The sequence below is a fragment of the Myxococcota bacterium genome (genome assembly GCA_040387835.1).
Classification (GTDB): Bacteria; Myxococcota; UBA727; order UBA727; family JABDBI01; genus JAZKCZ01.
In genome coordinates, this window is record JAZKCZ010000001.1 from 1 (window position 1) to 115,343 (window position 115,343).

The following is a 115,343-nucleotide window of genomic DNA, read 5'->3' on the forward strand; positions in this document are numbered from 1 at the left end:
CTTTGCCAGAAGGCTCAGAAATGGTGATGCCAGGTGATAACGTCACCATCGTTGTGGATTTGATTACCCCGATCGCGATGGACAAAGAACTACGCTTTGCTATCCGTGAAGGTGGTCATACAGTGGGCGCCGGTGTGGTGTCTGAAATCCTAGAATAGTTTCTTGGCTGTCATCCCGCACTTAATGCGGGATCCAGCCTCGTGCAAAACTGGATCCCGGGTCTACGCCCGGGATGACAGCGAGGTTTTAGGTCGCTAGCTCAATTGGTAGAGTATCGGTTTCCAAAACCGATGGTTAGGGGTTCAAGTCCCTTGCGGCCTGCCAAATATAGAAAGTCTTTTTTAAAGCCCTCTGAGGGCTTTTTTTATTTTGCTATCGAAGGACAGTGCCGGTATTGTGAGCCGCATGCCAGATTTTTCAGGTTTCTACGCCCTGCCTATTGCTGAGCGCCAAGCTCGCCTAGATGTCTCCTTTACCGGCGGGCTTGAGTTTGAAACCGCTGATCAGATGATCGAAAACGCCATTGGTACCTTTTCGCTTCCTCTAGGCATCGCTTGCCATTTTGTGATCGAGGGAGAGCCTCTCTGGATCCCGATGGCTATCGAGGAACCATCGGTGATTGCTGCCGCCAGTCGTATGGCCAAATTAGCCTCTTTTAGAGGCGGCTTTAAAATTGCTGTTGATGAACCCATCATGATGGGCCAAATTCAATTGCTGAACGCATCGGATTGGGACCATGTGGCCCAAGTTCTAATAGAACATCAAGAACGCTTAATCGAACTGGGAAATCAGCACTGCCCAGGTCTTAAGACCCGGGGCGGCGGTTGTCGCAAAATCGGCCTAAAAAATCTCAACTCCCGCATGGCCGTTGTCGAAATCTCCATCGACTGTCGTGATGCTATGGGCGCAAATTTGATCAACACAGTGCTTGAAGCCTTGGCTCCTGAAATAGAGCTGCTGACTGGCGCGCAAGTCGGATTTAAAATCCTGTCAAACCTATCTGACCAAAGATTAGCCAGAGCGTCTTGCGAAATTGGCTATCAAGCCCTCGCGGATGACAAAACCCACGACCAGGGTCGCAAAGTCGCTCAGCGCATGATTGATGGTTATGAATTTGCTAAACTCGATCCTTACCGTGCCTGTACCCACAACAAGGGCGTCATGAATGGCATCGGCGCCGTGGTGATAGCCACAGGTAATGATTGGCGTGCGGTGGAGGCTGGCGCTCACGCTTATGCCGGTACACGTCCGGGCGGCTACGGGCCGCTCACTCATTACGAAATGCGGGAAGACTATTTGTTTGCCAGCATTGAACTCCCCATGGCATTGGGCGTTGTCGGTGGCGTTACCAATGTCCATCCTACCGTAAAAAGTTGTTTACAGTTGTTGGGAAATTTCGGCAAAAGTGCTAAGGCCCTAGCAGGCGTCGTAGCTGCGGTGGGTTTAGCCCAAAACATGGCTGCTATGCGAGCCTTAGCAGCTGAAGGAATTCAAAAGGGCCATATGGCTCTGCATAATAGAAAGCAACTTTGATGGCAAATGCGTTCGGAAAAATCATCCTCGCTGGGGAGCATGCGGTCGTCTATGGTTATCCAGCCATTGCGCAGACGATCAATAAAGAAGTTTCCGTCAGAGCAAGCCAGAGCTTCGGCAAAAAAGCGACGTTCCATTTTTTACAACCCGCATTGAGCTCAGGTGGTGAAATTTTTGACCAAGTGCTGGCGCGTTTGACGGTTTTGTTGGGCGATCGGGTGCAAAAGCTGTCTTTCGATATTGAAAGCAATGTGCCAGGTGGCTGCGGCCTTGGCTCGTCGGCTGCTTTATCGGTTGCGTTGATACGGTCTGTTTTAGATTTTTACGAAGAAACGAGAACTTCGGGGGAAGTCGCTGCAATGGCGATGGACCTCGAAAAGATTTTTCACGGCAACCCCTCTGGCGTCGATCATACGACCATTGCCCATGAAGGCCTTATTTGGTTTCAAAAGGGCAAACTAGAGCCTGTGCTAAGTGCGAAGCCGTTGAAATTTGAAATCCTCATGGGCAGCCCACATCGAGGGACTTTGAAAGCGGTCCAATCCGTCCGAGATTTCTATGAAGCGGAACCAATGCGTGTTCGAAGCATTTTTGAAGAAATCGAAGCCCTTACCTACGCGATGCGCAAGGCAATCAAGATCGGCGATTTAAAGCAAGTTGGTTTGCTTATGAATCAAAACCACGCACTGCTTAAATCTTTAGGCGTTTCGACGCCCGAATTGGACGCACTTTGTGAGCAAGCACGCCAAAAGGGCGCCCTTGGCGCCAAACTTACCGGCGCTGGCGGCGGCGGCTGTGTGATTGCTTTAGTTTAACGAGCGAATTTGCTTAATACGTGGTTTTTAATTTCCTGAGGTAAGTCAATTTCCTGCAACATTGTCGTTAATAACCTTGTTGATACGATTTGCTGTCGCAGACGTTCGGGGTTTGTAGAGCCAACGGCAATCTGGATCTGATTGTTGGGGAAACGAGTTGCTCGAAACATAGAGATGGGGCCCTCTCCATCAAATTCGTACCAGGTCATATCTTGATCAACTTCTCTCAGCCTCCAACCGACTGGGGCGGAGGGGTCAATCACAGCCAATATGCTTTGTCCGAAAATTAGCAGAGCAATCAGACTTAAGAATTTCATTGTTTAATCTCCCAAACAACTTGTAACCTAGTTAGGCGGGTTATTATTCCGATATTAGGGAGATAGAATCTGTGTTTGCCACCTGGTGCCTTGACGTGTGTATTTGATGACGTCCGAGAGCTCATCGCTGCGATATCTATAAAAGACGCATTTTGAGGGTATGAATCTGAATCCAAGGTAGTGTTCGCTGTAAGGAACATCGCTTGTTTGAAATTTTGCTTCTAAAGCTGCGCGCGCTTTTTCGAGAGTTAGTTTTGTTTTTATTGGCTGACCTGAAGTCGGTGCGTAAGCGAGGAACCTCAACTGTGCCCACTTAGGATAGCTTTGCCAATAAGAGACATTTTCTTCCTGCGACAACGGTTGAATATGTCCGCTTAAAACAGCTTGGCGCATGCTTAACCCTAGCCAGAATGTCATAGAGGCCTGTGGATTGGATTTCATGTCTTGAACTTTCTGCGTACCGCTTTGCGTGAAAAATAATATGCCTTCGTCATCGGTGATGTTTCTGAGGGCCACTACACGACTATGCGGTTCATTTTCATAGGCAGTGGCTAAAACAGCATGCATCGGGTTTGGGGCACCCATATCTTTTTCTTGCTCTAACCATTGTTGTAACGTCTCGTACATTTCATACGTTATATGTCGCCCCTTCAGGGCTGGGAATGGAGGAGGGCGCGATGACCCAGGCACCTCTCATCGTCGTTGGCAGAATTAGCACCAGGATGACAACGTAAACGAATATGTTATATCATCGTCATGTTAAAATCTATTGCTTCAAATGTCCATAAAGGTAGTTTTCCGCACGTTGCTATTTTCGAAGGCAGTATTGAAAAGCGGGGCGCGTCTCGGATGGCGGCTTATGCTGCACTTAGAGCAGGGGCGGGGCTTGTGACGCTTCTGGTTGCGGATCCTTTACATAACGTGCCGGGTGATATGCCTGAGTTCATGAAACGGACGGCGTTTGACACGGATTTGACGGGATTTTCTATCGTGGTCATGGGTCCTGGGTTGGCGAGCCGGGACAAGATGGTTTTGGCTTCTACGATTTTCAAAGCAGCGCTTCACCAGAACGTGCCTATGATTTTGGATGCAGGTGCACTGGAGTTGCTATCCGAGCTGACGGCTGATGATAAAAGCGACTCTATTATTATTGCCACGCCGCATCCTGGCGAGGCGGGTAGGTTGCTGGGCGTTTCTGCAGAAGTGATTCAGCAGGACCGTGTGGGTGCACTGAATAGGCTTTTGGAAATATCGAATCGCTTACCAGTAAAAGTAATTTGGGTGTTAAAAGGGGCCAACACGATGGTCGCGGATGGTGACCGCAGACATATCTGTGAAGGCGATTGCCCTGCTCTAGCTGTCGGAGGCAGTGGCGATGTTCTGGGCGGCGCCATCGCGGGTCTGTGGGGTCGAGCCGATGACGCTTTTGACTGCGCGCGCATTGGGGTAGTAGCCCATTTTGCAGCAGGGCGCATGCTAAGCGCTAAAAGTCCGCGAGGACATTTTGCCAGCGAGATCGCTGATCAATTACCCGTCGCGCTCATGCAAGGCTAAAGTGCTTTCTTTTTTTCGTACATCCCGATGAGTTGAGCTTCTTCAAGAATATGACCTTTCATAGCCTTTTCGAGCGCCGCTTTGCCAGCAGTATCTTTTAAGTTAATCTTCTTATCCAGCGCATAGATCTTGAAAAAATAGCGATGTTTACCGCTGGGTGGGCATGGGCCGATGTAGCCTTTTTTGTCCCCGCTATTTCTGCCTTGACGGGCAGTAAATAATTCGGCTGAGGATTTTGAGCTGCTTTTAATGTTCCAAACTACCCAATGCGCAAAAGTACCGGAAGTTGCATCTGGATCGTCCATAATCAGTGCCAACGATTTGGCTTTTGCCGGCGCATTGTGCCACTCCAGCGCGGGCATCATATTGACACCGTCGCAGGTATATTCCTGTGGGATATCGCCACCATCTACAAAGACTGAGCTGGTGATTTTTAGCTTTTCTTTTGCGAAGAGCACCGATGACAAGCTGAGAAGAAGAATGATTTTCAACATGCTTGCAGGATAACATAAATTCGGCAAAAATCGCATCTCGCGGTTTTTATAGCTCGGGGCCTGAAGAATCCTTTATTGGCTCGCACAAAGTAAAGGTTAGTCCCACTTTTCTTGGCAATCTATAATCAAATAGCGGCTTAAATACCTCTACGACCGACCTATAATCTTTTTTGCAGCCATTTACGGACACATATGAATTGCGATTTTCCAGAACATATTTTTGTAGTTGGAGGAAAGTAAAGTCCCCAGTCGGATTGCTCGAATTTATTTCGGCATATTTACGGGCAGCACCGCATGTAGAAGCCCAAGCCAACCCCTTAATTTCATTTAATACACCAATAGCTGTCGCAGTTGCCACGGCCTCTAACTCACTCCACAGCCTGGTTAGTTGGCGCTTGAGCAACCAATCCAAAGCTATTTTAAGACAACTCCCACCCGCTGCCAAACATGCTGCTTGGTAATAGGTAGTGCAAAGCCAAGACGTGAGTCCCGGTTGCTCAAAGGTCGGCTCTTGATTGATCCCATCAGGTAAAGGTTGTTTACCGAGAACCGCAAAATCTGCCAGATTTTGACGCTCGTTTGTTCTTTGATCCAGCATGTGAGGGAACCTGTTATTGAGTTCTTTGAAACTGAATGCATTCGCAGTTAAGGCTGCAACGTGCAGAGGTGTATAGTTCCATTTTTCGGTGGAATTAAACCTAAAAAGCTTGAGCGCTTTTTGCACCGCTTCATCGTTGTCGTTTGAGATGGCATCGACGAGTATTTTAGCAAGACCGATCTGCTCTTGCCTAGGATAGTTTTCCTTTTGAAGCCAACGATCGAAAAATTCAATAAAGGTATGATTTACCTCAAAGTTTGGGATTTCAAGATCATTTGTACGCGGCACACTGGTGCTATCAGGGGAATTTTTCACCAAGGTGAGGTACCCCGAATTAAATAGTAAAGGCCATATGGCGTCAGGTTTATCCAATTGATCGTCTGCAGTTAACTCTTTATTAATCACTTTGGTAATCAATTTACCCGAGCGCAGCCTCTCCAGGTCCTCCTGTATTCGATCATCAATCATTAGGCGATCTACAAAAGATGTCTGGTCGGTGCTTGTGGCGACCCAATAGGGGTCGAGTTTTCGTGTGCTGACATACTTGATTACCGACCAAGGGTTATATATCGTTTCTCCTCCAATCAAATAACCGTTGTACCAAGATTTAACGTCCTGCAACTCTGTGTCAGAGACAAAAGGTTTTAATAAATCTGTTACTTCTGTTTCAGTAAAACCATAATATTTAGATAAAGTGCTTGTTAGAAGATTGTCCTCCTCAAAGTTATTGAGGCCAGAAAACATGTTGGATTTCGCTATTCGTAAAATACCAGTAACGACAGCTTTCTCTAGGTGCTCATTATCCTTCAGCGCTGGGCTCAGCATGCTGCGCATAAATGCTATGGCTTCCTTAAAGAGTTGGTCGCCTATGAGATCATTCAAAAGGGCGTCATATTCATCAATCAAAACGTAAACTTTTTTATCATGGTGTCTATGTAGGTACTCGATGAGCACTTGTAGAGAGGCGGACAGGTCAACGGCTTTGAGCCATTCTTGATCGATATCTGCTTGGGAAAATCGGAAATAGGAGTCCAATAGGCCTGAAAAAACTTTGCGGCTCTCTTCATCTAACCGTTGGCTTTCTTTTAGATAGGCGTGGTTTTTATAAAGATTATAAATCTCCCTACCTACTTTCATTTTCATTTCTGTCAGAGTTTTCCCTTTTCCGTCTTTGAACGACAGGTATACGATGGGATATTTTCCTTGAAAATGGTCCATGATGCTGACTTCATGATCCTTAACGCGTGTCGTCGCCTTGAAGATATTTAAATCTTTAAAGAGTTCTCGATTCAGATTTTCGTCTAAGCTGTTGCCTTTAGCATCTACAGTAACGCCAAAAAAATACCTCAACATGCTCAGATTTAATGTCTTTCCCCATCGCCTCGGCCGCGTGATTAAAATGGCTGTTGCTGGGTTTTCTATAATAGCTTTGATTAATAAAGTTTTGTCGACAAATTTTCGATCGCTATCCACGACACTTTTAAAGTCTGCTTGGCCGATCGGTAGCCGGGTAGAGCGCATCGATGTCTGAGCGTCGACGTTTGCTTGCGTGAATACCCAAATTAAAAGGGCTAGCCATGGCGTTCTAGTGGAAACTATCCTATTTATTAATATCATTAGCAACGAAACTATCCCGTTGACCATCTTTTGACAAGGCTACATTAAAATACGTTGCCAATGACAAAATAGAATCGAGGAGAGTATTGCTCAATAGGACTTGTGCCGACGTCAAATCTTAATACGACTGCTTTGTCCCACATGATGCGAAGGCCGCCGCCGAAACCAAGCGATGGCTCGAAGGGTTCTTGATCCAAGGTGCTCCTGTCCCATGCGACCAGACCTAAGTCTGCAAACGAAGCAGCGGCTAAGTCAAAGTCCCATTTCCAGAGCTTAAAGTTGACGAAGTTATAACGCAGCTCAAATTGCTTGTAAGCTTTCAGACGCCCTGGGAAGTATTGCTCTCTAAGGCCTCTGCCAACATCTTGGCCACCGAAAGTATTGTAGTATCGCGTGGTCCCGCCCACTCGAACAATTTCTTGCAAAGGCGCTTTGCCGGCCATCGCGTCGAAAATGATTTGGCTGGCGAGCACTAGACGCTTATTTGGAATTAACGGCACATAGCCTCGTAGACTTAAATTAACGCCTAAATAGCTCCAGCTGCTTCCCCAAAAAGGTGAGGCTTCTCGCATGGTGGCTTCCAACCAATAGCCAGAAGTGGGCGAAGGCTCAAAATCTCGGTTATCGATCAGGATTCCCGCTTCCAAAACACTGGCAAAGCCACTGCCGTCGTTTGAACCAAAATCTTTTTCGTATAGGCTGTCTGCATAGGCGCCTTTTTCACTGAAAGTGCCTTGTTGATAGAAACTGCCGCGCCAAGAAGCGATAATCTCGACCTTGTGAGGCATGGGCCGAAGGCGCCACCTGCCATCGATGGTGCCGAATGCTTCCCAGTACCGTGTGAGATAATAATTGGGATTGGCATTCAAAACAGCGCAATTGGCACGCATGCCTTGGCCGCAATAGTTTTCATTCGGCATCACTAAAAGGCCAGCCAGAGAACGAATTCGAAGCGGCATGTCCAAAACATCTAAATAGTCAAAGCGCAGGCGATGCGATTGCATACCGCTGGTCATGAAATAGATCTGTCCGTCGATTTCATATTTATAGGGACTAATATCGGCTTCTTTTCGATAAAAAGAACCTACCGCGCCAAAGCCTGTACCAAAGCCGGATGCGTAACCAACGACTGGAATGCCGACATAACCATAATCATTTTTTGGCTCGCCCGGTTCCGTCTTTGCTGCTCCTGGCATGGTGCCCTCATCTTGAGCGAAAAGAGAGGCGCATAAAAAGAGCAGTAGGACTATTTTTGTCATGGGTTAGCCTTGCAGAGCGAGGTTTACTTGGTCTTGAACAGTTTTCAAAAATGCATCAAGTTCTAAAGTCATGTCAGATAGCTCGCGCGGTGTTTTTGGATAGGCGATGACTTCGGCATAGAATTTGATTTTTGGCTCGGTTCCACTGGGTCTAACAATTAATCTCAGGTCATGATTCCCGCTATAAATGAGTAGGCCCGGATGAGCTGCCGTCTGCTTTTCGAACCCTTGGATGTTCTCTGAGCGAGCTAAGATGGTTTTAAGCTCACCCCTACACGACCAGGCAAGCGATCGATGAAGTCCGTAAGTTAGGGAGAGCCGGTCTAACTCATCGAAAACGGTTTTATTTTGCCAGGCTAATTCGGAAAATAGTTGAGCGAAAGCGACTGCCGCAGAGATGCCGTCTTTATCTCGCACATGATTGCCCACGCAGTAACCCAACGCTTCTTCATAGCCAAATAGAAACGCTTCGTTCAAGCTCGCTTCTCTCTCTAAAGCTTGATGCGCGATATTGGCAAAGCCTGTGATGGTCTCTGCGTAGCTAACGCCGTTTTTAGCTGCAATCTTCGACAGCATGCGGGACGACACCACCGTGCTCATAACCAAAGGCTGTTTATCTGAGGGCTGTCTATTTTCGATGAGATAGCTCCCAAGCAAGACCCCGATTTGGTTGCCGGTCAGAGCCGTTTGGCCAATGCATACGGCTAAGCGATCAGCGTCCGGGTCATTGGCTAAGATTAAATCCGCTTGCGTCGCGTTTAGCGCCGCTAAAGCCTCGTTTAAAGCGCCAGGTTCCTCAGGGTTTGGAAATTCAACGGTTGGAAAGTTGCCATCTGGCTTTGCCTGAGAAGCGACCATATGAACGTTGTGAAAACCCGCGCTTTCCAGCGCGCGCGTAGCGAAATCGCCGCCGACCCCATGCATGGGCGTGTAGACGATTTTAGCAGTGGTTGGAGCACTGCCTCGAGTGGGTAAGGACGCGAAATAAGCGTCAATGACTGATTCGGGCACAGCGCTCGGCGTTGCCTGGCTCAATGTAATTTGTCCGAAGTCTGGGGCGTTATCTAAGACAGCTTCGATGGCGTTCGTATGAGGCGCGATCAGTTGTGCACCATCTTCGCCGTAGATTTTGATGCCGTTATCTGCCGGAGGGTTGTGGCTGGCAGTTATCATAATGCCTGCGTTGGCTTTTAAGTAAGTGACCGCAAACGCACAAATAGGCGTAGGAACCATTTTCTGAAAAACCGACGCTTCATGACCAGCAGCGTTTAAAATTTGAGCGACCAGGATCGCGTAGTCATTGCTGTGGTGGCGTCCGTCAAAGCCAATTACCACTTTGCTGTTTGCAGACAGGTATTTTGCTACAGCGTAGGCGATTTTTGCGACAGAGACCCGATTTAGCCGCATTCTTCCAGAGCCCATCTTTGCCCTGAAGCCGGCTGTGCCAAATCGCCAGAGGCCTTCAAATCTTAAGCTGAGCTCATCGCTTGCATCCTGCTCTAGGAGCTGACGGATTTCGTCGGCATAGGCTAGCTCGGGTTCTTCTTGTAAGTACCGCTGAATGAGATTTTTCATTGCGGATGTGTTATGACAAGCCTTATGCTCAATGTCGACCATTTGATTGAACAAATTCAGAAGGTTCAGCCTTTTCGAATGCGGGGAAAAGTCTTAGAGTCAACAAGCTTGATCATTAAAGCTTCTGTCCCGAACTCTCGTGTCGGCGATTTGTGCTACGTGACCACTCAAAACGAAGAGGCGCCGCTTATCAAAACGGAAGTCGTCGGATTTCAAGAAGGCATTGTTTATCTGATGCCGCTTGGGGAACTCGAAGGCATCGGCCCCGATTCCGAAGTCATACCCACCGGAAAGCCTTTTTCAATTAAATGCGGCTACGGCCTGCTGGGCAGAGTATTAAACGGCGTTGGCGAGCCAATGGATGATGGCGAAAAGCTCAGCCAGGTGGATGGATTAATTGACTGGTCTGTCCATCGGGAAAGCCCAAACCCCTATACTCGGCAACCAATTGATCGCCACATTTCGATGGGCGTCAGAGCCATTGACGGTTTGCTAACCATTGGACGCGGACAGCGTATGGGTTTGTTCGCAGGCTCGGGTGTGGGTAAATCTACTTTAATGGGGCAGATCGCTCGTAATACCGAGGCCGAAATTGTAGTCGTTTGCTTGGTAGGTGAACGTGGCCGTGAAGTATTAGAATTTATTCATGACTCTTTAGGCACCGAAGGCCTAAAGCGCGCGGTGGTCATTGCCGCAACGTCGGATACGCCGCCGCTGGTTCGCCTTAAAAGTTGTTATGTCGCAACGGCGATTGCCGAATGGTTTAGAGACCAAGGCCGCGATGTATTGTTTATGATGGATAGTGCGACCCGATTTGCCAGAGCTCAAAGAGAAATCGGATTGGCTTTGGGCGAGCCGCCTGCACGGCAAGGTTTTCCACCAAGCGTGTTTGCGTTGATTCCCCGTATTATGGAGCGCACAGGTAATAACGAAAAGGGTTCGATTACAGCGCTTTATACGGTTTTAGTGCAAGCAGGCGATATGGAAGAGCCAATCGCCGATGAAGTACGTGGTATTTTGGACGGGCACATTGTGCTGAATCGTGCCTTGGGCGAAAGAAATCATTGGCCCGCGATTGACGTGTTGCCGTCTTTAAGCCGCGTGATGGTTGGCATTACGACGCCGGAGCATCAAAAAGCGGCCGGGCATTTGCGCGAAAGCATGGCTAATTACGAGAAAAATCGCGATTTGATTTTGCTGGGCGCCTACAGCTATGGCACCGATCCAAAGGTCGATTATGCCATCGATAAATACGAAGCGACTGAAAGCTTTTTGAGGCAAAAAGTTGATGAAAACACGCCTTTTGATAAGACCGTCCAGCAACTCGCGGATTTGTTTGCTGATGCTGAGGACCTCGGTTGATGTACCCCCTGCAAACTTTGTTTGAGATTCGCGAACGAGCGAAGAAGGCAAGCGAAGAGAGTTACTCTAAGGAAAAGCAGAAGCTGAACGAAGCTGAAAAAAAGCTGCATCAAATGGAAGACGAACTCAAAGCAATGAAGGCTGCAAGGGAGCAAAAACGTCAAGAGTACTTTGATAACCTCTCCAGCGGCAGTCTCAAAATCGACGCCATCAAAATGGGCCATCGACACCTAGAGATGCTCGAGCAAAAAGAAGAGCTGTTTAAATTGACCATTGAAGAACAAAAGCGTGTGGTTCAGGCCGCCCAGGCTCGTGTCAAAGAAGCTCTAGAAGCCATGACCAAAGCAACTGAGGATTACAAAGTGCTGGAAAAGCACAAAGAAAAGTGGGCGAAGGGACAGAAAAAAGAGCTGGAAAAAAAAGAGGAAGAAGAGGCCGACGACATCACTCAGTCTCGGTATACTCTGCATTTGAAGGAGCTTAAGGATGACCAACCGAATCGATAACCAGCAAATTGCCCGTCAACTACAAATTAGAGCCAGAGAGACGCAAAAAAAGCAATCTGTAGAGTTTCAGCAGACTTTAGAAACCAGCATTCAAGCGGGCGCTAAAGCTAAACAAACCAATCCTGGCGACATATTGAATCGCTACGCAGCAGCCGAAGAAGCAGAAAAACCCGCGACTACCGAAAGCAACGAATCTTCGGAGTTGGGCGCAACCCGTGCAGCTCAAACGAAAGAAGAAAAGCCCCAAAAATCACAGAAAAAGCAAGACACCCAAACGGCTCATGCAGATAGGCAAGCCGAAAAGAAAAATGACAAAGTTGCGCTCGATATTGCGGTACAGCGTAAGTCGCAGCAAGAGCAAGAAAATGGCGAGTCCGGTACTGGCGGGCAAGGTGATTTTTTTCAGCAGGCGATACAAATAGGCCTGAACGCTCAGTCCGTTGAGCAAGTCGCCGCCCCGCATAATGTTAGTTTGCCACCTGGGGCACTGAACGAAATTGTCGATAAAATCTATGTAGGTGTTGATCAAACGGGCGCCTCTCAATTTGTCATTGAACTTAAATCCGATGTTTTAAATGGCGGCCAGATTCAAGTAACCGCTCAGGGCAAGAATATTAAGCTTAAGCTAAGCGGTCTAAATTATGCCTCTAAGCAGACCGTTCGGGCAGCTGAAGGGGATTTGAAGCAGCGATTGCAGGGCAAGGGTCTGACGCTTTCAAGCTTAGAGCTTTGAGAGCAGTATTGATTGCGAACACCCGCTAAAGCTAGTAAACCCTAGGCACAAGTCATGGTTAAACCAAAACATACAGGTCGGTATATTGTTCTGACATGCTTAGCGATTTTGCTGGGTGGGATTTTGTATGTTGCTGGTAAGACCCCGGAAGTTATTCGGGTCGCTGTGGCCGAAGTGCGTAGCAACTTATGGCGCAATCACGGCATTAGACTGGAGCTAGGAAAAATTTCGATTCAGGGCTTTTTGACCGTTGGCGTCGATGGCTTTTTGCTTGAAAAAAAAGATATTAAGCTTTTTATCCAGGCTAAGTCTGTCAAAGCACGGCTTTCACCTTGGCAATATTTCAGCGAAGGAAATCCGGTTAGTCGCCTGGAAATTGATACTCCTGAAGTGATTGCGACAGTTGAATCAAATTCGTCTGAACAACCAGGGCTGAAGCTAAATTTTGCTTTGAGTGAGCTGGTTATCTTAAACGGCCGGGCTGAGATACATTGGAAAAATAAAGTCTTTTCCATTTTGGATCTGCAGACTCATGCGCGCATCCATCCTAAGCGAGTTGATATTTATCAACTGTCGGTGCAAACGCCTGAAGTTTCTCTTAAAACCGACGGTGTGATTCACCTGGAAGATCTTAAATTCGTTGGTCTTCGCACCGCTATGAAGTTTGAAATTTCGGGCGCGCTTCAGAAAATTCCCGAACTCAGAAATCTTAAAATTCCCTTGGAAGGGGACTTTAAGCTAGAAGGCCACATTCGGTATCCGTCTTGGGAAGGTGGCTGGGAAATGGAAGGCCAGACGCTTGTAAAGGATATACGCATTGATGATGTTCGAATCCACTCGTTGGCAGGGCCAGTCTATGTCAATCAGCATCAGCTAGAAGTTCGCAATCTCGAGGCATCCTTTGGCGGCGCAAAGCCTCGCGTTGGTGGTATTTTATACCTGGACAAGCAGCTGCGTTTTGTTGCTGAGTTAAATGGCGCCCAGGTTTCGCTCTATGAATTATTATCCGATTTAAACGTCAAAAAATCTTGGGTCGATCTTAACTTGGATGTGAATGCCAAAATAAAAGGGCAAATCCTACCTGAGTTTTCGCTGACGGGCCAAGCATCTGGCAAGGCTGATTCATTGGTTGTTCATGATAGAAAGCAGCTGTTATTAAAATCAGCCTATCCTATGCGGTTCGATATGGGGCTGTTTGTCGATAAGCACGCTTTCAAATTTAAAAATGCCTCGATTACCGATGGCAAAAGCAAGTTTGATATCAATTGCGACCTCTATTTAGACCATCGACACGGCATGTGGTTGGAGGGAGAAATCGATCGCATAGATTTTTCGACTTTAAAAAATCGCATTGCTGATGGGCAATATTTTGGAACCGGTGAAGGACGGATATCGATTGATGGTCCCTATGAGCACCTGGTCATCAGAGGGCCCGTTCATGTAAACGATTTTGGTTTCGATGATTTTAAATTCGGCGATATTCGTGGCCTGTTAGAATTTAGGGAAAATATCCTCAGTGTTAGATACATTCGGGCCAAGCAAAGGTCTTTGGAGTATGAGGGCAATTTATCCCTCGATTTTGACGCCAAACCCCTGCGCATTGGCATGAACGCAGAGCTAAAAAAGGGCCAGGCTGAAGATTTACGAAAATTTATTATCCCGCAGTTGGCATCTTTTGAATGGTTTGGTCCCTTGCAAGGAGAGGTCGAGCTTCGAGGGCCTTTGGCAGCTGGTCATTTCGATGGTTTGATGGGACGGGTGGCGCTGCAAATCGGTCCCGGCGGCCAGTTGTTCGGCAAACAGGTCAATTCGGGTACGATCATGCTGACCGCGGATGAGAATAAGGCCAATCTAATTGCGTTGGAGCTTAACTCGGAAGTCGGCAAAGCATTTGTTTCTGGCGAGTATGATAAAGCCTCTAGACAAGGCACAGGCCTGTTAAAGCTGGCCGAGACACCTGTTGGCCGCGTTAATGCCAGCTTGCTGATACAAAATAATCGTTTTTTGGCCGATGGTCTTATTGAAGATGCCAAGGCTGCGGTGCATTTCGGCCTCGATTTAGAAAAAACGTTGCCTTACGAAGCACAAATTTCGGTTCCATACGGCCCACTAAAAACATTGTTTCCAAAAATAGCCGAGCTGGAAGATTCGGGTGTTCAAGCCGGCATTCGGGCAGATGCTCGGGGCGAGCTTACATCGCTCGCCAGCTCCAAGGCATCGATTGAATTGTTCCCCGCAGTTTTCCAGCTTGGCACGCTACGCTTTGTGGCTTCACGTACGGTTAAAGTGGCATACGAGAACAAAGCCCTAACGATTACGCCGGAAATTTTTAAAAGTCTTCATGGAGACTGGATCGAAATTGGTGGCGTTGTAAACGCGCAGGAGATGGCCTTGGAGGTGAAAACCGAAGGCGACCTCTGGCTGCTGACGCATTTAGATGACCGAATCGAAGGCGCTTATGGCAACTTCGATGCGAAAATTAAAGTTCTTGGCCCGCTTAAAAACCCAGGTTATTTCGGCAAAGCGACTATTTCTCCAGGCTCTTATATATCTTTGCGGGATTACCCGCCGGGTCTTAAAGATCTTCAGGGCGTTATTAATTTTAACGGAACCAGTGCGACGGCAGATTTAAGGGGTAGCGCTGACCAGGGTTCATTTAAACTGCTTGGTCTTGCTAATTTTCACAATTCTTCGTTTGATAGTTTAAGAATTGATTTGCAAAAGATGCCTATTTATTATGGCAACTTTTTAAGCGGCACGGCCAATGGCTATTTGAAGTTGGAAGGCCCCTTTAAAGAACCGACTTTAGAGGGCGATATCAAACTGTCCGACGTGTTAATTACCAAAGAGCTCGACCCCACGGAGTTTAAAGGCCCCAGGTCAAGAGCTAGAAAGCAGGCTGTTAAGTTTGACTTGGCATTAAGCGCAGAAAACCCGGTTCGGATTGAAACCAAATCTTTGCATGGCGAATTAATCGGCAATGTGAAGCTGATTGGCACTTCCAATGCGCCTGGCCTATTGGGCGAGCTCACCATGACTTCAGGCGAAATTTATTTTCGAAACAACTATTACCAAATACTTAAAGCTCGGGCCAGTTTCGATAATCCATTTAGGATAATGCCCTACATCGATTTGGAGGCGAATACACAGATTTTGGATTACGACGTAACAGTAAGGGCACAGGGGCCTTTGAATAAGCCTAAGCTGTCGTATTCTTCCAGGCCAAGTTTGCCGCAAAGTGATTTGGTGAGCCTCATCACTTTTGGATTTACGAGCAGGGATAACAGAGACAATTTAGGCGTGGCAAGAACCGCAGGCCTTGAGGCGTTTTCTATGTATTCAGGTCTAGGCGATCAGGTGATTAAAGCGTTACCGGGAGGCGCCGTTGATGAACTTCGCCTGGGTACTTTGTACAACCAAAATGGTGGTGTTACCTCGTCTGTTGTTTTAGGCATGCAGGTGTTCAAAGGCATGCGTCTGCGCTTTCAAAGTGCGCTGGTGCAAAACTCTGAAGGTAATCGTGAAAAGCGCCTGGAGCTTGAGCGGTATATCAACCGGCGCTGGCGCTGGCGTTTGATATGGAATTCAGAAGGGATTACTAACTACGGTGATGCGGGTGCGGATTTGTGGGTTCGATGGGATTTTTAATTTTTTTCATACTATTCTCGCTTTCTGCTTGGAGCGCTGAGATTCAGGTCGTCGGCTCAAGGGTATTTCGTGCCGAGACAATCAGATCTTGGATGCAATCCAAAATAGGCGAGAAAGAAGTGGACGTTCGCCAACTGGATCAGTGGCGAGTTCGACTTCAAAGCCTCTACCGACAGGCAGGCTTTGTTTATGCTCAAGTCGATTTCGAAAAGCCGCGAAAGGACACGATTATTTGCCGCATCAAAGAAGGCGAACAAATACTTATTGGCAATATAACTGTTGTTGGTAGCAGTTATTTCTCAGACGAGCTCTTGCGTCGAAAAGTCATTGAATTTGCACGTGCCGAACCTATGGAGCCTGGTTGGATGGATTACGACCACCAAGAAATCAGTTCTATTTTAAATCCGCGCCGAAAGTTTCAATGCGACAAAATAATTCCTGTTGGAAACCAATCAACCATTGCCCCGCCGCCTGGGTGTAAAAATCAGCCCGATCCTGTGTTCTTCGAAGCGGGTGCGCTGCCTTATAATAAAAGTTTGTTTTTGAAAGCCAAAGATTTCTTAGAAGACTTCTATTTGGATAATGGCTTTTTAGATGTTCAAATTTTTGGGCCTAAAGAAAGCGAAATCATTGGTGGTCATTGGGTAAATCTTCAGTACCGCATTATCGAAGGGCCGCAGACCAGAATTAGCAAAATCGTTTTTGAGGGCATGGTTCCAAAGATTAAAAACCCGCCAATCCACGTTGGGGATCCGCTGAATCACGATAATGTGGAAGATTTCCGCGTCCAAATCGAAGAGTATTTCTGGAACCAAGGTTATCCCAATGCTGAAATCGTTACCAATATTAGAAACGACGAAATTTATTATCAAATTAACTTAGGCGAGCGCGTTAAGATCGAAAAAATCGATATTGTTGGTAACCAACTTACCAAAACACCGGTGATCAGACGTCGCTTAACGCTGAAGGCTGGCGACTGGTACTCTTTGGAAAAGATCACGGAGTCGCGCTCTAGAATCTTGCAAACAGATCTATTTTCCGATGTCAGCATTGATTTAAATGGCTCTACGTTGATTATTAGCGTGAAAGAAAGAGACCGCAATACTTTCGAGCTTGGGATGGGCGCATCACTTGTCGACGGCCCCAGACTGACAGGTATTTGGCAGCACCGTAATATCTTAGGCCTCGGCATTACTTTTCGAACTCGGGCGCAGGTTAACTATCCAGCTGTATTTTATGACCTGCCGGTTTTGTATTCGCCGCAGGTGAGCGCTGCACTGAAAAATCAGACGTCCAATTATATCGCCGGCCGGGTTTCTGCGGGGTTTTTGTATCTTAAGATGCTGAGCATTCCCTTTGATTTGGATTCATCGATTGATGTCAGTGCTGAGCGGGTGTTGCAGCAAGCTTATGTACTTAACAACGTATCATCGACTTTATCATTCTTTTCTCAGGTTTTGCCTAGGTTAAGACTAACGCCGCAGTTGGAACTTGAGTATGCGAACTTCGATTGTCCTACCTGTGGGCAAAGCAACCGCATGGCGAATGTCGCGACCCGGTTTGACCAAGGGATTGTCAGGCAAGGTACAGTTCGATTGCTTTCTTTATGGGACGGTAGAGATAACACTTTGCTTCCGAAAAAGGGTTTTACGGTGGAGCTTAATACTGACTTTGGTATCGGGGATGCCGAGTCTGCGAAAGTTACCTACGTGAAATTGGTGGGGGGTGTGACCACCTATGTTCCGTTGGTCAATCGCTTGAAGTGGGTTTTTAATGTCAGAGCTGGTGGGATTTGGAATGTTGGTGCTGGCGAGTATGTGCCATTGTTCAAACGCTTTTATTTAGGCGGCACCAACTCGGTTCGTGGCTTTCAAGATAATCAGATTTTCCCGGTGGATGATACGCAAACGAATTTAGTCAGTTTGGGCGGCAGCTACATGATCTACGCCCGTAACGAACTTCGCTTTCCCATTGTCGGTGATTTGGAAGGCGGCATCTTCATCGATACAGGCGAGCTCATGCTGCAGCTAAAAAGTTTTGATTTTCAAAAGCTGGCACTAGGAACTGGCATGGGCATTCGCTACAACACGCCGATCGGACCATTAATGCTCGATATCGGTATGCGCATCTTTGACGCGGGCCGCATTCCTAGAGACAGCTTTATCAGCCTATTTGGTCTGCACTTTTCAATCGGTAACGCCATATGAGAGTTGGGTATACGCTCGGCATGGGCATTGGGCCCGAGATATTTCCGCTGGCGCTGGAAAGGGCTCGCGTCCCAGCTGGTACGGAATTTATCCTATGCGGCAATCAGCATGATCCTCAGGGTGCGCTGTTGCACGCGATCGAGTTAGCCAAACTGGGCGAAATAGGCGCACTGGTGACCGGCCCCGTGCGCAAATCTATATTAGAAAATATTGATGGCCGATCCTACCCCGGGCAGACAGAACTTTTGCATGCGCATTTGGCCGCAGATGCATCGCCGCCTCTAATGTGCTTTGCCGGCGGGCCTTTCTTGTTAGGCTTGGCCACTGTGCACACACCCATTCGAGAAGTCTCGAGCTTGCTAACCGAAAAGTTGCTCAGTCAAAAACTACAAAGATTAATCGAAGGCGCAGCCAAAATGCTGAATAAGCCGGAAAAGCAGGTTCATGTCACCGTGTTGGGCCTAAACCCTCACGCAGGCGAGGGCGGGTTAATCGGCGATGAAGAACAGCTGGTGATTGAACCCGTTATCCAGCGCTTCCAAAAGGAAGGCTACCAAGTTGTCGGCCCAACACCTGCCGACGGATTTTTCGGTTACCGCATGCATCAATTCAAGACCGATGCAGTCTTGGCGATGATGCACGATCAAGGCCTAGGCCCTTACAAGCTTCATTGCAAAGGCAAGGTGGCCAATCTAACCTTCGGTCTGAAGATCTTACGAGCAAGCCCCGCGCATGGCACAGCGGAAGATTTGGTAGGCACCGGCCGGGCGAATCCCGATTCCTTAATCAAGGCGGTCGAAATTTTGACATCCATGCAAAGCGGTCTATAGTTTGCTTATGAATAAGCCAAAACTAACTTTCATCGTTATATGTTTATTTATTCTTCCGCTGCAATTTGCGAGGGCTGAATTTGAACTCGCGCCGAAGTACACCATCTTTTTTACTGAGCAGCAAGTATATCAAGGCGCTGGTCTTGAACTGCGTATCCCCAACGCAGATTTGTTTGATTTTGGTTTTTTTGTGCAGGGCCTAGGTGCTACCAAAGGTGTTAAAGGCTATCTGTTTGATATTGGACTGTTCCCTCGATTTAAATACGTTTATGATACGGTTGATTTGAAGTTTGAATTCTATTGCACCGTTCCATTGGGAGCGACCTATGGTAGCCACCAAAGCGTTGTTGCTAGCGGCATTACTTACCCTGGAGTAAATTACATCCCTAGCGCTGGTATGTTGATTGGTTTGTTGCCAGGCGTTAGTTTTGGCATTGGGCAGCATTGGAGCATATTTACGGAACTCGGTTTCAATTATCGCTACCTCGTGCCAAGTAGCATACGCTTTGATGCTGCCGGATCTAAGTCGATTAAGCCGGACAACATCCATATGCTGGGCGGCGTTTGGAACGTCGGTGTGGCTTTCCGCTTTTAATTTTATAGGCCGGTCATTTTGAAAGGGACGCTCCAGGTCCCTATTTTTATGCCTTCAGCATTAAATAGTGTCGCGGAAATATACATAACCGTATTGTTGGGAAAATCGCTTGCGGGCTTAATTTCGGTAATATAGCGGTTTTGTTTTTTTTGAATCTGTGCGGTGGATGGCAGGGGAAAACCGTCGGCATTCGTAAATTCAACCTGCAGCTTTTCATCTGGTTTGAGATCTTGCTCCCAGTGGAAGCTTAGCGGTCTGCCTGAAACCTGCCAGGGTGTCTTATCAGAGAGCTCGGCTTTCTTGGGAATTGGGCCACATAAGTCCATGACTTTGTTGAGGTGATAAGTGTCTGGGCCATGAAAGCCTTGTGCGTTGCTGCAGTGCTGAGGCTTTTCCCGCTTCACCACCGGTAGATTGTCATAACGCGCATATAAAATCGGAAAAGCCAGCGCCGAAATTTGCGACTTATGCGCGTTTGGAGACTTTTGGCAGGCGAGACTCATCAGCAATAGGCAAGACAAAGTGCCAATCAACCGGTACCTCACGAAATAGCCTCTCTCAGCGCAGCCTCAAGAGCCGCTTTGCCATCGGTTTTCGCGTCACGATATTTGACGATGACAGGGGTTGAAACACTTAAGCCATGCTCAATGGCGAAATCGCCTTTGGCTTTGCGAGCCCCGGGTACGAGCACGGCGTTTTCAGGAACTCTACCAGTCCAAATCTTTTGATTGATGAGGTCGTAAATTGGGGTGCTGGAGGTTAAGATGACGCCAGCAGCAATCACCGCACGTGAGCCTACTTGAATGCCTTCGTATAGCCCCGTGTTGCCGCCGATAAAGGCGTCGTCTTCCACAATGACAGGGCTTGCGCCAATCGGCTCTAAAACGCCGCCGATTTGTGCTGCAGCAGAAAGGTGCACACGCTTACCGATTTGAGCGCAGCTGCCTACAAGCGCATGTGAATCTATCAGCGTGTGCTCGTCTACATAAGCTCCTACGTTAATATATGCGGGCGGCATGATAACAACGCCCTTGGCTACGAAAGCGCCTCGCCGGATGGCGCTGCCACCGGGAACCAATCGAATTTGGTCGGCAGGACTTAAATGCCTGGTGGGAAACGCCTCTTTGTCGACAAACTGGCCCATTTGAACGATGGTGCTCTCTCTAAATGCCGTCAGAATCGCTTGTTTGACTTCAAGGTCTGCTTCCCAAATGCCGTGGCTGTTTTTAAAAGCCGCTCGGCGCTTGCCAGATTCCAGTTGGTCTAAGATTGTTTTCCAGTCAGTTGTCGACATAGCTTTTTATATGCTCCTACAGCCTCTGCTAACTCAGAGACCAAGATTTGCTCATTTGCAGTATGCGCATGCAAAATAGAACCAGGGCCTAACAAAATCGGCGTGCCAATTGATTTAAGGTGGGGAACATCCGATCCAAACCGAACCACGCAAGTCTCAAACCCTTCGATCTTTTCGAAGAGTATCGGCGAAGAAGCTGTTAAAATATTGAGCTCCGTGCTGTCATGGATGAGCGAGCGAATATCTTGCTGCAACTTTTCATGATCAATCGTGGTTCTCATCACACAAAGTGCGCTGGCATGGTCTGCAATAACATTCGCAGCGCGGCCGCCTTCGATGGTGCCGATGTTGAGCGTAGTTTGGCCAAAAGTTTCGTGATTCGGCCAAGCATGATGCAGCAAGCTGTGCATGTCGTGGATCAGTTGATGTATCGCTGAATGACCAGTCTCTGGATAGGCGCTGTGGCCTGTCTTGCCTTTGGTTGTTAAAGTAAAGGCCAACGCGCCTTTCATCGCCGAAGCAATTTTTAAATCGGTCGGCTCGCCATTGATAAAATACGAGACGTCCGGCGCAAAGCCCTGTGCAGCTGCTTTGGCACCTTGGCTGTTGGTTTCTTCGCCAACAAGAAATAACAGGCCTACCTCTTCAAAATCTCTGGCCGCGCAAATCATGGCCGCCATAATGCCCTTGGCGTCACAAACACCTCGACCAGTTAAAACGCCATTGTTTAACGCTGGGGGGATATGCGGTGGGACAGTGTCCAAGTGGGTTGTGAGTAAGATTTTCGGTGGGCGTTTGGTGGCGAGTAAATTAGCTCTGCCGTCAGGAGACAGGGTTTGAAAGGAAACTTCGTAACCTTCGTTGCCCAACAGGTCGGCCACAAAGTGAGTCAGTGCTTGCTCGCTTCCGGTCGTGGAAGGAATCTCGCACAGCGCTAATGTAAGTTCGGTGACGTTCATTTTAGGTGAGACGCGAATACATCGAATTGCTCTTGATGGAAAGAACCCCTGGCTTTGAGCACCAGCTTTTTATGAATTTGGCTTTCTAAGAATTCCAGATTGCCAGACTCATTGCTTCTCATGAAGTCGATGACTTCTGGGTGTGCTTGAACAACAACTTGCGTTTCGTTCGCGTTCCAAGGACGTTCTAGGAGCTCTCTAAAGACTTCGTAGGCGACACTTCGTTTGGATTTGATGGTACCTTTGCCATCGCAGTAAAAGCAGGATTCGCACAGCAAGTGCTCTAGGCTTTCCCGTTTACGCTGGCGGGTCATTTCCACTAAGCCGAGTTCGCTGATTTTAATCACGTTGCAGCGGGCTTTGTCTTTTTTTAAGCAGTCTTGAAGCAGAGCGATGACTTTTTCACGGTCATCTTCATGTTCCATATCGATGAAATCGATAATAATCATGCCGCCGACGTTTCTAAGCCTAAGCTGGAAAGCGACTTCTTTGACGGCTTCCAGATTGGTTTTTAAGATGGTTTCTTCTAAGTTTCTTCGGCCAACGAAGCGGCCGGTGTTGACGTCCACCACAGTGAGCGCTTCGGCTTGATCGATAACAATATAGCCGCCGGAGCGCAGCCATACTTTTCGATTCATGGCGCGGGTAATTTCAGTTTCGATCGAATGCGAAGCAAATAAGGGATCGGGACCCCGATGCATTTCAATGCGGTCGCACAGCTTCGGATCCATCAGCTCAACAAATTTGCGTACCCGCTCGAATGCCTCCTGGTTATCAATGATAATGCGCTCCAGATGGTCGTTGGTCATGTCCCTGGCGCATTTGAGCAGCAAATCAAGCTCGGGTTGGACCAAAGACGGCGCGGGAAGTTGCGTGCTTCGCTTCTGAATGTCTTGCCAAAGGGAAACCAAAAAAGCGCAGTCTTTGCTGAGTTTTTCTTCAGATACGCCTTGAGAAATCGTTCGGGCGATAAAGCCTGTGCCTGGGGGAGAATTTTTTTCTAAGATACGCCTTAAGCGCTCACGTTCAGTTTCATCAACAATTTTGCGGCTGATGCCGATATGAGGCGAAGTTGGTAGGAAAACAACATGATGCCCCGGAATCGAAGGATTGCAATTAACCCTCGGTCCTTTGGTACCGATGGCATCTTTCATCACCTGCACAAGCACGGTTTGGCCAGGTTTTAGCAGGTCCTGAATAGAAATCGCCGGTCTTTGAAAGCGCTCTTCGCTTTCCACAGGCTCATCGCTTTCATCGTAAGGCTCGTGCGGCAGGATATCGCCGACATAAAGAAAAGCCGATTTCTCAAGGCCAATGTTTAAAAACGCGGCTTGCATACCAGGCAATACGCGCTGCACTTTGGCCAAGTAAATATTACCCACCAAACCTTTATCGGCATTACGCTCCAGCATGAGCTCTATCAGCTGGCCATTTTCTAAAAGGGCCACTCTGGTCTCAAAAGCTGTGGTGTTAACTAGTAGCTGATGGCTCAACCAAGACCTCTGCCTCTTTTCGCCATGGAGGTACCAACGTATGTGTGTTTAATGCGACCCACGCTGTAAATGCGTCTTTCTGCCAGGGTTTTGGATGCATTCAAAGTGGTGATGTTTTCGGCTTTCGCGATATTCAGCACTTGCGTGACAATATCGAAAATGCCGCTGGCCTGTCGCATCGCTTGCTTGCGTTCATAACGAATAAGCTCGTTGGCCACATTGATTAAGCCACCAGCACTAATCACAAAGTCGGGGATATACAAAATGTTACGCTTTTCGAGCTCAACACTGTGTTTGTCTTCATCCGCCAACACGTTATTGGCGCTGCCCGCAATGATTTGGCAGTTAAGCCTGGAGATGGTTTGGTCATTGACCACCCCGCCAAGGGCGCAAGGGATAAAGATGGTGCAGGGTACGTCGTAAATTTTGTCAGGCGCTACGAATTCAATGCCCGCAAATTCTTGGTTAACGCGCTTAATATTGTCGGCATTGGTTTCGCTGGCTATCACTTTGGCACCTGCGGGTACCAAATGCTGCAGCAGGTGATATCCGACAGCGCCAACACCTTGCAAGGCAACGGTCATGCCTTCTAATGAATCTGAGCCTGTTTTAAATAAAAGCGCCGCTTTAATGCCTTGAAAGACACCATAGGCAGTAACGGTACTGGGATCGCCTGAGCCGCCAAAAGCGCGGTTGATACCGGTCACATAATCGGTTTCCATCCAAACCCAAGCCATGTCATTGACCGTTGTGCCGACGTCCTCGGCGGTAATGTAACGGCCGGCCAAACTTTGAACAAAGCGACCGAACACACGAAAAAGTTTCTCGTTTTTCATGGTCTTCGGATCGCCAATAATCACCGCTTTACCGCCACCTAAGTTAAGTCCAGCAGCTGCAGCCTTATAGGTCATGCCTCGCGCTAGACGCAGCGCGTCTTTGAGAGCATCTTCTTCGCTGGCATACGGCCACATCCGACAACCGCCTAGCGCTGGTCCTAACGTGGTGTTGTGAATCGCGATAATCGCTTTCAGACCGCTTTCTTTGTCGTTGCAGAAGAGTACTTGTTCGTGATCGCGTTCGGCCATTTCATCAAAAATTTTCATTTATGCTTTTACCTCGCCTTCAAAAACAAATCGGGCGGGCCCTTTCATCTGCACCCTAAGGCCCTCATCGGTGTGACGAGCGGTAATATAAAGGTTTCCGCCTTTTAAGTGAACCGTTATTTCTTGCGATTGGCCTAAAAGACCGTTTTGAATGAGAAAAGCCGCCGCCGCGCATGCCCCCGTACCGCAGGCTAAAGTTTCACCAACGCCTCTTTCGAAAACGACGACCTCAATTTCCCGGTCGTTCATAATTGTAACAAACTCGGTGTTAACCGAAGGATCGATAAGTTTGCTGTCCACCGGCCCTTGAATGACCAAATGAGGATTGCCCATCGAAACCCGGTTTCCTTCGATTTGCGCCACGCCCATATCAATGGCCCAGCCTTCTGCTTCACGGGTGCATCGCTTCAGGCCAGCATCGGTCATGATTTCTGAAACCAAATGGCCTTGATCAAATAACCACTGCGCGACACACCGAATGCCATTGCCGCACATCTGTGCCAGGCTTCCGTCTGCATTAAAAACCTTCATCCACCAATGCTGACTTTCTCGATAGACAAAAATGACCCCGTCAGCGCCCACGCCTGAATGCCGATGACATAGACCGCTAACTTGTAATGGGCTCAAGGAAGGCTTGCCAGAAACGAGAATAAAGTCATTCCCCAGGCCTTCGTATTTGAAAAAAAGCATGTTTGGCTTATAGAAGAAGGCATGTTGAATGGCAAATGGATGATAATTTTAGGGCTTTTAATACTAAATGGTTGCGCACCTCAGCTTGAGCAATTGCCAAAGGCACCCAAAGCGAAAGAAGAGACCTTCTGGCTAAAGAAAAGTCTCTACGGCGGTATTTTGTATGACGACTATCGTTACAGACTACTCAGCCCAAAGCCTTTCGATGAACTAAGACACCTGAAAACTTTGGGCGGCGATTGGATTCTACCCCCGCCTTCCGACGAAGTGGTGCCCTTTGGTACGCGCGTGAGCATTCAGAAAATTGAATGGCCGACTGGGGCGAATATCATTAAAAGGCCTATCTTAACGCCCCGCAATTTGCCTTGGATTTATTTAACCGTTGCTTTAGACCGAGGCTCTGTCACGCTCAACCGCGACAAAACTTATATCTTGCTAGTTCCCGAAGAGATTAAAACGGAAACAGCTTTAAGAGCATGGCTACAAACTTACTTATCCAAAGAAGATAATAATTTGTGGTTTTTGAAATTGAGCCCTGCGCAGAAAAAGAACATTTTGGACCCCTCGAAATAGGCCCGCTCCATAAACTGTTTCAAACTTCATGGTGGCGCATGAAGCACAGACGAATCAAACCCAGTTGATTGAGCAATACGGCTCATTTGTTCGCTCCATCGCCAGACAAGTCAAAAAGGCGGTATCGCCGCGCATAGAGCTGGATGATCTCATCGCCTATGGCATGACCGGTCTATTGGAAGCCGCCGAACGTTTTGATTCAAAGCAAGGCGCCAATTTCACCACTTTCAGCTATTACCGCGTCAAAGGCGCCATCTACGACGGCCTAAGAGGCATGGGCTGGATCGGCCGCAGCGAATATCAAAAAATCCGTTTTGGTGAGCAAGCCAATGCTTATTTAGAAAGTGCCGCTGGTACTAAGACCGAAGAGTTGGAAGACCTTGCTAATCAAGTGAACAGCTTGGTAACCATTTTTGTGACTTCTTTAGAGGGTCTGCAAAACCAAGATTTCGAAGACACCAAGCTCACGGGTCAGGAAGAACGCCTGCTAGATTTGGAGTTGCGTAACACGCTGAAAAAAGCGCTTTCCAGGTTGCCTAGAGCCGATTTAGAGTTGATTAAACTGTATTATTTCCAGAATCTTAGTTTGGAAGAAGTAGGTAAAAAGATAGGCCTTTCGAAGTCTTGGACATGTCGAAAACATGCACAAGTGATCGAGAGATTGCACGAATTAATGCGCAACTAGTTGCAGCTGAGCTCTGTTTTGGTATTATCAATGAATGTATCAAATTTCTATTTTAATGATTCTGTTTATGCTGAGCGGATGTGACTTTGATTCGGGATTGCAAACTGACTACTATGGACGTGCTTCTCAAAATCACACAGAACGCCGAGAAAGAGAATATGTTCATGACAGAAAACCCCACCCGAATACGGATATGGAAAGTTTAATTATTCAAGGAAACGTTTCGGCTGTTAAAAATTTGCTCGAGCGAGATCCCTCTTTAATTAACAAGCAGTTTGGATCTAAAGGTCATTCGATATTACAGCGTGCTGTGGAAAGTAGTAAAATTGGCGACTACGATCTGATAGATTATTTACTACTGCACCCTGATTTAAAGATTAACGCTAAGGATTACTATGATAGCACGGCCTTACATAGTGCAGCATCAAAGGGTGACCCGATCTTGGTAGAAAAATTAATAGCACGCGGCGCAGAATCTTCGAAAAATAAATATGGATACGGTCCCCTGGACGAAAGAGTGGAACGTTTGAAAAAAGGTGAAGATAAAAACATAGCTGTATATGATCGGGATCAAATTGTTTTGCAGCTTTGTAGAATCGGCGCTCTAACGCATAGAGATTCGGATCCTTATAAATGCAAGATGGTCAAAATATTCTCTCAAGCCGCTTTCGAGTCCGCCGTTCAAAAAAGAAATTGGGCTTATGTGAAGGATGATTTGGAGCGTGACCCGTCACTAATCAACCAAAAATTCGGTGGAGATCAGTCTACTTTGCTGCATAATGTAGTTAAGGAATGTGCTGCGTTCTCCTTAAACAAGGAAGCCCACTGGAGGTTTTTGCGGTATGTTTTAGATTCGCCTGGCCTAGACACTAATATTAAAGATAGGAACGGCTTGACCGCACTGGACAAGGCTATCTTGTTGACAGTCGCCTGCGAGAAACATGATATTTTTCAAGTTCTTTGTTCGTCCAAGGTAAAACCAACGGCTTCTAAGTATGCAGAACAATACAGTTGTGATGAAGGATGGAAATTGGAGAAATGCAAATCGATTTGGACCACACCTTCCTTGGAAGAAAACAACTGTATTGCTTTTCTAGAGTCTTTCCGCCCTATAGAATCTAAAAGAAAAGCGATCAAAAAAATTGAACTTAAATACCATCCGGATCGCTGTAAAGATGTTGACTGTGTACCGAAAAAAGAATTTGGTCGGCAATGTGTTGATAATTTTTGGGACTCACTTGAGAAGCATTTTGTGCCTGGCTTACCTATTTAAGAACTTTTAGTCGACCGAGCCCGATATCTTCATAAATGCGGTTTCCAAGCTGCTTCCTGTGAACGCTTTTGGGGTGTCTCGTTAATGACCGCGAACGCAACTTGTTTGAAGTTCAGCCGATAACAGTGTTAGAATCAAAAAGGAGGAGCTTCATGCCCATCACACCGGTCTCTGCAGGCGTTCAGCCATTAGGCCAATTAGCTAAAGCCGCTTTAAACAAGGTTAAGCCTACAGGTCCAGGATCGCATTCCTTTGGGCAAGTGCTCCAAAAAAGTAAAGAGCTTAACAGCGCTCAAAATGTGTCCAACCTGCAAAACATAGATCTGCAAAAGACACAAAAAGTTCCAACTGCGATTAAATCTCTTTTCAACAACTGGCAGAAAGACCAAAATTCCATGCAGAAAATCATGAACGTGGCGATGAGCGGACAGACTTTTACGCCTAGCCAGCTGATTGTGCTGCAACAGGCGACTTATAAAGTGACTTTTGAACTCGAAACCATGAGTAAACTGGTTGAGCAGGCGAGCTCTTCGATAAAAACCACCATGCAAACCCAGGTCTAGCGGGCATTGACTGCGCCTGTTAGAGAATAATTATGATTTTGACTTTCATCGCTTGTGTGGTGTTGATGGCTTTGGTGTCAGCAGCGGAAACGGCGCTTACATCCTTATCTGAAACCAAGACCAGACAGCTCATTGAGACCAAGCGCAAGCGGCTTCAGGTCTTGAAGCTTTGGCTTGAACACCCCAATCGCGTGCTTACCACCCTTCTGATTGCCAACAATGCGGCAGGGGCGTTAAGCGCTTCGCTTGCTACGGTAATTGTTGAGGAATTTTTCGGTAATTACGTGATTGGCATTGCGGCCGGTATCACCACTTTGGTGATGCTGATTTTTGGAGAAGTGACGCCTAAAACTTTTGCCCGGCACAATGCCGAGTTCTTGGCGCCTATTTTGTTGAATCTTTTAAGACCTTTATATTGGCTGTTTTATCCGCTGGTTTTTATTTTGAGCTGGATTGCGGCCATTGCTGTTCGCATTTTAGGCGGGAAGACGACTTCGGATGGGCCTCTGGCTACTGAAGAAGACATCGATTACATGATTCGCTTAGGAAACGAAGAAGGGGTGCTGGCCAGCGAAGAAGGAGCCATGCTGCAAAGCGTGATTGAGTTTAGAGATACACTGGTCAAGGGCGCCACAGTGCCTAGGACTCAGATTTGTAGTTTTGACACTTCGGAAAGCTTAGATGAAATTCGAAGACAGGTATTGGAGCACGGACATTCCCGGTATCCGGTTTATGAAGATAACATTGATAATATTATTGGTATTTTTCATTCTAAAGATTTGCTGACACCAGGGCTTAAGGACTGGAAAAAGATGATTAGACCGGCATTATTTGTGCCGGAGATGATGCGACTTTGGGAAGTCTTAAAAGAGTTTCGCAGGGGCAAGACGCATCTTGCCATTGTGGTGGATGAGTACGGCGGGACTGCTGGGATTATCTCCCTAGAAGATGTTTTAGAAGAAATCGTGGGTGAAATTCGCGATGAATATGATGATGAAGAAGAGCATTTGTTTACTCAGTTGCCCACCGGTGAGTTTGAAGCCAGCGGCTTAGCCAGCATTTATGAACTGGGAGAAGCTCTGAGACTGACTTTGGATGATGATGAAGACTACGAAACTTTGGCTGGCTTCTTGATCGCTATCTATGGGAAAATGCCCATGCCAGGGACCGAAATCGAGTTTCAAGAATGGCGGTTCATTGTTGAACAAACGGATGGCAAGAAGATCGAGCGTGTAAAAATATGCCCCATTTTGACCGAATCTTAGATCACGTTGAAAGTCCAAAATGGCGAAGAAGACTTTATAGCGTCAAAAGGGTGCTTCAAAGGCTGCGCCCCTTTGGGGGCATGTCTGAAGGCAATTATATTGAGGTATTTAAAGAACAGCATGTGATTTTAGCTCAGATGCTGTCTGCCATTGAACAGGCTCAAAAAAGAGTCTGGCTTGAAACTTATATTTATGAAGGCGATGCGGTCGGAACCAAAATAAGAGATGCGTTGATCGATGCTCGGACGCGTGGGTGTGAAGTTATTTTACTTTACGACCATTTTGGCTCGTCCAGATTACCCAGAGGCTTTATGACGCCTTTGTTAAAAGCTGGCGCTGAAGTGGTCAACTTTAACCCGATTTGGGCATGGCGACGAAAAGGGCCTTTGCTCTTTCGAAACCACCGGAAAGTATTAATCATTGATGAAGACTTAAGCTTCTGCGGCAGCATGAATATTTCCTTAAACCCGGGCATGTCTTTTAGAGACACGGTAATGAAAATCAAAGGTCCGGCCACCCAAGAGCTGGGTAGGTTGTTTTTGGAAGCATTGCAGGAAACAACGGGCGAAGAAAAAAGCGATTCGTACGTGCCTGCCCAATATCCGGGCGGGGTATTTGCCCAAGTATTGGCATCGAATCAACGGCGTAAGATTGTCTCCATCCAAAGATCTATGGAGCTCAGTTTAAACCGAGCTACGACGTATTGTTACTTCACCACGCCCTATTTTTTGCCGCATGCTGGGCTTCGTAAGGCAATGATTGAAGCTGCTGAACGCGGCGTTGATGTTCGCGTATTAACAGCTGGGTTGTCGGATGTTCCGCTCATGCGGCTGGCAGCGCAGTACGTCTATAGCTTGTTCTTGCGGGCCGGAATTCGAATTTACGAACTGGACGGGCAGACTTTGCATGCAAAGACGGCCGTTATCGACGGCATCTATGCCTGGGTCGGATCCTATAATTTAGACCATTGGTCAGCCAGACGTAATTTGGAAGTGAACGTTGGCGTGATTGACCCCTACTTAGCGGACGAATTAGAGGCTCATTTTGATGCAGATCTGGAGAGTTCCAGGGAGATTTCCTGGGCTGTTTGGCGTAAACGGTCTTGGTTTCGACGAATCGTTAATTTTATGGCTTACCAGGTCATGCGCCTTTAAGAGGGTACTTTTGCCGCGTTAATCTGAAATTTTAGTCGTTCAATTTCGCTAACACTCGGATGCGCAGCCTTTTCTAACTCAATTTTCAATACGTAAAAATTGTTAGCGGGATAGCGCAGCAGGTCGTTAATTATTTTAGGAAGTGAGCCGATCAAGTATTTGAGATTGCTGTGGCTCTGAATTGGGCCTGACAAATAGTCGTTAGTGGTTTCCACTTTGGTGACATAAATGTTGACGCTATTAAAGCGGTCATTATGCTCGAAAAGACCCAATTTTTGGAGATCTTCTCGAAAGTACATTCGGGCTGACTGCGTGTGAGTTCCGGTGCCCAAACGGTTTCGATTGGTTAACTCGTACGAGCCATAATGTTGCACCCAGTCATTGTCGGTGTAAAACTGAAATAGGTAGTTGACGTTATCGGTAATAAAATCCTTTCGAATCGGTGTTGCCAAGGTGACGATTAAGTACGGGGTTCGGTACTCTCTAATTGTTTTGGCAAAGTGCAATATGACATTACCGCCATGCGAATGGCCAATATAGCAGTCTGCGTACTCGTTCGGAGGGAAGTAAGTTCTGACGAGATTAGCCAGCTCTTCTCCTGCAACAATGCGAGCGGCGTTGTCATTTACCCCGCTCCAGCCGAAAGAGTACAGTTCGACTGGCGCGTTCTGATCGTTGGCCATTAATTGGGCCATGTATTTCGTTTGCCTAAAAAGTAGATTTTCATCGGATCTATATTCCTGTGAACCTGCTGCGTAGGTGCCGTGAATATTGAAGACAACCATTTTTTTGTTAACTGTTTGTGTCCAAGGCCATGTAAAGAGCGAAGCAGCGCCGGTAGGATAGAACTCTAAGGCTCTGTCTATTTTAGTATGGGTATTGCCAACTTCTTTAAGCTCCGCGTTTAGATCCTCGAGTCCTCGAACTGACATGCTGACATAGTGCATGCCCAGCACTCGGTCATTGTCTCTAATATCGGCCCCGGTATCACCAAACCACGGCATGGGTTTATACAGTGCTTTGACCGGGAGGCGATTTTCGATCTCCGTTAAAATGGTTTTAAATTTAGCCAGTACCATGCCAAACCTTTGGATAAATTCTTGCTGTTTCGCGGCATCTTTTAGTGGATCAATTTTATAATATGAATACAGGGACGATAAAGAAACATAGGCTCTTCTAATCAGGTGAAATAGTTGTGGATCTTTCGAAACCGACTCCCAGTAGCCTTGTTGAATAGACGCGGCCAAACTATCTAGTGGCTCAATCATGTCTAACCGGTTCTTGCCAAAAAAGAAGTTGGTTACTTTAGTGACCCAGCCACCATTAAATACGCTCCATGCGTTAGTCTGCGGATCAAAATCAAGTCGGTCTAAACCTTGCCTAGAAGCGATGGTCGTGAGCGCAGTTATGTCCTGCGCGCTTAAAGCTCGGGCGATATGCGCGCTGCTCCACAAACTTTTCCCTGCAGCGATCCAAATGCTGCCCGTGGTTTGATGAAAAAATAAGTCGCTTGTGTTTTGGATTTCGTTCTTGATCGTGATCCGGCTATCCATTAGCCCCATTTGAAGTAAAGCCTGGCTGGTGCCAACCCAAAGGTTATGCTCGTCCGCAACCAATGCAGTAATAGGTGCTTTCTGAGGCAAAGGCAAAAGAGCGCTCGGGATACGCGAAATGGTGTTGTAATAGGACAGGCCCGCATCAGAGCCAATCCATAAGCGGTTTAATCTGTCTAATACCAAAGCTTTCACCGCGCCAGTAACGTTCAAATGGCTAATCTGTCTGCCTTGACGCGTAAATTGATAGATCCCTTGGCTTTGAGTGCCAATAAAACAAATTTGGTCCGTACAAGCACAGCTGGTTGCTGCAATATTGGGCAGCCAATTGGCTGAACTTCTTTCATCAAAACTCAAATCAACCGCGCCACCGACACCTCCTCGGTCTGGCTGTATGGTGATGAGCATGCTGTCTTTATCAGGGCAAAGGTCCGAAATGTAATTGCCAGGCAATTTGGTGTTCGCGGTGGACAGCCTTTCTGTAAACCACTTATTGGAAGGGCTCAGTCGCTCGATGCCTTGCCCGTAATAGCCGGCTTTACCGATCCAGATCGTTCCATCGGCCGTTTGCGTCAGAGCTGTGATTTTATCCAGGGCCCTATCGCCTCCCGCTTTATGATAGACGGTCCAATGGGCGCCTTGCAGGTGATGTAAACCTTTTGTGGTCCCCACATAGAGTTCGTTATTTTGGCTTAGGAGGATTTTTGAAATACTGTTTGGGAATACGTATTGTTTTACAATTTCGTCCGCATGCAATAAGTTGCAAAGCAATAATGATAAAACAAACTTCATGCTATTAATATAGATTTTTAGGTGTGTTATAGTCAACTAATGGATAGCCTTAGAAGGTTCGTAGGTTTGGCTAAAGTGCCTGAGACCAGGGCCACTGAAACTTCTGGTCAAGCCCCAACGGTGGATGCTTTCGAGGCTCCTAAACTCACTTTAAAAGAAAATTTGCTGCTAGAGCACAGCAAATTAAAGGTTGCTTTTGACACTGAACATGGCCCTAAGTTGGCGGAATTCCACTCCCAACTAGCTCAGGCACAAGCGGATTTGGCTCGCTTTGATCAAGTTAAAAATATGGATCTAGATGAGTGGAGCAGCAATCTCGATTTCGTCAAAAGTAAGCTTGAACATCCTGAGTCGCTAATGCATGAAGATTTGCAAAAGTACCAAGGTTGGTTGAAGGCACTGGAAGCAAAACCCCTTGCTGGTACGCCAGAACAGCTCGTTCAGGTTATGCTCCTGCTGATGACTTTAGAGGCACTGGTGCACCCAGATGCTCCCGTTATGGAGCGCCCCTCTGTGCCTTCCGGCAATGAGCCCGATTACGAAACAGAGATTCGTACCCGGTTGGACGCTGCCCAACGCGGTTTAGATGCCAGCGGTAAAAATACTCAGGTCCAACTTTTACAAATACAGGAGATTAAAAAGCGTCTAAGTCTTATTCGGGCCGAGGAAGAGCACCGTGATATTGTGATTGATACAGCTCAAAGATCAAAAGCGACGTTTGGATTCCAAGAACGAAGCAGAAGACTGACCGAAACTATCACAGCGATGCGAGCAAATTCGGTTCCGCCATTAACGCCGGTTAACGAAAATAATAGAAAAGAGCTGGAGGTCCGATTTAGATTGCAGCTGCATGAGCTAGAGAAATGGGATCTGGATATGAAGATTGCTAGCCGGGGCGGGGACCCATATGAATCTAAAACTTCGCTACCAAATATACCGGAAATGGTTCGGCAATTCCAACTTGCTCGTCTTGGTGTCGCTAATATTAGCGATGCCTACAAAGCACTATTTAAAACGACAGCAGATATGAACTTGGCAGAGTTAGGGAAGTCTGTGTCTGTCGAAAGGCTAAAAGAACTATTGGCCAGCGCGAGAGACCTTGCGAGGGACTATCCCCTGGAAGCAGCCGATTTGGGGGCTAATTTGGCGCACGCTTACAGCATATTGAATTTGAATGGTAGCGTGACGGCTGAGTTGCAGGTGGTATTGCAGAGGCGCACAGCCGAAAATCAGGTTATAGACGCCGTTTTAGGTCAGCAGCAAGCGTTGTATAGCGCCGGCGAGCTGAAAAAAATGACACTTGAACAATTGGCGCTGATCGATTTTTGTAGTCGAGCACCGTATATCGCGGGTGTTTTAATGCAGGATCATATGACCGGCGCAAAAGCAGCGCAGGCAGCTGCTGCTTGGATCCCTGGACTCGGTGCTTGGACTCCGGTCAGGATGGCTGCGGGAGCAGCGGGTGCCATCGCGGAAGTGAAGGCTCAAAAAGAAGCGGCTCGGTTAATTTCACGGCGGTATGAAGTTACTGCGAATACTATTTTACGAGGCATACAAGGCTACCAAAATGGTGGGTATGCAGGCGCTCTGCGTGACGCTGCTTCCTATGCGACCACCAGGCAAATGTTGCAAACATCAGGCGAGATTTTTAGAACAGCGGTGGAGGGCAGAAGTATCGATACGCTGTTACAGGGGTGGCGCCAAGCGCCGGGGACTGAGGCCGCCAAGGCAACGGTTGCGTGGGGGGCTGGTCTCGCGGCTGGTGCTTCCGCGTTTGGTTCGGCGGTGGCTGCAGCAGGAGGTACGGTTTCTGTTGGAGCCATCTTGTGGCCTGCCGCTGTGGTAGCGGGTGTGGGCATTAGCGCTCGTTACGCGACCAGTGCGGTGCATGATCGTTTCAAATCAGCTGAAACTAAACTATCAGAGAAACAGCAACAGACTGCAGGCCGGCTTAAAAATGCGTATGCAAGATTAATGGCTGAAAGACCTCTTCTGCCTGCTTTAACAGATGCCGATTTTTCTCGGGCTTCGTTGGAGCTCAAGCCAGACGAATCAATTATCGCTCGTGCAACTCAAAAGCTCAATGAACAACAGACGGCGACCATAGCAGACGTTGATCCAAACGTTGCCTTAGCAGTGATTGACCGACTCGCTCTTGAGCCAACTTCGAGGTAAGCTATTTCATGCAAGTTTGGGCAATGATATTAGTTGGGGTCTTAGCTGGTGCAAGCGCCGGCGTTTTTGGGATTGGGGGCGGTGTGGTCATTGTCCCCATGTTGGTTTTTCTCTTCAAATACCCACAGAGTGTTGCCAATGGGACTTCTTTGGTCGCTTTGTTATTGCCTGTGGGCATTTTAGGCGTGCTCGAATATCACCGTGCTGGCAAGATTTCGATGACCAACATACGCTTTGGGCTGCTGATCGCCGTGGGCATGTTTGTCGGTGCTTATTTTGGCGCCAAGCTGGCGGTTCATTTACCAGATCGAATCTTATCCAAATGCTTTGCGGCATTTTTGTTTTTAGTTTCGGTGAAAATGTTTTTCTCTAAATGATTAGTCAAAATCGAGAGAAAAGCGCTTGCCTAGGCTAACCATGAAGCCGAAGTTAAAAGTGAAGTTATCGGCGGTTGCGAACAGAGCTTTGGGCGGGTTTGGGAAAGGCGAGGCTTGCTCGAACGCCATGACGGCACCTTGATCGAGATAAAACGCGGTGCTTTTAGTTTTGATGGAGGTGTTAACCACGTTGCCTTGGGCATCGATGGTGACTTCCAAAACGGTGAGTTGATCTCTGGTCATGAGGGCGCCCATGGGGTCATAGCGTTTGATTTGCGTGTCCAACAGCGGCCTCCACGTACGAGACACACTTTCTTTGATTCGATTGAAATAGGTGGCGTGTTTCCATTCGAAAGTGTTGAGCCTGGTCTCGGCGCTGGTTTCTATGTCTTTATTGAGATTGTCGTTGAAGGCTGTGGCCGCGCGTGGCTCGGCTGCTTGGAAGTCTTGCCATTTGGGCATTAGGTTAGGAACTGCGGGGCCTTTGCCTCGTTTAACTTGGGTTTGTTGACCCTGACTTTTGGCGCGAGCTTGCTTAGCGGCGCTTGCTTTTTTGGGCTCGGCGTCTTTGTTGGCCGCTTGAGTTTGTTTATCTGTCTGACTATTGAACTCGCTCATGTATTCAGCATGTCTAGGCTTACGATCTTCTTTAGGGGGTTCGATTTTGACGAGCTGGCGTTTGGGTGTTTCGGGTTCTTTGGATTTTAAGTGAACCTTAATGGGCTTAGATTGCGGAGGGGCTTCCGCCAGCATCTCAGCTTTGGGCAGAAAACGCAGACCAATTAATAACATCCCATGGAGCAACAGGGCAATAATTGCCGCTGTCACTAGCTGGGCTGTTTTGGTTCGCATGAATTACTATAGTATCATGCCGCTAATTTAGGACAACTCGAGCTTGTTCAAGTTTCTGAGCGCCTAACATTCCGCAAGCGGCATCAATGTCATCGCCTCTGGTGCCTCGAACGAATACGGCGAAATGTTTTTGTAGCAAGATGTTTTGGAAAGCTTTGGTTCGCTCAAGCGCTGGCTTTTGATAGGGCGCCAGCGGGTGCGGATTGAACGGGATCAAATTCACTTTACATTTGATGCCATAGAGCCAGTCGGCCAAGCGGTGCGCGTCTTCATCGGTGTCATTGATGTCTTTGAGCAACACGTATTCGAAGGTAATGCGGCGGCGAGTTTGTAAGGGGAACTCGCGGCATACTTCGACCAGTTCTTCTAGGTTCCATTTTTTATTCACCGGCATGATGTCATCGCGGACAGCATTGGTGGTGGCATTGAAGCTGATGGCAATATGGACGTTGGTGTCTTCACCCAGACGCTTGATGTTTTTGACGATGCCTGAAGTGGATACGGTGATGCGGCGACCGGAGTAATTCTGGCCTTCTTGAGCGCAAAGCAGGCGGATCGATTGCAAAACGTTATCGTAGTTGTGCAGCGGCTCGCCCATGCCCATGTACACCAGGTTATGGATCACGCGGGCGTCTTCGGAAGGCTCTAAATCGGGTACCGCTGCATTTTTCCAGCCGATCGATTTAAGATCGCGATTGACTGCGTAGACTTGGCCAATAATTTCAGCGGCAGATAGATTTCGGGTAAGCTTTAGCGCGGCAGTGGCGCAGAACTTACAGCCCATCGCGCAGCCGACTTGGCTGGAAATACAAAGGGTATTACGGCCATCGGTCGCGGCGTTTGGGATAAACACGCTTTCGATCAGATTGCCATCATGGGTGCGAATTTGGTATTTCCGGGTGCCATCTGAACTTTGTTGAATTTTTCGGATTTCCAAAGCAGGGATGGTGCAGGTAGCTGCGAGCGAGTCACGTAACTCTTTGGAAAAGCAAGTGATTTCCTGAATATCGGTCGTCCATTGCTGGTGCAAGGCTTCGAATAACTGTTTGGCTCGGTAGGGCTTTTGGCCCTTTTCAAGCATCAGTACTTTAAGTTGTTCGAGCGAGAGGCTCAGTAAATCCTGCTGTACTTGCATGGAAAAAGTATAGAAAAATACCCCGATTTGTCAATCGGGGCTATGTCGGCTCTGGATCCCGGGTCAAGCCCGGGATGACAAACGGGCCACTCTGTCACCCCGGGCTTGACCCGGGGTCCAGCGCGCTAGATATTCGTCTGAATCGACGCGCCTTTCTTTAAGTACGCTACATATTCTTCAAAAAACTGCGCCCTATCAGCTTCCGCTGCAACGCCTTCAACCAAATTACCCATCTGCTCCGCCAACAAGTCTTTTCTCAGCTGGCTTTCAAATTGGCTTTCGCTCATATGATAGCTCGAATAAATAGCTTGCTGATAAGTCTTACGGTCCAGGCCTTTGTCAGCCCCAAAGATGTTGGTTTTGATGTAGGCGGCCAATTCCCTATCTGAAATGGAGAAGTCTTGCTTTTGAGCCAGTTGGGCTAGCAGCGATTTGGCCACCAAGCGGTCCATAACGGTCTTTTTCAGCATTTCTTGAACCGGGCCTTCTGGGTTAAAATCGGCTTGCTCAGTTTGAATCATCCGAATTTGCTGGCTATAGGCCATTTGGAATTCGGGAAAGGTGATGGCTACGCCATTTACTTCCGCAGCATAGGGGCTATTGCCGCCCAGTTGGCCCACCCAGGGTCCGAAATTGATGGCGAATACGAAGATAATCACTGCAAATAGCAGCACGACTAACCACGAATTCGAATTTTTGCGCATTAGGTCCAGCATTTTTTCTTCCTTTTTAGGTTCAAAACTCCTTGTAACTGCGCTACAGGAACCTTTCAAGGAAATTATATATGGCTCGTTTTTTTCCAAACTGGTTCTCCAGTGATATTGCGATCGACTTAGGCACTTCCAATACGCTTTTGTTCCTGCAAGGCCGCGGCATTGTGATTAATGAACCGAGCGTCGTTGCAGTGGATAGACGGCTGGTGGGTAAAAACCGAGTCGTTGCTGTGGGCCGTGAAGCCAAAGACATGTTGGGGCGAACGCCCGGCATGATCACAGCGATCAGACCAATCCAAAAGGGTGTTATCTCCGATTTTGACGCGACGGCTGAAATGCTTAGGACATTTTTAGAACGTGTTTTGGGTCGCATGGCATTTTTGAAGCCCCGTGTGGTGATTGCAGTTCCAGTCGGCATTACCGAAGTGGAGAAAAGAGCTGTTAAAGAATCAGCCGAATCAGCCAATGCTGGTGAAGTGTTTTTGATCGAAGAGCCGATGGCTGCTGCCATTGGAGCAGGGATGCCGATCACGGAGCCCTCCGGCAACATGATTGTGGACATCGGTGGCGGCACCACTGAAGTGGCTGTGATATCATTGGGCGGTATCGTTTACAGCCATTCCATTCGGATTGGCGGCGATAACTTGGATGACGCCATCGCGGCATCTATTAAGAAGCATTATTCGCTTTTGATTGGCGAGAGAACCGCTGAGCAAATTAAAATCCGCTTGGGTTCTGCGTTCCCTGATGATGATATGGGAACCATGGAAGTTAAAGGCCGCGATATTATCGCAGGCGTTCCTCGGACGATTCAAGTTGGATGCGCAGAAATTAGAGAAGCTATGGCCGAGCCAATTGGCGCCATTGCTGAGGCAGTGCGTCTCAGTTTAGAAAGGACACCGCCTGAGCTTGCATCCGATATTGTGGATCGAGGTATTATCCTTTCTGGTGGTGGGGCTTTGTTGCGTAATTTAGATGTATTGTTGCAGCGTGAAACTGGTGTTCCGGTGATGCTGTCGTCGGATCCTTTGTGCGGCACCGTGCTTGGCGCTGGCAAAGTTTTGGAAGAACTGGATCGTTTAAAGCAGGTATTAACTGTTTAGGTTGTTGGTGTGTGGAGATTTTTATCTAGATTTAAGACTTTAGCCGGCGTGGTCATTTTGGCACTGCTGCCTTTTGTCTTTTTAAAAGCACAAAAAAAGGTTCCAGCCCTGTCTGAAGCAGTGGCGGGGACCTTTTTGGATTTATCCAGCTACTTCCAAAAAGCGGTGTTGTGGGCATTCGGAGGTATTTCCGATGCGCTTGAAACCAGATCGGTTGAGCGTGAATTTCAAGATGAGATTTTTGCCTTACGATCCAAAAAGGGCCAGATTAGATCTTTGGAGATTTTGCTTTCTGAAAGCGAAAGAGAAATAGCTCGCCTCAAAGATTTGCTTCATTTTTCAGCGACCCTGCAAACACCTCGTGCCTTAGGGGCGAGTGTGATTGGACAAGTGGGCACGCCTTTAATGAAAGTTCTGCAGGTGGACCAAGGCAGTAAAGCAGGGGTAAAAAAAGGCGATGCGGTTGTAACCGAGGCGGGCGCTGTGGGCCAAGTTATTCTGACGGGCAAGCTCACCAGCGAGATTTTGCTGCTGTCTGATGCTTCCAGTGCGGTGGATATCATTGTCGGTCGCTCTCGTGCGAAGGGCATTATGCGCGGCTTGCGCGTTACCAATTTTGATCGGCTGGGTGATGTTCGCGTAGGGGATGTGGTCGTAACTTCGGGCCTTGGGGCCAGGTTTCCGGAAGGGATGCCCGTTGGCCAGATCACTCGCGTCCAAAACCACCGTCAGGGGTTATATACCGAAGCTGAAATTCGGCCGTTTGTTGATTACAACCGGCTCGAACAAGTTTTGTTGTTGACCAGAAGCGTGAAAACTGGCGCGTGGCATCGTCGGGAAATGACGTCGGAATTGCTCAGGATGAGTGTGAGACCATGATCGCATTTTTTATGATCATTGTTTTGGCCCTGGTCTATCAAGCTTTTTTGAATGCGACTTCGTTTTTGTTTCACGCCAAAAATTCTTTTTTTTTGAGTGCGCCGTTGGTGTTGGCGGTGGCTGTGTTTTGCTTGCCGATCAGGATGGGGCTTGCAGTGTTGATGTGCGCGGGCATCTTAATTGACTCTTTGACCGGGGGCATTATTGGCCCAAACTTGGTGCTCTTGGTGTTTTTGGGGCTGCTCGGTTACTTCGTGACCTCATGGCTAGGCAAGCCGCATTGGCCGATGGTGTTTTCTTTTCTTTTCGGTGCGTCATTTTTGTATCGTTTAGTGCTTTCGCAACTGTCTAATTATGGTAGTTTAAATCTGATTTTGGGCCCGTTTGCGGACATGTTCATTGGAATGATCTTTTTTTACTGCATGCCCAGGCGGATTATCAAGATTGATTAATTATGTATTTTTCCGAGAAAAAATTTACTTTTCTGAGCTTTATCCCGCTGGTAATCGTTTGCATTTTGGCAACTCGTCTGTTTTATTTGCAGATTGTCCGCGGCGATTATTATTTAAGTCGCAGTGAAAGTAACTTTATTCAAGAAAGGCCGGTCAGTCACTCTCGGGGGCTTATCTTAGATCAATCCGGCGTGCCGCTGGTTGATAACAGGCCTTCTCACGATCTCTATATTACTTTCTCGTTGTTTCCCCATGCCTCGGGCACGCTGAAGCGCATTGGTTCTGTGGTCGGCATGAAGAAGGCCGATTTTTTGGAAGCTGAAGCTAAGATTGTGGCAGCCAAAGACGAATTTGTACTTTGGAAAGTGGCCGGCTCTAAATGCCAAAAGCTAGATCATTGGCTTTCGACCCAACGGATCCCCGGCGTATTCATGCAAAATTGCGAAGTGCATGTGGATCCACATCTGTTTCCTTGCAGAGAAACCGCGATTGCAGAGCTCAGCGAAATCTTAAATCTGCCTAAAGAAGAAATGCAGGCCTACTGGGCGCTCAGCGAAAAGAAGGCGCAGGGGCTTGGTCAATATAAGCCGATTTTGCTCATTGGCGATTTGGATTACGACTCATACGCAAAGCTTGAGGCGGCGATTTCTTTAGGCATTCTGCCTGGTCTCGTGTTGTTTGATTCTATTAAACGTCGATATATCCATGGCTCGTTGGCGGCTCATGCGCTTGGATATTTAAACGAGCTATCTGCGCCCGAGCTGATTAAAAAGCCTAATTATCGCTCCGGGCAACGCATCGGCAGACGTGGCATCGAATTGATGTACGAGTCTGTTCTGCGAGGTGAAGACGGTTATGAAAGAACCGTGGTCGATGCCAAGGGCAGGCGCTTTTCTGAAGCCATCGAGAGAGATTGGTTAGGGGAAGACCGCGTTGAGCCGTCTATCCCCGGCAATAATCTCGTTCTATCGATAGATATGGAACTTCAGCAAGCTGCCGAAAGAATGTTTGCGGGCAAGGCTGGCTCGGTGGTGGCATTGGAAGTGGGCACGGGATTTGTGCTCGCGATGGCAAGTTTTCCTGCCTATAACCCAAACGATATTATCGCTCGCAGCAATCGCAAGATTTTTCAGACGCTGACCAAAGATCCGCTCAAACCTTGGCTGAATAAGGCCATCCAAGAGCACTATGCACCGGGCAGTACTTTTAAGGCTGTCACTGCAGTTGCTGGCTTTGAACACAAACTGTTAAGGCCGACCGACCATAAAAATTGCCGGGGTACTTTCTACTTGGGTAAAAGCAGTTGGCGATGTTTTAGACGAGAAGGCCATGGAAGCCTCGATGTTATCGATGCACTACGGACTTCTTGTGACGTATTTTTCTATACCCTTGGGTATGAACTTGGCCCCGACAGGTTAGGTCAAACCGCCAAACTGCTGGGTTTTGGCCGCAAGACAGGTGTGGAGCTCGATATGGAAATCCCGGGCATCATGCCGGATCGGCCATACTATATGAAGCGCCTGGGCTATTATGCGCCCGGCTTAGTGGTAAATAGCGCGATTGGCCAAGGCGATGTGACCGTGACGCCGCTTCAATTGGCAGTTGCTTATGACGCCATTTTAAATGGTGGCATGATTTATAAACCTCAGCTGGTCCGTGAAATTCGTGGCGTGGATAACAATCTCATTGAAATGAAAAAGCCAGTGTTGGTTGACCATTTGAAAGAAAGCCAAGCAAGCTTGGAATTGGTCAAAGAAGGCTTGTCTCACGTCATGGATCCAGGTGGAACCGCCTCTGGGCTATTATGGCGCGGCGATTTGCCTGAGCTTTCCAAATGGCTGCGTGAATCCGGCATTAAAATCGGCGGCAAGACCGGTACAGCGCAGGTCGTGCGGTTGTCCAAAGCGATTAAGCATATAGACCCACGTCTTGTGGACTACCTGCAACGTGACCATGCGTGGTTTGTTGGGTTTGCACCGGTGGACAAGCCTGAAATCGTGGTGGTGGCCATGACCGAGCATGGCGGTTTTGGTGGCACGACCTCGGCACCCGTGGTGGCTGAGATGGTGAAAACTTGGTACGAAAAAGTTCGGGGCAAAGGGCGTTATGCGCAGCAAAAATAGTTCATTTAAAGTTCGATTCCCGGTTGCATTGGCTTTTTATGCGCTTGCTTTGATTCTCGTCGGTATCGTTAATATTGCTTCGGCAGCGAAGGTAACGCAGCCTAACCTGTATTTATTGCAGCTCTTATGGTTTGGCATTGCTGTGCTGGTTGCGGGTGTTATCTGCTTGTTTCAGACACGCACTTTAGGTTTAATCGCTTACCCATTTTATGTTGGCGTGATGGGGCTTTTAACGGGTGTGTTAATTTTTGGCGTGGTTGCAAAAGGCGGGCAGCGCTGGATTGATATTGGTTTTATGAGACTGCAGCCATCTGAACTGGCGAAGATTTCGGCGGTTTTGGCCACGGCTCAATTTTGTACCAATTATGAAGTCTATGGTGGGTATCGGCTGCGGGATTTGCTGAGGCCATTTAATATTTCTCGGCCCATTGGGCTGATATTTGCTTGTGCGTTTGTGATTAGGAAGTTTCCTGAATATTGGTGGGCAGCTCTGCTTGGCATCCTAGTTGCCATTGTTTGGAGCGTCTTTTCAATGATGCAAATGAGGCGTGAAGGGTTTCACTTTTATCAGCTTGTCTCCTTGGGCGATTTGGTGATTGTACCTTTTGTATTGATTGCCGCGGAGCCGGACTTGGCTACCGGTTTGATTGTGTTAGCCATTTCTGCCTCTATGATTTTGTTTTGTGGGGTGAGAACAGGCTCTTTAATTATCGCCGGCATGTTTGCCGTTGGCGTGGCCATCGTGGGTTGGAATTTCGTGCTCAAAGACTATCAAAAGCACCGCGTTCATACGTTTATGGACCCTGATGCGGATGTTCGAGGCAAGGGTTACCAAGCCATGCAATCTATTATCGCTGTGGGTTCTGGGCAGTTCGTGGGCAAAGGCTTTAACGAAGGAACGCAGACTCAGCTTTCGTTCTTGCCTGAAAATCATACCGATTTTGTGTTTTCGGTGCTTGCAGAAGAGTGGGGCTTTATCGGGGCGATTTTCGTGCTGGCCCTGTTCTTTGGGCTGGTTTTGTCTATGGTGCAGATTGCCGCCAGGGCACATGATCGCTTTGCGAGTCTGCTAGCCGTAGGCGCGGCTTCGTTGGTCTTTTGGCACATGGTTGTGAATATTGGCATGGTACTAGGCCTTCTGCCTGTGGCGGGGGTGCCGCTGCCCTTTGTCAGTTATGGGGGCGCTTCCATGTTGGTTCAAGTTGCCGCCCTGGGTATTTGTGTGAACGTCTCTATATGGCGGAAAGTAAGATAAATTATGACTTTTAGACGTACCAAAATGCTTTTCACGCTCGGGCCAGCAAGCTCCACCGAAGAAGCCATTGAAGCTTTGATTTTAGCCGGCATGAACGTGGCTCGTATTAATTTTTCCCATGGTGAGCTTAGTTTTCATCGCACGGTGATTAACCGTGTGCGTGCCGTCTCTGCGCGTCTTGGGCGTCCGGTTGGTATTTTGCAAGATTTGCAAGGCCCTAAAATTCGCACCAGAAAAATGCAGGGCGAGGGCGTTATGCTAGTGCCCGGCGAGCAAACGATTATTACCACCGAAGATATCGAAGGCACTAAAGAGCGTTTCGCCACGCAATATTTACAGCTGCCGCAGGATGTGAAGCCCGGTCATATGATTTTGCTAGATGATGGCAAAATCGCCGTGCGCTGTTTGGAAGTTCGCGATGCCACTGAAATCGTATGCGAGGTCGTGTACGGTGGCCTGCTCAAAAGCAACAAAGGCATCAACGTGCCCTCAGGGGGCCTCTCCACCCCCAGTTTAACTGAAAAAGACATTCGCGATTTACATTTTGGCGCACAAGTCGGCGTAGACGCCGTGGCACTGTCTTTTGTGCGCTCAGCCGAAGATGTTCGTTTTTTGAGACGCGAGTTAGCTGCGTCAAAAACCAGGCCACTGGTGTTCGCTAAAATTGAAAAGCCCCAAGCTCTGGAAGATTTGGACGCGATTATCGCTGAATCAGACGGCGTGATGGTGGCTCGAGGCGATTTAGGTGTGGAAATGCCGCTGGAGCAAGTGCCCATCGCCCAAAAGCGCATCGTTGCTAGAGCCATCGAGCAAGGCAAAACCGTCATCGTGGCCACCCAGATGCTTGAGTCTATGATCACGCAAGCAAGGCCCACGCGCGCAGAAGCGAGCGATGTTGCCAATGCCGTTTTGGACGGTGCCGATATGCTGATGCTTTCCGCAGAAACCGCCTCCGGTGATTTCCCCATCGAATCCGCACAAACCATGGATCGCATTATCCGCGAAGTGGAGCGCTCAGATTGGCTGAAATATTGGCGCAATGATGTTAAATTGCTCACCGGCGTGGGCCAACAACATCAAAATATCGCTTCTTTGGCAGGCACCCGCGCAGCTGACGAGCTCCAAGCTAAAGCCATTGCCGTCTACACAACTTCAGGAAGCACCGCGAAGTTGGTGAGCGGCTACAGACCCAAAACGCCGCTCATCGCCTTCGTGCTAGGCGTCCATGAGCAACGCCGCCTCTGCTTTTGCTGGGGCGTTGAGAGTGATTTGATTACTGAAGCAGACGATTTCGAAAGCCTGCTCGCTCAAATCAACCTGCAACTGCAAACTAAGTGGCAACTTGAACCCGGCGATACCGCGGTGATGTTAACCAAGGTGCCGTTAAAGCCGGCTCAAAAGACCAATACCATTCATATTCACACCATCACCAGGCCAATCGAATGAAACTCATCGGACTTACAGGCGGCATCGCTTCTGGCAAAAGCACCGTAGCGACATTTTTCGCCGCCAAAGGCATTCCTGTTTTAGACGCCGATCAAATGGCTAAGGCTGTGCTAACACCCGCTATGGTGTCAGACACCTTTGGCACTGAATTCTTGGTAAACGGCGAAATTGATCGGAAAAAGCTCGGCACCTTCGTTTTTGAGCATCCAGCAGAGCGAGAAAAGTTAGAAGCATTGACGCATCCGTTAATTGCAAAACAGTTGCAAGAAGCAATGATGACTTTGGAAAATGCACCTTTGATTATTTACGAGGCGTCGCTAATTTTCGAAAAAGGCCTGCAGGACCGATTCAATGCAACCATTTTGGTCACAACTTCCGATGAAACGCGTTTAAGCAGGCTTATGAAGCGAGATGGCCTAACCAAGGAAGAAGCGCTAGCGCGCATCGGCGCTCAAATGCCAGACGCTGAAAAACGACTTTTAGCCACCTACGTCATTAACAATTACGATGATTTAGAAGATCTGAAGCGCCAAGTTGACAGTTTAGAAATCGGTCGCGCTTAGAACCTTGAAAATCCGCAATAGACCTGCGGAATTTTGCCAATTTCCCGCAACAGACTTGCGGGAATTTGTATTTTGCGTGCAATCGGTCAGTCATCCGATGGTATTTCTCAAATTACTAGGGTTAGTCTGTTGGTGACATAAACGCCGTTTCCCTCTCCCTCGAAAAGTTTGGGAAACGGCCAGCCCGAGAGCTGAAACCAACATAAAGATTTCAGCAGGCGCTTGTCAACGATGATCTCCACTTTAGGAGGTCCGGGAGAGCCATGCCGAGTGAACATGTATTTGCCGCCAACATACCAATGAAAGCAAAATATTTATGGCTGTTGATTGCCAGGGAATGTGACGAAAAAAATCCAACCGTCTACCTCAGCAGCAAACCTCTAGCGGAGAAGATGGGTTGCTCCGCAAGCACGGTTTCCAAATATCTGCGTATTTTAATGACAGCCGGCCTGCTGAAAAAGGCTGCGCCTACTAAATATTCAAATGTAGCACCCTACGAATTATTGCCGGCCTCACTGCCTGAGGCACAATTTGACCCGCAAGGCGAGCAGGAAATACAAGCACAACTTGCCAGCATGTCACCCAAGCAGGTGGCAGAACGATGCTTGAGCCTACTCAAATCGGTAAGCAGCCAAAAAGCTCAGATAGCTTCTTTGGACAAAATGATTCGCTTGCAGGCAGAGCGAGAGCGTGCGCGCAATTTGGGATCCGTAAGCAAGGAGCCCGACGTACCAATCCGCAAACAAAATTGGATGTATAAAGAAGAAGAGCGCTGATGAAAATCGCAACGTTTCCTAGGCCGAACCACCCAGCCCTCCGTTCACCTTCGCTACGGTGAACTTCTGGCCAGGCTGTGGCGGCTGCGGGCTCTGTGAGCCCTCTATAACAGGATCGATTTGGCCTATTGCGCGGGATTGACAAGGTTTTCCGGCCCAGAGGGTCGGACCTACCCAGTAGCCTGGGTCGAAGCGAGCGCAGCGAGCGGAGGCCCAGGATAATTGTGATTTCAAAGAGAGCTCTGAAAGAGCGACATATTCAGGCTGACTCGTGCGGCAGTTGCCCTTTTGATTTTTTATATATTATATAACTGCAATGATGTGGGCATGATAAAGCCTCCAAGTGATTAGTTGTGGCGATTGCCTAATATCACCCGTGCGTCTTCCAGCCTGAGATTGACAATCCTTATTTTTAATATAAAATATGCGAGCCATGTTTAAAGTACTATTAACCACTTTTTTGCTTTCCATTTCGGTTTCAGCTCAAGATCTATTCAAACACGAAAACCTTCAATATAAGGGTTTGACTGACCATGGTCTGAAAGAGCTTAAATCTGTACGTGATGCCCTTCGACAGCGATTTCGCTTATTTGATCAGGAATTTAAGGGACTTAACAACATTCACCACGCAGCTACAGTTGCTCGGATGGCTAAGGCCAATATCTTCCTATATGGCCCGCCGGGTGGTGCCAAGTCCAAGTTTGTTCAATGGATGTTTGATGGCGAAGCAGATCCATCTTTTCAGGTGCAAATGCACCAGATGATGACGGAACAGGTATTAATCGGTGGTCAGAACTTTGAAGCTGCTAAAGAAGGTCGCTATGTGGTCAACACTGAAACAAGTTTGGCTAACTATCGTACTGCTTTATTGGATGAAGTTGAAAAAGGTAACCCAGCAGTATTAGCAACCCTTTTAAGTCTTTTAAACGAGCGCGAAGTCTGGGTTGGGGGTCAAACAATTCCTGCTAAAACAGAGACCGTTTATGCCACCAGTAATGCCAATTTGCCTGAAATCTTTACTCAATTTCAAGAGTCTGGCCAGCGTTCCACAGCACCCGCTTTGCTGAATCGTTTTCAGTTCAAGGGGTTTATCTACAATTGGTTGTCCAATTACGACCAGGCTGAGTTGGATGAAAGAAGAGAAAAAATCGGCTTGTGTTCGGTTCTAGGCACATGCGAAAACACGCCACTTTTATTAAAGCCAGACGTGATTGATTGGGAAAATTTGCGTTCGTTTTCGAAAGTCTTAATGAAAAAGACGACAAGCTTTATGACTTTTTACAATCAAATGGCAAATGATTTGAGGATCGCTACCAATCAAGCTGTTAGAGAGTCTGAAGTTAGGCATCAAAAAGATCGTTATAACGAGCCTTTCGTCTATTTCCCCTCTTGCGATTGGACGGAACGGTTGCGTCAGCAAATCCCAGATGTTGTCCAAATGTCTGCTTTTATTGATTTCCTATTGTCAGACCTTGCGAACGATAAAAACATCGAAAAAATGATCACTAAGCAAATAGAGTTAACCGGGCATTCCCTATGGCGAGCTAGTTTGGTGGTTACCACACCAGGCCCAGGCAAAGCCGCTTTGGTAAAGAAGGACGGAAAGTTGGAAATCGAGTTTGGTACGCAATTAAGTCTCGATTATGCCCGTGATGCTCGTGAAGTTAAAATGCTTGAGAATTTAGTTGCTGAACAAAATCGATTTAGTAGCATTTATGGAAAATATTTGGCGCTTAGTCAGGAAGCCATTAAAGATGCTGCTAAATATCTGCCCCATTCTGATGAATCAAATGCGGATTTTGAACTGATGATCATGAAGAGGTAATTAATGAAAGCGCTTGCTTTGCTATTGCTTAGTGCATGGCCACTTGCGGCCACGCAGTCTCAAAAGTTACCAGCTTTGATCGCGTCCTACGAGCAGGATCTATTTCCTCACGCAGATGCGTTTGCGTTCGTGCACAGTCTGGAGCATGGGCAGCTGATTTTTGACAAGCTGAAAGCTTATAAGCCTTTGGCACTCGTGGCCGATGCGTTTATTGCATTCCAGGCTCAATCCGTCGAACCTGATGAGGCCTTAATTAGCTTTGTTCTCGTAGAAGCCGAAAAGGCGATTACTTCGAGCGGATATAAGCGAATTGAAAAGCAGTCTAACTTACTGGCTTTGCAGTACCTACGGGATTATCTGTCGCGCTTCGAGCCATCACCATCGTTGGCTGACGGCGAAGAAGGTAAGCAAAAGCAACAGGAAGACAACCAAAAGCAAAATAAGCCTCAAAAGCCTCAGCGGCCTAAAATGCCTGATGCGTATAAACCCCATACAAAAAATACGGACAATAAGCAGCCTGGCTCTAAAGAAGACCAAGTAATTTTACTCGAGACTAATTTTGCGACGCCTTATTTTGGCGGACGTATTTATTCGGATGTTTCTAGGACCACTGCAAGTCCATTTCGCAGCAATATGGTACCAGGATCCAGTAAAAGCATTGGTTCCTACCGAAAGACGGGCAAAGAGCTTTTCGTTTATACTTTGGGCGAAGAGGAATTCGCACTCTTTTTGCCTCCCGGATTTGAGCCATTACAACCAGAAGACCCCAGAGCACATCTCACTTTGTCTGCCGATGGTACCTACACATTGAAGGCTCCGTCGGGCATTCTATCTGTGACGGTTCCTCTGGAGCCAGTCCAACCAACGACGCTTAATCCCATTCAGCGAGAAATCTACACCAGACCGGTAGGATTTTCGGCTTCAGAGTGGCCGGCGTTAATTCAGGGGGATTTACTCGACAAGCCGTTTTCCTCTGACTTGATGAAAGCCAAGGCTGTATCCCATCATTTGGCAACAAAATATCTTTACAGCGTTGGTGCACGAGCAGAAACAGATCCAGTGGATGCTTTAAAAGCAGGTGCTTTTCAATGTGACATGGCCGCTTATGCAATGGTTGCCATTCTGAGAGATGTTTATGCGATTCCCTCCCGCGTTGTTTCTGGCTACAGAGGGAAAAAGCATGGAAATGGCGGCAATCAGCGCAGTTATTTGGTGTTACCAGGAGAAGCTCACGCGTGGGTAGAGGCTTATGTTGACGGTAAATGGCAGCCTTTTGATCCGACACCGGTTTTAAAAGATAAAGAAAAAGAAGAAGACGAAAACGAAAACGGCGAAAAAGACGAATATTCTGATCGCAGTCTGGAAGACCAGCCTTTACCACCACCGCCACCGCCAAAGAATGCCAACGCCACGAGTACAAATGCCACAGTTGCAAATGCGACTCAGCCCTCAAAATCTCCTTTAAAGATGGATTCTGAAGAGCTGGCCGGGCTTTTAACCTTGGGCTCTTTGCAGTTAAGCCCTACTGAAGAGCGCAGTTCGCTTCGAGAGAGAGCGATGCGAGTGCTTCTAAGACTGATATTAGATCCACACATGCCTGGAAATCGCATTTTCGAAAAACTTCATCAGGCAAAGGGGCTCTTTCTTTCTGTTGGCGAGCTTAAAGGGCTTGTTGCGGATCTGCTCATGGTATTTGAAAAGCCGCGGCTGGCCGCAAAAGCTTGGCTAGACGATGTGACTGCTTTTTTGGATAAAAGAGATTTGGCGACAACATATACTGAGTTGTTTCATTTGAAGCAGACATTGGCAGGCTACGCAAAACTGCTTGATGGACATGGACCGGTTGGGTATCCTACCGCGCTAATTTTGAAGCTGGATGGAGTCCTTCGGGGGATAGAAGGTCTCGCGCACATTGATTCTCGCGAGATTGCTTTAGTCTCCGATTTTTATGATTCTTTGCCACCTCTCGCACAAACTCTTTTGGCGCATCAGTACAATCTGGTTCGAGTAGGCCCCAACGCTCCAACCAAGACAGTTGCGCAGCGGCTGAAGACAGGTGATTTGAACGACTTAAAGTTGTTAGCACTTTTGTCCAAGCATACCGATTTCATTATGAATTCGACCCCACGACCAGAGTACGAAGAAGTAAGAACCTGGGTACGAGATGCCCGTCGCCCCGTTGGACGTGATTTGGTGGGTGTCCAGCGTTTCTCGGAGCTTAGCCGGGCATCGTTAGGCAACCCTGGAAAAACATTGGAAGAAAACATGGTGTTAGGTACGGCCTATGCTTCGGCACATCGTCTACGAACCAGGATTGCTACAGGTTTTGGAAAGGATGATGCTGAGCGTATTACCATTGTGCTTTACGACACTTCAGGCAGCATGTCTGGAGATCCGGAAAGATTTCAAGCCGGGTTGATTTCTGCTTTTACCGCTACTGCTTTGAGCGATGTGTCCCCAAGTGGCGCTCATAGGCATCGTCTCGTCTTGGTTCCTTTTGATGATAAACCTGGAACACCAGTGCGAGTGACAAATACCCAAGAAGCTTTAGATATCATTCATAAATATACGTTGAAGCTAAAGAATACGGGTGGGGGAACGGATATTCAAGCTGCATTGATTCAAGCGATGGCTCTTATCGCCGATGCCGAACGTCGCTCAGGCGAGCCGTTGGCGGCTGCGAATATTGTTCTCATGACCGACGGACAGTCTCCCTTGGATATTCCTAAGTTGGCAGAAGCCAGAGGCGCTATCGATCGGACAACCCCACTACAAATTATGTTTGCAGCTATCGGAACGACCAATGACGATTTGCGCCAATTTGTTAGCGAATCGGAGAAGATTGGCATTGATAATGGGTTCTATCGAGAGTTTAGTAATGAATTTATGAGTGAACAGCTAAAAAGGGCGGATGCACCTTGGCACCAGGCGTCTGCTCATAAACTCTATACCGACAAGAAACCGGCAGATTTGGATATCGGCACGAGAAAAGACCTGTCGGCGAGTTCTCATTTATTGTCCCAATTTTTAGGCGAGATTCATTTGGCTCAAAGTTCTTACGCTCCTGCTGAGCAACACCTCGCCGCATTGGAAACCCTTCGCTGGGACGAGTCGACGCCTAACAACGGGAAGTTAGCTGAACATATCCAACATTTAAGACGCTTAGGTTATACCGGTGCGCTTAAAAACGCTAAGACTTGGCGACACCAAATTGCCGATGATATTTTTAAAAATTTCGAAAAGCTGACTGGCGTGCCTTTGAACAGACTTTCTCAAACCGAACAATCAGAACTGAAACACTACTTTTGTCACGCTGCAGATATGGGACCTTTGGGTTGTCCATAAAAGCCGGAGCTGAATATATGCACTACTTATTATTATTTTTAGTAATATCGACGACTTCTCTGGCCGAGACTTCTGCCACTGATCGCTATTTGGCCTACACCCGCGAGCTGCATGGTCAAAATCATATTGGTGATGAGCACTTGTTGACGATTATAGCGCATGCTGAATACGGACTTGTAGCGAATCCGATTGTAGAGACCGAAGCTCGTGTCAGCATCGTTCACCAAACTGCCTTTCGGGTATTCGAGCAGTTAATCTTGGAAAAGTTAGATCCAAAACAGATAGGCCACTGGGCAAAGGAACGGTTGAGCGCTGAAGCTAAAGAACGTGAACAAAAACGTAGTAAGAGAGAAGATACGATAATTCCATGGAGTCAAAAGCGGTCTTATCAAAAACTTGCTATAGGGAGGGAACACGCTTGTGCGATCTCCAACAAGAATTTGGTATGTTGGGGGAAGGACAAGCAGGCTTACGAAGGACTTAGCCAAAACATCACACCTATCTCCGTTCATGCGGCCTGGGGAAATACCCTGGTTTTGGGCGATGATTTTAAAATGCATTTGGCCGGTCATTACCCGAAGTCGGTTCCTGATGCGCAAATGCAAGAAGTAGCTCTGGATGGAAGTTATGGTTATTTTATTGGTGCCGATGGGATCTTGGGCCACTTTCCTATATCGGAAGAATGTAAAATGGCGGACAGAGCTGCTCTTGATAAAGGTCTGTTTGTTCAAGCGATTGATTCAGCGGGCTGTAACACATTTTGTTATATTGACGCCGATCAAAATATTAATTGCCCCGGGCTCACAGTCCCTATTGAGTTGCGAGCAGGTGTCCGAGCTGTTAAATCTTTCGACCAAGTGGTTTGTGCGGTGCCGACAGGCGGTACTCTACCGATTTGTTTTGACTGGAACGGAAAAATAGAGGTTCCACAAGAGTTAGGAAGTATTGAATCTCTCGCGCTCTTTGCGCATTGGCATCTGGGAACATGTATTTGTGGAATCGATGCTAACGGAAAACTGCTTTGCTCAGGCCCTTGCGATGACTTGCTCACAAAAGCGGTCCGGGACCTGGGCCCGGTTAAGAATATTCAATTCTCAGGTTTGGGCGCTTCTGGATGCGTCGTCCTAAAAAACGACGCGAGTATCCGTTGCTGGGGCTGCTACAGCGATGTCCCTCCAGAAACGAAGATGGACGAAAATTTCTAACCTCTTTCTGCAGCCCTTTACTACCAAGGTATTATAAAATGTTTCCAATTATTTTTGCCGTGATTTTTAGTTCTATCTGTATCGCTGAGACATCAGCCACCGACCGCTATTTGGCCTATACAGGTGAGCTGCTTAGCCAAAATCATATCGGCGATGACCATGTACTGGCAATTATCGCGGGCGCTGAAAAAGGCGCGATAGTAAATCCCGTTTCGCCAAAAGATGCTCGTGTCAGCATTATTCATCAAACTGCTCACCAAACTTATGAACATCTTATTTCTCAACCCTTAGACTTACAACGCGTGTCCTCTTGGTCGCGCGATGGTTTGAGCGAGGTAGGACGCGAAAGAGCAGCACGTGAAGTACAAAAAAAGGGTGCGCAATTCCCTTGGGAAAACTTTAAATTTGGTATGCTTTCTGTATCCCAGGATAACGCCTGCGCAATCAATTTAAATGATTTGGCTGTTTGCTGGGGTCGAAATGAAGTTGGCCAAAATAACGTTCCTAATGATTTAGGACCGGTTCAATCAATAGCCGTTGGTGGCTTACATGTTTGCGCCATCAAAGTTGATGGTCGGACTTCGTGTTGGGGCGATAATTCGTATAAACAGCTAAACGTGCCTCAAAATTTAGAGCCTTTTCAGTCCATTGCTGCAGGTCAACTTCATAATTGCGCGATAAAAAAGACAGATAGGCACGTGGCTTGCTGGGGCACCAATATGATGGGGCAACTTAATGTTCCTCGTGATTTAGGTCCTGTCCAAGCGATTGCGGCTGGTGGGTATCATACCTGTGCTATCAAAGTGGGTGGCGGTTTGATTTGTTGGGGTTTCAACCTTCAGAAACAGTTGGAAGTACCCTTAGATTTGGGACCCGTTTGGTCGGTAGCTTTAGGTCTGCGTTATACATGCGCTATTAAAGCCGATCGTTCTGTCGTGTGTTGGGGCCAAAAAGGTGGGCAAATTGAAATTCCATCGAACTTAGGGCCGGTATCGTCACTTGCTTTGGGTCACAATCATACATGTGCTATTAGACCTGATGGGAACGTCTTTTGCTGGGGTGACAATAGCCACGATAAAGCGACGGTGCCTGACGACTTAGGACCGGTTAAAGCAATTATGTTAGGGGATAGCCAAACTTGCGTTATCAAATCGAATGACCAGGTTTTCTGTTGGGGCGGCGACCAACATAACCAGTGCAAGGTACCCGCAGATCTAACTTTAAAAATGTCTTTTGAGGCACTGTAAGGAGTATAAATGTATCAAATTATCGCTGCCTTGGTTTTTAGTTCTATCTGTCTTGCTGACATATCGGCCACTGACCGTTATTTGGCTTACACTGGTGAATTGCTGGGTCAAAATCATATTGGTGACGACCATTTGTTGGCAATCATCGAGGGTGCTGAAAAAGGACAAGTGACGAATCCAATTCGAGAGCGAGAAGCTCGAGTAAGTATCGCTCATCAAATCGCTTATCTGACGTACGAGCAGCTTATCGCCGAGGAGTTGGATTTTCGACTCATAATTTCTTGGGCTGAAAGACGCTTGAGTGCAGAAAAAAGAAAGCGGATTGAACAGGAAATTGAATCTAGAAAAACATATTTTATCGCATGGAAGTTAGGTTCTAGTCCTTTGGCCGTAGGACCTGGACACACTTGTGTGCTTAAAATGGATGGTACGCCCGCTTGTTGGGGGAGAATAGATAAAACAAACGCTATTCCTTCTGGCCTTGGACCAGTGAGCTCGATTTCGACAAACTCTGTAAATACCTGTGTCATTAAAATGGATGGCTCGGTATTTTGTTGGGGACTCAACGCCTATGGGATCATTGACGTTCCACCAGATTTAGGAACTGTTAAGTCCATAGCTTTGGGGGAGAAGATTGCTTGTGTCGTCAAAGATGATGACCACGTGGCTTGTTGGGGAGACAATTCATCGGGGCAATTAAACATTCCATTAGACATAGGACCTGTTCAGGCAATAGCGCCTGGCCCTGGTTATGTTTGCGTCATTAAAGCTAATAGATTGGTAGCCTGTTGGGGAAATAATGAGCATGGACAATTAAACGTTCCACTAGATTTAGGACCTGTTCAGGCGTTGGATCTTGGCAAGTTTCATGTTTGTGCAGTTAAAGCCAACGGAGCAGTAGTTTGTTGGGGATCTAAGTCAAATAGTCAAGTAATCATGCGAACACCGGAGCAAGGTTTTTGGAGCTCTTTAGTACAAGCAGTGTCGGCGTGGATGTATCATACCTGGGAGTTAACTTGCTTGCATGAACCTATACAGTCAATAATTCTAGGTCCGTTGGGAACATGTGTACATAATGCCGACAACTCGGTGGCTTGTTTGGGGGGAAGGGCTGCACCTGAGTTGGGGCCTGTTCAGATACTGCGCGGAGGCTCGCACTTTTGTGCTGTTAAAGTCGATGGCCATTTAACTTGCTGGGGAATGAACACACACGGACAAACGAATGTTCCAGATGATTTGGGTGCGATTATGCCACCTTTATGACTTAGTTTTTTGAGTGAATAAAAAATGTATCAATTGATTTTTGCTTTAATTTTTAGTTCCATTTGTTTAGCTGAACCATCAGCGACAGACCGTTATTTGGCTTATACGAGCGAACTGCTCAGTCAAAATCGCATCGGCGATGAGCATTTGTTGGCAATTATCGCAGGTGCGGAAGATGGACAGGTAGCCAACCCCATTTCGGATAGAGAGTCGCGGGTTAGTATAGCCAGCCAAATTGCCAGCCAGACTTACGAACAGTTAATTGCGCAAGGGGTGGTCGTTGAAACCGTGTTGCCTTGGGCACGCGAGCATTTGGGTTTGCTGGTAAAAGAACGGGAGGAAAAGAAGGACAGTAAGAAAGGCTTGGTTTCGAATTGGGTGAAAAGTTATACACGTCTGGCAATCAATGAGGGCCAAGGTTGTGAATTGGCTGAGAATGGCAGCGTACATTGTTGGGGGGGCAACTACCATCAACAGTGTGATGTCCCCATGGATTTGGTCCAGGCGCTGAGCGTTGCGGTCGGTTACACATTTAATTGTGCGATTCAAGCGAATGGCCATGTCAGATGCTGGGGCGACAAATTCGTAAAGTTGCCCAATGAGTTAGGCGTCGTTAAAGCTTTGGTGGCTGGCTTTTACCATGCCTGCGCTGTGGCGATAGATGATGGCGTTTATTGTTGGGGTCGCGACCTATGGGGGCAAGTCGAGGTTCCTGGCGACCTGGGCCCAGTTCTCAGTATATCCGCAGGGATGAAGCATACATGTGCGGTGAAATCAGATAATCGTGTTCGTTGTTGGGGTGCGAATCAAGAGAAACAAATCGATGTTCCTACTGATTTAGGCCCTGTGCTAAGCGTATCGGCTGGCATGTTTCACACCTGCGTGTTGCAAACGGATAGGAGCGTTCGCTGCTGGGGAAATAATCAAGATGGGCGGCGCAATGTTCCAAATGATTTAGGTTTAGTACAAGCCATTTTTGCTTGCTTAGATATCAGTTGCGCAGTCAAACAAGACGGCAAAACTCAGTGTTGGGGATTTGATTACCTGCCAAAAGAGTGCACTGAGTTGGCTATGGGCAATGTGGAGTAATTATGTCATATTTCAATAGACTAATAGGTGTGGTCCTGTTTTCTGCTAGCGTCTCTGCCCACATCGCTTGGTCAGATTTAAAATCTGAAGTCTCTCCTGAGGATAGGCTTAAGACCGTCTGGTACACAGATGAAATGTTTAAATTGTACAGAGAATTACGCTACAAATCACTTCGCTTTCCAAGTACTATTAGAGGCGGTCTATTGTTTATCGAAGGAGACCCTGAACACTACTGGGTGGATCCGGAACTCGCCATAGAGCACGTAATACGTCACAAATCTTATTCTTGTATGTTTTTAAATAGAAGCTGGTGTCTTCATCTTCATGGCGTGACGCCTTGGGCTAAATTTAGATCGCGCTCTGTCAAGTAAACCGTGCTATAGGGGAAATCTTATGATGGATCGAATCTCCGCCCTTTTTAAGATTTCTGAACTTCGTTCTAGGCTGCTTTATACCTTGGGTATGCTAGCGGTTTACCGCCTCGGTATCTATATTACGACACCAGGTGTGGACAGGACGGCTACGCGAGGTTTCTTGCGACATCAAGAATCAAGCGGTGGTGGTTTCTTAAGTTTGTTCAACTTCTTCTCCGGCGGGGCTTTGGAAAATGCTTCCGTGTTCGCTTTGGGGATTATGCCTTATATTACGGCGTCCATTATTATGACCATGATGGCGGTTGTTGTGCCGACCATTGAGCGGATGCAGAAAGAAGGGGAACAGGGGCGTCGCAAGATTAACCAGTTCACTCGCTATGGCACGATCGTGATTTCAATTATCCAAGGTGTGATGATTGCTCAGTCGTTTAAGAGCAACGGCGTGGTGAATCCAGATTGGGCTTATTCGTTCGGTGGCTTTGGCTTTATTGCCATTACGGTTATCACTTTGACTGCAGGAACAGCTTTCTTGATGTGGTTGGGAGAACGGATCACTGAGCGTGGTATTGGTAACGGTATCTCACTGATCATTTTTGCAGGTATTGTCGCCAGGTTGCCTGGAGCGATTTACTCGACCATTTTGGGTGTCAAAAACCAAACTTATCAGCCATCTGAAATTATTTTGCTCGGCATCGTCATGATTCTGGTTTTGGCCGGGATCGTGTTTATGGAAGAAGGCCAGCGTCGCTTGCCGGTGCAATACGCTAAGCGTGTTGTGGGTAATAGACAGTACGGCGGTCAAGCCACACATTTGCCTTTGAAGATTAACGTTGCCGGTGTGATTCCGCCAATTTTTGCTAGCACCATTTTGATGTTTCCGATGACCGTTGGATCTTTTTGGCAGGCAGAATGGGTACAGAAAGTTCAACAAGCGTTGATGCCCGGTGGATGGCACTATGAAGTGTTGTTTGTGTTGGCGGTAATCTTTTTCGCTTATTTCTACACGGCGGTGCAGTTTAACCCGGTAGATGTGGCGGATAACTTGCGGAAGTTCGGTGGCTTTATCCCGGGTATTCGCCCTGGTAAGTCCACTTCGGATTATATCGATTACGTTTTGAGCCGTTTGACCTTTGCAGGTGCGCTTTATCTTTCTGCTGTGTGTGTGTTGCCAGTAATGATTCAGAAGCTGACTTCCAATCAGGTACCGTTTTACTTTGGTGGAACTGGGCTGTTGATTGTCGTGAGCGTGGCACTCGAAACTGTCCGTCAGATTGAAAGCCATTTCATTGGCAAGCAGTATGAAGGCATGACTGGCGCAGATCAAAATCAAGGCCTGACACGAATCAAGGCTCGTCTTGAGGAGAACCCTGCTTGAGATGGGTATTTTTGGGAGCTCCTGGCTCTGGAAAAGGCACTCAAGCGGCTCTGTTAACGCAGCGCTTTGATTTAGGCTACGTGAGCACTGGCGATGTTTTTCGCCAGGCTATTAGCGATAAAACAGTGCTTGGTCAGCAGGCGAAGCAATATCTCGATGGCGGTTTGTTGGTGCCGGATGAGATTGTCTTGGGCATGATTGAGCAGGTGCTTGATGGCTTGTTGAATCGTAAAGGCTTCATCTTGGATGGCTTTCCTCGGACCATTCCTCAGGCTGAGCAACTGGAGCGCATTTTAGAAGCTCGAAAGCAGCCTTTGGATGCCGTAATTTCTTTGGAAGTGCCTGAAAAAATGTTGATCTCAAGAATGCTTGAGCGCAAACGAGCGGATGATACTTTAGAGACGATCCAAAAAAGATTGGCGGTGTTTGTTTGTCAGACTGAGCCTTTAAAAGCCTTTTATCGCTCCAGAGGCCTTCTTAAAGAGGTTAATGGTGCTGTGGCTCCTGAAGAAGTGTTGACAAGCCTAGTTGCAATATTAGGTTAAGCTGGTATGGTGCCAGCCCATGCCAGATATGGGCAGTGTGCGAGCGTGGCGGAACTGGTAGACGCGCCGGATTTAGGTTCCGGTGAAGAGATTCGTGGGGGTTCGATTCCCTCCGCTCGCACCATATGCATTGTGAAATAAAAGAAATCTCCTCGGTAGCTAAAGAGTTGTCCTTCGTGGTGGCTCCTGAGCAAGTTGATACTTATTTGAATCGCGCTTCTCAATCGGTAAATCAAAAAGTCAGATTGAAAGGTTATAGACCCGGCAAGGCTCCTAAAGCCATGTTGGAGCAATTTTATGGCGCTGAAATTCATCAGAAAGCCGTCGAAAAGATCATGTCCGAAGTGTTGTTTGATGCTCTCGATCAAAGAGACATTAAGCCTGTCACCAAGCCTAGAGTATCTTCAGAGCAAGTGCTGAAATCCGGCCAAGAATTCGCTTTTACCGCACATGTAGAAATCCTGCCGCAGGTTGAGTTGAAGCAATGGCAAGATTTGGAAGCCAAATTGCCAGAGCGTTTAGAAGTCTCTGATGCAGATGTTGATGCTGAAATCGAACAATTGCGCATGCGTATGGCATCGTTTAAAGCCGTTGACGAGCGCACAGTGGTTGAAGCTGGCGATTTTGTTGATTTCTCCTATGTGGAAGCCTGCGCACATGACGGTCATGATCACCACGACCACGATCACAAGCCTAAACATCGATTTATTGAACTAGGTAAAGCTCAGTTTTACCCAGAAAAGCCTGAGGTTGAGCAAGCTTTGGTCGGCGCCAAGATTGGCGTGCCAGTCGAAGTTGCCGATATGACCATCACGGTTGAAATCATCAAAGAATGCATTAAGCCTGTGGTTGATGATGAATTTGCCAAAGATTTGTCGGATAAATTCAGCACCATGGCAGACTTGAAAGCTGACATTCGCACCAATTTGGAAAAAGCGCGCGTTGAGCAAATGGAAGACGACAAAAAGCAAGCCGTTTTGGATGCTTTGGTTGCGGCTAACCCAATGGAAGTTCCTGAGTCCTTGGTAATGGAACAAGCTCAACAAATGGCAGTGAACAACCTGTCTCGTTTTCCAAAAGAAATGGCGATGAATTTCTGGAAAGCTTACGGAAAGAGCATGATGGAAAGCACCAAGCCTGCTGCTGAAAAATTGCTCAAAGCGCATTTGCTTTTGACCGCTGTGGCCAAAGAGCAAAATGCTGAGTTTGATTTCGAAAAGATGACGACATCGGTTATGGAACGTGCGCGTCTATCTTGAGACTTTCGGCTGCCAAATGAACATTTTGGACAGTGAGTTGATTCATAATCAGCTCACTTCCGAAGGTTATGAATTTGTGCAGCAAGCCGAAGATGCCAGCGTGGTTTTGTACAACACCTGCTCGGTACGCGAGCTGAGCGAACAAAAAGTATTAAGCCGTCTGGGTGTCTTAAAGCAACGTAAAGACGCCGGTGAAGATCTGATTGTCGGTCTTTTAGGCTGCATGGCAGAGCGCACGAATACCGATGTTCTGGCTAAAAACCCACATATCGATTTGCTGGTCGGACCGAGCCGTTTGGGCGAGATTTCCGGGCTGATTAACAACGTGCGCGATAAGAAAATCGAGCGCGAAGTTGCCCTATCTAATTTCAGAGCTCGCAAAGGCAAAAATCTGGACCACGAGCCAATGGATAGCTTGGAAGCGTTAGACGCTGCTAGGCTTTCAGGCAGTGCTTTGAAAAAGAGCCAGGCATATATTCGAATTACTCGGGGCTGTAATAAATTCTGCTCGTTTTGCGTAGTGCCTCGCACACGCGGTCCTGAAGTGCATCGCAGCTTCGATTCTATTTTGACGGAAGCCAAGATGCTGGTTGACAGCGGCGTTTTGGAAATTACGCTGCTGGGCCAGACCATTAATCATTACCCAGAGTTTGCGCGCCTCTTGAAAGAGATGCACGACCAAAATCCAGGCTTAAAGCGCCTCAGATTTATGACCAGCTATCCGCGGGATTTTACCGATGAAATGCTGGATGTAATGGCGAGCTCGGAGCGCATTTGTAAGTATCTGCACATTCCAGCGCAATCTGGCAGCGATGCCGTTTTGAAGCGCATGAATCGTGGATATACCCGCGAAGTTTATATGGATCTGATCCGCAGAGCCAAAGCACGCATGCCAGATATTGCCATTGTTGGGGATATGATCGTGGGCTTTCCTGGAGAGACGGACGAAGATTTTGAAATGTCTTTGAGCTTGATTGAAGAAGTAGGCTATCAAAATATCTTCGTCTTTAAGTATTCACCACGGCCAGGGACAGTCGCTGACAGATTGGTAGATGATATCCCGGTGGCCGTAAAGAAACAGCGTAATAAACGCATGTTGGAATTTCAAAATGCCTTGGCGTTGACGGCGCATTTAAAAGTTATTGGACAGCGAGTTCGGGTGTTGGTCGAAGGGCAGGCAAAAATACAACCTCACCCCGGCCCTCTCCATGAAATGGAGAGGGAGTGCCATTTGCAGGGCAGAACTCAAGGTGACCAAATTGTTTTCTTTCCTGGTTCTGAAGAGCTTATTGGCCGGATGGTAGATGTCCGGATAGAGCAGGGTACTGCGCTTAGTTTGACCGGCGTATTGGAGAATTAAACATGTTTCATGCAACGACGATTTTAGCGGTTCGCCGTGGTTCAAAAGTAGTGCTTGCAGGCGATGGCCAGGTTTCTTTAAACCAGACCGTTATTAAAGCGAATGCCAATAAGTTGAGACGATTGGCAGATGGCAAGATCCTGGCTGGTTTTGCTGGAAGTACGGCAGATGCTTTCATGTTGTTCGATTTGTTTGAAAAAAAGCTGAAAGAATATAACGGCCAGTTTGTTCGCGCGGCTGTGCAACTGGCACAGGATTGGCGTTCGGATAAGATTCTAAGACGTCTTGAAGCGATGCTTTTGGTGGCTGACAAAGATAAGACACTACTTATCTCAGGAACCGGCGATGTGCTCGAGCCGGACTTGGATGTCTATGCCATTGGATCAGGCGGAACCTATGCGCTTTCTGCGGCCAGGGCTTTGCTCGAAAATACGGACCTTTCGCCCAAAGAGATTGCTCAAAAGGCCATGAAAATCGCTGCTGAGATTTGTGTTTTTACCAACGATCGTTTTGTATTTGAGGAACTCTAGCCATGTCTTTTACGCCTAGGGAAATTGTCGCCGAGCTGGATCGGTATATTGTTGGTCAGTCTGATGCCAAAAAAGCCGTTGCCATAGCGCTTCGTAATAGGTGGCGCCGCCAACAGATACCGTCCCCACTGAAAGAAGAAATCTCACCCAAGAATATTATTTTGATGGGTCCGACGGGTTGCGGCAAAACCGAAATCGCTCGAAGATTAGCCAAGCTTGCGCAGGCGCCTTTTGTGAAGGTAGAAGCTACCAAGTTCACAGAAGTCGGTTATGTCGGTCGTGACGTTGATTCGATGATTCGAGACCTGGTCGAAGTTGCGGTAAAGATGTGCAAGGAAGAAGCACTCAAGATTGTCAACGAAAAGGCAAAGGTCCAAGCCGAAGAACGTGTGCTAGATTTGCTAACCCATACCTCTGGTGGCCATGTGGGCCCCAGGCTCAATATCGAAGAAGAGCACTCCGCCAGCGAGAAAGAATCTCGCGAAAAATTGAGACAATCTTTGCGAGCAGGCGAGTTAGACGACCGCCAAGTTGAAATCGAATTAAAGCAATCCATGCCCGGCATGCCCATGGTCCAAATGATGGGCCCAGTCGCAGGCTTTGACGAAATGGCCAGCAGCATTCAAGACAGCCTGGAAAAAGCTTTTGGCGGCAATCGCAAAAAGCAGCGCAAAATCAAAGTTAAAGAAGCTTTAGAAGTCCTGGCTCAAGAAGAAGGCCAAAAGCTGGTAGATTTAGACCAAGTCCACCAAGATGCTGTCACTAAAGCCGAGCAGTCTGGCATCGTCTTTATCGACGAAATTGACAAAGTCGCGAGCAAAGAATCGCGCGGCCAAGATGTGAGCAGAGAAGGCGTCCAGCGCGATATTCTGCCCATCGTTGAAGGCAGCGCTGTGTCCACTAAGTACGGAATCGTACGCACAGACCATATCCTGTTTATTGCTGCAGGCGCTTTTCACGTCTCCAAACCATCTGACTTGATTCCAGAGCTACAAGGTCGTTTCCCGATTCGAGTTGAACTGAACTCGCTGACTGAAGAAGATTTCATGCAAATCTTGACCGAGCCTGAAAATAGTTTGGTGAAGCAATATTCGGCTCTTTTAGGCACTGAACAAACAACCCTCCAGTTTGCAACCGACGGCTTGCGTGCCATTGCCCAAATCGCAACACAGGTGAACGCTTCGCAACAAAACATCGGCGCGAGACGGCTTTATACCATCATGGAAAAACTGTTTGAAGAAGACAGTTTTTCGAGCCCTGATAGGCCAGCATCCACGCTGGCAGTAGATGCTGCATTGGTGAGAACGCGGCTAGGGAAGATATTGGAGAATGAAGACCTGAGTCGTTTTATTCTTTAATTCTTATCCAAACCACACCAGCGGCAACTGAGCGCCCAAATACAGCTGAGCAAATTTTCCCACAATATGAACGATTACAGAAATCGTATGGAGACCTGCGCCGAGGGGGTTCTCTGCAGATGACCAACTAGCACTTAGAGTGCGGGTCGATATAGAGTCTGGTGTCGAGAGCTGTTGAACAGCCAAGTTTCCAACCGGATTTCCATCAATAATAATTTGTGCAGCTAAGTATCCGCCAATGTCGTTACTTTCACCTTGAATGAGAGACTTAAAAGAGAAAAATACGATACCTGAATGGTTCGCAGGGACTTCAAACAAGGTCGATGGGATGAAAATATGGCCATTGCCGGTGATAGGTGGACACCCTGGCCATGCACAATCGGAGCCGACGCAAACGTAATAGCTGTTTCCAATTGGAATTGCTCCGTCTATCCAAGGTACTCGCCCGGAAACTGCAGCACCTGTAAAACTAACTAATGTGGTTGTGGCACCGATAATATAGTGAACGGTATTATCCCCACTTGCGTGATTCCACGCTTCGGCAGATGCTGCCAACGTGACGTTCGAAACTAGTGAATTCTCAGAAGAGGGGAAAAAAGCGTGGGTATACATAGGAGCATTTCCACTTTCGGCGCCTGGGCTTAAGTCGTTGTCAGTGTGCATTACCTCTTGCCGATCTGTCGCGCCACTTCCGTTAACATTGTTATATATGAACCATACAGCGTCCCCATAATATCCATCAGAAACATAAGAACGGCCTGCCGCAAACACAACTACGGGCCCGCTAAGGCCGGTTGCACCGGTTGTAACTGACAAAGCAGGGTAGGATGGAAGGGGCGTTTGATCAGGTTTTACATCAAATTGATAAGGGCGGCTGTCAGCGCGCAGCAGATTTCCCGAGACCCTCATTGAACCAGTATTCGGGATAATAGTAATATAAAGGTTGCTCGTAGCTCCCACTGCAAAAGAAGCATTTCCTTCTGGAAAAAGAGCTATGCCCATCAGAGAACATGTGACATTGCCGTCAAATCCAGACCAAGCGCCAATAACACTGTAACTGTGTTGAACGGGGTATTGGCTCGCGGCCCAATTAATGACAGCTTCATTGCTCGCTAGCCGTCCGTTACATTCGATCTGGACAAGTGCCGAAAGTTTACCTGCTACCGGATAGAACCGCCCATCTGAGCCAACAACAATAGCATCATCGGGCGAAATTTCTACCGACGCGCTGATTAAAGCAGTCTTCCTGAGAGCCTCGACAACTGTGTCGATTTGGAGTGTTTTATACACCCCTCTCGTTAGTGAGACTAGCGCGTCGTGCGCTGAAAGTACATTCAACACAAATAGATTGCTTAGTAAGATTAATTTAATTCGGTTCATTTAATTTTTATAGGTGAGGAATAGAAATTAGGCAAATTACGATTGCCAGGTCGGTCGATTAAATAGTGAATAAAATGAATCTTAAAAAATTAGCGCCTTTTCAACTGGATTGACGGACCAATCGTAAAACATGTCAACCCAGTTAGCGCTGCTCATGAGGTTGCAACGTGCCCGAGCACCTACTTCGAGAGAACCAATATCCGATCTTCCCAAAGCCAGAGCGCCATAATTGGTGATGCCTAAAAGGGCCTCTTCACAGGTAAGACCGCACCTGGTGATGCCAAGCTGTGCGGCCAATAGCAGGTTATCGCACATCGCAGAGCCTGGATTAAAATCGGTTGCAATCGCAACTTTTACCCCCGCGTCCGTTAGCATGCGTCCAGAGGCGAGCTGCTTCATGCCAAGGTATTCTTGCGCTACAGGCAACAGCTCCGCAATGACGCCTGCATCTGCGAGCGCCACGGCATCTTCTCTGGTAGCGTATTCCAGATGCGAAGCGCTTAGTGTTTCCAGCTCAGCTGCTAAAATAGCGCCGTCAGAGTGACTGAGCTGTTCGGCGTGAAGCCTGGTTTTAAATCCCATCCGCGCAGCCGCGGTTAAGATTTGCCGTCCATGGTTAACGGAGAATGCGCCCTGCTCCACAAAAACATCGCAAGCGGTGGCAATGCCTTGTGCTTTCACCGCAGGAAGCATGTCTTTAATCACATGCTGAACATAGGTGTCTGCCTCATATTCCGGGGGGATAGCATGCGCGCCCAAGAAGGTTGCGACCAATTCTGCCGGTTGTAATTTGTTAAGCTCGGCGATGACTTCAAGCATCTTGAGCTCACTGTCTAATGAAAGCCCGTAGCCGCTTTTAACTTCTACGGTACTGACGCCTCGAGCATGCATTCGCGCTAAGCGAGGCATGGCTAGATCGATAAGCTCCTGTTTGGAGGAGTTACGCGTGGCCCTGACCGTGTTGCGTATGCCTCCACCCACTCTCATGATCTGAGCGTAAGAAGCGCCTTTGGCCCTCAGCTCAAATTCATGCGCTCTTGAGCCTGAAAACACCAAATGCGTATGACAATCCACAAATCCCGGTGTTAGAACTTTACCGCCACAATCAATGTCGTTTTGGTTTGGTTGGTGGATGTCCTGGGTAATTAGTTTTACGAGGCCATTCTCAACTTGAAGATTAGCATTTTCTAAAAATCTATTTCCGGTAAACAAGGTTCCAATATTGTAAAGCCACATGGACATGTTTCTAGCACACGAAAATTATGCCATCAAAGGTTCATGACAAATAATACCAAGCGATATGCAACTTTTAAAACAAACATGGGCGAGATAGTGATTGAGCTTTATGCGGAAAAAGCTCCCAAGACCGTCGAAAACTTCGTGAAACTTGCTGAAAAAGGCTTTTACAACGGTACCATTTTCCATCGTGTCATCCCTGATTTCATGATCCAAGGTGGCGATCCGGAAGGCACCGGTCGCGGCGGTCCAGGGTATAAATTCGCTGACGAGTTTCACCCGGAGTTGCGCCACAATGCGCCTGGTATTTTGTCGATGGCAAATGCAGGGCCGAACACTAATGGTTCGCAGTTTTTTATCACCGAAATCCCAACGCCGTTTTTGGATAACCGACATGCGGTATTCGGTAAAGTGATTGAGAACTTTGACCTGGTTCCTAAGATTGCCCGCGTAAAACGCGATGGCTCGGATCGGCCATTGCATGATGTAGTGTTGGAAGAAGTTGTGATTTCAAACGAGCGAGCTTAACGCTCCCCCGTTGTCATCCCGGCCTTGAGCCAGGATCCAGCACCCTGCAACACGCCTGGATCCCGGCGCGGGGGCCGGGATGACAGTTAGGCGGACTTTACCAGTTTCACATGTAATACATATTGATCGATATTCAACGCATGTTCAGATTCAGTCGCACCCCAATTTAACGTAAGCGCCAATAGCTCGTCCTGCAGATGCCGCTCAAAGCCCTTAAGTGCTTCTTCTAGCTCGCTGGATTCTGTATAGAAGCTAAGCTCTATCCGGTCAGTTACCTCAAGTCCCACATCTTTACGTAATTTCTGCAGCTGGCTAACGGTTTCGCGCATTAACCCTTCTCGCACAAGCTCAGGGGTTAAATCGGTTTCCAGCGCCACAGTCAGTGCACCTTCGGTTTCCAAAACAATATCCGCCCGCGCTGTCCTGGTGATGGTGACATCTTCGGTATGGATTTCTACACCCGCGATATCTAGAACTTGCCCCGATTGTAGCGTTTTGAGTTCATCGCGCGAGAAATGCGAAATGGCCTCAGTGACTTCTTTCATCTTGGCGCCAGCGCGCTTACCCAGTGTTTTAAAGTTAGGCTTTAAGCTGACATCACACAAAGAGTCATCGTCTTCCAAAACAGAAACCTTTTTGACGTTAAGCTCCTGCTCAAGCAAATCGGCGTGTTTTAAAATGGCTGCGCGAGCGGCGGCATCATGGGTAACAACGGTAACTTCGAGCAGTGGTTGGCGGGTTTTGATTTTGTGCTTTTCACGCAAAGCACGGCCCAGAACCACCGTTTGCCGGATGACCGACACTTCGTATTCCAGCGCCAAATCGATAAGCTCTGTATTTGCCAGCGGATAGTCCGCAGTGTGGACGCTCTTGCCTGTGCCTGGGACTAAATTTTGATAAATGGTATCCGCAATGAACGGCAAAACCGGCGCAATCACTTTACTGAAAGTCACCAAGACTTCATATAGCGTTTGATAGGCCGCTGTGTCGTTCTTCCAGAAGCGGCGACGGCTTCGCCTGATATACCAATTGGTTAGATCGTCGATAAAGCCTAACATCGCTGGGATGACTTTATAAAGATAATAGCCTTCCATCTGCGTGTTCACTTCTTGAACGAGCGATTGCAACTTGGATAAAATCCAACGATCGATTTCGGTGATTTCGCTTGGCTTTGCTTTGGGCGCGTCGGGCGACCAGTTTTCAATATTGGCGTATTGAACAAAGAACGACCAGGAATGGAAAAGGGGCAGCATGACCGTGCGAACGATCTCTCGCACACCCTTTTCGTTGAACAGCAAAGGCTCCGCGCGCACAACTGGTGAGTTAACCAAGTAAGCTCTTAAGGCGTCCGCGCCATATTCGTTCATAACCAACGAAGGGTCGGGGTAGTTCTTTTTAGACTTACTCATTTTGGTGCCGTCTTCGGCTAAAACCAAGCCGTTGACCACCACGTTTTTAAACGGCGGTTCATCAAAAAGTGCGGTTGAAAGCACGAGCAGGGTATAAAACCAGGCGCGAGTTTGGTCTAAGCCTTCAGCGATATAATCCGCGGGAAACTTTGATTTAAATTGCTCTTGGTTTTCGAAAGGATAGTGATTTTGGGCATAGGGCACGGAGCCAGATTCAAACCAGCAGTCGAACACTTCTGGAATTCGCTTTACAGTCCCGGAGCATTTGTCACAGGCAAAGCTTAAGTGGTCAATTTTGTGCGGGTGGATGTCAGTGATTTTCTCATCAGTTTTTTGTTGGAGCTCGCTGATTGAGGCAACACAACTTACATTTTTGCAGCTCTCGCACATCCAAAGTGGAATCGGCGTTCCCCAAAAGCGATTTCGCGAGACGCACCAGTCTTGGGCATCTGCTAGCCAGTTGCCGAAACGCTTCTCGCCCACGGCTTCAGGCACCCAATGAATCTGCTGGTTATTTTTCAGCAGTCGTTCCCGAAGCTCAGTGACTCGGATGAACCAAGATGGAATGGCCTTGTAGATCAAAGGTGTGCCGCTGCGCCAGCAATATGGGTAGTTATGTTGAATCGTATCTTGTTTAAACAGGAGACCTTTCTCTTTTAGCTCCTTGATTAAGATGGGGTCTGCGTCTTTGATATTAATACCCAGCTTAACAAGCCGGCCTTCTTCATCGACTGATTCATGGCCTAAAAAGGGCAGACCCGCCTTCTTGCAAACTTCGAAATCTTCTTGGCCGAATGCCGGAGCCATATGCACGAGCCCAGTTCCGTCTTCAGTGGTCACATGAGCGCTTTCTAAGACGTGAAAAAGTTTGTCAGAGCGGCCGATATAGTCATCAAAAGGTGGGGTGTAAGTTTTCGCAACGAGCTCAGCGCCTTTCAGGGTAGCCAACACCTGGGCCCCTTTGCCCAAGGTCGCTTCCAGACGTGCTTGCGCGACAATATAGATATTGTCATCACCGGCTTTCTGAGCGCGAACATAGTCAATATCCTTGCCTACAGCCACTGCCAAGTTCGACGGCAAGGTCCACGGCGTGGTCGTCCAAACTAACAGGTAAGCATCGCCACATTGAAGCTTAATGGTGATGGCGGGGTCTTGAACGTTACGATAATCTAGATTGGCTTCGAAGTTAGAAAGAGGTGTTGAGAGGCGCCAGCTAAAAGGCATCACTCTAAAATCTTGGTAGACCAGGCCTTTTTCCCAAAGTTGACCAAATGCCCACCAAACCGATTCCATGAACTCAGGGTCCATCGTCTTGTAATCGTTCTTAAAATCGACCCAACGACCAAGCCGCGTGATAATACGCTCCCATTCGCTGGTGTATTTTAAAACGCCACTGCGACAAGCTTCGTTGAATTTGCCAATGCCGTATTCTCTAATAGCTGTTGGACCTGAAAGACCTAGAGTTTTCTCGGTCTCCATTTCAATGGGAAGGCCGTGGGTATCCCAACCGAAGCGACGCTCTACATATTTACCGCGCATGGTCCAATATCTAGGCACAACGTCTTTAAGGGTCGATGCCACAAAATGCCCATAGTGAGGCAAGCCCGTCGCGAAGGGCGGGCCGTCGTAAAAGGTATAGTTGTCTTCAGCTCTGTCCGATTGTCTGTTTTTAAGGCTTTGTTCGAAAGCCGAAATTTCTTTCCAAAACTCTAATACTTTTTGCTCTTGTTCGGGAAATGAAAAACTCTCGGGAATAGGGTTAAAGGCAGGCATCAAGAGGATTTAAGGATTTTGAGCCTGCCCGTCAAGGCTTTAAGAGTTAAGCACCCCTAACACAAATCCAGAAATCACAATAAAAAGAGACATCAAAGGAAGCCTATGTGTCTGTGCAAACTGGTATGACTTTCCTGGTAGTGGCTTTAACGAAGACCCTACCCACTTAGCGATAGGTGTGCACGCCTTGTAGACAGCAGCTGAGGCAGCGACTCTCGTAGCATAAGGAGCTAATTGATGAACGGTTTCGGCAGTTTTGTACCCAGCGACTTCTTCTCCTAAAAAGCCCTCTGCGGCTGGTTTCCAATAGGCTTCAGTATCGCTCATCGTATTCATTGTCACTTCTGTAAGATTAAATGGGGCATATTCAAACGCCGCATCTATATTGAACATGATGAAAGCAGCGGGGGCGTAAGGTGCAGTAAAAGCAACCAGCGGTGTTTTAGAGACGACTAAATAGAGCGCTGTTGATGTACCGACTCTTGCTATGACTGGTGTGTATTCATAAGTTAAGTCGGTGGCATTAAAATTGAGTTTCTGTTGCAAGGGTACTTGTTCCGCGTATGTCTTCCAGCTGTCCTCATTGTTTTCCAAGAATAACTTAACATTTTCGGCGATCATTGAATCGATTCTTGTTTCAGCAAGTAAAGAATCAATAGTATAAACTAAGATACCAGGTGTAATGAAACGACCCCCAGGCAAATATTCGACAGCTTGTCGCGCGGTATCTGTAGCAAGCTTGGCTGATGTGGTGAAAATTGTCGATCTTGCGACGGATTTCGAAAAGTCGATGGCAAAACCTCGAGCGAATTTGCTCGCATTTGGCATGGTCCAATCTATCACATTGGCTGTCAGATCGCCAACCGTGCGATCGATTTCAAATTGTCTGATCACGTAAATTCCCACCATACGGCTAATAGATGCTTTAACGGCAACGGACCGCGTGGCATCAGCGATGGAAGCGTGCTTTTTGTACACTTCCCAAAAGTCATTGCCGCCAGCATTTTTCTTGCGGTCTCGCATTATCCGGCCAGCCTCTACCGCCGTTTGGCCGACAATATCTCCAGCGGTATTCACGGCGAATATGCAGGCTTCGGAATCGCAAATCTTATAGCCAAATAGGGCAATGAAACCCGCGCCCTTTACGCCCACTTTCCCCATTTGGCTTACGGTATCTGAAATATCAAAATTCCGGCGGCCGTCAAACGGCACTCTAAGTCTTTGTTTAGCAATGCCGGTTCCGAGTTTGATGACATCGCGAATAATTGCGGAGTTGATAGGGTTGGTGCTTTCCAGCTCTTGAATCCATGTTGAGAGGGTTGGGTCTCTTCTAAGGAAAGCGTCGATACTGGCGTCGATCACCAGTGTCTGTTTGCTGGGAATGGTCACAATGATATAAGTTCCGAAAGTTTTTGTTGCCATCCAGACATAATGGGCAAATTCATGGAAAGAGCTGGTCGCTTTTTTGCCATAAAAGGTGCTTGAGTCGAACGGATCCACTGCAGCTGCAGTTGCAGCGTGGCGGGGGTTTCTTGATGCAAATACCGAAAAACTCAATACAAAGAAAAACAGCAAATATCTCACAAAAACTCCTTATTAGGAAAGCTTGAAACCATCTAATCTATCTTCTGCCGGCTGCAGAAAATCTCACCGCCTATTGGTCATGAAAGAATTGAATTGGCAACAGGTGATATGGCTGTCTTTGAGTATAAAGCTGAACGTTGGAAACGTTTGGTGCAGCAAATTTGTGGCTAAAAGAATATGCTCTGTCTTTTTTGAACTCCTTTATCAATCATCTTTTGGAGCCGCTGTTTGGTTTGAGCAACATAATTAGCGATTTGTTCGTCACTTTCTTTGCCATGCCCAGTGAAATATATTGGTTTACCGATATGGATTCGATATTTAACAGGCAGCGGCAACGGGATAATTTGGGGAAATATCAGCGGGAATCCTGGTGTGCCAAAAAGCTTTCCCAGCCATTTAAAATTGGCAATCGAAGGCGCCTGCTCTTCCGCTCCTATGAGGGCAACCGGAAGAATCGGGGTGCCTGTTTCAACGGCTAGCCGCATAAAGCCATGACCAAACTTAGCGAGTTTGTAACGATTCTTAAATAGCTTTGATATACCGCCAACACCTTCTGGGAAAACCATGACAGCCTCTTCATTTTGCAGAAGTGTCTTGCAGGCGCTGGGCGTGCCAACGATGGTTCCACCACGAGCAAATAGGGTCCCAATAAAAGGCAGCTCGGCGCTCCAGCGCTCTGCCATCCCGCGCAATAGCCTTGGCTTTTTTGGCTCTACCATGAAGGCCATTGAGATCATCATGGCGTCAAAAGGTAGCTGACCTGAGTGATTGGCCACCACCAAGACCCGGCCGGTTGGAATGTTGGATGCGCCAACGGTGTGAACGCGGAAGTATTTTTGATAGAGCCAATGAACGATGGGCATCCAAAGTTTGATGCTTTCGGGATCATAGCCAAAAGGATCAACGCGAAATGAATTCAGGTTTTTTCGCGACAAAGCTTCAATGCGTTTCTCAAGTTTTGAACTCATGCTTTGTATTGCAAGCAGCAAAGGATTTTGTCTGTGTCGCGTCTGGCACGAGTAACCCATCTGGGGCAGCCCCATTTGGTATTGGCTAGGGCCAATGGCGGCACCAAGCTTTTCTATGAAAATGAAGACTTTGAATCCTATGTAGATAATTTATTTGATCTCGCGCGGCAGGAAGTGATTAGGCTCTTTAGCTTTTGCCTTCACACCGATGAGTTGCGCTTGTTAATCACCCCAACCGCGTTTCCTCTGTCACGGATCATGCAACGCCTACATGGGAGTCATACCCTTCGCATCAATAGCCGCCAGAATCGGCGAGGCCCACTATTTCAAGGACGCTTTGAATCGCAGGTTGTGGGCGATGAGCAGTTGCTCGAAGCGGTGCGCAATATTCACCTCTGGCCTGTTCGAAAAGGGCTGGTGCGCCGGCCGGAGAATTACGCTTGGAGCTCGCATGGTGCCTATATTAACCCCGAGAGTTCATGGGCAAGATTTTTAAGTAACGAAGCAATTTTTGACGGCTTTTCCGACTCCAGCAATGTGTCAAAGCGCGCTTTTGCGCGGTATGTCGAATCCGCGGCTTTAGAGCCTGAGGAATTGCTGGAGCAACACCAGCTTGCTGAACTTAAAAATATTGATAAAAAAAAGCTGAGGCGTTTATCGCTCAGTGGTTTGGCGAAGCGGGTTAGTTTGTTGCTTAATGTGAATGTATTGATGTTGCCAAATGCGTCCAGGCGTCAAGAATTTGTGATGGCCAGGAGGCTGTTCGCCACGGTGGCCGTGATGAATAACTCACGAAGTGTGACCGAGGTGGCTGAGTTTTTGAACCGCGATAAAGCTCAGGTGAGCAGGTTGGTATCGCAAGGCATGGACATGGCAGCGAGGAATGAGCCATTTAAGCTATTATATAATTCAATATGAAAGCCCTAATCGATTTAAATGCCCTAGGGCGTAATTTGGCCCGTATCCGAGAATTATCAGGTGGAGCATCGCTCGTAGCCATGGTGAAAGCGAATGCTTACGGCCACGGCCTAGTTCCAGTGACACGTTTTTTGGAATCTAAAGGCGTCAGTATTTTTGGTGTGGCTAGGCTCGAAGAGGGCGAAGTCTTAAGGCAAGCTGGTATTAGTAGCCAAATCCTGCTCATGGCTGGCGCAGGTGCCTTTTTAAATGCCAAACGTCTGTTGAATGCCAATGTCACGCCGGTTGTTTCTTCATTCGAAGAGCTGGAAGCACTCGAGGGCTTAGGTTTAGTTTGGCCGGTTCATATCGACATCGACACCGGCATGTCGCGTGCCGGCTTTTCGATGGCAGAAATCCCAGCGTTGATTCAATGGTTTAAGTTAAAAAGATTTGCCCAAATTGACGGCCTAATAACTCATTTCGCCAATGCTGAGAGTGCCCAGTGTGAGTTTACCGCAAAGCAACTCGCTGAATTTGAACACGCCGTTAAGCAATTTGAGAGCGCTGGTCTAAAGGCAAAGGTATTACACGTTGCTAAATCCACAGCGATTGTCAATTCTGTCACGCCCAGCTTGACCGGCTATGAGTGCTGGGTAAGGCCAGGCATCGCGCTCTATGGAGGCTGCGAAGGTTTTGAGCCTGTGATGTCGTGGCAAGCCCCCGTAACGTTAGTTAAGAACTTGGAACCCGGAATGACCGTCGGCTACAATCAAACCTGGAAAGCCCAGCGCGAAACGAAAGTCGCCTTGCTTAGAGCGGGATACGGCGATGGCTATCCAAGATCTTTATCGAGCCAAGGGTCCGTGTTGATTGGCGGCAAGAGAGCGCCTGTAATTGGCAGGGTTTCTATGGATGTCATAACAGTGGATGTGACGGATGTTGACTGCCAAGTAGGCGACAGGGCAGTCTTGTTGGGTCAAGATGGTTTGGGAAAAATTACGGCGCAGGAGTTAGCGGAGACTTGCGGAACAATTTCCTACGAGATTTTTACCCGCTTGGCAGAGCGAGTAGAGAGAGAGTATGTTGGCACATCGTCTTGAATCTAGAACCTAAGACTGCTACCACACAGCATGTTTCCTGAAGCTTTAACATTCGCTGATGTCTTGCTACAACCCGCTTATTCAGAAGTTCTGCCTTCGCAAGTTAACTTCGAAACGCGGCTCGGAAACAAACTCAATTTAAAGACTCCAATTTTATCTGCCGCCATGGACACGGTGACTGAAAGAGCGATGGCAGCTGCAATGGCGGGTGAAGGCGGCCTCGGCGTTATTCATAAAAACATGAGCCCGCAGATGCAGGCAAGCCATGTGTTGAGCGGCCAATCCGCCGCAGCGGTTGGACCTGGCACGGATTTAGAGGCGAGGGCCGAGGCTTTGGTTAAGGCTGGCGCCATCATGTTGGTTGTTGATACGGCTCACGGTCATTCGCGAGGCGTGCTGGATGCCGTTACGAGGCTCAAAAAATTATACCCTGAGATTACCATCGTAGGTGGCAATATCGCCACCGCGCAAGCAGCGAAGGCATTAATAGAAGCAGGCGCAGACGCAGTCAAAGTAGGCATAGGCCCAGGTTCAATTTGCACAACACGCATTGTGGCAGGCGTTGGTGTGCCACAGCTCACAGCCATTTTGGAAGTTGCGCAGATCGCTAGACCCTTTGGTGTCGGTGTTATTGCGGACGGCGGCATTACCCATTCCGGCGATATCGTGAAAGCACTAGCGGCTGGTGCGGATGCGGTGATGTTAGGCTCATTGCTTGCTGGCACAAAAGAATCTCCTGGCGAAGTGGTAACGATCGAAGGGAAGCAATGGAAGGCCTACCGCGGTATGGGCAGCCTAGGCGCCATGGTGCAGGGCAGCAAAGACCGCTATGCGCAAGGCGATGTCCAAGAAAACAAAAAGCTGGTGGCCGAGGGCGTAGAAGGCTTTACGGCATATAAAGGCGCGCTTAGCGCGATATTATATCAACTCACCGGTGGGCTAAGATCCGGCATGGGCTATTTGGGCGCGGCCAATTTAGGCGATTTACGGGCCAATGCTCGGTTTATGAAAATTACTGCCGCGGGGCTTCGAGAGAGCCATGTGCATGATGTGAAGATGGTTTAAAATTAGAGCACATCCGGCGTTGTCAGTTCAGGCGCCGGCGATCTCTTCAGGTATTTTTTAATCCCAGCAACGTGACAAGCATAGGTGGGACAGAATTCATGGGTGCCGTTGCCGCGGCTCACGAAATAGAGGTAGTTGCTCTTGGCCGGCCATAGCACCGCTTTGATGGCGGCTAGACCCGGGGCAGCGATCGGCCCTGGCGGTAAGCCAGCATGGAGGTAAGTGTTATACTCATGGCGGTGTTTCAAGTCGATTCGCTTGATTTTGCCTTTAGGCCTGTCGACGCCGTAAACTACGGTTGGATCGGTCTGGAGTTTCATGCCTTTTTTCAGGCGGTTGTAAAACACGCTGGCGATTAATGGGCGCTCGCTGGCGGCGCCGGTTTCTTTTTCGATGAGCGATGCAAATGTCAGCACTTCATTGAGTGTAAATCCTAGTTCGTTTATTCGAGCCTTCATTTCGGGCGTGAATTGCGCCATGAGCTCGTCATGCATGTGCCTGAAAATATCCATTGGCAGAGTCCCGGCTTGGAAGATATAGGTTTCGGGAAATAGGTAGCCTTCGATGCCGCCGCGTAAATCATGGGGGATTTTAAGCTCTTCCAGCAGCAGCGGATTTGCTAGAGCGAGCGCTAAGTTTTCTTTGGATGCAACACCACTTTTCGAGATAATATCGACGATATCTTTTAAGCTTGCGCCCTCGGGAATGGTAAATCTAAACTCACGCTGTAGGCCTCGCTCCAACATATAAACGATTCGTTCAGGAGTGGTGCCTGGCGGAATTAAATAATCCCCGCTCATAAGCTTGCGGGAGGTCCGGGTCAGTAAACGAACATAGGTATAAAATAGAAACGGGTTAGAAATCACGCGCGCTTTTTGTAAATCACGCCCGATTTGATGCGCGCTCGCGCCTCGCTCGATAATAACTTCTACTTCGGTGAGATTGGGTCCCGGCGTGTATGCCCAATGTATGAGATAGCTGTAGATCCCGAAAGCCACCAACGAAAGAGCGAATATAAAGGAAAAGCCTACTTTAATGATTCTGCGCATGGATAAAAGTCTCTATGAGGATTCTAGCAGATTCCCCATCCAGCAGTTTAAGTGCGTCCTTTTTTGCACCTAAACGACTAGCGGCTTCTTTGGAGGTGTAGGTTTCTTCAATGAGAAAAACGGAAAGCGTTGGCGGTGTCGCTTTGCAGAGCGCTTCGTAAAAGCCCCGCGCTCTTTTGGCCATGGGGCCTTCATCGCCCGATTGGGGCAAAACAGGGTAGCCTATTAAGACGGTTTGAATATCCATCTCATCGCATAACTGGATAAGATATTCGATATCTTTCGCTCTGCTTTGGGGGCTCAAATTCGGTAGCGCTCTGGTGGTGATCCATCGCTCATCGCTAACCGCAAGGCCAGTTCTTTTGAAGCCTAAATCGACACCTAAGATGCGGCCTTGTTCTGTCATTTCAACCTAAATTGCATGGGCAACAAATCGCTGAGGTTGGTTTCTGCGATTTGTCCGTCCGTGCTTGCAATAATAATCGGCAAATTTGGGGCGAACTCAGCCAGGACTTGCCGGCAAGCACCACAGGGAGAGGCAGGCGGGTTTGTTTGCGTGATTACAGCAATGGCTTTAAAAGCTCGATGCCCCTGTGAAACGGCAGATAGCAAAGCAGATCGCTCTGCGCAGACTGTAAGGCCAAAGCTGGAGTTTTCCACGTTGCAGCCTTCAAAGATGGTGCCATCTTCGGTTAGTAGCGCCGCGCCGACTTGGAAGTTCGAATAGGGCGCGTAGGCCAGAGAGCGAGCGTGTTTAGCTCGCTCAATTAAATGCTTTTGGGAATCAATCAAAGACAACCTCTAATCTCGGAATCAGTTAAAATATGATTAGAGCTTTTAGCGAGCTCAAAGATTTTTGCAACTTGAGATTCTGTCGCGTTAATTTTGTTTTGTGAAAGCCAGTAATGAACGTTAGACAAGCCGCTCATAGGGCCGACTTCAATAATTTGTTTTTGGCCGAAATGGCGCGCTGGTACCGACGAATAAACCAAGTCTGCCCAGCCTTCTTCGCCTCGTTTTTCGGCTTTTATGACAGCAGCAGCATGAACGCCGGTGGCGGTTCTAAAAGCGTCTTTACCAAATACCGGATAGTTATAAGGGATTGGTACGCCGCAAGCTTTGGAGACTAAGTTCACGTAGTTACCGAGCGAGCTGACATCGTGCTCATAGACGCCTGCGAGCTTGAGGTTAATGATGATTTGGTCCATTGCGGTGTTGCCGACGCGTTCGCCAACGCCAAGGCCGGTGCCATGGATTCGGCTGCATCCGGCTTGCGCTGCCACCAGTGAATTGATCAATCCTAGGCCCCGGTCGTTATGACCGTGCCAGTCGAGTGCAATCTGATCGCCTGCGAGTTTATGGGCCCAGGTGACTAAATTGACCACGCCTTCTGGGGTCGAATGGCCTACGGTGTCGCATAGGACCAAACGTTTAACGCCCATGTTAATGGCTTGTTTGAAGAGTACCGACAGTGTCTCAGGGCTTGATCTGGTGGTGTCTTCGGTGACAAACGCGACTTCTAAGTTTTGGCTTATGGCAAACCGAATGGCTTTTTCTGCCGTTTTCAGCAGCATGTCGATGTCCCAATTTTCAACCGCTTGCCGAATGGGGCTAGTGCCTAGGAAGCAATAAGCGGCGATGGGTATCCCTGCGGCATTTTGAATATCGGCGATGGGCTTAATGTCTGCTTCGACGGTCCGTCCGGCGCAGTATATTTTCATGCTGAGCTTTTGCTGCACCACATATTTGGCTAACTCGAGCGCTTTACCGGCCGCTCTCTCACCTGCGCCGGGGAGGCCAATGTCTGCAATGGTGATGCCTAATTTATCCATCATGCTGAGCAGCTGACAGCTAGCATCCACATCGGGTTCTAAGACTGAGGGAGATTGAAGCCCGTCGCGCAGCGTTTCGTCACAAAGCTCAGGTGCTTTTTTGAGTACTTTCGGGTTCCAGTCGTGAATAAGTTCTTTCATTGGATGGAGAAGATTCCGGTTTGCTGGCCTGTCGGACCATTGATTTCGTATGTGCCACTTTGATGGTCGGTGAACTTCAATTTAATTTCAATGGTTTTCTGAGGATGCAGGCCGCCCGTGGACTGCAAAATTAGGCGCTCCGCATTGAAATTATACAGGCCTGCGCTTTCAAGCGCGCCGCTCGCGTTTTTGGTTTCGAAAGTGTTATGGCTGAAATTTGTGATGAATTGATAACCTTCCATACCTGCAAAAGTTCCAGTGGCCGAAGTTGCAGTGCCTTTTAAGGTTTTGCCAGCGAGAGAAGTTGAGGCGCCCAGATCGGGTCTTTGACAAGCACTTAATACAAGTATCAGGGCCATGAAAAACAATCTCATATCAAGAGGGTTTAAACAAAAATGCAATTGATTGTCAAATTAACATCCGGATGAGTTTTTCGATAGACGACCTGCCTTAGCTCGAGCTATGGTGCGGCAATGTTTTTATTAGTATTGAGTTTTATTGCTCTTTGGTGTGGCCCGTTGTTGTTAATGTCAACACGCCCAAACCATGCCGCCATGGTTTGGATCGATCGAATCGTTATCCTTTGTATTTTATTGTTGGTTTTGTTTCACATCATCCCCGAAAGTATTGAGCAAGCGGGCCTAGTGGCCTTTGCTGCGATTTTACTTGGGGCGCTGTGGCCGGTGATTTATCAACGGGCGTCTAAGTCCAACAATTGCCATTTACAACGTTCGTTGTTGTCGCTGGCTTCTGTAGGCGTGATTACGCATACTTTTTTAGATGGCGTTGCTTTGGCAGATGACGCTTATATCGGGATGGCGGTCATATTGCATCGCTTGCCTGAAGGCATGGGGCTTTGGCGCGTTGCGGTGACTACTTTTAACCGACGCTGGGGATTTATCGCTCTGGCGATTATTATGTTTTCAACGGCCTGCGGCTATTTTTTTGGTACCGCCTGGCTGGCGTTCGCTTCAGAAGGCTTTGTCGGTTTGTTTGAAGGACTCATGGCGGGGGTTTTGTTGCATGTGGTATTTCATAAAACACACGTGACCCATTCGGAGGATGAACATGAGTGATTTACCTTTAGGCCGATTATTTATGTTTGGCTTTGACGGGCATACACTGCCTAGGCGTGCCCGAGATCTGCTCGAAAAAGACCAAGCTTTGGGTGTCACGCTTTTTAAGCGCAATATTGATTCCAAACAGCAAGTTTATGATTTGAATCGCTCGATTCCTGGTTTGATCAGTGTGGATCAAGAGGGTGGTCGGGTTGCGAGACTGCGAGGTATTTGCACCGACATTCCGCCCATGCGTGAGATTGGCGAAGCGGCTAGGCGAAATCCTGAGCTGCCCTATCAACTGGGCTTTCAGATGGGCCGGGAACTTAAAGAATTAGGCTTTCACATTGACTTCGCGCCGATCATGGATGTGGATACGAATCCGAAAAACCCAATTATTGGCGACCGCAGTTTTAGCCGCGATCCCGATGAAGTTGCTCGCTTCGGTGCCCGCTTTATTGAGGGCATGCAGTCGGCTGGTGTCATTGCGTGCGCAAAGCATTTCCCAGGTCACGGGGACACAGACACCGACAGTCATCTCGATTTGCCGGTGATTAATCATGGGATCGACCGGCTTAATTATGTTGAGCTCGTTCCTTTTAGGGCTGCCATTGAAGCGAGAGTGGCTTCCATTATGACTGCGCATATTCTTGTGAAGGCGATTGATAGCGAGCACCCCGCAACCCTCAGTAAGCCCATTTTGACGGATCTGCTCCGAAATCAAATGGGATATGAAGGCGTCATCATATCAGATGATTTGGAAATGCATGCCGTTTCTAAGCGCTACTCCATTCGTGAGATGGTGCGGCTGGGTTTGCTCGCCGGTGTGGACTTGTTTTTGGTCTGTAGCGACATGGATAAAACCAGGGAAGCGATTGATGTCGCTCACGATTTGGTCGATCGAGGCGAAGTGCCCAGGCAGCGAGCTTTGGAAGCTTTAAATCGCTTAAGCCAGTGGCAGGTGTTTTTAGAATAGGAAGGTGAACTGATGACGGCGCAAATGATGGTCTCTCTGCTTTTGAAGGCTTTAGGGCCGGTTGCTTTTGGGATCGCGCTTGGCTATTTGGCGGGCCGAATGAAGCTCATTTCTGAAGAAGGCGCCCGCAATTTTTCAGGTTATGTCGTTACTTTTGCCTTGCCTATTTTGCTTTTTGTTAGCGCCTTTAACTTCACGCCAGCTCAACTGGAAGATCCTCCTTATATCTTGGCAATTGTGTTTTCCTTGGTGGGAATCTTTGTTCTGGGTGGGCTGATCGGCCATTGGGTTTTCAAGCTGCCTGTAGCAGAAACAGGTTTATTTGCCTGCAATAGCGGCTTTCCCGATATGGCCTTCTTCGGACTACCGGTTTTGTTAGCGGTGGTTGGGGCAGGAGCTCTGTTGCCTGTCATTATAGGTAATTTGGTCACCAGTATTGTCATGGTGCCGATCATTGTATTTATGCTCCAGCAAGGCAGTGCCAGGGCATCAGTACTTTCGATGGTGCTAGGTACACTGAAACAGCCAGTCGTATGGGCTCCTGTGCTGGGTTTGGTTTTGGTATTGGCAGGAATCAAATTACCATTGGCCGCAACGGATTCTTTGCAGCTAATTGGCGGCACTGCGGGCGGGATAGCATTGTTTACCCTGGGTGTGATTCTTTCCAGATTGCCCTTTCAGTTCAATTTATCCGTGCTGGCTGTGGTTGTTTTAAAAAATATCGTCATGCCATTGGCAGCGTTGATGCTATGTCGACTGCTCAGTGTTGAGTCTAGTTTGGCCAAAGGGGTTGTGATTATCGCGGCTTGTCCCTCTGGTACTATTGGCGCAATGCTATCATCGAAATTTTCAGTTGGTCAGCGAAGCATTCCTGCCGAAATTCTTGCGAGCAACGCTATTGGAATCGTTTCCATGGCGGTTTGGGTCGCCATGGTATCTGTCGCTTTTTAATCGCCAATAATGTTATGGTCATGCTTAGGTTTGTCTGTTGGAGCTATTTCCTGAAGCTTTTCCCCGGCGGTTCCCATGGCACCTGCTAGTTGAACGACATTTTCTCGATTTAAGAAACCTTCGAACCCATGGCAACGTTGCACATATTCCGTGAACAAAGTGGAATAGGGCGAATGGGTTGCAAATACCTGTCTCAGTGCAGCTGCGTTACACGCACCGACGATTTTAGAGACAAATTCTATTTTCTCTTTATCATGCAAAGTCGCGATAACGAAATCGATGTTTTTTACCCCAGAGGCATGGTCGCCATCGAGCACGGCATAAGCAATATGATGCAACCTTCTGCCATAGTTGCGCACATAGTCTTCGGTTGGCATGGGTGTATTGGCAAAAGAGTTAACCATGTAAGGCACATCGCTGGCTGAGATAACTTTAGCTGGAGAAAGTCCATCGTCACCATGAAGCGACCTCGTTGCGCAGGTGGCTGTATCCATAGTTGGGACATCGAAAGCGCCCCAAAAGTAGTAGTTGGTCAAACAAAGCAGTTCCAAGATTGCGTCTTCTCTATCCGATGCCAGAACGCGGGCGGCCAAATGATCCAAACCATTTAAAAGTGGCGCAACACCGAGCTTGATAGATAGCTCTTCCTGTTTGGCTAGCTGCTGCTCATCGCTCTGAGAAATAGAAAACGGCATGCCAAGTTCCAAAGAGTCGAAATCTATCAGATTCGCGCTCGTGTAACCCATTCGGTTGTAGGTAAAGTTCGACATATGAGTGAATGAAATATTCGGATTTGAATAAAATTGATTTTCTTGCGCTTCTGTATCGTAAAATCGAACACTGTGAGATTTTAAAATGGTCTTGGTTTGCTCTCTATCCTTAGTTCCAAATATTTCGCCTATGTACCGTGCCTGGGGTTTTGCTCTCGAGTTGGGGTACATCTTGTTAATCCGAACAATGTTGTCTTTATAATCTAAGCTTAGTGGCTCGAGCACAAAGAAAACGGGCTTATTTGCTCTATTAACTAGGCAGTAAATATTATGTGTGTCATTTCTAAAGCTCGCCTTGTACCGGTAAGGCGTCATTACATATAACTCTTTCAGATAAGAAATAGCATCCCCGGCCTGCACTTGGACTGCAACGCCACAAATGTTACCGAGAAGTTGGCCAAGTCCGCTTGACGCCCGACGTTCATAAATCTTAGGAAGATATTCGTTAAAATAGGCCGAATTTTTTTTATCGCCGGCTGGTTTATAGGTCATTGGATCAACGGACATAACTGAACTCCTTTTTAATCTAACTTGACGCCATCATGTTTTAATACTGCAGGATCGATCGAGTGGAGTTTCAAAAACTCCGGAATTTGAAGTAAAGTTTTCCCTTCATTCAACTTTTGAACGAAGCCTAACTCGCTATTTGCAATCTTGACGGCCTGTTCGTAAATGGCCTTCGCTTTGGCCGCTGGGAAGGCCAAAACGCCTGTGGAATCCGCGAATATCATGTCCCCAGGGTTGATATCGATGCCGCCACATTTAATTGGCTTGTTCATTTCGCCTGTTTGCGCTGCATTTCCATGAGGCACTGAGCCACGGGCAAACACCGGAAAGCCCATGGCGATGATGTCATCCACATCTCTTACGGCTCCATCTACAACCACGCCGGCGATGCCACGCACCTGGCAGGCCAAGGCCATGAGATCTCCCATGTGCCCTGAGGTCATATTGCCGTGCGCATTAAAAACTAAAACGGAGCCAGGAGGCGCTAGCGTTAGTGCTTCGTGCAAAGAAAGATTGGCAGCGGGCGGCACCTCAATGGTAAAGGCAGGACCAGCGGCTCGCATCGAGTAGTGCAGCGGCTTAATGCCAAAATCCATGATTTTCACATCGCTGCGGCCGGCATCAGCAATGTTGCCTGTCGATAGCTTTGGAAAACCGTTCATGATAGATTGAGCAATATTATTCATTTGATGCCTCTCCATTATTCCTTCAAATAATCATAGATGACGTGGGCGTATGGCAGCGTTAAGTCAGCAATAATATGTTTCCCGCCAACAATACGTTTTACGGGAAAATCTGCCACAGGGGCATTCACATGCGGTATTAAATGAAGCCGCGCGGGGCCGTACCAGCAGCCTTTGACGATCACTTCGGTAGATTTAAAGGACACCAGTTGTGCAATACAAGGCGTGCCGTCTACGCCCGGTATCAATTTTAGATTTACCTGTGGTTTTTCGAGTAATTCCTGAGTTTTATCATGTTCCATGGCGAGGTTTTCGTGTTTATATCCCATGGTACCAATGGCGACCGGTTGGCCTGCATAATGCAAAGTGCCTGTCAGGGTGTCTTTGGCGATTTGTAATTTAGGGTGAGCATATTTCTTTGGGAATCCCCAGATCTCTCGCCCAGCAGCAATGGGTGCCTCATCGTCCAGATACATTTGCACGACAAAGTTGCACGCTTCACCTTTATAGGTGCAAGGTATGACACAACCGCTCTCGGTGTAACTACCAAAACCACTACTATCGGGCATATTGATCCATTCGAAACTGATCAAATTGTCAGCGTTAGGCTCGAGTGGTTCTGGAACTGCCGCCTTGAGAACAGCTGCGTCAGTTTCATAGGTAATTATAAGAAATTCTCGGTCAATGAAACGATACGGCCCCTTAGGAAAGCTTGGGCTCATGATGGGCATAGAGGCCGCATTCAGTATATCATTTTTCTTCATGATATACTGACAATATTATATTGTTAGACTAGAAGTCAAATCGCTTTGCAGTATTCGAGTAAAGCGGTTTCAGTCATAAAGCCTAGGTCTTCCCCTGTTCTCGTTCGAACTGCTGCACCTTGCTGTTCAATCTCTTTGTCGCCAATAACCAGCATCAACGGTACTTTTGACATTTGAGCGTCTCTGATTTTGGCGCCTAATTTATCGCTACCCATTGGGACAGTCACTCTAAAACCAGCGTTTACCAGTGCACGTTCAAGATTTTTCGCGTAATCCAAATGCCTATCAGCAATACCCAAAATACGAATCTGTTCAGGAGCAAGCCAGAAAGGCAGGGCACCAGCGTGCTCTTCGATCAAGATCCCCATAAAACGCTCCAGGGATCCTAGGAGCGCTCGGTGAATCATCACCGGTCGTTCGTTTTGGCCTTCGGGGTTAACAAAGTTCAAATCGAATCGCTCAGGGTTATTAAAATCGAGCTGAACGGTTGAGCATTGCCACATGCGGTCTAAGCAGTCTTGAAGTTTAATATCAATCTTAGGACCGTAAAAAGCACCGCCGCCTTCGTCGACCTGGTAAGTTAAGCCATGACGTTCAATGGCACGCTTAAGACTCGCCTCAGCTTTTTCCCATTCTTCTACTTCACCCACAAATTTTTCAGGCCTTGTGGATAGATTAACTTCAAATTTAGAGAAGCCAAACTTGTTAAGCACCATTAAAACGAAGCCGATTACACGATCGAGTTCTTCGTCAATTTGATCCCAACGGCAGAATAAATGCGCATCATCCTGGGTGAATCCACGCACGCGCATGAGGCCGTGCATGACGCCAGCAAGCTCGTAGCGATAGACCGTTCCAAACTCAGCGTATCTAAACGGCAGCTCGCGATAGCTGCGCATTTTATTCTTAAAAGTTAAAATATGAAAAGGACAGTTCATGGGCTTGAGGACATATTCTTGTCCATCAACGTCCATCGGCGCGAACATGCTGTCGCGATAGAACTCCCAGTGGCCGGAGGTTTTCCACAAATCAGACTTCGCAATATGCGGTGAGAAGACCATCTCGTAGCCGTGCTTAAAATGCGCGTCGCGCAGATAGTCTTCGATGGCAACGCGCACTCTCGCGCCTTTAGGAAGCCAAGTGACTAAGCCTGCGCCGATCAAAGGATCGGATACGGAAAACAACTCAAGCTGAGGACCCAGTTTGCGATGGTCTCTCTTTTTGGCTTCTTCAATCTTATGCAGATGGGAATCCAGCGCTTCTTGCGATTCAAATGCGATGCCTGAAATGCGCTGCAACATTTCGCGGTTTTTATCTGCGCGCCAGTACGAGCCTGATACGCCGGTTAGTTTAAAAGCTTTGATGCTGCTGGCATTTGGAAGATGCGGCCCGCGGCAAAGGTCAACGAAGTCGCCGTTTTGGTAAATGGTGACAGTATCACTCGGGATCCAATCTAAAATTTCTTTTTTATAGCGCTGACCAAGTTTTTCGAACAAGCCGTAAGCTTCAGCTTTGGGAAGTTCTGTTTGCTCAAACGCATCGCCTTTTTTAATCAGGCGCTTCATCTCGGCTTCAATTACCGGCAAATCTTCGGGGACGACTGGCCTGCCAATATCGACATCGTAATAAAAACCATCTGAGTGGTCTTTGGGGCCCATGGTGATTTGCGCTCCCGGGTACAGCTTGATTATCGCAGCAGCAAGAACGTGTTCGCAGCTATGACACAGAGTGTCCCGAGGATTTTCATGGGCATGCATTGGTAGGCACGGCCGGTATCGAACCGGCGACCCCTACCATGTCAAGGTAGTGCTCTACCACTGAGCTACGCGCCTGCGAGCGGTGAATCAATCAATATTCGCTGCGTTTGTCAAGACGCCTTCGGGCGGATTATCACCAACCTCTTAACGGGTATCCGTTCCCATCGGTAACCTCATTTCTTCCAAATCTAATTAAATCTGCAAGCCACCAGCAGGCAGCCCCCAACGAAAGAGTCGCATGCGCCCCTAAAAGCAGCCCATTTTTGCCTTCTTTTGCTTTGTTCAGGCCAGAGGCAATAGCCACAGCAACCGTTAGGATTAACTGACCCGCGCCTTGCCCATTATTGTTTACGTAAAACTCCCCAGCGCCAAGCAGTCCGAAAAGCGCCTGAAGTATGAAGGCAGGCGCTTGGCTTTTTTCCTTGTAAGAGCAGGCAGCTTTGGGTAAATCGCTCCACCCATCTAAGCACTGACACTTTCCATCGGGGTTGCAAAAAGCTTGGCCGTCACACTCATTCGTTGACAAGCATGGTGCTCCGGAAAAGTGGGTGCTGTTGTTGGCGAGCACTGAGTGAGACAGAAAAACGAAAGCAGCTAAAAGTAAAATGCGCATTGTAATCTCCCAAGCTTTTCAAGCTAGTTTCCACGGATGATATTCCAGCCGTTATCCGAGTGTGGGAGCGTTTCGTAACGGTCCATTCTGAGTTTAAGTTGTTTTAAAGGGCCATCTTTCAGCGCTGCAGTCTCGCGAGCTATATCTTCATCGCTGTATTGAAGCGCGGCTTGGGCTGCGCTTAGAAATTTAATTAAAAGCTCGTTGTCTACGTTGAAAGCTCGATCGAATCCGCTAAGGGCTCGTTCGAAAGCCTCTCTTCTGAAAGGACTTTGGTAACCAGCAGCTCGTTCCAATTCGTCAATATAAGCGCTTCTAACAAGGTAGTCGGTATGAAACAGAGCTGCTTCTGGATGCTGATGAACTTTAAGCAGCAATATATGAGCATCTTCAACGCTTAAGTTGCTTACGTTCGCTGTTTCGAAGATGTTTCGCACCATATCCAAAGATAGATGTCGGTTTTTAAGCAGGTCGATCATTTTCTGATGTAGTGCCGGCTCCGGCATCGTTTTTAATAGGATATGTCTGGCGAGTTCCAAGTTATTGTTGTCCATTGCGTAAATCAGCGCAGGCAAACGTTGGAAATTCGGGTGGCATACTTCTGCGGCAGTCATTTTGTCGATTAATGCTATGCCAATTTCCTCGTAATGTTTGAGCTCCTTTGCTGCGCAGCCAGCCAAAGATCTTTGAGCTAACAAATTTAAAGCATGGTTATTTTGCCTGTCGAGAACGGCAATTTCTTCGTCGGGCATCTTCTCTAGAATTGACTGCGTTATGTCCGCGCTGCCAGTAATTAGAGAACGCATGAGCGCATTTTGGCCAAGGTGGTTGGTAACTTTCCCAGGTACCCGGGGCAAAGAATTAGTTGTAAAGACATCTTCTAATTCTAAGTTTGGCGTAGCCGAGTCGGCCCCCTGAGCTGCAGGAAAGGTAAAGATGTTTAGTTTTATCGGGTTGGTCGGTAGGATAGGCATCTTGAAGCAACAAACCAAAAGCTCATTCTATTGAGCCAACTTGCGAACAGCTTGCGCCCAAGTACGCTGGCTATGCTCTGCGCGTGAAGCGACGCTTTCTTTGTGGCAATTCTGAATTTGCAGCTGTTCGGCCGGTGTTTTGGCTAAAATGGCTTCTATCTCACGCTTTAAATCGAATTCAATTGCAATCATTAGCGCTGTATTCCCTCTCATATTTTGCATGGCAAAATCTTCAGGAGCCATTTTGTTTATTACGGCCAAGGCGACAGTATCCCCTATTTTTTCGAAAGCGCGCATTAATAAAGTTCGACCACTTTCATCTTCTCGCCATCTTAGTTGCGCAGATGACATTGAAGGCAAGAGGCGAAAGAAATCACTCATATTGTGTTGGATCGCTTCGTGTATTTCTGTCACACCATCCATTTCTGAGGGCAATAGTGATGGGTTTTCCCGCCTAATCTTCTCTTTGCTTTCGGCTCTAGCCTCCCCTAAGCGTTGCAAATGCTTTAGTTGAAAATCGATCTCGTCTGTATTCATTGATCTTGGCGTAAGAAACGCAAAAGCGGGATGCGCAGATGCGTGGCAATAACCTTCCCATGTTGGAATCTGCATTCGGTTTACAGAGGAACCTTGATTACCCATGAATCGGTTATATTTGCCCATCGGACCTTCTGCGCTTGGTTCGAAAGTATCTTTAGGGGAAAATGGTTCAGAGGGAGCGCTCTCCGACGGTTCTTGAGTGGGCCAGTATTTGGTGGGCAAGTTAGTCGCTGGTCGTATGGGCATGAACCTTTTTTCGGTGGGTTTCGATGATTGTTGCTTTAGGCTTTTCTCTTCATTGTACCCAAAGTTCGGATTCAGCAGGTGTAGGGGCGGGGGCTCTGTCGTTCACTTGTACGTGAACGGTCCTGCTAATGCCTGCTTGCTCCATGGTGACGCCGTATAATTGATCGGCTTTTTCCATGGTGCGCTTATTGTGGGTGATCACAATAAATTGTGAAATCTTTGACATTTCGGCCACCATTTGGCTGAAGCGGTCTACGTTAGCTTCATCTAATGGCGCGTCCACTTCGTCTAATAGACAGAAAGGGGAGGGCTTGATGAGGAAGATGGAGAAGATCAGGCTGGTGGCGGTCAGCGCTTTCTCACCGCCGCTCATGAGTGCAATAGAGGCAAGTTTTTTGCCTGGCGGTTGGGCGAAGATTTCCACGCCAGTGTTTAAGAGGTCTGCTGGATTGGTTAGCTCGAGCCACGCTTTGCCGCCTCTGAAGAGTCTTGGGAAGACTTGAGAGAAGCGCTCATTGATGGCGTTGAAGGCTTCTTCGAAACGCTGTTTGGTCGTTTCATTGATTTTTTGAATGGCGGCTTCTAGTTGGCCTAGGGCATTTGCTAAGTCTTCGCTTTGGGTGCTTAAGAAGGTGTAGCGTTTGCCGAGTTCAGCGAATTCTTCGATAGCGCCTTGATTGATCGGGCCTAGGTTATCCAGTTGGCGTTTAAGTGTTTTAAGCTCGGCTTCGCTGGTTTCGGCGTCAAAGTTTTTATGATGATAGTCGTGGATGATTTGCGCTGGGAGCAGTTGGTACTTGTCGTAAAGGCGCTTGTTTACGGCTTCAAGGGATAGTTCGGCTTCGCGAATTTCTAGGAGTAGTTTGTGCGTTAGCTTCTGCAGAGCATCGATGTCTTGGCGTTGCTTTGAAATGCCGGCTTCTAGGCCTGCCAGAACTTGTCTTTGTTTGGCGCAGGATTCTTGCTCGGCGATTTGGTTTTGCTTAAGCGCCGCGAGTTCTTTGGTGGCTGTTTCGATTTTTTCGGCGGCTAGTTTCGCTTGTGCGTGCAGCTGGATTTCATCTTCGGAGAGTTCGCTGAGTTGCCGGCTTAGGTTTTGGATTTGAAGTCTGATGTCTTCGATATTTTGAGTGGTTTGTTGTTCGGATCTGGTTAAGTGGCTTAAGCGCTCTTTGGCTGAAGCGGCTTCGATTCTAATGTGAGTGAACGCTTCGCTTTGGGCTGCGAAATCGGTTTCAAATTGGGTCATCTGAAGCTGATGAGCGGAGAGGTCCATTTCCAACTTTTGATGCACTTCTAGAGCTAGGGCCCATTTGTCTTGTAGGGCTTTGAGTTGGTCTTCTGAATAGGCTGGGTTGACTTGCAATTTGGCCGATTCGGATTCTAGTGCTGAAATTCTTGAGCGCAGGCTCTTGTCACTGCTTTCGCGGTTTTTGAGAGCTTCTTCTAGGCGGGCTGCGCTTAAGGAGATCGTTTGCTGTTGAGTTTTCAGGGCGTCTAGCTGATCGCGGGTGCTTTGTTGTTCTTTGGTTAGGACTTCGATGGCTAGAGTGCTGGACTCTAGTTCGGATTGAAGCGTGGTGAGTTCGGCCTGAAGGGCAGCGATCTCGCGTTTTTTGACTAAGAGGCCGGCGCTTTTTACGCGGTCGCCTGCAACGCATGAGCCGTCGATGTCGTAAAGTTCACCGGATTTGGTGATTAGGATGATGCCTTCTTGGCGGGCTTTCGGCCATTTTACAAGCGCTTCTTCGGTGTTTTCGACAATGTCGAATTTAAGCGGGTTGTTGGTGTCGGTGAAAAAGCGCAAGCGGCCTTTTTGAGAGAGTTCGAGGCCTGTGAGCAGATCTTGAACCAGGTAGGCTTCTAGGCGATCGCCGCAGGCGTCTTCGATCAGGCTTTCGAAGGATTCTGGGATATCGACTAGCTCGCCTGCGCGCTTTAGGCCGGCGTGTTCGGGGCGCTTTGGATCTTTCAGCGATTCGATGAGGGCGCTTAGGCGGCCTTGTTTGGAGGCGAGGCTTGCTGCTAGCTTTTGCTTTGATTGATTGGCTTCGTTTAGGCGGTTGTTTAGTTCGCTGAGTGCCGTTTGAGCTGCGCTGATTTCAATTTGACGCGACTGTTTTTCTTCGTTTGTCTTTTGAATGTCTGCGGCAAGCGACTGCCTTTGGCTGTCGGCGGCTTCGAGTTGAGTTTTTAGAAGAGCGGTCTCTTGTTCTAAGGTTTTTTCCCGCTGTTTGGCTTGTTCGCGCTGTTGAATGCGCGAGTTGATTTCGCCCTGAGCTTGAGTGGCTTCTCGGGCCGCCTGCATGATCTTGGATTGAATTAAGTTGGTTGTTTGATGATAGCCAGCGCGGGTAGCGGTTAGCTGCTGCAGGTTGGCGGAGGCGATGCTGACGCGCTGTTCTACATTGGCGTTTTCGGCGGCAACGGTTTGTTTTTGGAGGGCGAGTTGCTCTTTTTCTGCGTTGAGTTGTAGCAGTCGTTGCTCGATGCGTTTGGTTTCGTCAGCAGTGTGCAGGGCTTGCTTTTGTTTGGAAGCAAGCGTGCTTTCGGTAAACTGGATATCCCGCTGGGACAGCGCGATGGAGCTGTCTACGGCTTGGATCATGCTTTGTGTGAGGTTCAGCTTTTGCTGCGCATCGTTTAGCAGATCACGTTCCGTTTGGACGGCAGCTTCATGGCTGGCGATGGCTTCTAATTGATTTAAGAGCGCTTCTTCTGCGGCGCTGTGTTGGATGCGGTGAAACTGAGCTTGGTTGGTGAAATCGAAGAAACGGATGCTGGCTTCATGTAGCTCGAAATCGCGGATTTGGGCGTTTAGATTTTGAAAGCGCTCGGCTTTTTGGGCTTGTTTTTCCAAAGAGCCTAAGCGTTGCTCGACTTCCTTGGTAATATCATTAATGCGAAGTAGGTTTTGGCTGGTGCTGTCCATTTTTCGCTCGGCAGCAAGCTTTCGCATTTTATATTTGGTGATTCCAGCGGCTTCTTCGATGATTTGGCGACGGTCTTCTGGTTTTGCTTGTACTAGGCTTGCCACTCGGCCTTGTTCGATTATCGAGTATGCTTTGGTTCCTACGCCGGTGCCCAGAAAAAATTCAGTGATATCTCGCAATCGGCAAGTGCGTTTATTGATTTCATATTCGGAGTCGCCGTTTCTGTAGAGACGTCTAGTGACTTCAATTTCATCGAAATGACTGTATTCGCTAGGAACTAATTGACCGTCGTTTTCCAGTGTTAATGACACTTCTGCGAGGCCCATGGGTCCGCGATTTTGTGATCCATTAAAGATAATATCCTGCATTTGATCGCCACGCAGGTGTTTGGCGTTTTGCTCACCCATAACCCATCTCAGGGCATCCACGACGTTCGATTTGCCACAACCATTGGGCCCAACAATTCCTGTAACGCCAGCATCAAAATGAATAACCGCTCGATCGGCAAATGATTTAAAGCCAAATATTTCCAGCCGCTTAATCCGCATGGGCTTAGACTAGACAATTTTTGAAAGTAGTGCTATCCAGGTCCCTCTTTTTTACGCTTGCTTGCCCCGGAGTCTACCATGCGATCCAAAGGAACCCTGGTATTTTTATTTTATACCCTAGCTACTTTATTAGTAGGTACGGTGTTTACCCTTGCAACCCGAGAGATCTTTGGGTTTTTCAGGGTAATGGATACCCCATTGCTCGGACAAAATTTCCTTTTGTCAAACTTGGTAGGATCGGCGCTCGCGCTTATAGCTCTGATTTATAGTGCTTTTTTGAATCAAAGGGCTAGAGACTTTATCGAACAATGCATTGAAGAATTGCATAAAGTCGCATGGCCTTCTTGGATGGAAACACGGAAAGCGACCTTCACGGTGATTCTGGTGTCTTTGATTGCAGCGCTTATATTAGGCTTTTTTGACTCTATTTTTGGTTGGCTATCCAACCATGATTTCTTTTTGGGATAAATTATGACCGAAACAACAGCAGATTTAAAATGGTATGTCGTGCATACCTATGCAGGATTTGAGAACAAGGTAAAAAAAGGCCTTGAAGATAGGATCGCTCAGTATTCGATGGGAGAGCGATTTGGCGAGATTTGGGTTCCGACCGAAGTTGTAGAAGAAATTAAATCGGGCGTTCGTAAGTCTCAAAGCCGTAAATGCTTTCCAAGCTACATATTAGTTCAGATGGACTTTTCAGATGAAACTGCGCATTTGGTGCGTAACACTGCGAAAGTAACTGGCTTTGTGGGTAATTCTAAAAAGCCTGTACCTTTGAGCGCTGCTGAAGTTGAACGGATGCATGCGATGGTGCATGGCGCCCCTAAAGTCCGGGCGAAGATTGAGTTTGTGGAAGGCGACCAAGTCAAAGTAATTGAAGGTCCGTTCGCAAACTTTAGTGGCGCAGTGGAAGAAGTGAAGCCCGAAAAGCAGAAACTGCGTGTTTTGGTATCTATTTTTGGCCGTGCAACACCTGTTGAATTGGATTACGCGCAAGTAGAGCGTATTGCGTAATTCCAAAAGTCTGCCTAAGAAAAACGAGGAAAAATTATGGCAAAGAAGATTACAGCATTTATTAAGCTGCAGATTCCGGCAGGAAAGGCCACACCAGCCCCACCAGTAGGACCTGCGTTAGGTCAACACGGCCTCAATATTCCAGGTTTCTGTAAAGAGTTTAATGCTCGGACACAGGATCAAGCTGGAATGGTGATCCCGATCGTGATCACGGCTTATTCCGATAAGTCTTTCACTTTCGAGTGCAAAACACCCCCAGCATCGATTCTGCTGAAGAAAGCTGCCGGCCTTAAAACCGACAAAAAGCCAGGTGCAGGAGCTAAAAACCCAGGCAAGGAAAAAGTTGGTAAAGTGACCCTCGAACAAGTTGCTCAGATCGCTAAAACCAAAGCGCCTGATTTGAACTGTTACGATGTGGAAGCTGGAATTCGAATCATTTCAGGTACTGCCCGTTCTATGGGCATTGAGGTTGGGGCTTAAGAATGTCAAAGCACGGTAAAAAATTTATTCAGGCGAGCAAAAAAGTTGAACCTCAAAAGCGTTATGCTGTGAGCGAAGCTTGTGCTCTTGTCAAAGAATGCAAAACTGCAAAGTTTGATGAATCGGTTGATGTTGCGATGAACTTGGGTGTAGACCCGAAACACGCTGACCAAAACATCAGAGGCGCAGTCGCTCTGCCTCACGGTACCGGTAAAACTGTCCGTATCGCTGTATTTGCTAAAGGCCCTAAAGCTAAAGAAGCTGAAGATGCTGGCGCAGATGTGGTTGGTGCTGAAGACTTGGCTACCCGCATTGAAGGTGGCTTCATGGACTTCGATAAAGTGATCGCATCGCCAGATATGATGGCTGTTGTGGGTAAACTTGGTAAAGTTCTTGGACCTAGAGGTCTCATGCCTAACCCTAAAGTTGGCACAGTGACCATGGATGTGGCTAAGGCTGTTAAAGAAATTAAAGCCGGTAAGATTGAATTCAAGGTTGATAAGACTGGAACACTTCATGCACCACTCGGTCGCGTGTCTTTTTCAGTTGAAGATCTTCAAAACAATTTGAAAACTTTGTTTGCAGCAGTATTGCGCGCCAAGCCTGCGACTGTTAAAGGTCAGTACGTACGCAAAGTAACTCTATCATCAACGATGGGCCCTGGTGTGAAACTAGATGTGTCCCAGATGATGACTGTAGCTGAGTAGTATTTAAGATTTTGAGTCAATGACAGCAGGGGCTTTTTTAATAAAGCTTAAACAACCTGCCGAGACATAAGTGTGAATTTTCCGCGAGGATTAAACAGCGCATGTCTCGATTTATTTTAAGGAGATGTGCGAATGGAACGAGCGGATAAACAAGAACAGATTGAATTTTTAAAGGGTGTTTTTGGTTCTGCTGAGTCAATTGTTTTGACCAGCGTCCAAGGCCTGAATGCCACCCAAATAGCCACGTTGCGCCGCAACCTTCATGAGGCAGGCGTTGGTTTTAAAGTAATTAAGAACAAATTAGCTCGCATCGCTTCTGACAGCACTCCTGTCAAAGCTTTGTTCGAAGACTTCGCAAACTCAACCGCAATCGCGTGGAGTGACACAGACGCTGTGGCACCTGCGAAGATTTTGGTTAAGTTCCAAGAAGGACTAGAGAAATTTGAGATTAAGGCTGGCTATAACGCTGGTCAAAGACTGGATTTGGCACGGATTAAAACATTCGCCAAATTGCCAAGTCTGGATGAATTGCGTGCGCAGTTGTTGGGCGCCATTAATGCTGTACCGGCTAAGTTGCTGGCTCAGATTAACGCTCCAGCATCGCATGTGGTGGGTGTAATTTCGGCAAAAGTAGAAAAGGATAAGGAGTAGTAAAAATGGCAACAAATATTGAAAAATTAGGCGAAGAACTATCGGCTCTTAGCATCTTGGAAGCTTCAGAGCTTGTCAAAATGCTCGAAGACAAATGGGGCGTAAAAGCCGCATCCGGTGGTGGCATGATGATGGCAGCAATGCCTGCAGCAGGTGCTCCTGCAGCAGCAGCTGAAAAAACTGAGTTCGACGTTGTTCTTGAAGCCGCTGGCGACAAGAAGATCCAAGTGATCAAAGTCGTTCGCGAATTGACAGGTCTTGGCCTCAAAGAAGCTAAAGATCTCGTCGACGGCGCTCCTAAGACCGTGAAAGAACACGTGTCCAAAGCTGACGCTGAAGCAATGAAGACAAAGCTTGAAGCAGAAGGCGCTAAAGTCTCTATCAAATAGTTAGAACTTTAAGCGAGTTAAATCGGGAGAGGGTTTCAGTAAAATGAAGCCACCTCCCGATTTTTTTATGGCCTCACCCCCAGCCCCTCTCCACCAAGTGGAGAGGGGAGTAATCAACGTTTTCAAGTCCCTCTCCAGGTACTGGAGAGGGATTTAGGGTGAGGTTACACCCGTCTCAAAAACGCCACCCAGGTGCCGCCGTATTTCTTCTCGCGAACAAATTCATAGCCTTCTGGCAAGGTGAAGTCTTCTTTGCTCTTGCAGCGAAAGACCACCAAAGTATCTTCATGGAGGCAGGGCTTTAAGTCTGACCAAAATGATGCTTCAAGCTTCAGGGTATAAGGCGGATCGACAAAAACCAGGTCAAAAATGCCTTCTCCAACAACGTTATATTTAACGAAAGTTAAGGCATCACATTCACGGAGTTTGCAGACTGAACCTAATTTGAGCTTGGCGATATTCGCTTTCACGCAGGCGGCAGTTTCACGGGATTTTTCAGTGAAGAACACAGTTTTGGCGCCTCTAGAGATGGCTTCAAAACCGTAAGCGCCGCTGCCTGCGAATAGATCGAGCACTTTGGCGTCTATAATATGTGTGCCTAAAGACGAGTAAATGGCTTCACGCACTCTGTCGCTTGCTGGTCTTACAAGATTTTCATCTGCTTCATTTGGGACGTTAAATCTTTGGCGCACCATTGTGCCGCCGGTTATTCTGAGTGTTCCTGCCATGGGCTTTATTCCTTAGAGCATGATTTTGTGTCATACAAGCGCTTATGCAAGTTGCGCATCAGGCTGTAAAACAAAGTTCATTAAAACCGGTCGTTTTGATAGCAAAAAATCAAAAGCAGGCTGAGCTGTTGTACCGGGACGTTCGGTTTCTTTTGGGTGAGCAGGCTGGTTTGGCATGGTTGTTAACGCCTGAAGAGCGCACGCCTTATCAGGCGACTTCACCTGATCCCGTCTGGCATATGGAGCAATTAGCGATTCTGCAAAAATTGGTTGCGGATGAGCCATTTAAAGTTTTGATCATGGCACCTCAGATGCTGGCGGTTAAGATTTTGCCGCCTGAAGTACTTTTGGATGAGCTTGAGTTTCTTTCTCACGGGGGCACGATTCCGCGGGATGAATTGGTGAAGCAGCTTTTGCATGCTGGTTATACTCAGGTAACTTCGGTTGAAGATCCCGGTACTTTTTCGGTGAGGGGCAGCATTGTCGATTTTTATTGGACGGGGAATGCCCATCCTGTTCGTGTGGACCTTTTCGGGGACGAAATCGAACGGTTGTATTTCTTCGATGCGGGAACGCAAAAAAAGATAGAAAATTTGGACGAGTCCCGCTTTGGCTTGGTGCGCGATATTTTACTGACCGATGCCAATGTCGCGCGAGCCACGCAGGCGCTGAGAGATTTGGCTGACGAGCTAGAATATCCAACGCCTAAACTTCGGGAGAAGCTGGCGGATTTATCTAATCGCATTGCTTTTTTTGGTGTTGAGGGATTTTTGCCCGCTTTTTATGAGCGGCTTGGGTCGATTTTTGAATTGCTGGGTGGGGCGCAGTGGCTGTTTGAGGATTTTGAGGGTGTTTGGGATGCAGCGATGCTGCAGCAGCTCGATTATGAGGCGCATTATAAGACGGCTTTGGTTCGAGGGGAGTTGGCTTTTGAGCCTGCTGGGTTTTTGTGGAGGAGAAGTGAGATTGAGGGGTTGGTGCCTACGGGTGCGGGGAGCCCTCTTCCCATTTTGGTTAGCCAAAATCTCTCTCTCCCGGAGGGAGAGGGTAAGATCTTGGCGTTGGTTAAGAGGGTACATGAGCTTCACCGAGATGGGGTTTCGGTGCTGCTGCCGGTTGGTGGGTTGGCGGGAGTGCATCTATATAAAGAGTTGTTGGAGTCGCATGGAGTTCAGGTGCGGCATTTAACTTCGACGTTTAGCTTTTTTGCGGCTTTTCAATTTAATACGTCCATTCATGCTTATACTTTTGTCGCAAAGCCCGAGCCTCCAGCGCAGAGTTCAGTGTTTAGTGATCTTGGCTACGCAGTATTTTCGGAAGACGATGTTTTTGGCGTTAAAGCCAAGCGGCAGGTCGGGAAAAAAGGTGGCTTTAAAACCACCCTGGCCGATTTGGAAGTGGGCGATCCGATTGTTCATGTGGACCATGGGATTGGATTGTTTAAAGGCCTAACGCGCTTAAACGTGCGGGGCATTGAACAAGATTATTTGCTGCTGACTTATGCAGGTGAAGACAAATTATATTTGCCGGTGCACCGCATTAATTTGATCCAGCCTTATTCAGGGGCCGAAGGTCAAAATCCTCGCCTGGATAAACTTGGCGGGCAGGGTTGGCAGACACGTAAGAAAAAAGTTCAAGAAGCTGTGTTGGCCATGGCTCAGGATCTACTCAACTTGTATGCCAAGCGCGAACTGGTCAAACGGCCGTTGTTCAAGGCGCCTGAAAGTCATTACGCAGAATTTGAAGCCGAGTTTCCATTTGAGACGACGCCAGATCAACAAAAGGCTATCGATGATGTTTTGAGCGATATGCAAAAAGACAAGCCGATGGATAGGTTGATTTGCGGTGATGTTGGCTACGGCAAAACAGAAGTTGCCATGCGAGCAGCCATGCTGGCTGTATTAAGCGGCAAGCAAGTGGCTGTTTTAGCACCTACGACGATTTTGGCCCAACAGCACGGTATTACATTCAGAGAGCGCTTTAAAAGCTCCGGCGCCCGGGTGGAAGTGGTGAGTCGCTTTCAAAAAGCGAGCCAAATTAAGGACATATTGGCTGAGGCTAGAGATGGCAAAGTTGATATCTTGATCGGGACGCATCGAATTTTGTCTTCGGATGTTGGCTTTAAGAATTTAGGTCTTGTGATCGTTGATGAAGAGCAGCGCTTTGGCATCAAAGACAAAGAGCATTTGAAAAAACTTCGCACGCATACTGATATTTTGACGCTATCGGCCACGCCGATCCCCAGAACGCTTCAGATGGGCTTTTTCGGTATTAGAGATTTGAGCGTGATTGAAACGCCTCCGGTCGATCGCAGGGCCATTCGAACGTCTTTGGTTCGTTTTGAAGACGAAATGATTCGAGAAAATATCTTGCGTGAGTTGCAGCGCGGCGGTCAGGTTTACTTTGTTCATAACCGCGTCAGCAGTATTTATGCGCGGGCTGACTACCTGCGTCTTTTGATCCCTGAGGCACGTATTGAAGTGGGCCATGGCCAAATGAACGAACACGATTTGGAAGACACCATGATTCGGTTCATGAAGCATGAGTTTCATGTGCTGGTATGCACAACTATTATAGAGACAGGCATCGATGTGCCTACAGCTAACACGATGTTTATCGACCATGCCGATGATTTTGGTTTGGCGCAGCTTTATCAGTTGCGCGGGCGTATTGGTCGTAGCAAAGAGCGTGCATTTGCTTATTTGGTGATTCCAGGAAGCGAAGAGACGCTGACGCCTATTGCGCGTAAGCGGCTGGAGATTTTGCAGCGCTTTAGTGAACTGGGAGCAGGATTTAGAATCGCGCAGCACGATCTGGAGCTTAGGGGCGCAGGCGATTTGCTAGGTAAAAGTCAGCATGGGCATGTGGCAGCAGTGGGTTACGATTTGTATTCGGACCTCTTAAAAGAAGCGGTGGAGCAGCTGAAAGGTCAAGCGCCGCAGGAAGCACCGGATCCAGATATTCAGGTGCCTCAGGCAGCGTTAATCCCTGAAAACTATATTTCTGATTTGGGCGAGCGCATGGGTTACTACCAACGCTTGGCCAGTGCTGAAACCGAAGGGGCTCTGTACGAAGTGATCGATGATTTGCAGGCGCAGTTTGGTGGTGTGCCTGAGGAAGTTCATGCTTTGGTGCAGGTCATGATTCTTAAAAAAATGCTGCAAAAGCTATTTTTGTTAGGTCTTGAAGTTACTAAAACGCATTTGGTGTTTTCGTTGGGAGATAGAGCGCGGCTCGATCCGTTGAAACTAGCCGAGTTTGTTAAGGCACAAGCAGCCGCGTGGTCGCTAACACCCAAAATGAAACTGCTCTTTGCGCATGATGGCAAAGAGAGCTGGTTTGAGCTAGCGAAGCGAGCTTTAGGTTTGATTGCCACACATGGCGTTTGAACCAAAGCCAATGCGCGTATTTTTACGATCGAAATGAACGTAGTAATTTTCCATAGTGACTTGGCCTAAAATATTGAGGCCGACGCCAGCGTTGGACCCAAATCCGAAGAAGCATTGACCGTTGTCTAACTTTTTAAAGTAAGTGCTCGGCTTTATGCTTAAAGTAGTGGAAGGATTCCCTATGGCAATGTCGACATCAGGTAGGTTCGCTAAAGCGCTGTTTTCAGGACAACTGATATTCTTGCCTGTGCCGGTTGGTTTTGAATTATTCTTGCAATCAATCCCGGTTATTCCTGCACCGCCTTTAGATTCAATTTGTGCGACAATTGCACACAAAACTGCGTTTGGGACAAGATTCAGTGTTGTCCCGCTGTCAACGATTGTGGCCATTGTGGAATCGAACGAGCCCATGCTGTTGCCGTTGATGCTGACGGTTGGCGTATTAATCACATAGTAGCTCGGGTCGATTGTGGGTGTATACACAAAGGTGCCCTGAAATGCGCTGCTGGTGCCGCCGAAATTTATCTTGCTGTTGGCGTTATTTACGCCGCATAGCAGCATCGCAAATTCATCTAATATCGGCGTGCTTGTCTTCGCTGTTTGATTTACCAGTTGGCCAAAGAAAGCATGTTCTGGTGGATAACCCGCAGGGTAGAGTTCCTTTCCTCGGTAGGCTAGCCCCAGAATGTTTTCGTTTTGGGCAGAGCCTGGTTGGATATACCCATACAGCACCGGCTTAATGGCAGTTTGATTCAAGCAATTTAGGCCTACAGTTCCATGATACCCGTCAATGGTGTTATTACCGCCGGCACCATACATTATGCTGTATGTGCCGATAGATTGTCCGGAAGGGGTAAAATTCTGACCACTCGCTAGGTCTAAGTTGGAGCTTCCTGTATCGGCAATGGCAATTACTGGCGTGCCATTAACCTCCAGCGAGACATGGTATTCAGAGCCGCGGGTTTGCAATGGGCCTTTAAAGATTTTGTTTGTTTGATGAGCTAGAGGCACGCCTTCAGTATCGCAGACAGGTTGCTCTGCAGATTTGCAGGCCGTGAGTGCCAAGATAATAAGCAGAATGGGTAAGCAGTTCATGCTGCCTACCATAGCGTTAAGGGTTTTTTGAAAGCAACAAAGCTTCAAGCGTTAGTTGGGCATTGGCGTGTCTTTTCAAATTTTCTTGAGCTTTAAATAGCGCTTCTTTGAATTCTGCAGAGGCGTCTTGACTCCAGGCAGTAAAGAGTGAGTTCAAGTCCGCTTTGTCTTTGATTAAGCGGTCGATGAGCTCAATCCGGCCAAATAAACTTGTTGGAATTTCTGGCGCTTCAAGTTTATTGGCTGGGGAGCCGCCGAAAAAGATGCGTTGGCAGCGAGAAACCAGCGTTGGAAGCAACGAGCGGGTGTCGGGGGCTAGCAAAATAAAGAATTGGCCTGATCTGGGCTCTTCAAGCGTTTTTAATAAGGCGTTGCTGGCCTGCTTGTTGAGTAGGTGTGCCTTGGGGATAATCCAAGATGGATTACCTGATGCGCTGATTAAATCGCGTATTTGATCAACTTTGATTTCGGACTTTTGTTCGTTTTCAGGTTCTAAAAATCTGAGGCGCGGTGAGCGCTTTTCTAAAACGTGTTTGCAGCTGGTGCATTCACCGCACCCATATGGGATGGCTTTATTTTCGCATAACAGCCCTGCGCCGAGCTGCAAGGCTGTCTGCTCTTTGAGATCTTCGTTCTCGCCCAAAAATAATAGAGCGGTTCCGAGGCGATTTTTGTGAATCGCATTCGTGAAACGTGCCTTTAATTCAAACATAGGTGACATAGTTGCATAAATACACTAAGAGACTAGAGGGACAATACGCAATTATGCAATCTTTGTCCCCTTTTTTTGAAGCGGCAAGTGCCTGAAAATATTTCGATTTTATATTATTGAAGAAATAATCGAGTTATTAAACAAATTAGTCTAGAGGACTCGACGTCTTCTGCCGCCTTAAGAGAAGATAGTATTAGATAAAGGGTTTCCCAAATGCAAACCCGTTACAGGAGGACTTGAAAATGGCTGAGAAAGTCGTGCGCGCAGGAATTGAGCGCAAAAAAGGATGGCTTTACTATCTTGATAAAAATCTGAACGTCTATCGTGCGAAAATGGTTCGCGGTGGCGAAAAGAAGAAAAGAGGTGAGCATCCTGAATTGGTCTTGAAGACCGACATGAAGAGAGACCAAAACTTCTTATATTACGTAGATAAGGCCGGTGATATCGCTCGCGTTAAAGCAAGCCGCGGGGGTACTGCTCGAAAAGGCAAGAAACGTCGTAGAACAGCTGAACAAAGGAAGGCCATGTTAGCAAAGAAATTAGCCGCTAAGAAAAAGAAAGTTGACGCCAAGAAGAAAAAAGTTGCAGCACAAGCTAAGAAGAAAGCCGCAGCTCAAGCTAAGAAAAAAACCTTAATGCTTAAGAAAAAAGCAATGGCTGACAAGAAAAAAGCCGCTGCAGTGAAAGCAAAGGCCAAAAAAGCTAAAAAACCAGCTGCTAAGAAGAAATCAGCTGCCAAAAAGCCAGCTGCTAAAAAAGCAGTCGCTAAGAAAAAACCAGCTGCCAAGAAAAAGCCAGCAGCTAAGAAAAAAGTAGCTGCCAAGAAAAAGCCAGCTGCTAAGAAAAAACCAGCTGCTAAAAAGCCAGCTGCTAAAAAACATAAAGCAGTAAAAAGCTCAGGCAGCAAAAAATCAGCTTCTAAAAGAGCTGCTTAGTTCCTGAGACGAAAATCTTGAAAAAGCACGGGCTAATCCCGTGCTTTTTTATTATGCTAGAAGCAATCATGGAATTTTATGTTTTCCTACTCATTTTTATAACCGGTGCCTGCGTTGGCAGCTTTCTAAACGTGGTTATCCTGCGTTTGCAGAGCAATGAACACCGATTCTTAACCCAGCGATCCTATTGTTATCACTGCCGGAGGACGCTTTGGATTCGTGATTTAATACCCATTGTCTCTTGGTTCTTTTTGCGTGGCAGATGCCGATTTTGCCGAACGCGCGTGTCTTTTCGGTATCCGGCGGTTGAGTTTTGCGTGGGTCTTTTTGCCCTGATATGCGCTCTATTTGCGGGAAACTTGGTGCAGGCATGCGACGTGTTTATATTTTGCACGGTTTTGCTTGCCATTGGTTTGATTGACTTGGATTCATGGATGATTCCGTTGCAATTGCCTGCGATCATGACCGTAGCTGGCTTGTTTCTGGGCTATTTTCAAAGCGGATACCTGTTTGGAGATCGTTTAATTGGGATGGCTGCCGGTTTAACGTTCTTTTCTGTGTTTTTGTTAACATCAACTTGGATTTTAAGAGCGTTAAAGCGCTTGAAAGCCGATGAGTACGCCATGGGATGGGGCGATCCAATTTTAATTGGCGCGATTGGGGCAGGGCTTGGATGGCGGCCGCTGCCGATTATGATCCTGCTGGCAAGCTTGCAGGGCATCTTAATGTATAGCCTGTTTACCTGGACACGTAAGCCTTTACCTGAGGACGACTGGGTGCCGCCTCAAAAATCTATGCCTTTTGGGCCATTTTTAGCGCTGTCTGCGATTGAAATCAGCATGTGGAATTTGATATATTATTAAGTAGATGAAATTTGTTATTCTTATTCTGTTAAATTTTGCTGCGATTGGCTGCTTTTTAATGTTTGCCAGTCATGAGAATAAGAAGCTCCTTGATGGCTTGGAAGTATTGGGCAAGCGAGTCGAGGCGGATGGCCCCGTTTGGTTACAGGCGGAGAATCTGAGCCAGCTGAAAAACAAGCTCGAAGATAAAATTGCCAGTGTCACGTCGCTCGACAGTCAAAAAATAAAAAAATATAATAAGCTGGCTGCGTTTTTAAGCAATTTGCCAAAGCAGATTTCTCTGGAAAGTTTTTCTTTAGAAGGAAATACGCTCAAAATTAGCGGCAGGTCCGAATCCAGCGCGGAGCTCGAAAGCTTTTTGGCCAGGGCAGGACTGAAATTGGTCGATTTGAAAAAAACGGCCTTTGAGGCGGTTGGTAACTTATGAAAACGCTCCTCATCAGTTTTGCCGTTTTTTTATGGGTAGTCCTAAGTTGGGGTGGTGCGCATTTTTTGTGGCTGCAAGATGAAATTGTCTATCGCCAAATGCTACTCAGAAAAATTTCGGACTTGAGCTGCCTTCAAAATAAAGTGGACCAAATATCGAAGCAGCAATATTTCGAAAAATATACTGAAGTTTTGGAGCAGTTGCAGTGGAAGCTGGATAGGAAAATTCCTGAGACCGATCAAGTTGCTGGGGTTTGGACGAGCGTGGCTCGTGCAGCGAAAGAAGCCAAAATTGCTTTAGTCAGTTTTGAGGTCCTGTCTACGACCAAAACCAATAATGTCTTTCAAAAGCGCTTACTAATTAAAACCAGCGGTAAGTTCCCTGGGGTGTTTGCCTTACTCGCCAGACTATCCGGCGGTGGGCGAATCATGAAACTGGAAAGCTTGGTTTATTCAGATGATGAAGCCGAGATGGTTATGAGCGTCTATTATGGGGATTGGACCAGCGTCGCCAGAGCAGAAATGCCGAGGGTCTACGATTGTGACAATGATCTTTTGGACCTTGGCACGGCTCCGACAATTCCTCTTGAGCAGCCTCTCAGCGTGATAAGGCTAAGACGTAATCCATTTATCGACACCCATGTGTTGAAATCAGAAGGTCTTCACTTGGTCGGTGTTGTAAATGAAGGCGATGAATGGACGGCCATCCTCGAGGATGCCATGGGAGCCTCCAAAATCGTTTCGGTGGGAGATTCGGCGCCCGGCGGTTTTACCGTCAGTTCGATTCAAGAAAGCCATCTGATTCTGACTAAGAATGGCGCCAACACGATGTTGACCTGGAGCGAATAATGAAAATAACGTTATTTTTTATTTTGTTTGGCGGTCAGCTTTTTGCACAATCCATTGAACTGAATGATGCGCAGCTAAGCAGTCCATCTGACGATCATATTGCTTTCATTGAATTTAGAAACGCCAAGGCTGAAAGTGTTTTGGAGCTAATCCGTCTCAAAGGTAAGTTGCAAACAACTCATAAAATATCCGTCGGTAAGTTGATTAATTTACGATTGGTAGACACCACATGGCCTGAAATATTACAAGCCGTAATTAGTGAGACTGGCACTCCGGATAGCACGCCAGCTCTTGAAATATCCGGGGATTAGCGTTAAAGCCTGGTCCCTATGTACAGCACATCCGATTTTCGCAGGGGCCTTCGCATTCTTTTTCAAAACGACCCCTATCAAATTGTCGAGTTTGAACACCATAAGCCCGGCAAAGGTGCTGCGATTGTACGAACACGACTCAGAAATTTGCTGACTGGATTGACCATTGACCCTACTTTCCGCTCCGGTGATAAAGTTGGTGTGCCTGATTTGAATGACCGCGAAGTTCAATTCCTGTACAACACCGATGGTATTTTCCATTTTATGGATCCGGTATCGTTTGAGCAGTTTGAAGTTCCACAGAAGATTTTGGGCGAAAGTGCTGAGTTTTTAATTGAAGGCCTTGCTGTATCTTTGTTGTTTTATATGGGTAGGCCCGTCAACATTGAATTGCCTAAGAGCGTTGTGCTCGATGTTGTTGAGTGCGCGCCTGCGGTGCGCGGAGACACTGTGAGTGGTGCGACCAAACCGGCTAAATTCCACACAGGCTATTCCTGCCAAGTGCCTTTGTTTGTGAACGAAGGTGACAAAGTTAAGATTGATACCCGTACTGGTGACTACTTAGAGCGCGCTTAATTATAGGTCGATGATAACGACCTGATGCTCCGGCGTTTCTTCAGGTTGTTTTTTAGGCTCCTTTGGCGCTATCTCTCCGGGTGGGGGCAAGATAATCCCTTCGGGCTGATCTTCGTCTCGCTTTTGGCGATCGTTTTCTTCTTCAATAACCCAAGGATCTGGTACTGTGGTGCCAACTTTCATGAATTTAGAATATCAGGCTTTTCAGTTTGCGAAATCGAAACATCCATCCAATTTGGTGGCGGATATCAGACAATTGTGGAAAGCCCTGACCGTTGATAGGTCGGAGTCTTTGTCTGACTATTTCAGAAAGCCAGGTCTTCGAAGAGCCTACTTGGGCTATTACATGCCATTGTACGCGGTGAAAATCGCTCGATTGCTGGATAGTTTGAACTTGCCGTTTAAAGCGCCGAGGGTTCTGGATTTGGGTGCAGGACCGTTATCAGCCACTTTGGGCGCTTATCTATCATTTGGCGAGCTGGGCAAAGTGATGGCAGTCGACCAAGATTTAGGTCCGATGCGGTCGGGCCTGGAATTTTTTGAAGGCGTTTTGGGCGATAAAAAAATGCCCGATATTAAGTTAGTGCGCTCCAATTTAAAGGGCCCGCCGCAGTATTGGAAGCCAGATTTTGAAGCTGATTTAATTTTGATGGCTCATGTGCTCAACGAGTTTGGTGAAGGTGAGCGGCATATTGAGGAAAAGCAGCAATTAATTGTGCATGCAGTTAATAGGCTGGCCCCTAATGGGGTGTTGTTAATTATTGAGCCGGCTTCGCGTTTGGCCAGTCGAGACATCATGTGGATTCGTAACTGGCTTTATGAAAGTGGTCAGGTTGAAATTTTAGCGCCTTGCCCGCCTAAAGTACCTTTTTGTCCGTTGCTAGCATCTAGAAGTAATTGGTGCCATGCGGAAATACCGCATATCAGGCCACAAGAATTGTTTGAGATTGATCGGAAGATTGGTTTCGACCGTGAGTTTCTTAAATGCAGCTATTTGGCCATCGCCAGGCGTGACTCTGGGTATAAGTCTAAAACAGATTGCCGCATTGTTAGCGGCCTCATGAACGCGGATGGGGTTTTGAGGCGTTATGCTTGTACGCCGAATGGATTGCTAACGCTCTCGCAGCATCAGCAAGACCCGATTCAGATCTTATCCAAGATGATTCGTGGGGATGCCACAGACCCAAAAAGGTGGCCGAGAAATGTGATTAAGGTTACGAAAGAATAGTCACCTACATCGTCATTGCGAGGAGCGTAGCGACGCGGCAATCCATTTTAAAGCTAGATTGCCGCGTCGCTACGCTCCTCGCAATGACGGGGTGGTTGCTTGGTAGAGCGCCTTGGCTTTAGCTAAATCAACGGTTTTACCTTCGCTTAAATCCAGAAAATATTGGCATTGCCACTTCTGGGTCTGCTTTGCTTGATGCGAGGTTGCGTCTTCCCATGGCCCATATACTCGGATGGCGCGCTTTCCTTCTTTATCGTTTTCGGTAACGATATTTTTGCTCACCAGCACAGATTTCGGGAAAACAAACTGGCCAGCATGGCGCCCCTTGCGGCTCCAAATGACAAACAGGTCGATATCGTCCGATGCGTCAAAGGGCTGGATGGGGCCGTTATTTTCCCGTTTCCAAAGGGTAACAAATTGGCCAATCTTGGTAGGCGTTGATTTCGCAATTCTAAATAATATTTTGCAAGTATTCAGAGTGAAAAGCCAGGCGCCGTAATCTTCGCTTTCGGCCTCTGGTCTGATGTCCAAAATGCGTAAATCCAATGGCTCGAAAACCTTGTTTTGGCTGATTAGGATTTCATTTGGCACGTTCTCACTCATTACAATTAGTATGCTTTTTTGATTAAAGCTTGTCAAAATACCCAAAGAATCTTAGATTTTTTTACAAGATGGCAGAACAAGGCGAAGAAAAAACCGAGGAGCCGACCCCGCAGAAGCTTCGTAAAGCTCGGGAAAAAGGCCAAATTGCCAAAAGCCAAGACCTCACTTCTGCCTTGATATTTGTTGGCTGTTTGGGCGCGTTAGGTGGCTTTACCACCTGGATGGTCCAAAAAATGAACGCTTTGCTCATGTTAAGCATGGGCTCACTTCATAGCCAGCAGTTAGACCATGCGGTGGTCGCGGTGCTCAGGGAAGGGGCTTGGACCTGGCTTTTGGTCTCAGTACCTGTTGTGGGCACAGCTTTTGTTTTTGCTTTGATTGGCAATTACGCCCAGGTCGGATTTTTACTAACTTTGGAGCCTTTGAAGCCTCAGCTGAATAAAATTAACCCGATTTCAGGGGTAAAGCAGCTCTTTAGTGTCAAGAGACTGGTAGAAGTCTTAAAGCAATTGGTCAAATTTATCATGGTATCGACCGTGGTTTATTTTGTCTTGCGTGATGCCGTCTATGATTTGGTGAATATGCAGCAGCTGGAGCTATGGGAAGCGCTGCCTATTATTTATGATATTTTAAAAGATATTTGCCTTAAAGTTGCGGTGCTATTTTTGGTTATCGCCATCGCTGACTTTTTTTGGCAGCGCTATAGTTTCAACAAAAGCATGCGCATGACCAAGTACGAAATCAAGCAGGAGTACAAGGAGGCTGAGGGCGATCCCCAGATGAAATCCGAGCGTAAGCATCTCGCTCAAGAAATGATCATGCATGGCAGTCAACAAGCGGTCAAAAAAGCAGACGCCGTCATTACCAATCCCACTCACTACGCAGTGGCCATCAAATACGATGCCGAAAAAAGCTCCGCCCCGATTATTATTGCCAAAGGCATGAATAAGAACGCAGAAGTGATAAAATCAATCGCAAAGCAATATAACGTTCCCATTTTGAGAAACGTTCCGTTGGCTCAGGCGCTTCATAAACTGGAACTAGACGAAGAAGTTCCGGAAGAACTTTACGAAGCAGTGGCAGAGGTGCTTAACTTTGTTTACGAATTAAGGAGGAAAAATGGCAGATAGGATACAAAACAATCTGGCAACGAACGTTTCTAGGCTCCCTCAGCAGGATGAGTCCCTACGACCGGCTGATTTGGATGTCCTGAAATCGCAGATTACCAACGCGCTTCCTGCTGCCATTGCCCCTCAGCCTGCAGCAGAACAATGGCAAATGATTGGGCTTAGCAAATCGCCCGACGCTTTGAGGCTGGCAGGCCTGGGTGAATGGCATTCCAGCGCTCAAACAGCCGCACATGTGCGCAATGTGTTGAGTCGCGTAGATGCCAAAATTACTCAAGGGGCAGCGCTTCAGCCTTTTGTGGAACGAGAAGGCGCCATGGCCAAGGTCTTGAAGCAGTACCAAAGCTATGTCGAGCAAATCTCGCGGGAGCGCACGTGGAAAAACTGAAAACTTTGAAAGCCATTAAGGGCTATACCGATCCCGAGCTCAAATCTATCGCTCAAATCGCCTATTTCATGATGATGCAAGGCAAGATGGATGATGCGCAAACTTTGTTCGAAGGGTTGGTGGCCATCGACCCGACTGATGAGTATTACTACCGAGCGCTGGGCGTATTGGCGCAAAAGCGAGAGGATAGCCACTTAGCTTTAAGACATTTTGGCTTTGCGATTCAACTGGCCCCGCAGCAACCTCATGGTTATGTGAATCGGGCAGAGGTTTATATTTACTTGGATCGCAAACATGATGCTGAAACCGATTTGCAAGAAGCGCTGGGAAGAATGAGCCGGCAAGACCAAATGCTGTCACAAAAGGCCTGGGCGCTCTATCGAAGCTTAAAGACCGCTTAGGATTTCGAAGCTTTTATCTTTGGGCCTTAAGACCAGACGGTTGACATCGTTCACCGCAGTCCATTGCTCGCCGGCAGGCATGGCAATAAGGCTGTGTTGGTTATAGAAGTAAAACACGTTCACATTGCCATCTTTCTTAAAGATATTTTGCACATGCATTCGGATGGTGACTTCTTTCACGTGTGCATAAGTCTTTTCGAGCTTTTCTTGCAGTTGCGCGTAGTTGTAATCGTCGTTTGGATCAGCGGTGCCGTTGGATTCAGAATAATCAGGCGAAACCAAGTTCATGATGTCAGGCACTGAGCGAGACACGATGGCGTTTCGATATTCTTCCATAAAGGCAATAACAGCGCGATTTGAACGGTTGTCTTTGACACTGGTGTTTGCAATAAGTTTTGGCTTACATGCTGCGACGACGAGAATTAAACCAAGCACGAGGATCTGCGAGATCGTTTTAGTTGACATGGACGAGTCTCCTTGTCTATTTAGTAGCGGAAGGGGTTCAGATGAGCAACCGGGTTTCTTGTATTTTATTTCTCCCCTTGGTCCTTTTGCTCAGCTGCCAGACCAAAGAGCATTGGATTCCAGAAGGGGCCGCCGTGCCAGACACGGTGACCATCGGCATTTCTCAAGAGCCGGATTCGCTCTTTGGTCCGTTCAAAGAAATGATGGTTTCCGAAGAGGTATCTCGCATTGGGCTATACACTTTAACGGCTTTTGACGAGCAATGGCGTCTGATACCTTGGGCTGCCAAAGAGATACCGACCATTAAAAATGGCAAGTTGGAGCTATTTACTGAGAATGGTCAGCGTAAAATGCGCACGACTTGGGAAATCAGAGACGACTTTTTTTGGCCGGACGGCAAGCCCTTAACGGCCGACGATTTTATTCTGGAATATCAAATTGAAAAAGATCCCACCCAGGAAATTATTGACCGGACCAAAATCGAAAAAATTGAGAGCATGCAAAGTAAAGGCGCTAATAAAAAGACGCTGGTGGTGACCTGGAAAGAACCTTACGCCTATTACCATAATTATAGAAACCACGATGCCTTGCCCGCGCACATCGTTGGGCCGCTTTACAAAGCCGCCCCTGAAAGACTCAAAAAAAGCGATTTCGGGCAGGCACCCCTCTTGGCCGGGGCTTTCACCATAAAGGAATGGTCGCCAGGCGAATTCATTCGCGCGGAAATAAACCCGTTCGCGCAAGGCTCGCGCAAGCCTAAGGTAAAAGAAGTTGTCTTCAAGGTGATACCGCAGACCAACACGCTCGAATCCAACCTGGTCGCTGGCGATATCGATGCGATTTCAACCGTTGGTCTCGATCTCGACCAGGCGCTTAATTTTCAAAAGCGATACGGCGATAAGTTTAACTTTTTTTTCACGCCGGGCCTTGTGTGGGAGCATATTGATTTCAATCTGGATAACCCAATCTTAAAAGATAAGCGCGTGCGTCAGGCGCTGGCTTATGGCGCTGATAGGGAAGGGATTTCGAAACTTCTATTTAAAGGCAAACAGGCTGTTGCGCACGGAACTGAGCCTGAAAAGTCGCCGTATTTCAATGCCAATGTGCGGCAGTATGGCTATGACCCTGCGAAAGCGCAGCAATTGCTGGAGGAAGCGGGTTGGCTAAGAAAAACGCCTAATGGCATCAGAGAAAAAAACGGGGAGCCACTCAAGCTCATCCTTATGACGACCTCCGGCAACAAGTCTCGCGAGCGAGTAGAGCAGCTTTTACAAGCTGAGTGGTACAAAATCGGTGTTAATATCGAAATTCGAAATCAGCCAGCGAAAACGTTCTTTTCAGAGACGCTGCACAAACGCAAATTTAAGCATATGGCGTTGTACTCTTGGTATAAAGATCCGGTGGCACTGTCTGACACCATTTGGCGTTGTGACAATATCCCCAAGGCATCTAATAATTACATGGGTCAAAATATGAGCGGATTTTGCGATCCTAAAGCAGATGCTTTTCTGAAAGCGGCATCTTTAGAACTGGACGATGCGAAACGGGTGAAGATCGCGCATGATTTTGAAGCATTGTTCGCCGAAGAGTTGCCTGCGCTGCCACTATATTTCCGAGTTGAGGTGAGTGTGACCAAAAAGGGTCTGAAAAACTGGAAGCCCACAGGGATTTTGCAGCCGGTGACTTGGAATGCTAAAGACTGGAGTTGGTCACTATGAGACGGATGCTCTCTCGCTTTTTGCAAATGGTCGTGATTTTGCTTGGTTTGAGCGTCTTTCTTTTCGCGCTGATGCTCAATATGCCAGGCAATCCCGTTGATTTGTTGATTACCAGTAATCCTAGAATCAAAGCAGAAGATATCGTCAGGCTCAAAAAGCTTAAAGGCTTAGATAAGCCTTGGTATATCCAATATGTCCGTTGGGCATGGGGATACTACGAGCCTACGCGCGCGCCGGAAGTCGATATTTTGATGCCAATCCCAGAAGCTGAGCTGCCTGCACCCCAAGATCGCGCGCGTTTTTTGAGCGCAAAGCTTAATAAGCCGGAGCAAAGCGCCGCGCTTTTATTCGGCGGTGAGATTTCAGGTGGACGGGTTTGGTATGTGCTCAAAAATCAGGCCGGCCTTGAATCGGTTGGGACTGTTTTGATCGATCCTAAGATTGAGATAACTGGGCAGCTGGCGGTATCCCCGATACCGAATCAGGTGGTTGAGGAAGCGGATAAGTTTTCTGTCGATTTATCGAAGTTTGTTACTGGTAGTACCGGTGGGCTGACTTATGAGCTGGATGTCGCAAGTCCTGGATCCATCGATTCGAAGGGCGTTTATACCTGGAAAGAAAGGGCTTCTGGCCAGAGGGCCATTTCATTCTCCGTGAAAAATAATCTTGGGGAAAAGGCGCTAGGCGCGTTTGCTGTAGAACAGGATCCGATTCCGAATCACCAGCTGTTTAATCGTGGCTTTGTATTTATCTTGCTGGGAGATACCAGCGCCCTTGGCTTTTCGAATACCTATAAAAGACCTGTTTGGGATTTGCTTGGGGGGCGTATTGCCAATACCTTGGCGCTGATGATTCCCGCACTGCTGTTTTCGTTGCTGATTGCGTTGCCACTGGGAATTCTAAGCGCATATCGTCAACATACCTGGCTGGATTATGTTTTGAACTTCTTGGCATTTGTCGGGATTTCATTGCCGGTGTTTTGGTTTGGCATCATGGTTATGTTTTGGTTTTCGGAATCCTTGCAATGGTTTCCGGCTGGCGGGATCGAAACGCCAGGTATTCATCGGCAGGGATTTTTGGCGGTGCTTCAGGATCGCTTCGCACATGCTGTGTTGCCGGTAATGGTTTTGTCTATTGCGTATGTGGGACGTTGGCTGCGTTATATGCGGGCTTCCATGCTCGAAGTGTTGCCGGCAGATTATATTCGCACGGCACGCGCTAAAGGTTTGTCTGAGCGCGTGGTGATTTTAAAGCATGCGCTTCGAAATGCGTTGATTCCCATTGTGACCATTTTGGCCTTGTCGGTGCCTTCATTGTTTGGCGGTGCAGTGCTGACTGAGACGGTGTTTTCTTGGCCCGGTATTGGGCGCTTGGAATATGATGCCATCGCGAACAGCGATTATTACGTGGCCATTGTGGTGTTTCTGATTTTGGCGTTTTTAGTCATGCTCGGCAATCTGCTTGCGGACTGGCTCTATATTGCGGTCGATCCGCGGATGAGGAAATCATGACCGAATCCTTTGGACAGCTGGTATGGCGGCGGTTTAAAAAGCACCGCTTGGCTTTGGGCTCTGCGTTTATATTGGCGATTTTGGTGCTGCTCGCACTGGCGGCGGGGCTGATTCAGTCTTTTTTAGGTGTTTCTCATGACATGGCTTCGTTGGAGTTGGTCAATAGACCGGCTGGTTGGCCGTATTTACTAGGCACCAACGAGCTAGGTCAGGATGTATTTACGCGGCTGTTATTCGGTGGACGTATTTCGTTGGCTGTTGGCATTATTGCGGCCATCACTTCGGCCATTATTGGTTCTATTATTGGACTGCTGGCAGGTTATTTTGGTGGTTGGCTCGATACTTGCTTGATGCGTTTTACCGATGCGATGCTGTCGATACCGGTGTTGCCTTTAATGATCGTCTTTTCGGCCATCGATTTGGAAATCATGTTTGGGCCTTCGAGCTTAACCAGCGGTAATTTTTCTTCGGTGGTTAAACTGATTATTATTATCGTATTCTTCGGCTGGATGACGGTGGCCAGGCTTGCCAGGGCGGCAGCGTTGCAGCTAAAAAACCTAGAGTTCGTAACGGCGGCTCGTTCTCTTGGGGCTGGCAACTTGCGTATATTGCTGGTTCATATTTTTCCCAATGCCCTCGCGCCGATTATTGTTGCTGCGACTTTAGAAGTGGGTGAGAATATTTTGTATGAAGCGGCTTTGAGCTTTTTGGGGCTTGGGGTCCAACCGCCCGTGTCTTCTTGGGGCAATATGCTTAACAATGCGGTGGACTACATCAAGACCGATCCTAGTCTGGCGTTTTGGCCTGGGTTTTTTATCTTATTGACCGTGTCTTGCTTTAACTTCTTTGGAGACGGCTTAAGGGACGCCCTTGATCCGCACCAAGTAATGAAGCATTAATAGAAAGATTATGATTCACCAAATTACGGTTTCAGACCTGAAGGCCAAAATGGCCAGTGGGCGCCCGTTTCATTTTATTGATGTGAGAACGCGAGAAGAATGGGACGAGGCCAAAATTCCTGGCGCAATACTTATGCTCGATATGCCTGCCGTGGATATCGAAAACCTCGATAAAGACGCGGACATCGTCTTTCAATGCCGCTCCGGTGGACGCAGCCAGCAGATGGCGGAGCGATTTGCAACGCGCGGCTTTACCAATTTATCGAACTTATCAGGCGGAATTTTAGCATGGCAAAAACACTCCTAAGATGGATGAAGCGCTACGGGCCTTCTGAAATATTTGGTACTTTGGGCGTGTATGCCGGCTATTATCTGGTCGAGCATTTTTCTCATATCGGCTGGATTGAAGCTTATGGCGGTGCCATGGGTGAAAATGTCGGCTTTTATGGCGTGATTCTTTATCAAAGGCTGAAGGCGCGGGAGAATCTATGGCATATTCTGGCCGAATTTGGCCCTGCTGAATTGCTCGACAGCTTGATTTTACGGCCTGCAACTTTATACGTCGGCGTACAACTTTTAGGACCCGGCCTTGGGCTATTGGTTGGTAAGCTAGCCGGGGATTTGGTGTTTTACATCCCGGTGATTTTGACTCACGAGTTCATGAGAAAGCGCGCTAAAAAGCGTGAATAATCCGCGTTAGATACTTGTCTAATATGGGTGTGGCTATTAACGGTTTTCTTTACTTTCCAACTGGTCGATTTAAACCAGGCATCCATTGAACAATTGAGAACCATGGACGGCGTCGGCCTCAAAATGGCCGAACGCATTGTCGATCACCGCAATGAAAAAGGTGGCTTTGCGAGCCTGGAAGACTTGCTGCTGATTCAAGGCATGAAGCCCAAGCTGTTCGAGAAAGTCAAAAGATTCGCGACCATTGGCAGAGCGCCCAAAAGCAGCCCAAAATCAAAGCTCCCTGCCGTTATCTCAGACGAAGAAGTAGACGCTTTGCTGACTGGTTATGGCAAGGAGCCTTCCGTGCAGACAGTGCAGGAGCAGGCGCTCAAATATGCGAACGCTCACCCAGAACAAATTAGGAAATGGATATCTCGGGCCCGCAAAGCTCATTGGCTTCCCAAGTTTACTTCAGGCGTTGACCCAAGAACCAGTCATCTGGAATCAACCGGGGAAAAAACAGGCGGAACAGAAACGCAAGGCATGAGACATGGCAACGATCTCAGATTCCATTTCAAAGCTGAATGGCATTTCAACAATCTGATTTTTAATCAAGATGAAGTTGGACTGGGTCGTGAATTTCTGCGCCAATCACTCATGCGTGAGCGAATCATTGGCCGCATTAACGAGGCTTATTTCGAGCGTCGGCGGCTGCAAATCTCCAAGCAGATACAAGATGCGCCTAATAGCCAAACGAAAATCGAAAATGCGCTCAAAGTTCAAGAATTAACGGCTGAGTTAGATGGTCTAACGGGCGGCTGGTTTAGTCAAAACCTTGGTTTGTGACCGGAGTCTGACATGAAAGTGCTGATGTGCTCAATTTTGATATCTCAAATGGCTTTTGCCAGCGTAGAGGCTCGGGAGACCGTGGAGACGCTAGCGTTGGGGATTGGAGTTACATCGTTTTTAGCCATGTTGGCGATGATTCCCATTGCGGTAAATATGAGCGATCTGGAAGAACACGCTGTGAATCACCCGGTAGAACAGGCTGCATTTCGAGCGAAATATGATGTCAGCATGATATCTATTTTTAGCTGGGTTGCCGGGTTTGGTGCAGGGCTTTTGTCCATGGCAGTAGGGATTCCTCCGGCTGGCGTATTGTGTTTAGGCCTTGGCTCGCTCGTCTCTCATATCAGCGGGATCTATGTAGACGCGCTGATTTTCGATTCCTGGCGAGATATAGAGCGTGAAATC

At 47.6% G+C, this 115,343-nt stretch carries 110 protein-coding genes and 3 tRNA genes (1 of these 113 running past the window's edge); 72 read left to right on the top strand and 41 right to left on the bottom strand.

Annotation, left to right across the window (positions count from 1 at the left end; translation table 11 throughout):
- The 4 genes from tuf to mvk form a co-directional block, all read left to right on the top strand.
- A partial coding sequence (gene tuf, locus V4534_00005; GenBank protein MES2503243.1) for an elongation factor Tu occupies nt 1-158 on the top strand: 158 nt, incomplete at its 5' end.
- Nucleotides 159-248: 90 nt separating this feature from the next.
- Nucleotides 249-324, top strand: a tRNA-Trp gene (locus V4534_00010).
- Between the two features lie 81 nt (nt 325-405).
- Entirely contained in the window at nt 406-1,533 is a 1,128-nt protein-coding gene (locus V4534_00015; GenBank protein MES2503244.1) for a hydroxymethylglutaryl-CoA reductase, degradative, read from the top strand.
- Nucleotides 1,533-2,348 (top strand): mevalonate kinase, encoded by an 816-nt coding sequence (gene mvk, locus V4534_00020; GenBank protein ID MES2503245.1) that lies wholly within the window; start codon nt 1,533-1,535, stop codon nt 2,346-2,348. The genes V4534_00015 and mvk overlap by 1 nt, the downstream gene beginning before the upstream one ends.
- On the opposite strand, the gene V4534_00025 is transcribed toward mvk, so the two are convergent.
- Together V4534_00025 and V4534_00030 are read right to left on the bottom strand one after the other, a co-directional pair.
- The gene (locus V4534_00025; protein ID MES2503246.1) at nt 2,345-2,665 is read right to left on the bottom strand and encodes a hypothetical protein; all 321 of its coding nucleotides are present in this window, start codon (nt 2,663-2,665) and stop codon (nt 2,345-2,347) included. The two genes, mvk and V4534_00025, sit on opposite strands and share 4 nt — an antisense overlap.
- Nucleotides 2,666-2,719: 54 nt before the next feature.
- Entirely contained in the window at nt 2,720-3,292 is a 573-nt protein-coding gene (locus V4534_00030) for a pyridoxamine 5'-phosphate oxidase family protein (GenBank protein ID MES2503247.1), read from the bottom strand.
- A gap of 129 nt (nt 3,293-3,421) precedes the next feature.
- On the opposite strand from V4534_00030, the gene V4534_00035 reads away from it, so the two are divergent.
- The gene (locus V4534_00035; protein MES2503248.1) at nt 3,422-4,219 is read left to right on the top strand and encodes an NAD(P)H-hydrate dehydratase; all 798 of its coding nucleotides are present in this window, start codon (nt 3,422-3,424) and stop codon (nt 4,217-4,219) included.
- Here the strand turns inward: V4534_00035 and V4534_00040 are convergent.
- The 4 genes from V4534_00040 to V4534_00055 are packed head-to-tail and all read right to left on the bottom strand — an operon-like array spanning nt 4,216 to nt 9,762.
- Nucleotides 4,216-4,713, bottom strand: coding sequence for a YbhB/YbcL family Raf kinase inhibitor-like protein (locus tag V4534_00040; GenBank protein ID MES2503249.1), 498 nt, complete (start codon nt 4,711-4,713; stop codon nt 4,216-4,218). The two genes, V4534_00035 and V4534_00040, sit on opposite strands and share 4 nt — an antisense overlap.
- Nucleotides 4,714-4,759: 46 nt before the next feature.
- Entirely contained in the window at nt 4,760-6,955 is a 2,196-nt protein-coding gene (locus tag V4534_00045) for an AAA family ATPase (GenBank protein ID MES2503250.1), read from the bottom strand.
- A 17-nt stretch (nt 6,956-6,972) separates the two neighbouring features.
- Complete coding sequence (locus V4534_00050) at nt 6,973-8,187, bottom strand: BamA/TamA family outer membrane protein (GenBank protein ID MES2503251.1); 1,215 nt, start codon at nt 8,185-8,187, stop codon at nt 6,973-6,975.
- A 3-nt stretch (nt 8,188-8,190) separates the two neighbouring features.
- Nucleotides 8,191-9,762: a phospho-sugar mutase gene (locus tag V4534_00055; protein MES2503252.1), complete on the bottom strand. Its 1,572-nt coding sequence runs from the start codon at nt 9,760-9,762 to the stop codon at nt 8,191-8,193.
- 12 nt (nt 9,763-9,774) lie between these two features.
- On the opposite strand from V4534_00055, the gene V4534_00060 reads away from it, so the two are divergent.
- The 7 genes from V4534_00060 to V4534_00090 are packed head-to-tail and all read left to right on the top strand — an operon-like array spanning nt 9,775 to nt 19,643.
- On the top strand, nt 9,775-11,124 hold the full coding sequence (locus V4534_00060; GenBank protein MES2503253.1) for a FliI/YscN family ATPase: 1,350 nt from the start codon (nt 9,775-9,777) through the stop codon (nt 11,122-11,124).
- Nucleotides 11,124-11,630, top strand: a complete 507-nt coding sequence (locus V4534_00065) for a hypothetical protein (GenBank protein MES2503254.1) — start codon at nt 11,124-11,126, stop codon at nt 11,628-11,630. The genes V4534_00060 and V4534_00065 overlap by 1 nt, the downstream gene beginning before the upstream one ends.
- Nucleotides 11,611-12,363, top strand: coding sequence for a hypothetical protein (locus V4534_00070; GenBank protein MES2503255.1), 753 nt, complete (start codon nt 11,611-11,613; stop codon nt 12,361-12,363). Before V4534_00065 ends, V4534_00070 begins: the two co-directional genes overlap by 20 nt.
- Before the next feature lie 54 nt (nt 12,364-12,417).
- The gene (locus V4534_00075) at nt 12,418-16,011 is read left to right on the top strand and encodes a translocation/assembly module TamB domain-containing protein (GenBank protein MES2503256.1); all 3,594 of its coding nucleotides are present in this window, start codon (nt 12,418-12,420) and stop codon (nt 16,009-16,011) included.
- Nucleotides 15,999-18,218, top strand: a complete 2,220-nt coding sequence (locus V4534_00080; protein ID MES2503257.1) for a BamA/TamA family outer membrane protein — start codon at nt 15,999-16,001, stop codon at nt 18,216-18,218. Before V4534_00075 ends, V4534_00080 begins: the two co-directional genes overlap by 13 nt.
- Nucleotides 18,215-19,048 carry a 4-hydroxythreonine-4-phosphate dehydrogenase PdxA gene (locus V4534_00085; protein ID MES2503258.1) on the top strand — a complete coding sequence of 278 codons (834 nt, stop codon included), beginning with the start codon at nt 18,215-18,217 and terminating at the stop codon, nt 19,046-19,048. The genes V4534_00080 and V4534_00085 overlap by 4 nt, the downstream gene beginning before the upstream one ends.
- 7 nt (nt 19,049-19,055) lie before the next feature.
- Entirely contained in the window at nt 19,056-19,643 is a 588-nt protein-coding gene (locus V4534_00090) for a hypothetical protein (protein ID MES2503259.1), read from the top strand.
- A 2-nt stretch (nt 19,644-19,645) separates the two neighbouring features.
- Here the strand turns inward: V4534_00090 and V4534_00095 are convergent, their stop codons facing one another.
- The 6 genes from V4534_00095 to V4534_00120 are packed head-to-tail and all read right to left on the bottom strand — an operon-like array spanning nt 19,646 to nt 25,182.
- A complete protein-coding gene (locus V4534_00095) occupies nt 19,646-20,146 on the bottom strand; it encodes a hypothetical protein (protein ID MES2503260.1) in 501 nt (166 codons plus the stop codon).
- 38 nt (nt 20,147-20,184) lie between these two features.
- Nucleotides 20,185-20,937, bottom strand: coding sequence for a 2,3,4,5-tetrahydropyridine-2,6-dicarboxylate N-succinyltransferase (locus V4534_00100; protein ID MES2503261.1), 753 nt, complete (start codon nt 20,935-20,937; stop codon nt 20,185-20,187).
- Nucleotides 20,907-21,896 (bottom strand): M20/M25/M40 family metallo-hydrolase, encoded by a 990-nt coding sequence (locus tag V4534_00105; protein ID MES2503262.1) that lies wholly within the window; start codon nt 21,894-21,896, stop codon nt 20,907-20,909. Before V4534_00105 ends, V4534_00100 begins: the two co-directional genes overlap by 31 nt.
- On the bottom strand, nt 21,893-23,389 hold the full coding sequence (locus V4534_00110; GenBank protein ID MES2503263.1) for an Rne/Rng family ribonuclease: 1,497 nt from the start codon (nt 23,387-23,389) through the stop codon (nt 21,893-21,895). Before V4534_00110 ends, V4534_00105 begins: the two co-directional genes overlap by 4 nt.
- Nucleotides 23,386-24,492, bottom strand: coding sequence for a Glu/Leu/Phe/Val dehydrogenase dimerization domain-containing protein (locus V4534_00115; GenBank protein ID MES2503264.1), 1,107 nt, complete (start codon nt 24,490-24,492; stop codon nt 23,386-23,388). Before V4534_00115 ends, V4534_00110 begins: the two co-directional genes overlap by 4 nt.
- Nucleotides 24,493-25,182, bottom strand: a complete 690-nt coding sequence (locus tag V4534_00120) for a diaminopimelate epimerase (protein MES2503265.1) — start codon at nt 25,180-25,182, stop codon at nt 24,493-24,495.
- A 21-nt stretch (nt 25,183-25,203) separates the two neighbouring features.
- On the opposite strand from V4534_00120, the gene V4534_00125 reads away from it, so the two are divergent.
- From V4534_00125 to V4534_00150, 6 genes are all read left to right on the top strand, one after another.
- On the top strand, nt 25,204-25,755 hold the full coding sequence (locus tag V4534_00125; protein MES2503266.1) for a hypothetical protein: 552 nt from the start codon (nt 25,204-25,206) through the stop codon (nt 25,753-25,755).
- A 28-nt stretch (nt 25,756-25,783) separates the two neighbouring features.
- Entirely contained in the window at nt 25,784-26,440 is a 657-nt protein-coding gene (locus V4534_00130; GenBank protein ID MES2503267.1) for a sigma-70 family RNA polymerase sigma factor, read from the top strand.
- 34 nt (nt 26,441-26,474) lie between these two features.
- Nucleotides 26,475-27,713 (top strand): ankyrin repeat domain-containing protein, encoded by a 1,239-nt coding sequence (locus tag V4534_00135; GenBank protein ID MES2503268.1) that lies wholly within the window; start codon nt 26,475-26,477, stop codon nt 27,711-27,713.
- A gap of 152 nt (nt 27,714-27,865) precedes the next feature.
- Nucleotides 27,866-28,276, top strand: coding sequence for a hypothetical protein (locus tag V4534_00140; GenBank protein ID MES2503269.1), 411 nt, complete (start codon nt 27,866-27,868; stop codon nt 28,274-28,276).
- Nucleotides 28,277-28,308: 32 nt separating this feature from the next.
- On the top strand, nt 28,309-29,541 hold the full coding sequence (locus V4534_00145; GenBank protein ID MES2503270.1) for a hemolysin family protein: 1,233 nt from the start codon (nt 28,309-28,311) through the stop codon (nt 29,539-29,541).
- Nucleotides 29,517-30,695, top strand: a complete 1,179-nt coding sequence (locus tag V4534_00150) for a phospholipase D-like domain-containing protein (protein ID MES2503271.1) — start codon at nt 29,517-29,519, stop codon at nt 30,693-30,695. Before V4534_00145 ends, V4534_00150 begins: the two co-directional genes overlap by 25 nt.
- Here V4534_00150 and V4534_00155 read toward each other — a convergent pair.
- The gene (locus V4534_00155; protein MES2503272.1) at nt 30,692-33,040 is read right to left on the bottom strand and encodes a hypothetical protein; all 2,349 of its coding nucleotides are present in this window, start codon (nt 33,038-33,040) and stop codon (nt 30,692-30,694) included. The two genes, V4534_00150 and V4534_00155, sit on opposite strands and share 4 nt — an antisense overlap.
- A 39-nt stretch (nt 33,041-33,079) precedes the next feature.
- Here V4534_00155 and V4534_00160 point away from each other — a divergent pair, with 39 nt between their 5' ends.
- Both V4534_00160 and V4534_00165 read left to right on the top strand, forming a co-directional pair.
- The gene (locus tag V4534_00160; GenBank protein ID MES2503273.1) at nt 33,080-35,215 is read left to right on the top strand and encodes a hypothetical protein; all 2,136 of its coding nucleotides are present in this window, start codon (nt 33,080-33,082) and stop codon (nt 35,213-35,215) included.
- 8 nt (nt 35,216-35,223) lie between these two features.
- Nucleotides 35,224-35,592 (top strand): sulfite exporter TauE/SafE family protein, encoded by a 369-nt coding sequence (locus tag V4534_00165; protein ID MES2503274.1) that lies wholly within the window; start codon nt 35,224-35,226, stop codon nt 35,590-35,592.
- Here V4534_00165 and V4534_00170 read toward each other — a convergent pair whose 3' ends face one another.
- The 3 genes from V4534_00170 to V4534_00180 all read right to left on the bottom strand — a co-directional run bounded on the left by V4534_00170 (nt 35,593) and on the right by V4534_00180 (nt 38,283).
- Nucleotides 35,593-36,444 (bottom strand): TonB family protein, encoded by an 852-nt coding sequence (locus tag V4534_00170; protein MES2503275.1) that lies wholly within the window; start codon nt 36,442-36,444, stop codon nt 35,593-35,595. It abuts the gene before it with no gap.
- Nucleotides 36,445-36,466: 22 nt separating this feature from the next.
- Nucleotides 36,467-37,579: a 23S rRNA (adenine(2503)-C(2))-methyltransferase RlmN gene (gene rlmN / locus V4534_00175; GenBank protein ID MES2503276.1), complete on the bottom strand. Its 1,113-nt coding sequence runs from the start codon at nt 37,577-37,579 to the stop codon at nt 36,467-36,469.
- Between the two features lie 125 nt (nt 37,580-37,704).
- A complete protein-coding gene (locus tag V4534_00180; protein MES2503277.1) occupies nt 37,705-38,283 on the bottom strand; it encodes a SurA N-terminal domain-containing protein in 579 nt (192 codons plus the stop codon).
- Nucleotides 38,284-38,363: 80 nt separating this feature from the next.
- On the opposite strand from V4534_00180, the gene V4534_00185 reads away from it, so the two are divergent.
- From V4534_00185 to hslU, 21 genes are all read left to right on the top strand, one after another.
- On the top strand, nt 38,364-39,395 hold the full coding sequence (locus tag V4534_00185) for a rod shape-determining protein (GenBank protein ID MES2503278.1): 1,032 nt from the start codon (nt 38,364-38,366) through the stop codon (nt 39,393-39,395).
- Nucleotides 39,396-39,404: 9 nt separating this feature from the next.
- A complete protein-coding gene (gene mreC / locus V4534_00190) occupies nt 39,405-40,274 on the top strand; it encodes a rod shape-determining protein MreC (protein ID MES2503279.1) in 870 nt (289 codons plus the stop codon).
- Nucleotides 40,271-40,726: a hypothetical protein gene (locus V4534_00195; protein ID MES2503280.1), complete on the top strand. Its 456-nt coding sequence runs from the start codon at nt 40,271-40,273 to the stop codon at nt 40,724-40,726. The genes mreC and V4534_00195 overlap by 4 nt, the downstream gene beginning before the upstream one ends.
- Nucleotides 40,727-40,728: 2 nt before the next feature.
- Complete coding sequence (mrdA, locus tag V4534_00200; protein ID MES2503281.1) at nt 40,729-42,849, top strand: penicillin-binding protein 2; 2,121 nt, start codon at nt 40,729-40,731, stop codon at nt 42,847-42,849.
- Entirely contained in the window at nt 42,833-44,104 is a 1,272-nt protein-coding gene (locus V4534_00205; GenBank protein ID MES2503282.1) for an FtsW/RodA/SpoVE family cell cycle protein, read from the top strand. The genes mrdA and V4534_00205 overlap by 17 nt, the downstream gene beginning before the upstream one ends.
- 3 nt (nt 44,105-44,107) lie before the next feature.
- Nucleotides 44,108-45,550, top strand: coding sequence for a pyruvate kinase (pyk, locus tag V4534_00210; protein ID MES2503283.1), 1,443 nt, complete (start codon nt 44,108-44,110; stop codon nt 45,548-45,550).
- Nucleotides 45,547-46,113 carry a dephospho-CoA kinase gene (coaE, locus tag V4534_00215; protein ID MES2503284.1) on the top strand — a complete coding sequence of 189 codons (567 nt, stop codon included), beginning with the start codon at nt 45,547-45,549 and terminating at the stop codon, nt 46,111-46,113. Before pyk ends, coaE begins: the two co-directional genes overlap by 4 nt.
- A 263-nt stretch (nt 46,114-46,376) precedes the next feature.
- Entirely contained in the window at nt 46,377-46,889 is a 513-nt protein-coding gene (locus tag V4534_00220; GenBank protein MES2503285.1) for a helix-turn-helix domain-containing protein, read from the top strand.
- A gap of 433 nt (nt 46,890-47,322) precedes the next feature.
- A complete protein-coding gene (locus V4534_00225; protein MES2503286.1) occupies nt 47,323-48,714 on the top strand; it encodes an AAA family ATPase in 1,392 nt (463 codons plus the stop codon).
- Between the two features lie 3 nt (nt 48,715-48,717).
- Nucleotides 48,718-52,059, top strand: a complete 3,342-nt coding sequence (locus tag V4534_00230) for a transglutaminase domain-containing protein (protein ID MES2503287.1) — start codon at nt 48,718-48,720, stop codon at nt 52,057-52,059.
- A gap of 17 nt (nt 52,060-52,076) precedes the next feature.
- Nucleotides 52,077-53,264 carry a hypothetical protein gene (locus V4534_00235; protein ID MES2503288.1) on the top strand — a complete coding sequence of 396 codons (1,188 nt, stop codon included), beginning with the start codon at nt 52,077-52,079 and terminating at the stop codon, nt 53,262-53,264.
- A 38-nt stretch (nt 53,265-53,302) separates the two neighbouring features.
- Nucleotides 53,303-54,511 (top strand): hypothetical protein, encoded by a 1,209-nt coding sequence (locus V4534_00240; protein ID MES2503289.1) that lies wholly within the window; start codon nt 53,303-53,305, stop codon nt 54,509-54,511.
- 9 nt (nt 54,512-54,520) lie between these two features.
- The gene (locus V4534_00245; GenBank protein MES2503290.1) at nt 54,521-55,774 is read left to right on the top strand and encodes a hypothetical protein; all 1,254 of its coding nucleotides are present in this window, start codon (nt 54,521-54,523) and stop codon (nt 55,772-55,774) included.
- A gap of 24 nt (nt 55,775-55,798) precedes the next feature.
- Nucleotides 55,799-56,863 (top strand): hypothetical protein, encoded by a 1,065-nt coding sequence (locus V4534_00250; protein ID MES2503291.1) that lies wholly within the window; start codon nt 55,799-55,801, stop codon nt 56,861-56,863.
- 393 nt (nt 56,864-57,256) lie between these two features.
- Nucleotides 57,257-58,612 carry a preprotein translocase subunit SecY gene (secY, locus tag V4534_00255; GenBank protein MES2503292.1) on the top strand — a complete coding sequence of 452 codons (1,356 nt, stop codon included), beginning with the start codon at nt 57,257-57,259 and terminating at the stop codon, nt 58,610-58,612.
- On the top strand, nt 58,609-59,157 hold the full coding sequence (locus tag V4534_00260) for an adenylate kinase (protein ID MES2503293.1): 549 nt from the start codon (nt 58,609-58,611) through the stop codon (nt 59,155-59,157). The genes secY and V4534_00260 overlap by 4 nt, the downstream gene beginning before the upstream one ends.
- A gap of 39 nt (nt 59,158-59,196) precedes the next feature.
- A tRNA-Leu gene (locus tag V4534_00265) sits at nt 59,197-59,281 on the top strand.
- 1 nt (nt 59,282) lies between these two features.
- Nucleotides 59,283-60,416 carry a trigger factor gene (gene tig, locus V4534_00270; GenBank protein MES2503294.1) on the top strand — a complete coding sequence of 378 codons (1,134 nt, stop codon included), beginning with the start codon at nt 59,283-59,285 and terminating at the stop codon, nt 60,414-60,416.
- Complete coding sequence (gene miaB / locus V4534_00275; GenBank protein MES2503295.1) at nt 60,400-61,776, top strand: tRNA (N6-isopentenyl adenosine(37)-C2)-methylthiotransferase MiaB; 1,377 nt, start codon at nt 60,400-60,402, stop codon at nt 61,774-61,776. Before tig ends, miaB begins: the two co-directional genes overlap by 17 nt.
- A gap of 2 nt (nt 61,777-61,778) precedes the next feature.
- Nucleotides 61,779-62,306, top strand: a complete 528-nt coding sequence (gene hslV, locus V4534_00280) for an ATP-dependent protease subunit HslV (GenBank protein MES2503296.1) — start codon at nt 61,779-61,781, stop codon at nt 62,304-62,306.
- Between the two features lie 2 nt (nt 62,307-62,308).
- On the top strand, nt 62,309-63,664 hold the full coding sequence (gene hslU / locus V4534_00285) for an ATP-dependent protease ATPase subunit HslU (GenBank protein ID MES2503297.1): 1,356 nt from the start codon (nt 62,309-62,311) through the stop codon (nt 63,662-63,664).
- Between the two features lie 3 nt (nt 63,665-63,667).
- Here the strand turns inward: hslU and V4534_00290 are convergent, their stop codons facing one another.
- Both V4534_00290 and hutI read right to left on the bottom strand, forming a co-directional pair.
- Complete coding sequence (locus tag V4534_00290; protein MES2503298.1) at nt 63,668-65,044, bottom strand: hypothetical protein; 1,377 nt, start codon at nt 65,042-65,044, stop codon at nt 63,668-63,670.
- A gap of 81 nt (nt 65,045-65,125) precedes the next feature.
- Complete coding sequence (gene hutI / locus V4534_00295) at nt 65,126-66,280, bottom strand: imidazolonepropionase (GenBank protein MES2503299.1); 1,155 nt, start codon at nt 66,278-66,280, stop codon at nt 65,126-65,128.
- Nucleotides 66,281-66,322: 42 nt separating this feature from the next.
- Here hutI and V4534_00300 point away from each other — a divergent pair, with 42 nt between their 5' ends.
- On the top strand, nt 66,323-66,808 hold the full coding sequence (locus V4534_00300; GenBank protein MES2503300.1) for a peptidylprolyl isomerase: 486 nt from the start codon (nt 66,323-66,325) through the stop codon (nt 66,806-66,808).
- 86 nt (nt 66,809-66,894) lie between these two features.
- Here V4534_00300 and ileS read toward each other — a convergent pair whose 3' ends face one another.
- The 3 genes from ileS to V4534_00315 all read right to left on the bottom strand — a co-directional run bounded on the left by ileS (nt 66,895) and on the right by V4534_00315 (nt 72,542).
- Complete coding sequence (ileS, locus tag V4534_00305) at nt 66,895-69,990, bottom strand: isoleucine--tRNA ligase (protein ID MES2503301.1); 3,096 nt, start codon at nt 69,988-69,990, stop codon at nt 66,895-66,897.
- Nucleotides 69,991-70,029: 39 nt separating this feature from the next.
- Complete coding sequence (locus V4534_00310; GenBank protein ID MES2503302.1) at nt 70,030-71,574, bottom strand: hypothetical protein; 1,545 nt, start codon at nt 71,572-71,574, stop codon at nt 70,030-70,032.
- A 167-nt stretch (nt 71,575-71,741) separates the two neighbouring features.
- The gene (locus V4534_00315) at nt 71,742-72,542 is read right to left on the bottom strand and encodes a lysophospholipid acyltransferase family protein (protein MES2503303.1); all 801 of its coding nucleotides are present in this window, start codon (nt 72,540-72,542) and stop codon (nt 71,742-71,744) included.
- A gap of 33 nt (nt 72,543-72,575) precedes the next feature.
- On the opposite strand from V4534_00315, the gene V4534_00320 reads away from it, so the two are divergent.
- From V4534_00320 to V4534_00330, 3 genes are read left to right on the top strand one after another with little or no spacing between them, the layout of a single operon-like run.
- Nucleotides 72,576-73,460, top strand: a complete 885-nt coding sequence (locus V4534_00320) for a hypothetical protein (protein ID MES2503304.1) — start codon at nt 72,576-72,578, stop codon at nt 73,458-73,460.
- Nucleotides 73,457-74,542, top strand: a complete 1,086-nt coding sequence (gene alr / locus V4534_00325) for an alanine racemase (protein MES2503305.1) — start codon at nt 73,457-73,459, stop codon at nt 74,540-74,542. Before V4534_00320 ends, alr begins: the two co-directional genes overlap by 4 nt.
- Before the next feature lie 30 nt (nt 74,543-74,572).
- Nucleotides 74,573-75,607, top strand: a complete 1,035-nt coding sequence (locus V4534_00330) for an IMP dehydrogenase (protein ID MES2503306.1) — start codon at nt 74,573-74,575, stop codon at nt 75,605-75,607.
- A gap of 2 nt (nt 75,608-75,609) precedes the next feature.
- Here V4534_00330 and mltG read toward each other — a convergent pair whose 3' ends face one another.
- From mltG to V4534_00355, 5 genes are read right to left on the bottom strand one after another with little or no spacing between them, the layout of a single operon-like run.
- Nucleotides 75,610-76,656, bottom strand: coding sequence for an endolytic transglycosylase MltG (gene mltG / locus V4534_00335; protein ID MES2503307.1), 1,047 nt, complete (start codon nt 76,654-76,656; stop codon nt 75,610-75,612).
- Complete coding sequence (gene ruvX, locus V4534_00340) at nt 76,640-77,062, bottom strand: Holliday junction resolvase RuvX (GenBank protein MES2503308.1); 423 nt, start codon at nt 77,060-77,062, stop codon at nt 76,640-76,642. The genes mltG and ruvX overlap by 17 nt, the downstream gene beginning before the upstream one ends.
- The gene (cdd, locus tag V4534_00345; GenBank protein ID MES2503309.1) at nt 77,059-77,448 is read right to left on the bottom strand and encodes a cytidine deaminase; all 390 of its coding nucleotides are present in this window, start codon (nt 77,446-77,448) and stop codon (nt 77,059-77,061) included. Before cdd ends, ruvX begins: the two co-directional genes overlap by 4 nt.
- Nucleotides 77,445-78,629, bottom strand: coding sequence for a LeuA family protein (locus V4534_00350; GenBank protein MES2503310.1), 1,185 nt, complete (start codon nt 78,627-78,629; stop codon nt 77,445-77,447). The genes cdd and V4534_00350 overlap by 4 nt, the downstream gene beginning before the upstream one ends.
- Nucleotides 78,626-79,003: a hypothetical protein gene (locus tag V4534_00355; GenBank protein MES2503311.1), complete on the bottom strand. Its 378-nt coding sequence runs from the start codon at nt 79,001-79,003 to the stop codon at nt 78,626-78,628. Before V4534_00355 ends, V4534_00350 begins: the two co-directional genes overlap by 4 nt.
- 99 nt (nt 79,004-79,102) lie before the next feature.
- Between V4534_00355 and V4534_00360 the strand changes: the two genes are divergently transcribed.
- From V4534_00360 to V4534_00370, 3 genes are read left to right on the top strand one after another with little or no spacing between them, the layout of a single operon-like run.
- Nucleotides 79,103-79,705 carry a hypothetical protein gene (locus V4534_00360; protein ID MES2503312.1) on the top strand — a complete coding sequence of 201 codons (603 nt, stop codon included), beginning with the start codon at nt 79,103-79,105 and terminating at the stop codon, nt 79,703-79,705.
- Complete coding sequence (nagZ, locus tag V4534_00365) at nt 79,698-80,663, top strand: beta-N-acetylhexosaminidase (protein MES2503313.1); 966 nt, start codon at nt 79,698-79,700, stop codon at nt 80,661-80,663. The genes V4534_00360 and nagZ overlap by 8 nt, the downstream gene beginning before the upstream one ends.
- A gap of 12 nt (nt 80,664-80,675) precedes the next feature.
- The gene (locus V4534_00370; GenBank protein MES2503314.1) at nt 80,676-81,614 is read left to right on the top strand and encodes an AEC family transporter; all 939 of its coding nucleotides are present in this window, start codon (nt 80,676-80,678) and stop codon (nt 81,612-81,614) included.
- On the opposite strand, the gene V4534_00375 is transcribed toward V4534_00370, so the two are convergent.
- The 9 genes from V4534_00375 to V4534_00415 all read right to left on the bottom strand — a co-directional run bounded on the left by V4534_00375 (nt 81,611) and on the right by V4534_00415 (nt 91,949).
- The gene (locus V4534_00375) at nt 81,611-82,891 is read right to left on the bottom strand and encodes a hypothetical protein (GenBank protein ID MES2503315.1); all 1,281 of its coding nucleotides are present in this window, start codon (nt 82,889-82,891) and stop codon (nt 81,611-81,613) included. The genes V4534_00370 and V4534_00375 overlap by 4 nt on opposite strands.
- Before the next feature lie 14 nt (nt 82,892-82,905).
- The gene (locus tag V4534_00380) at nt 82,906-83,577 is read right to left on the bottom strand and encodes an RraA family protein (GenBank protein MES2503316.1); all 672 of its coding nucleotides are present in this window, start codon (nt 83,575-83,577) and stop codon (nt 82,906-82,908) included.
- Between the two features lie 14 nt (nt 83,578-83,591).
- On the bottom strand, nt 83,592-84,338 hold the full coding sequence (locus tag V4534_00385) for an acetoacetate decarboxylase (protein ID MES2503317.1): 747 nt from the start codon (nt 84,336-84,338) through the stop codon (nt 83,592-83,594).
- Nucleotides 84,339-84,373: 35 nt separating this feature from the next.
- Complete coding sequence (thrS, locus tag V4534_00390; protein MES2503318.1) at nt 84,374-86,095, bottom strand: threonine--tRNA ligase; 1,722 nt, start codon at nt 86,093-86,095, stop codon at nt 84,374-84,376.
- Nucleotides 86,096-86,170: transfer RNA gene (locus V4534_00395), tRNA-Val, on the bottom strand.
- Between the two features lie 58 nt (nt 86,171-86,228).
- Complete coding sequence (locus tag V4534_00400; protein MES2503319.1) at nt 86,229-86,708, bottom strand: NINE protein; 480 nt, start codon at nt 86,706-86,708, stop codon at nt 86,229-86,231.
- Nucleotides 86,709-86,731: 23 nt separating this feature from the next.
- Nucleotides 86,732-87,514, bottom strand: a complete 783-nt coding sequence (locus V4534_00405; GenBank protein ID MES2503320.1) for a hypothetical protein — start codon at nt 87,512-87,514, stop codon at nt 86,732-86,734.
- Between the two features lie 195 nt (nt 87,515-87,709).
- Nucleotides 87,710-88,468 carry a hypothetical protein gene (locus V4534_00410; protein MES2503321.1) on the bottom strand — a complete coding sequence of 253 codons (759 nt, stop codon included), beginning with the start codon at nt 88,466-88,468 and terminating at the stop codon, nt 87,710-87,712.
- A 49-nt stretch (nt 88,469-88,517) separates the two neighbouring features.
- Nucleotides 88,518-91,949: an AAA family ATPase gene (locus V4534_00415; protein MES2503322.1), complete on the bottom strand. Its 3,432-nt coding sequence runs from the start codon at nt 91,947-91,949 to the stop codon at nt 88,518-88,520.
- 186 nt (nt 91,950-92,135) lie between these two features.
- Between V4534_00415 and secE the strand changes: the two genes are divergently transcribed.
- The 6 genes from secE (at nt 92,136) to rplL (ending at nt 95,193) form a co-directional block, all read left to right on the top strand.
- The gene (gene secE, locus V4534_00420) at nt 92,136-92,417 is read left to right on the top strand and encodes a preprotein translocase subunit SecE (GenBank protein MES2503323.1); all 282 of its coding nucleotides are present in this window, start codon (nt 92,136-92,138) and stop codon (nt 92,415-92,417) included.
- 3 nt (nt 92,418-92,420) lie between these two features.
- Nucleotides 92,421-92,966: a transcription termination/antitermination protein NusG gene (nusG, locus tag V4534_00425; protein ID MES2503324.1), complete on the top strand. Its 546-nt coding sequence runs from the start codon at nt 92,421-92,423 to the stop codon at nt 92,964-92,966.
- A gap of 36 nt (nt 92,967-93,002) precedes the next feature.
- Nucleotides 93,003-93,446 carry a 50S ribosomal protein L11 gene (gene rplK / locus V4534_00430; GenBank protein ID MES2503325.1) on the top strand — a complete coding sequence of 148 codons (444 nt, stop codon included), beginning with the start codon at nt 93,003-93,005 and terminating at the stop codon, nt 93,444-93,446.
- Between the two features lie 2 nt (nt 93,447-93,448).
- Complete coding sequence (gene rplA / locus V4534_00435; protein ID MES2503326.1) at nt 93,449-94,153, top strand: 50S ribosomal protein L1; 705 nt, start codon at nt 93,449-93,451, stop codon at nt 94,151-94,153.
- Between the two features lie 132 nt (nt 94,154-94,285).
- A complete protein-coding gene (gene rplJ / locus V4534_00440) occupies nt 94,286-94,804 on the top strand; it encodes a 50S ribosomal protein L10 (protein MES2503327.1) in 519 nt (172 codons plus the stop codon).
- A gap of 5 nt (nt 94,805-94,809) precedes the next feature.
- Entirely contained in the window at nt 94,810-95,193 is a 384-nt protein-coding gene (rplL, locus tag V4534_00445; GenBank protein MES2503328.1) for a 50S ribosomal protein L7/L12, read from the top strand.
- Between the two features lie 164 nt (nt 95,194-95,357).
- Here the strand turns inward: rplL and rsmD are convergent, their stop codons facing one another.
- Nucleotides 95,358-95,921 carry a 16S rRNA (guanine(966)-N(2))-methyltransferase RsmD gene (rsmD, locus tag V4534_00450; GenBank protein ID MES2503329.1) on the bottom strand — a complete coding sequence of 188 codons (564 nt, stop codon included), beginning with the start codon at nt 95,919-95,921 and terminating at the stop codon, nt 95,358-95,360.
- A gap of 44 nt (nt 95,922-95,965) precedes the next feature.
- On the opposite strand from rsmD, the gene mfd reads away from it, so the two are divergent.
- Nucleotides 95,966-99,310, top strand: coding sequence for a transcription-repair coupling factor (gene mfd, locus V4534_00455; protein MES2503330.1), 3,345 nt, complete (start codon nt 95,966-95,968; stop codon nt 99,308-99,310).
- On the opposite strand, the gene V4534_00460 is transcribed toward mfd, so the two are convergent.
- Entirely contained in the window at nt 99,281-100,405 is a 1,125-nt protein-coding gene (locus V4534_00460; protein MES2503331.1) for a pepsin-like aspartyl protease, read from the bottom strand. The two genes, mfd and V4534_00460, sit on opposite strands and share 30 nt — an antisense overlap.
- Nucleotides 100,406-100,421: 16 nt before the next feature.
- Complete coding sequence (locus V4534_00465) at nt 100,422-101,117, bottom strand: hypothetical protein (protein MES2503332.1); 696 nt, start codon at nt 101,115-101,117, stop codon at nt 100,422-100,424.
- 524 nt (nt 101,118-101,641) lie between these two features.
- Here V4534_00465 and V4534_00470 point away from each other — a divergent pair.
- From V4534_00470 to efp, 6 genes are read left to right on the top strand one after another with little or no spacing between them, the layout of a single operon-like run.
- The gene (locus tag V4534_00470; GenBank protein MES2503333.1) at nt 101,642-102,052 is read left to right on the top strand and encodes a hypothetical protein; all 411 of its coding nucleotides are present in this window, start codon (nt 101,642-101,644) and stop codon (nt 102,050-102,052) included.
- 53 nt (nt 102,053-102,105) lie between these two features.
- Entirely contained in the window at nt 102,106-102,915 is an 810-nt protein-coding gene (locus tag V4534_00475; GenBank protein MES2503334.1) for a prepilin peptidase, read from the top strand.
- Nucleotides 102,916-102,919: 4 nt separating this feature from the next.
- On the top strand, nt 102,920-103,342 hold the full coding sequence (locus tag V4534_00480) for a PilN domain-containing protein (protein ID MES2503335.1): 423 nt from the start codon (nt 102,920-102,922) through the stop codon (nt 103,340-103,342).
- Nucleotides 103,339-104,190 carry a type 4a pilus biogenesis protein PilO gene (pilO, locus tag V4534_00485; GenBank protein MES2503336.1) on the top strand — a complete coding sequence of 284 codons (852 nt, stop codon included), beginning with the start codon at nt 103,339-103,341 and terminating at the stop codon, nt 104,188-104,190. Before V4534_00480 ends, pilO begins: the two co-directional genes overlap by 4 nt.
- A complete protein-coding gene (locus tag V4534_00490; GenBank protein MES2503337.1) occupies nt 104,190-104,501 on the top strand; it encodes a hypothetical protein in 312 nt (103 codons plus the stop codon). Before pilO ends, V4534_00490 begins: the two co-directional genes overlap by 1 nt.
- Nucleotides 104,502-104,519: 18 nt before the next feature.
- Nucleotides 104,520-105,077, top strand: a complete 558-nt coding sequence (efp, locus tag V4534_00495; protein ID MES2503338.1) for an elongation factor P — start codon at nt 104,520-104,522, stop codon at nt 105,075-105,077.
- Here the strand turns inward: efp and V4534_00500 are convergent, their stop codons facing one another.
- A complete protein-coding gene (locus tag V4534_00500; GenBank protein ID MES2503339.1) occupies nt 105,078-105,260 on the bottom strand; it encodes a hypothetical protein in 183 nt (60 codons plus the stop codon).
- Here V4534_00500 and V4534_00505 point away from each other — a divergent pair.
- Nucleotides 105,259-106,305: a small ribosomal subunit Rsm22 family protein gene (locus V4534_00505; GenBank protein MES2503340.1), complete on the top strand. Its 1,047-nt coding sequence runs from the start codon at nt 105,259-105,261 to the stop codon at nt 106,303-106,305. The two genes, V4534_00500 and V4534_00505, sit on opposite strands and share 2 nt — an antisense overlap.
- A gap of 69 nt (nt 106,306-106,374) precedes the next feature.
- Here V4534_00505 and V4534_00510 read toward each other — a convergent pair whose 3' ends face one another.
- Nucleotides 106,375-106,908 carry a MepB family protein gene (locus V4534_00510; GenBank protein MES2503341.1) on the bottom strand — a complete coding sequence of 178 codons (534 nt, stop codon included), beginning with the start codon at nt 106,906-106,908 and terminating at the stop codon, nt 106,375-106,377.
- A 68-nt stretch (nt 106,909-106,976) separates the two neighbouring features.
- Here V4534_00510 and sctU point away from each other — a divergent pair, with 68 nt between their 5' ends.
- The 3 genes from sctU to V4534_00525 are packed head-to-tail and all read left to right on the top strand — an operon-like array spanning nt 106,977 to nt 108,824.
- Complete coding sequence (sctU, locus tag V4534_00515) at nt 106,977-108,038, top strand: type III secretion system export apparatus subunit SctU (GenBank protein ID MES2503342.1); 1,062 nt, start codon at nt 106,977-106,979, stop codon at nt 108,036-108,038.
- Nucleotides 108,028-108,423, top strand: a complete 396-nt coding sequence (locus V4534_00520; protein MES2503343.1) for a hypothetical protein — start codon at nt 108,028-108,030, stop codon at nt 108,421-108,423. Before sctU ends, V4534_00520 begins: the two co-directional genes overlap by 11 nt.
- Complete coding sequence (locus tag V4534_00525) at nt 108,411-108,824, top strand: CesD/SycD/LcrH family type III secretion system chaperone (GenBank protein MES2503344.1); 414 nt, start codon at nt 108,411-108,413, stop codon at nt 108,822-108,824. Before V4534_00520 ends, V4534_00525 begins: the two co-directional genes overlap by 13 nt.
- On the opposite strand, the gene V4534_00530 is transcribed toward V4534_00525, so the two are convergent.
- Nucleotides 108,810-109,289 (bottom strand): hypothetical protein, encoded by a 480-nt coding sequence (locus tag V4534_00530; protein MES2503345.1) that lies wholly within the window; start codon nt 109,287-109,289, stop codon nt 108,810-108,812. The two genes, V4534_00525 and V4534_00530, sit on opposite strands and share 15 nt — an antisense overlap.
- 41 nt (nt 109,290-109,330) lie before the next feature.
- On the opposite strand from V4534_00530, the gene V4534_00535 reads away from it, so the two are divergent.
- The 7 genes in view from V4534_00535 to V4534_00565 are tightly spaced (at most 27 nt apart) and all read left to right on the top strand, a layout consistent with a single transcriptional unit that may run on beyond the window.
- On the top strand, nt 109,331-111,007 hold the full coding sequence (locus V4534_00535) for a peptide ABC transporter substrate-binding protein (GenBank protein ID MES2503346.1): 1,677 nt from the start codon (nt 109,331-109,333) through the stop codon (nt 111,005-111,007).
- Nucleotides 111,004-112,518, top strand: a complete 1,515-nt coding sequence (locus V4534_00540) for an ABC transporter permease subunit (GenBank protein MES2503347.1) — start codon at nt 111,004-111,006, stop codon at nt 112,516-112,518. Before V4534_00535 ends, V4534_00540 begins: the two co-directional genes overlap by 4 nt.
- Nucleotides 112,515-113,417 (top strand): ABC transporter permease, encoded by a 903-nt coding sequence (locus V4534_00545; protein ID MES2503348.1) that lies wholly within the window; start codon nt 112,515-112,517, stop codon nt 113,415-113,417. The genes V4534_00540 and V4534_00545 overlap by 4 nt, the downstream gene beginning before the upstream one ends.
- A 10-nt stretch (nt 113,418-113,427) precedes the next feature.
- On the top strand, nt 113,428-113,724 hold the full coding sequence (locus V4534_00550; protein MES2503349.1) for a rhodanese-like domain-containing protein: 297 nt from the start codon (nt 113,428-113,430) through the stop codon (nt 113,722-113,724).
- Complete coding sequence (locus tag V4534_00555) at nt 113,706-114,107, top strand: hypothetical protein (protein MES2503350.1); 402 nt, start codon at nt 113,706-113,708, stop codon at nt 114,105-114,107. The genes V4534_00550 and V4534_00555 overlap by 19 nt, the downstream gene beginning before the upstream one ends.
- 27 nt (nt 114,108-114,134) lie before the next feature.
- On the top strand, nt 114,135-114,935 hold the full coding sequence (locus V4534_00560; GenBank protein MES2503351.1) for a helix-hairpin-helix domain-containing protein: 801 nt from the start codon (nt 114,135-114,137) through the stop codon (nt 114,933-114,935).
- Between the two features lie 12 nt (nt 114,936-114,947).
- On the top strand, nt 114,948-115,343 hold the 5' portion of the coding sequence (locus V4534_00565) for a hypothetical protein (protein ID MES2503352.1). The gene runs 165 nt beyond the window's last position; the window shows 396 of its 561 coding nt (coding positions 1-396); it begins with the start codon at nt 114,948-114,950; its stop codon lies beyond the right edge, outside the window.

Bases quoted from the DNA above. Each gene is read 5' to 3' on its own strand.
- V4534_00375 (MES2503315.1), bottom strand. From the start codon at position 82,891: ATGTCCGTTGATCCAATGACCTATAAACCAGCCGGCGATAAAAAAAAT.
- V4534_00355 (MES2503311.1), bottom strand. From the start codon at position 79,003: ATGAGATTGTTTTTCATGGCCCTGATACTTGTATTAAGTGCTTGTCAA.
- V4534_00370 (MES2503314.1), top strand. From the start codon at position 80,676: ATGACGGCGCAAATGATGGTCTCTCTGCTTTTGAAGGCTTTAGGGCCG.
- V4534_00545 (MES2503348.1), top strand. From the start codon at position 112,515: ATGACCGAATCCTTTGGACAGCTGGTATGGCGGCGGTTTAAAAAGCAC.
- V4534_00140 (MES2503269.1), top strand. From the start codon at position 27,866: ATGCCCATCACACCGGTCTCTGCAGGCGTTCAGCCATTAGGCCAATTA.
- rlmN (MES2503276.1), bottom strand. From the start codon at position 37,579: ATGCAAGTACAGCAGGATTTACTGAGCCTCTCGCTCGAACAACTTAAA.
- secY (MES2503292.1), top strand. From the start codon at position 57,257: ATGATGGATCGAATCTCCGCCCTTTTTAAGATTTCTGAACTTCGTTCT.
- V4534_00125 (MES2503266.1), top strand. From the start codon at position 25,204: ATGTTGAATGGCAAATGGATGATAATTTTAGGGCTTTTAATACTAAAT.
- V4534_00050 (MES2503251.1), bottom strand. From the start codon at position 8,187: ATGACAAAAATAGTCCTACTGCTCTTTTTATGCGCCTCTCTTTTCGCT.
- V4534_00035 (MES2503248.1), top strand. From the start codon at position 3,422: ATGTTAAAATCTATTGCTTCAAATGTCCATAAAGGTAGTTTTCCGCAC.
- V4534_00170 (MES2503275.1), bottom strand. From the start codon at position 36,444: ATGCGAACCAAAACAGCCCAGCTAGTGACAGCGGCAATTATTGCCCTG.
- V4534_00385 (MES2503317.1), bottom strand. From the start codon at position 84,338: ATGAAGAAAAATGATATACTGAATGCGGCCTCTATGCCCATCATGAGC.
- V4534_00160 (MES2503273.1), top strand. From the start codon at position 33,080: ATGGATAGCCTTAGAAGGTTCGTAGGTTTGGCTAAAGTGCCTGAGACC.
- rplA (MES2503326.1), top strand. From the start codon at position 93,449: ATGTCAAAGCACGGTAAAAAATTTATTCAGGCGAGCAAAAAAGTTGAA.
- V4534_00180 (MES2503277.1), bottom strand. From the start codon at position 38,283: ATGCGCAAAAATTCGAATTCGTGGTTAGTCGTGCTGCTATTTGCAGTG.
- V4534_00085 (MES2503258.1), top strand. From the start codon at position 18,215: ATGAGAGTTGGGTATACGCTCGGCATGGGCATTGGGCCCGAGATATTT.
- hutI (MES2503299.1), bottom strand. From the start codon at position 66,280: ATGTGGCTTTACAATATTGGAACCTTGTTTACCGGAAATAGATTTTTA.
- secE (MES2503323.1), top strand. From the start codon at position 92,136: ATGGATACCCCATTGCTCGGACAAAATTTCCTTTTGTCAAACTTGGTA.
- V4534_00510 (MES2503341.1), bottom strand. From the start codon at position 106,908: ATGAGTGAGAACGTGCCAAATGAAATCCTAATCAGCCAAAACAAGGTT.
- V4534_00245 (MES2503290.1), top strand. From the start codon at position 54,521: ATGTATCAAATTATCGCTGCCTTGGTTTTTAGTTCTATCTGTCTTGCT.
- thrS (MES2503318.1), bottom strand. From the start codon at position 86,095: ATGCATGCCCATGAAAATCCTCGGGACACTCTGTGTCATAGCTGCGAA.
- nusG (MES2503324.1), top strand. From the start codon at position 92,421: ATGACCGAAACAACAGCAGATTTAAAATGGTATGTCGTGCATACCTAT.
- V4534_00300 (MES2503300.1), top strand. From the start codon at position 66,323: ATGACAAATAATACCAAGCGATATGCAACTTTTAAAACAAACATGGGC.
- alr (MES2503305.1), top strand. From the start codon at position 73,457: ATGAAAGCCCTAATCGATTTAAATGCCCTAGGGCGTAATTTGGCCCGT.
- V4534_00075 (MES2503256.1), top strand. From the start codon at position 12,418: ATGGTTAAACCAAAACATACAGGTCGGTATATTGTTCTGACATGCTTA.
- V4534_00100 (MES2503261.1), bottom strand. From the start codon at position 20,937: ATGTCGACAACTGACTGGAAAACAATCTTAGACCAACTGGAATCTGGC.
- coaE (MES2503284.1), top strand. From the start codon at position 45,547: ATGAAACTCATCGGACTTACAGGCGGCATCGCTTCTGGCAAAAGCACC.
- V4534_00410 (MES2503321.1), bottom strand. From the start codon at position 88,468: ATGCCCATACGACCAGCGACTAACTTGCCCACCAAATACTGGCCCACT.
- V4534_00230 (MES2503287.1), top strand. From the start codon at position 48,718: ATGAAAGCGCTTGCTTTGCTATTGCTTAGTGCATGGCCACTTGCGGCC.
- V4534_00060 (MES2503253.1), top strand. From the start codon at position 9,775: ATGACAAGCCTTATGCTCAATGTCGACCATTTGATTGAACAAATTCAG.
- V4534_00030 (MES2503247.1), bottom strand. From the start codon at position 3,292: ATGTACGAGACGTTACAACAATGGTTAGAGCAAGAAAAAGATATGGGT.
- ileS (MES2503301.1), bottom strand. From the start codon at position 69,990: ATGCCTGCCTTTAACCCTATTCCCGAGAGTTTTTCATTTCCCGAACAA.
- V4534_00350 (MES2503310.1), bottom strand. From the start codon at position 78,629: ATGAAAGAACTTATTCACGACTGGAACCCGAAAGTACTCAAAAAAGCA.
- V4534_00015 (MES2503244.1), top strand. From the start codon at position 406: ATGCCAGATTTTTCAGGTTTCTACGCCCTGCCTATTGCTGAGCGCCAA.
- efp (MES2503338.1), top strand. From the start codon at position 104,520: ATGTACAGCACATCCGATTTTCGCAGGGGCCTTCGCATTCTTTTTCAA.
- V4534_00220 (MES2503285.1), top strand. From the start codon at position 46,377: ATGCCGAGTGAACATGTATTTGCCGCCAACATACCAATGAAAGCAAAA.
- V4534_00470 (MES2503333.1), top strand. From the start codon at position 101,642: ATGTTAGCAAAGAAATTAGCCGCTAAGAAAAAGAAAGTTGACGCCAAG.
- V4534_00225 (MES2503286.1), top strand. From the start codon at position 47,323: ATGTTTAAAGTACTATTAACCACTTTTTTGCTTTCCATTTCGGTTTCA.
- mrdA (MES2503281.1), top strand. From the start codon at position 40,729: ATGTATTTTTCCGAGAAAAAATTTACTTTTCTGAGCTTTATCCCGCTG.
- V4534_00080 (MES2503257.1), top strand. From the start codon at position 15,999: ATGGGATTTTTAATTTTTTTCATACTATTCTCGCTTTCTGCTTGGAGC.
- V4534_00330 (MES2503306.1), top strand. From the start codon at position 74,573: ATGTTTCCTGAAGCTTTAACATTCGCTGATGTCTTGCTACAACCCGCT.
- rplL (MES2503328.1), top strand. From the start codon at position 94,810: ATGGCAACAAATATTGAAAAATTAGGCGAAGAACTATCGGCTCTTAGC.
- V4534_00205 (MES2503282.1), top strand. From the start codon at position 42,833: ATGCGCAGCAAAAATAGTTCATTTAAAGTTCGATTCCCGGTTGCATTG.
- V4534_00550 (MES2503349.1), top strand. From the start codon at position 113,428: ATGATTCACCAAATTACGGTTTCAGACCTGAAGGCCAAAATGGCCAGT.
- V4534_00040 (MES2503249.1), bottom strand. From the start codon at position 4,713: ATGTTGAAAATCATTCTTCTTCTCAGCTTGTCATCGGTGCTCTTCGCA.
- V4534_00315 (MES2503303.1), bottom strand. From the start codon at position 72,542: ATGAGTTCAAAACTTGAGAAACGCATTGAAGCTTTGTCGCGAAAAAAC.
- V4534_00045 (MES2503250.1), bottom strand. From the start codon at position 6,955: ATGGTCAACGGGATAGTTTCGTTGCTAATGATATTAATAAATAGGATA.
- mfd (MES2503330.1), top strand. From the start codon at position 95,966: ATGCAAGTTGCGCATCAGGCTGTAAAACAAAGTTCATTAAAACCGGTC.
- pyk (MES2503283.1), top strand. From the start codon at position 44,108: ATGACTTTTAGACGTACCAAAATGCTTTTCACGCTCGGGCCAGCAAGC.
- hslV (MES2503296.1), top strand. From the start codon at position 61,779: ATGTTTCATGCAACGACGATTTTAGCGGTTCGCCGTGGTTCAAAAGTA.
- V4534_00250 (MES2503291.1), top strand. From the start codon at position 55,799: ATGTATCAATTGATTTTTGCTTTAATTTTTAGTTCCATTTGTTTAGCT.
- V4534_00505 (MES2503340.1), top strand. From the start codon at position 105,259: ATGAATTTAGAATATCAGGCTTTTCAGTTTGCGAAATCGAAACATCCA.
- nagZ (MES2503313.1), top strand. From the start codon at position 79,698: ATGAGTGATTTACCTTTAGGCCGATTATTTATGTTTGGCTTTGACGGG.
- V4534_00400 (MES2503319.1), bottom strand. From the start codon at position 86,708: ATGCGCATTTTACTTTTAGCTGCTTTCGTTTTTCTGTCTCACTCAGTG.
- V4534_00240 (MES2503289.1), top strand. From the start codon at position 53,303: ATGTTTCCAATTATTTTTGCCGTGATTTTTAGTTCTATCTGTATCGCT.
- V4534_00150 (MES2503271.1), top strand. From the start codon at position 29,517: ATGCCCCATTTTGACCGAATCTTAGATCACGTTGAAAGTCCAAAATGG.
- V4534_00415 (MES2503322.1), bottom strand. From the start codon at position 91,949: ATGCGGATTAAGCGGCTGGAAATATTTGGCTTTAAATCATTTGCCGAT.
- V4534_00130 (MES2503267.1), top strand. From the start codon at position 25,784: ATGGTGGCGCATGAAGCACAGACGAATCAAACCCAGTTGATTGAGCAA.
- V4534_00235 (MES2503288.1), top strand. From the start codon at position 52,077: ATGCACTACTTATTATTATTTTTAGTAATATCGACGACTTCTCTGGCC.
- V4534_00380 (MES2503316.1), bottom strand. From the start codon at position 83,577: ATGAATAATATTGCTCAATCTATCATGAACGGTTTTCCAAAGCTATCG.
- V4534_00115 (MES2503264.1), bottom strand. From the start codon at position 24,492: ATGAAAATTTTTGATGAAATGGCCGAACGCGATCACGAACAAGTACTC.
- V4534_00290 (MES2503298.1), bottom strand. From the start codon at position 65,044: ATGAACCGAATTAAATTAATCTTACTAAGCAATCTATTTGTGTTGAAT.
- pilO (MES2503336.1), top strand. From the start codon at position 103,339: ATGAAAACGCTCCTCATCAGTTTTGCCGTTTTTTTATGGGTAGTCCTA.
- V4534_00490 (MES2503337.1), top strand. From the start codon at position 104,190: ATGAAAATAACGTTATTTTTTATTTTGTTTGGCGGTCAGCTTTTTGCA.
- V4534_00530 (MES2503345.1), bottom strand. From the start codon at position 109,289: ATGTCAACTAAAACGATCTCGCAGATCCTCGTGCTTGGTTTAATTCTC.
- V4534_00185 (MES2503278.1), top strand. From the start codon at position 38,364: ATGGCTCGTTTTTTTCCAAACTGGTTCTCCAGTGATATTGCGATCGAC.
- rsmD (MES2503329.1), bottom strand. From the start codon at position 95,921: ATGGCAGGAACACTCAGAATAACCGGCGGCACAATGGTGCGCCAAAGA.
- V4534_00145 (MES2503270.1), top strand. From the start codon at position 28,309: ATGATTTTGACTTTCATCGCTTGTGTGGTGTTGATGGCTTTGGTGTCA.
- hslU (MES2503297.1), top strand. From the start codon at position 62,309: ATGTCTTTTACGCCTAGGGAAATTGTCGCCGAGCTGGATCGGTATATT.
- rplJ (MES2503327.1), top strand. From the start codon at position 94,286: ATGGAACGAGCGGATAAACAAGAACAGATTGAATTTTTAAAGGGTGTT.
- V4534_00025 (MES2503246.1), bottom strand. From the start codon at position 2,665: ATGAAATTCTTAAGTCTGATTGCTCTGCTAATTTTCGGACAAAGCATA.
- V4534_00095 (MES2503260.1), bottom strand. From the start codon at position 20,146: ATGAGTCTCGCCTGCCAAAAGTCTCCAAACGCGCATAAGTCGCAAATT.
- V4534_00165 (MES2503274.1), top strand. From the start codon at position 35,224: ATGCAAGTTTGGGCAATGATATTAGTTGGGGTCTTAGCTGGTGCAAGC.
- V4534_00520 (MES2503343.1), top strand. From the start codon at position 108,028: ATGGCAGATAGGATACAAAACAATCTGGCAACGAACGTTTCTAGGCTC.
- V4534_00540 (MES2503347.1), top strand. From the start codon at position 111,004: ATGAGACGGATGCTCTCTCGCTTTTTGCAAATGGTCGTGATTTTGCTT.
- V4534_00555 (MES2503350.1), top strand. From the start codon at position 113,706: ATGGCAAAAACACTCCTAAGATGGATGAAGCGCTACGGGCCTTCTGAA.
- tig (MES2503294.1), top strand. From the start codon at position 59,283: ATGCATTGTGAAATAAAAGAAATCTCCTCGGTAGCTAAAGAGTTGTCC.
- V4534_00065 (MES2503254.1), top strand. From the start codon at position 11,124: ATGTACCCCCTGCAAACTTTGTTTGAGATTCGCGAACGAGCGAAGAAG.
- V4534_00360 (MES2503312.1), top strand. From the start codon at position 79,103: ATGTTTTTATTAGTATTGAGTTTTATTGCTCTTTGGTGTGGCCCGTTG.
- rplK (MES2503325.1), top strand. From the start codon at position 93,003: ATGGCAAAGAAGATTACAGCATTTATTAAGCTGCAGATTCCGGCAGGA.
- V4534_00135 (MES2503268.1), top strand. From the start codon at position 26,475: ATGTATCAAATTTCTATTTTAATGATTCTGTTTATGCTGAGCGGATGT.
- V4534_00405 (MES2503320.1), bottom strand. From the start codon at position 87,514: ATGCGTTCTCTAATTACTGGCAGCGCGGACATAACGCAGTCAATTCTA.
- V4534_00105 (MES2503262.1), bottom strand. From the start codon at position 21,896: ATGAACGTCACCGAACTTACATTAGCGCTGTGCGAGATTCCTTCCACG.
- V4534_00475 (MES2503334.1), top strand. From the start codon at position 102,106: ATGCTAGAAGCAATCATGGAATTTTATGTTTTCCTACTCATTTTTATA.
- V4534_00535 (MES2503346.1), top strand. From the start codon at position 109,331: ATGAGCAACCGGGTTTCTTGTATTTTATTTCTCCCCTTGGTCCTTTTG.
- V4534_00460 (MES2503331.1), bottom strand. From the start codon at position 100,405: ATGAACTGCTTACCCATTCTGCTTATTATCTTGGCACTCACGGCCTGC.
- mvk (MES2503245.1), top strand. From the start codon at position 1,533: ATGGCAAATGCGTTCGGAAAAATCATCCTCGCTGGGGAGCATGCGGTC.
- V4534_00155 (MES2503272.1), bottom strand. From the start codon at position 33,040: ATGAAGTTTGTTTTATCATTATTGCTTTGCAACTTATTGCATGCGGAC.
- mltG (MES2503307.1), bottom strand. From the start codon at position 76,656: ATGCGCAGAATCATTAAAGTAGGCTTTTCCTTTATATTCGCTCTTTCG.
- V4534_00055 (MES2503252.1), bottom strand. From the start codon at position 9,762: ATGAAAAATCTCATTCAGCGGTACTTACAAGAAGAACCCGAGCTAGCC.
- V4534_00070 (MES2503255.1), top strand. From the start codon at position 11,611: ATGACCAACCGAATCGATAACCAGCAAATTGCCCGTCAACTACAAATT.
- V4534_00465 (MES2503332.1), bottom strand. From the start codon at position 101,117: ATGTTTGAATTAAAGGCACGTTTCACGAATGCGATTCACAAAAATCGC.
- ruvX (MES2503308.1), bottom strand. From the start codon at position 77,062: ATGACAGAACAAGGCCGCATCTTAGGTGTCGATTTAGGCTTCAAAAGA.
- sctU (MES2503342.1), top strand. From the start codon at position 106,977: ATGGCAGAACAAGGCGAAGAAAAAACCGAGGAGCCGACCCCGCAGAAG.
- V4534_00480 (MES2503335.1), top strand. From the start codon at position 102,920: ATGAAATTTGTTATTCTTATTCTGTTAAATTTTGCTGCGATTGGCTGC.
- V4534_00500 (MES2503339.1), bottom strand. From the start codon at position 105,260: ATGAAAGTTGGCACCACAGTACCAGATCCTTGGGTTATTGAAGAAGAA.
- V4534_00120 (MES2503265.1), bottom strand. From the start codon at position 25,182: ATGCTTTTTTTCAAATACGAAGGCCTGGGGAATGACTTTATTCTCGTT.
- V4534_00090 (MES2503259.1), top strand. From the start codon at position 19,056: ATGAATAAGCCAAAACTAACTTTCATCGTTATATGTTTATTTATTCTT.
- V4534_00195 (MES2503280.1), top strand. From the start codon at position 40,271: ATGATCGCATTTTTTATGATCATTGTTTTGGCCCTGGTCTATCAAGCT.